The organism is Pseudoduganella sp. SL102, assembly GCF_027856995.1.
Lineage (GTDB): Bacteria > Pseudomonadota > Gammaproteobacteria > Burkholderiales > Burkholderiaceae_D > Rugamonas > Rugamonas albidiflava.
On record NZ_CP115554.1, the window covers coordinates 173,014 to 287,792 of the forward strand.

Below are 114,779 nucleotides of genomic sequence, written 5' to 3' on the forward strand. Positions count from 1 at the left end.
GGCAAGCTCGATGCGCGCCAGCTGTCGTCGCGCCAGCGCACCGACCTGGCGCTGCTGGTCAACAAGCTCAATTCGGACCGCTGGTACCTGACCACGTTCCGCGAGTTCGAGTGGAATCCGGCGCTGTACAACATCGCCGGCCCGATCGACTACATCCTGCATACCGAATACGCGGCGCGGGCGCAGCGCCTGCGCACGCTGCTGCGGCGCATCGCCAACGTGCCGGCGTATTACGAAGCGGCACGCAACAACATCACCAATCCCACGCGCGAGCACACCCAGCTGGCGATCGCGCAGGCGCCGGGCGTGATCGCGCTGCTCGAAGAGCTGGACAAGGAGGCGCAGTCTTCCTCGCTGGCCGCCAACGAGAAAGGCCTGTTCGCGCAGCGCATCGCCGCGGCCAAGACCGCCGTGGAAGCCTATGCCGCCTGGCTGGGCGAGCAGGACAAGCTGCTGGCCGTGCAGGGTGCCCGTTCGTTCCGTATCGGCCGCGAGCTGTATGAGCAGAAGTTCGCGTTCGACATCCAGTCGGCCAGCACCGGCGAGCAGACCTACCGCAAGGCGCTAGTGGCACGCGACGAGCTGCTGGCGAACATGGACCGCATCAGCGACGAGCTGTGGCCGAAGTACCTGGCCGACGTGCGGAAACCGGCCGACCGCTATGCCAAGATCGGCATGATGATCGACAAGCTGTCCGCCAACCACGTGGCGCCGGAGCGCTTCGTCGAGGAGATCAAGGCGCAGATCCCGAAGCTGGAAGAATGGGTGACGAAGAACGACCTGTTGACGCTGGATCCGAACAAGCCGCTGGTCGTGCGTGAAACACCCGCTTACCAGCGCGGCGTGGCCGGCGCCAGCATCGAGGCGCCGGGCCCCTATCGCCCGCAGGACCGCACCTACTACAACGTGACGCCGCTGACGGGGGCCACGCCGGAACAGGCCGAAAGCAGCCTGCGCGAATACAACCACTGGATCCTGCAGATCCTGAACATGCACGAGGCGATCCCCGGCCACTATGCGCAGCTGGTGTACGCCAACAAGTCGCCGTCGCTGGTGAAGTCGATCTTCGGCAACGGCGCGATGGTCGAGGGCTGGGCCGTGTTCAGCGAGCGGATGATGCTGGAATCGGGCTACGACAATTCGCCCGAGATGTGGCTGATGTATTCGAAGTGGAACCTGCGCAGCGTGACCAACACGATCCTCGACTACAGCGTGCACGTGCTGGACATGCCGCGCGACCAAGCACTCGACCTGCTGACCCGCCAGGCATTCCAGACGCAGCAGGAAGCCGCCGAAAAATGGCGCCGCGTCACGCTCACTTCCGTGCAGCTGACGTCCTACTTCAGCGGCTACAGCGAAATCATGGAATTGCGCGAACAGCGCCGCGCCGCACTGGGCGGCAAGTTCACCCAGAAGGCCTTCAACGAGGAATTCCTCGGCTACGGCAGCGCGCCGGTGAAGGTGATCCGCGAACTGATGCAATAAAACAGTCGCAGGAAAAATGGGGGACGTCCATTTTTCAGAAGTGTTGCTTCAAGATGGGCGGCCCGGCAGCCCTATTTTTTGAGCAAAAAAAAGGAGCCTGGGGCTCCTTTTTTTGTTGCTGGCCAGTGCTTACAGCTGCAGCGCGGACAGCTTCATGATGCCTTGCTGGATGTTGTTGCGCACGGCGCCTTCCGTGGCCAAGCGCAGGCGGACGACGCCCGCGAAGGCATCGCTGGCGGTAGCGGTGTGCTCCGACTTGATCGACTCCTGCCAGACTTTCTCGCCGGTGCTGGTGCGCGTCAGCGTCCAGCCCATCTCCACGCCAACCGTGAACGAGAAACCGAACGACGGCTGCGACAGGTTGAAGATGGTGACCGTCAGCGTGTAGTCGCCGTTCTTGCCTTCGACAACGCGCGAGAACGTCCTGGACTGCGTGATCGCATCGGCCACGGCCTTCTGCAGTTCGGCATCGGCCACTTGCGATTTGCCAGCGGCGGAAGTTTCCGAACCGCCGGAAGTCGTCACGGCCACCGTTTGCGGGTGGTGTTTCGCCACTTGCAGCGACACCGGCACCAGGGCGTCATGCACGACGGGGGAGGCGCAGCCGCCCAAGGTCAGCAAGCTGGCCACGACGACGGACGCCGACAGGAAGGAACGGCAGGAAAATGGTAGGAAACTCATTGGTATTTCTTTCTGAAGAATTATTTTTTCGGGGCTTTGAAGATGTTGTCCAGGACTTCGTCGACCATTTCCGGCGGCGACTTGCGGGTCAGGGACGTGTGCAGGGAATTACCGGTCGCCATCGGGAACCCGGTCTTCGGATCGCGCACATTGATCGTCAGTTCCAGCAGGTACATCGTGATATCCCACATCCATTTATCGACATAGGTAAAGGACACGTCGGCCGGATACGGGGTGGCCAGCTCAGGACCGCGGGTGACCGTGTAACCGCGCTTCTCGAGGTTCGCGGCGATCAGGTTGTCGAGGCCGTGGGTATTTTTGGGCTGTTTCACCACATAGGCGGTTTTCACCTGCGTGAGATCGGTTCCGGGAGTCAGGCTGGCGGTCGCGCGGTTGACGGCGCAGCCAGTGGTCAGCGCCATGGCACAAACCATGGCAAAAAGGGTAAAGAGACGTTTCATGGGAGGGCGAAGTGGTGATTGAAATAATATTTTTGTTCCTACAGGTAACAATTTTACCTTATAAGAACTTGTATGTCGTTTCTGGCAACACTATTTTTTGCAAATGCCGGCCCAAACCCAGTGACAGGCTCCGATTATGAACTGATGCAGTAAGCGGCCGCCCCCGCCGACAGTCGGGATGCACGGTCAAAAAAAACCGGTGACAGGCTCCAATTATTGGGAAACATTTCCCGAAAAATGGTGCCTGTCACTGTTTTTGGTTGTAGCGCCCGTTCCCGATGCTACGGGCGATTCGCGGATAGAAACGGTGACAGGCTCCAATTAACCGGTTTTCGAATTTGCAACGTTCCCTGGAAAATGGAGCCTGTCACCGGTATTGAAAAACGGAGCCCGTCACCGGTTTTCAAGCGGGCACAGCGGTAAGAAATGTGCAAGGAGTTGCCATAAGCCATTAAGCAGAAGCGCTTGATGGGCAACAACGGATGAGCGGTTGGCGGGCAGTAGCATGACGTGCTGCCCCCGCTATCTCCTCCAATCCCTGCTCCAGGAGCTCGCCATGAACGTGAGTAACTCCACCATTTCCCGCGTGATTTCCCCGCTTTGCTTGCTGGGCATCGCGGCGCTGCTGTCCGCCTGCGCCGGCTCGGTGCCCCTGCTGGGCGGTGCGCCGACGGCCGCCAGCGGTTCCGCGGCCGGCGCCACCGCTTCCAACGCCAATCCCCAGCTGGAAAAATGCGACCGCGCGCTCGGCACCCTGAGCGTGGTCGAGGACCAGCACGCGCCGTGGTACCTGGCGCTGACCCGGTACAAGCTGGGGTCGACCGTGCCGGTGCTGCGCAAGCTGATCCAGCAGTCGAACTGCTTCGTGATCGTCGAACGGGGCCTGGCGATGCAGAACCTGATGTTCGAGCGCGACGTGAACGCGAGCGGCGAAATGCGCGGCGGCAGCAAGTTCGGCAAGGGCCAGATGGTGGCGGCCGACTACACCATCAGCCCCACCATCACGTTCAGCCAGAAGGGTACGCAAGGCATGGGCGGCGCGCTGGGCGGGTTCGGCCTGATCGGCAGCGTGGCGGGCCTCGTGGCCGGCGGCTTCAAGGCCAACGAAGCGTCCACCACGCTGCTGATGATCGACAACCGCTCCGGCGTGCAGCTGGCGGCGGCCGAAGGCAGTGCGAAGAACTTCGATTTCAGCCTGTTCGGCGGCGCGTTCGGTGGCGGCGGGGTGGCCGGTGGCGGCGGCTGGTCGAAGACGCCGGAAGGCAAGATCCTGATTGCCGCCTTCATGGATTCATACAACCAGCTGGTGCGGGCAACGCGCGAGTACAAGGCGCAGGAAGTGGCGGGAGGCTTGGGCACTGGCGGCACGCTGGCCGTGCAGGGGACCTCGCCTGGCGAGGCAACCATTGCGCCAGCCAGCGGAGCAGGCCAGGCGGGGACGGGCAACGGAGGAACGAACAAGTCCGGCAAGAAGAAATAACGCCAGCAAGAAGGCGCGGAATCGAAAACGGGAGCCAGCGGCTCCCGTTTTCATCATGACTAGCTTTCCGGTTTTTCCGCCGGCGCCTGCGTCATCCTGACGAACATCGGCGAGACCAGCAATCCCAGTTCGAACAGCATCCACATCGGAATGGCCAGCGCGAACTGGCTGACCACGTCCGGCGGCGTGACGATCGCGGCAATCACGAAGGCGCCCACGATCACGTAGGGGCGCCATTCGCGCAGCTTGGCCAGCGACACGATGCCCATGCGCACCAGGATCACGACGACGATCGGCACTTCGAATGCGGCGCCGAACGCCAGGCACATCGACATCACGAAATCGAGGTAATTCTCGATGTCGGGCGTGACGGCAATGGACGACGGCGCGAACGTGGCGATGAAGTGGAAGACGCGGCCGAACACGAAGAAATAGCAGAAGGCCACGCCGGCGACGAACAGCAGCGACGAGGAGATCACCAGCGGTGCGACCAGCCGCTTTTCATGCGTGTACAGGCCCGGCGCCACGAACGCCCAGGCCTGGTACAGCACCCATGGCAGCGCCAGGATGATGCCGAGCATCAGCGTGACCTTCATCGGTACCAGGAAGGGCGCGGTCACGCCGGTGGCGATGATCTTCGCGCCGGTGGGCAGCGCATCGATCATCGGCTGGGCGAGGAAATCGTACAGCACGGTCGGGCCCGGCCACGCCATCAGCACGGCCGTGACGATCAGGACGCCGATGGAAGCCTTCAGGAGCCGGTCGCGCAGTTCTACCAGGTGGCTGATGAAGGTTTCTTCGGCCGGTTGTTCAGTGCTCATCAGTAAAAGGATGCGGGAGGTTTGCCGCTGCGCGGACGGAAGCGCGCCACGCGGGCGGCGCCGGACACCACGTGCATGCGGCCGCCGTTGCGCTGCTTGTACCACAGCGGCACGGCCGAGGTGCGGACCAGCCGCTTGCGGCGGAATTCCTTGGCCTTGCGCGACTGGTCTTCGGTGGAGGCCGAATGGAATCCGGGCTCCGGGCTGGCGTAGGTGTCGGAGCTGTCTTCGATCTTGAAGACATCCTCCACTTCAGCCATGTTCTTCTGGATCGAATTCTCGACGTCGGCCTTGATGCTGTCGGCCTGCTCCTGCACGTTCTTTTGCAGGTTGCGCAGCTCTTCCAGCTCGATTTCGCGGCTGACCTCGCTCTTGACATCGTGAAGGTAGCGCTGGGCGCGGCCGTACAGCGTGCCGGCCATGCGCGCCACCTTCGGCAATTTTTCGGGACCGATGACGATCAGCGCCACGACGCCGATGATGGCCAGCTTGGAAAGACCGAGATCGATCATGTATCAGCGTGCAGGATCAGCATGCATTCAGTGCTTGTTCTTTTCCTTGGCGTCGACCTCGATCGTGCCCTTGTCGGTCACGTGCGCGGGCGGCGGTGCCGGCTGGTCGGCCGCTTCCTTTTCGTCGGTCTTCACGCCATCCTTGAAACCCTTGACGGCCTTGCCCAGGTCCGAGCCGATATTGCCCAGTTTTTTGGTGCCGAAAACCAGCATGACGACGACCAGGACGATCACCCAATGCCAGATGCTCATGGAACCCATACTATTCTCCTTGCAGGGCGGAAACGCCCAAATTCGGTAAGAACGAACAGTTTACACGACTCTTACTCTGTCATGTTCCTGTCACGATAACAGCCGGAAATAACTCTTCCGCGTGCTTGTTCCAATGCCCTTGGCGGGTCAGTGCATGCCGCGCCATGGCCGCGGGCCGCCGTAGATATGCATGTGCAGGTGGTAGATCACCTGGCCGCCATCCGGTCCGCTGTTGACCAGCGTCTTGTAGCCGCGCGTGGGACTGCCATCGTTGCCATACACCACGGAAACACCGTGTTCCTCGGCCAGCTTCGGGGCCAGCGCCAGCATCTTGCCCAGCAGGACCGTGTCTTCCGGCTGCGCCTCGGTCAGCGTGGCGATGTGTTTTTTCGGGATCACCAGCAGGTGCACCGGCGCGGCCGGGTTGATGTCCTTGAAGGCCAGCAGCTCGTCGTCTTCGTAGACGACGCTTGCCGGAACTTGTTTGGCGGCGATCTTGCAGAACAGGCAGTTATCCACGTGGGTATCCTTGAATTCGGGCGACATTCATTCGGGCGACATTGCTTGGGGCGACATTAATTCGGGCGAAATTAATCCGGGCGACATTGCTTTGGGCGACATCAATCCGGGCGCGCGGCTTTTTCGGCAATGCCGGAGACGCCTTCGCGGCGCGCCAGTTCATCGAGCACCTGCTGCGGCGACAGGTCGAACTGCGCCAGCAGCACCAGCGAATGGAACCACAGATCGGCCACTTCGTACAGCACCTTGGCGCCATCGCCCGATACGCGGGCATCCTTGGCGGCCATCACGGTCTCGGTGGCTTCCTCGCCGATCTTCTTCAGGATCGCGTCGTCGCCTTTCGAGAACAGCTTGGCGACGTACGACGTGGCGGGATCGGCGCCCTTGCGCGACTCGATCGTGGCGGCAACGCGGTCCAGGATCGTGCCGGAAGCATCGTTCATGTCGGTGCTCATTTCTTCTTGTCCGTATAAATGGTTTCCGGATCCTTCAGCACCGGTTCCACGCTGTTCCAGTCGCCATCCTTGGCATCGCCGTCGAACTGCTGGAAGAAGCACGAATGGCGCCCCGTGTGGCAGGCGATGCCGCCGGCCTGCTCCACCTTCAGCAGCACCACGTCCTCGTCGCAGTCGAGGCGGATGTCGAGCACCTTCTGCACATGGCCCGATTCCTCGCCCTTGTGCCACAGCTTCTTGCGGGAGCGGCTCCAGTACACCGCTTCGCGCAGTTCGACCGTCTTGTACAGCGCGTCGCGGTTCATCCAGGCGAACATCAGCACATCGTTGCTGCCGTGCTCCTGCACGATCACGGGCACCAGGCCATGCTCGTCCCAGTGCACGCGGTTCAGCCATTTTGCCTTGGCTACGCTAGGCGTCGTCGTCGGAATACTCATTGTGCTCTCTCAGGCCTCGCGCACCGGGATGCCCTGCTGCGCCATGAATCGCTTGGCTTCCTGCACGGTGTGCTGGCCATAGTGGAAAATGCTGGCGGCCAGTACCGCGTCGGCATGGCCTTTCGTCACGCCATCGGCCAGGTCCTGCAGCCCGCCCACGCCGCCCGAGGCGATCACGGGAATGCCCACCGCATCGGACACGGCGCGCGTCAGCGCCAGGTCGAAGCCGCTCTTGGTGCCGTCGCGGTCCATGCTGGTCAGCAGCAGTTCGCCGGCGCCCAGCGATGCCATTTTCTGCGCCCACTCGACAGCATCCAGCCCGGTGGCGTTGCGGCCGCCGTGCGTGAACACTTGCCATTTGCCCGGCGCCACCTGCTTGGCATCGATCGCCACCACGATGCACTGCGAACCGTGTTTCTGCGACGCGTCGAACACCAGCTGGGGATTGCTGACGGCCGAGGTGTTCAGGCTGATCTTGTCGGCGCCCGCGTTCAGCAGGCGCTGCACGTCTTCCACCTTGCGCACGCCGCCGCCGACCGTCAGCGGAATGAAGACCTGCGCGGCGACCCGCTCGATGATGTCGAGGATCAGGCCGCGGTTGTCGGACGACGCGGTGATATCGAGGAACGTCAGCTCGTCGGCACCCTGCTCGTCGTAGCGGCGCGCGATCTCGACGGGGTCGCCGGCGTCGCGCAGCTCGGTGAAATTGACGCCCTTGACGACGCGGCCATCGGTCACGTCCAGGCAAGGGATGATGCGTTTGGCCAGCATATTATTGTTCGCCCGTGGTTTCGTCCGTGGCTTCGCCGACGAATTCGCCGCTCAGTTCATCGGCGCGCAGCTGCGCCTCGTTCAGGTTGATGGTGCCTTCGTAGATCGAGCGGCCGCAGATCACGCCTTCGATGCCTTCGTCCTGCACCGCGCACAGCGCTTCCACGTCGGCCAGGTTGTGCAGGCCACCGGAGGCGATGATCGGAATGCGCACCGCCTGCGCCAGGCGCACGGTGGCTTCGATGTTCACGCCACCCATCATGCCGTCGCGGCCGATGTCGGTGTAGACGATCGATTCCACGCCGTACTGCTCGAACTTCTGCGCCAGGTCGATCACCTCGTGGCCGGACATCTTGCTCCAGCCATCGGTTGCCACCTTGCCGTCCTTGGCATCCAGGCCCACGATGATGTGGCCGGGGAAGGCGCCGCACGCGTCGTGCAGGAAGCCGGGGCTCTTCACGGCGGCGGTGCCGATGATGATGTAGCTGATGCCGTCATCGAGGTAGCGCTCGATCGTGTCCAGGTCGCGGATGCCGCCGCCCAGTTGCACGGGAATCTCGTCGAGATCGTTCTCCAGCGCGAACTCCTGCACCGTTTTCAGGATCGCCTTCACGGCGCCTTCGTTCTTCGGCTTGCCGGCGAACGCACCGTTCAGGTCGACCAGGTGCAGGCGACGCGCGCCCTGCTCCAGCCAGTGGCGGGCCATCGCGGCGGGGTCGTCGGAAAACACGGTGGACTGTTCCATGTCGCCTTGTTTCAGGCGAACGCAGTGACCGTCCTTGAGGTCGATGGCGGGGATGAGCAGCATGGTTGTTTAAAGGTCGAGTAAGTGGATGAATGGAACTGTCGGAGTGCTCAGGGATTCCAGTGGACGAAATTCTTGTACAGCTGCAGGCCGGTGGCCGCGCTCTTCTCCGGGTGGAACTGGGTGGCGAAGATGTTGTCGCGCGCGATCACGCAGCAGAACGGCGAGCCATACACGGTTTCCCCCACGCTGTGCGCCGGGTTTGCCGGCCGCGCGTAATAACTGTGGACGAAATAGAAATAGGCATCGTCGGGAATGCCGGCCCACATCGCATGGGGCGCGGTCTGCTTCACCTTGTTCCAGCCGATCTGCGGCACCTTGAAGCGCGAGCCGTCTTCCTGCAACTGCCCGTCGAGCTGGAAGCGCACCACTTCGCCCGGGAACAGGCCCAGGCCTTCGGCATTGCGTTCCTCGCTGCGCTCGAGCAGCATCTGCTCGCCCACGCACACGCCCATCAGCGGCTTGCTGGCGGCGGCGCGCATCAGCGCATCGTGCACGCCCGATTCGCGCAGGTGGGTCATACAGTCGAGCATGGAACCCTGGCCGGGCAGGACGATGCGCTCGGCCGCGTCGATATCGGCGGGCACGCCGGAAATGGACACGTCCGCTTCCGGCGCGACGGCACGCAGGGCCTGCGCCACGGAGCGCACGTTACCCATGCCGTAGTCAACTACAACGATTTTTTTCATGATGTGAAAGCCGCGTGTCGGGTAACAGCGGGTTTACAGGCTTCCTTTGGTGGAGGGAATCGTACCGGCGGCACGCTCGTCGAATTCGGCAGCCATGCGCAGCGCGCGGCCGAACGCCTTGAAGACGGTCTCGCACTGGTGGTGGGCGTTGGTGCCGCGCAGGTTATCGATGTGCAGCGTGATGCCGGCGTGGTTGACGAAGCCGCGGAAGAATTCCAGCGTCAGGTCGACGTCGAACGTGCCGATCATCGCGCGAGTAAACGGAATGTGGTACTCGATGCCCGGGCGCCCGGAAAAGTCGATCACCACGCGCGACAGCGCTTCGTCCAGCGGCACGTAGGCATGGCCGTAGCGGCGGATGCCCTTGCGGTCGCCGATGGCCTTGGCCACCGCCATGCCCAGCGTGATGCCGACATCCTCGACGGTGTGGTGGTTGTCGATGTGCGTGTCGCCGGTCGCCTTGACGTCCAGGTCGAACAGGCCGTGGCGCGCGATCTGGTCCAGCATGTGGTCCAGGAAGGGCACGCCGGTATCGAGCTTCTGCACGCCGGTGCCGTCCAGGTTCAGGGCGACGCGGATCTGCGTCTCGTTGGTGTTGCGGATGACTTCTGCAATGCGCGAGGCTGGTGAATTCATGGGAAGCTCTGGGGTATTAGGATCGGTCCGCCAACGATGCGCGCAGCGCATCGAGGAAAGCGGCGTTCTCGTCCGGCGTGCTGACGGTGACGCGAAGGCAGTTCGTCAGCACACTGTGCATTTTACTCAAATTTTTAATCAGGATTTTACGACTTACCAGTTTGGCATGGATGCTGTCGGCATCCGGCACCCGGATCGTGATGAAATTGGCCGCCGACGGGAACACCTGCACGGCCGGGATCGCGGCCAGCGCCGCCGCCAGCGCCGTGCGCTGTTCACGCAGCAGGCGGGCCTGCTCGTTCAGCACCTCGACATGGTCGAGCGCGAATTCGGCCGCCGCCTGCGTCATCACGTTGATGTTGTAGGGCGGCCGCACCTTCTCGAACTGCTCCAGCAGCGCCGGCGCCGCCGACATGTAGCCGAGGCGGATGCCGGCCAGGCCCAGCTTGGACAGGGTGCGCATCACGATCAGGTTGGCGAACTCCGGCAGGCGCTCCATGAAGCTCTGCTGTGCAAACGGCTCGTAGGCTTCGTCGACCACCACCAGCCCGTGCTCGCCCTGCGCGCGCAGGATCGCTTCGATATCGGCCGTGTCGAACAGGTTGCCGGTCGGGTTGTTCGGGTAGGCCAGGAAGATCAGCGCCGGCCGGTGCTGTTCGATGGCCGCCAGCATGGCCGGCAGGTCGAGCGTCAGGTCCGCCTTCAGGGCGACGCCGACGAAGTCCATGCCGGCCACCTGGGCCGAGCGCTGGAACATCACGAACGCCGGTACCGGCGCCAGCATCACGGCGCGGCGGTCCTGCCACGCGCAGGTGGCGGCCATGATGGCGATCAGCTCGTCGGAACCGTTGCCCAGCAGGACATCGTAGCCGGCCGGGACGCCGAGCTTGGCGCGGATGCGCTCCTTCAGCGGGCCATAGGCGGCGGCCGGGTAGCGGTTCAGCGCCACCTCGGCGAGCCGGTTGCCCAGCTCGCGGCGCAGCGCTTCCGGCAGCTGGTAGGGATTTTCCATCGCATCGAGCTTCACGAAGCCGCTCGCATCCGGTACGTGGTAGCTCTTGTCGCTGCGCACGTCGGGGCGGATGGTGTTGGCGATCAGGCTGTCGAGGGACATGCCGCTGTTACTCAAGATTCATGCTCCAGTTGGTTATTCGGGGCTGTCGCCGGGGGCGACGGCCCTGCTTGCGGTCTTGCTGGTCCTGGGCTTTTTCGCCGAAGCCTTGGGCTGCGTTGCCGGGAAACCGGGGTCGGACCCCGGATCGGCGGCGCGGCCCCGGCTCCTGGCACGAGCCCTGGGGTCAGGCCCCGGCGGCTCCACGGCCGGCGGTGCCAGGCGCCTGGCGCGGGTCTTGGGTTCAAGCGCCGGTGGCGCCACGGGCGCTGGTTCCGCCAGGCGCTCGGCCAGGATCCTGCAATAGTCGGGATTCAGTTCAAAGCCGGTGAAGTGGCGGCCCGTGTTGCGCGCCGCGACGGCCGTGGTGCCGCTGCCCATGAACAGGTCGAGCACCACGCCGCCGGGCGGGCACGATGCCTTCACCATCCGTTCGATGATCTCGAGCGGCTTTTGCGTGGGGTGATCGACCCGCTCCGCATGCTGCCTGTGCAAGCGCGATACGCTCCACAGGTCTTTCGGGTTGTAGCCCTGTTCCAGCCATTTCGCGCCGATGAAGATGGAGCGCGAGCGGGCCTTCTTGGTTTCGGCGTCGTACGGGATGCGCACGGCGTCGAGGTCGAAATAATAATCCTTGCGGCGCACGAAGAAGCCGATCGTGTCGTGCACCGACGTAAAACTGCGCACGGTGCCGCCCATCGACGGCACCCGGCGGTCCCAGATGATCTCGTTCATCATCGTCATCCGCCGTTTCAGCATCACGAAGATCTCCGGCGCCGAGCGCCACGTCGTGAATACATACAGGCTGCCGTTTTCCTTCAGCTTCGGCAGCGCCGCGTCGACCCAACGCTCGGTCCACGCCAGGAAATCGTCCACCGGTTGCTGGTCGGAGGCGTTGCCGTAATCCTTGCCCAGGTTGTACGGCGGGTCCGTCAGGATCAGGTCGATCGAGCCATCCGGGATGCGCTGCAAGCCTTGCAGCGCATCCTCGCAGAACACCTGATCGAGCCAGGTGCTCATGACTTCAGCCGCAGCTCCGCGCTGCGGGCGTGCGCCTGCAGGCCTTCGCCGTACGCCAGCTCGGCGGCGACCTTGCCCAGCGTCTGGGCGCCGGCCTCACTGACCTGGATCACCGACGAGCGCTTCTGGAAGTCGTATACGCCCAGCGGCGACGAGAAGCGCGCCGTGCGCGAGGTGGGCAGCACGTGGTTCGGGCCGCAGCAATAGTCGCCCAGCGATTCGGACGAGAAGCGGCCCAGGAACATCGCGCCGGCATGGCGGATCTTGTCGGCCCACTGCTGCGGCTCCTCGGCGGAAATCTCCAGGTGCTCGGCGGCGATGGCGTTGGCGATCTCACACGCTTCTTCCATGTCGCGCACCTTGACCAGCGCGCCGCGGTCGGTCAGCGAGGTGCGGATGGTTTCCTGGCGTGGCATGGTCGGCAGCAGCTTCTGGATGGAAGCCTCGACCCGGGCGATGTAGTCCGCGTCCGGGCACAGCAGGATCGCCTGCGCCAGTTCGTCGTGCTCGGCCTGGGAGAACAGGTCCATGGCCACCCAGTCCGGGTCCGTGGTGCCGTCGCACACCACCAGGATTTCGGAAGGACCGGCGATCATGTCGATGCCCACGGCACCGAACACGCGGCGCTTGGCCGCGGCCACGTAGGCATTGCCGGGGCCGACGATCTTGTCCACCGGCTGGATCGATTCGGTACCGTAGGCCAGCGCGGCTACGGCCTGCGCTCCGCCGATGCCGATCACGCGGTCGACGCCGGCGATCGCCGCGGCGGCCAGCACCATCTGGTTCTTCACGCCATCCGGCGTGGGCACCACCATCACGATTTCACCGACGCCGGCCACCTTGGCGGGAATTGCGTTCATCAGCACCGACGACGGGTAAGCCGCTTTGCCGCCGGGCACGTAGATGCCCACGCGGTCCAGTGCGGTGATGCGCTGGCCCAGGATCGTGCCATCCGCTTCGGTGTACGTGAAGCCTTGCAGCTCCTGCTTCTGGCGCTCGTGGAACACGCGGATGCGCTCGGCCGCGGTCTGCAATGCGGCGCGCTGCGCGTCCGGCAACGCCGCCAGCGCCGCATCGAGTTCGGCCTGGCCGATCTCGAATGCCTTCAGGTCGGCCGCGCCGCCGTTCGGGATGCGGTCGAACTTGTTGGTGTACTCGACCACCGCCTCGTCGCCGCGCGCGCGCACCTGCGCGATGATCCCGGTGACGGCCTGTTCGATGGCGAAGTCGGTTTCCGCTTCGAACGCGAGCAGCGCGTCGAGCGTTTCCTGGAAATCGATGGCGGTGGAGTCGAGCTTGCGGATCTGGATCATGGTGGCTGGCTTCAGGGGTTTTACTGGTTTTTACTTGGCTTGCGAGGCTTTTTCAAAGGCTTCGAGGATCGGCTGCAGGCGCGCGCGTTTCAGTTTCAGCGCGGCCTGGTTGACCACCAGGCGGGACGAGATGTCGCAGATCTCTTCCACTTCCACCAGGTTGTTGGCGCGCAGCGTGCTGCCGGTGCTGACCAGGTCGACGATCGCGTCGGACAGGCCCACCAGCGGCGCCAGCTCCATCGAGCCGTACAGCTTGATCAAGTCCACGTGCACGCCCTTCTTGGCGAAGTGCTGGCGCGCCATCTCGGTGAACTTGGTGGCCACCCGCAGGCGCGCGCCCTGGCGCACCGCGGTCTCGTAATCGAAGCCCGCCTTGACCGCCACGGACATGCGGCAGCGCGCGATGTTCAGGTCGATCGGCTGGTACAGCCCTTCGCCGCCATGCTCGAACAGCACGTCCTTGCCGGCCACGCCGAAATCGGCGGCGCCATGCTGCACGTAGGTCGGCACGTCGGTGGCGCGCACGATCAGCACGCGCACGTGCGGGTCGTTGGTCGGCAGGATCAGCTTGCGCGAGGTTTCCGGGTTTTCCGTGACGGTGATGCCGGCCGCCGCCAGCAGCGGCAGCGTGTCCTCGAAGATGCGGCCCTTCGACAGGGCGAGGATCAGTTGCGAGCGGTCGGTGGCCTGGGCAGGAAGTGTGCTCATGGTGATTGACGATTACTTGATGCGGGTGATGTTGGCGCCGACGGCGGAAAGCTTCACTTCCATGCGGTCGTAGCCGCGATCCAGGTGATAGATGCGGTCGACCAGCGTTTCGCCCTTGGCCGCCAGGCCGGCGATCACCAGCGATGCCGAAGCGCGCAGGTCGGTGGCCATCACGGGTGCGCCGATCAATTGCTGCGTGCCGTCGATGAAGGCGGTGTTGCCGTCGATGCGGATGCGCGCGCCCAGGCGGTTCATTTCCTGCACGTGCATGAAGCGGTTTTCAAAGATCGTCTCGGTCACGGTGCTCTGGCCGGCGGCGATCGTGTTGACGGCCATGAACTGCGCCTGCATGTCGGTCGGGAAGCCCGGGTATTCGGTGGTGCGGAACGATACCGGCGTGGGGCGCGCATCCATCTGCGCGCGGATCCACGTATCGCCCACGGTCAGGCGCACGCCCATCTCGCGCAGCTTTTCCAGCGCAGAGTCGAGGATGTCGGTACGGGTGTTGCGGATCGTGATGTCGCCGCCGGCGGCCGCCACGGCGCACAGGAAGGTGGCAGCTTCGATGCGGTCGGAGATCACCGCGTGCGCCGCGCCATTCAGCGCCGGCACGCCCTGGATCACCAGGCGGTCGGTGCCGATGCCGTCGATCTTCGCGCCCATGGCTACCAGCAGGTTGGCCAGGTCCGTCACTTCCGGCTCGCGCGCGGCGTTTTCCAGCACCGTCTCGCCTTCGGCCAGCGTGGCGGCCATCAGCAGGTTTTCCGTGCCGGTCACCGTGATCATGTCGGTGACGACGCGGGTGCCCTGCAGTTTTTTCGCCTTGGCGTAGATGTAGCCGGCGTCGATCGAGATCTCCGCGCCCAGCGCCTGCAAGCCCTTGATGTGCTGGTCGACGGGGCGCGAACCGATCGCGCAGCCGCCCGGCAGCGATACCTTGGCTTCGCCGAAGCGCGCCAGCAGGGGGCCCAGTACCAGGATCGATGCACGCATCGTCTTCACCAGCTCGTACGGCGCTTCCAGCTTGTCGATCTTGGCGCCGTTCAGCGTGACCTTGTCGCCGTCCTGCGCGACCGTCAGGCCGGTCTGGCGCAGCAGCCTGAGCATCGTCGACACGTCGTGCAGGTTGGGCACGTTCGACAGTTGCAGGTCGCCGGACGTCAGCAGGCCCGCGCACAGGATGGGCAGCGCCGCGTTCTTGGCACCGGAGATCTGGATGTCCCCGACCAGGCGCTTGCCGCCGGTGATGAGCAGTTTGTCCATCGATTTTTCCTTGGTTTTCTCGTTATGCCTTGGCCGCGAATTCTTCCGGGGTCAGCGTCTTCATCGACAGCGCGTGGATTTCCTCGCGCATGCGGTCGCCCAGCGCCGCGTAGACGATCTGGTGGCGCTGGATCGGGCGCTTGCCGGCGAAGGCGGGCGAGACGATGACGGCGGTGAAGTGCTGGCCATCGCCCTCCACTTCCAGGTGGGTGCAGTCGAGGCCGGCGGCGATGTAGCCGTGGATTGCTTCAGGGGTGGTGGTCATGTTGGGTACCTCTTCAATGTTTCTTCAACGTCTGGTTTCTTGATGTCTGCTCGGTGGCTGCTCGGTGCCTGCTCAGTGCCTCAGCCGGTAGCCGCTCTTGAGCAGCCGGATGGCCAGCAGCGCGAGCACCACCAGGAAGGCGGACACGATGGCCAGGCTGGTCCAGGGATTGATGTCGGACTGGCCGAAGAAGCCGTACCGGAAGCCGTCGATCATGTAGAAGAACGGGTTCAGGTGCGACACGGTCAGCCAGAACGGCGGCAGCGAGTGGATCGAATAGAACACGCCGGACAGGAACGTCAGCGGCATGATCAGGAAGTTCTGGAATGCCGCCAGCTGGTCGAATTTCTCGGCCCAGATGCCGGCGATCAGGCCCATCGTGCCGAGGATGGCGGCGCCCAGCAGCGCGAACGCGACGATCCACAGCGGCCAGGCGAACGACATGTGCGCGAACCACGCGGTGGCGATGAACACGCCCAGGCCGACGACGAGGCCGCGTACCATCGCGGCGATCGTGTAGGCCGAGAAGATTTCCCAGTGCGACAGGGGCGTCAGCAGCACGAACACCAGGTTGCCGGTGATCTTCGACTGGATCAGCGACGACGAGGAATTGGCGAACGAGTTCTGCAGCACGCTCATCATCACCAGGCCGGGGATCAGGAACGACGTGTACGACACGCCCTCGTAGACCTGCACGCGCCCTTCGAGCACGTGGCCGAAGATCAGCAGGTACAGCATGGCGGTGAGGATCGGCGCGGCGATGGTCTGCGTGGCCACCTTGTAGAAGCGCAGGGTTTCCTTGTACACCAGGGTGCGGAAGCCGGTCGACATCATTGCGCGGCCCCTCCGCCGGTGATTTCCAGGAAGATGTCTTCCAGGTCGGCCTGCTGCAGCTGCATCTCGTCGATCACGGCGCCGCTCTCGCGCAGGCGCGCCAGGATGGTTTCCACTTCCATGTATTCGTTGACCTTCAGGCTGTACTGGCGGCCCGAGGCGGACAATTGCGAACCGGTCTCGGCGTGCAGCACCAGGTGCTGCAGGTCCGGCGGCAGGTCGCCCTGCTTCAGGTGCACGATCAGCTGCGAGCCGGAGATGCGGCGGATCAGCGAGGACATGGTGTCCAGCGCCACCACCTTGCCCAGTTTCATCATCGCCACGCGCTTGCACATCGCCTGCGCTTCTTCCAGGTAGTGGGTGGTCAGCACGATGGTGTGGCCTTCGCGGTTCAGGCGCGAAATGAACTTCCACAGCGTTTGGCGCAGTTCGACGTCGACCCCGGCGGTCGGCTCGTCGAGCACGATGACGGGCGGCTTGTGCACCAGCGCCTGCGCCACCAGCACGCGGCGCTTCATGCCGCCGGACAGCGCGCGCATATTGGTGTCGGCCTTGTTGGTCAGGTCGAGGTTCTCCATCACCTCGTCGATCCACTTGTCGTTGTTCGGCAGGCCGAAGTAGCCGGACTGCAGGCGCAGCGTCTCTCGCACGGTAAAGAACGGGTCGAACACCAGTTCCTGCGGCACCACGCCAAGCTTCCTGCGGGCGGCACGGAAATCGGTCACCACATCGTGGCCATGGATCGACACGGAACCGCCGTCGGCGCGGATCAGGCCCGCGATGATCGAGATCAGCGTGGTCTTGCCGGCGCCGTTCGGCCCGAGCAGCCCGAAGAATTCGCCTTCCTCGATCGAGAGCGACACGCCGCCCAGCGCCTGCAGCGATTGATAGCGCTTCTGGACATTGCTGATTTGGATTGCTGTCATGCCTGGCTTGTTTGTGTTCTTTGCAACGCTGACCGTTGCGCTGGCGGCCGGCCCCGGACCGGTTCCGGGCCATTGCCGTTCATGCGGGAGCTCGCGCCAATCTGGCAAGAGCAACGGTCAATTATATTGGAATTTCGACCCGGTCACGCCCGGGCCGGCGGAAATACAGCGGAGAGGGGGTAAGGCGGGGGTCAATGGTGATGCAGTTCGGCGGTCTCGCAGGCTTGCGGCGATACCAGCGAACAGACGCCATACAGCTTGGTCAGGCTTTGCAGCATCGGCGGCAGGTTCACGAGGCGCAGCGTGATGCCGGCCGCGTGGGCGGCGCGTTGCCACGCCAGCATGACCGAGACGGCGGCCGAATCGACGGCCACCACGTTGCGCATGTCGAATTCGCTCTGGCCGGCCTGCAGCGCGGCGAGGCCGTGTTCCAGCGCCGCCGTGGCGTTATCGACGGTCAGCGCGGTCAGGGACAGCATGTTGTTCGAGCTGTCGTTCATGGGATTTTCGCCGTCTTTCATCTCGAAACGGGTTTCAGATACTGAGTCAGACACTGAAGGGCCGGCACAAGGCCGGCCCGGGGATGGTCACTGCTTGCCGATTACTTCTTGGCGGTGGCCAGCGGCTTGTTTGCCAGCTGCTTGTTCTTCGCGGCCAGCGTCTTGATCAGGCCATCGATGCCGCCCTTGCTGATCTCGGTGTTGAAGGTGCCCTTGTAGGTTTCCACCAGCCAGGCGCCCAGCACGTTGATGTCGTAGATCTTCCAGCCTTCCGGCGTTTTCGCGACGCGGTAGTTCAGCAGCACCGGTTCGCCGCGGGTCATGTTGACCTGCGAACGCACTTCCACTTCGGTGTCGGCCGCATCGGCGCGCAGCGGCTTGAATTCGATCGTCTCGTTGCGCACTTGCGACAGGGCGCCGGAATACGTGTAGATCAGCAGCGTGCGGAATTCGGTGGACAGCGCGCGCTTCTGTTCCGGCGTGGCTTCACGCCAGTAGCGGCCGGCGGCCAGCGCGGTCATGCGCTCGAAATCCACGTACGGCAGGATCTTGGTTTCCACCAGGTCCATCACCTTGCGGGTGTTGCCGGCCTGGATTTCCTTGTCGTTCTTGGCGGTGTTCAGCACTTCCGAGCTGATGCGCTTGACCAGTTGGTCGGGCGCTTCGTTCGCGCCTTGTGCCGCGGCGAAGCCGGTGGTGGCAAACGCGATCGTGGCGACGGCGAGCAGTTGCTTGATCAGTTTCATGTGGTTTTACCTGGGTTGGTTGTACCGATATTTACTTGTACCGATATTGGTTACACGACAATGGTGGGCCGGTTCCATGCCGGCCGCTGCGACATTATAGCGGGGGTGGCGGAGCCGGCGCTCCGCCGTTACTGTCCCTTACTGTCGCTTACTGTCCGTTACGTGGCCGGCTGCGCCGCGCCTTCGCCGGTCGGCTTCACGGCCGGCTGTTCCGGCACGTTTTCTTCCGCCTTGGTCTCCGGCACGTCGCCGTCATATACCTGGCTCTGGCGGCGCTGCAGGAAACCGTCGCGCACGAACTCGTAGCGGTCGAGCGCCGCGTCTTCCAGCAGCGACGACGCGTCGAGCAGCGAAGCACGCTGGTCGACCACGCGCACCACGCTGCCGATGGTACGGACATTGGTGGGATCCTTGTGCGACCACGGATCGGCCGCGAAGTCCAGTGGCAGGCCGGCGGTATCGCGCACCGTGGACGGGCCCAGCAGCGGCAGCATCATGTACGGGCCGGGTCGCACGCCCCAGCGGCCCAGCGTCTGGCCGAAGTCTTCCTTGTGCTTTTGCAGGCCGGCTTCGCTGGCGATGTCGATCAGGCCCAGCAAGCCGAACGTGGAATTCAGGGCGAAACGGCCGAAGTCGGAGACGGCGTCGCCGCCCTTGCCTTGCAGCAGATTATTGCCACCGGTCCAGAGGTCCTGCAGGTTGCCGAAGAAATTGTTCACGCCGGTCTGCACGAACGACGGCGTGACGTTCTTGTAGCCGGTCGCCACCGGTTTCAGCGCATAGGTATCGACCTTGTCGTTGAAATTGAAGACGGCGCGGTTCCAGTTTTCCATCGGATCGCGCTTGTCCGGGCCAACGGCGCACCCGCTCAGGGTGACTGCCGCGGCTGCGGCGAGCAGCATCGGCAAAACGGAGGTTTGACGGCGCATCGGTTTCAGTCCTTTCCTTCAGCGGCTTTGCTGTAGATGAATTGGTTGATCAGGTCTTCCAGCACCGCGGCGGACTGCGTACGGGCGATCCGGTCGCCCTGGGCCAGGTTGTTTACGTCACCCCCGGCCTCGATACCGACATATTGCTCGCCCAGCAGGCCAGCCGTGAGGATCTTGGCGGAGCTGTCCTTGGGGAACTTGTACGTCGAGTCCATCTCCAGCGTCACGGCCGCCTTGTACGATTTGTCGTCGAACGCGATCCGCGCCACGCGACCGACCACCACGCCCGACGCCTTCACGGCCGCCTGCGGACGCAGGCTGCCGATGTTGTCGAACTTGGCGGTGATTTCATACGTCTTCGCGAGCGAGAAGGTGCCGCTGTTGCCCGCCTTCAGGGCCAGGAACATCAGCGCGGCCACGCCGATCACGACGAACAGGCCGACCCACACATCCAGAGATTTGCGTTGCATTTTTACTTATCCTATCTGTTTTTCTGTAACCGCGCCGGGCATTCCCACGATGCAATTATTTGCTGGCTTACTGGCCGGCTTGTTGGCTCATTATTTGCTGAACATCAGCGCCGTCAGCATGAAGTCCAGCCACCAGATCATCAGCGACGACACGACCACCGTGCGGGTGGTGGCACCGGCCACGTCTTCCGGCGTCGGCCGCGTCTCGTAGCCCTGGTACAGGGCAATGAAGGTGATCGCGATACCGAACACCACGCTCTTGACGAAACCGTTGCCGACGTCCTTCCACAGGTCGATGCCGGCTTCCATCTGGGACCAGAATGCGCCGGCATCGACGCCGATCAGCCCCACCCCGACCAGGTAACCGCCCAGGATACCGACCGCGGAGAAAATCGACGCGAGCAGCGGCACGGCGATCACGCCGGCCCAGAAGCGCGGTGCCAGCACGCGCTGGATCGGGTTCACGGCCATCATTTCCATGGCGGACAATTGCTCGCCGGCCTTCATCAGGCCGATTTCGGCCGTCAGCGACGTGCCGGCCCGGCCGGCGAACAGCAGGCCCGTGATGACCGGCCCCAGTTCGCGGGTCAGCCCCAGCGCCACCAGCAAGCCCAGCGATTCGGAAGCGCCGTACTTGTTCAGTGTGTAATAGCCCTGCAAGCCCAGCACCATGCCGACGAACAGGCCGGACAGCGTGATGATCAACATCGAATAATTGCCGATGAAGTGCAGCTGCTCGATGACGAGGTGGGGCCGGCGCATCATGCCCGGCGACAGGCCCAGCATGGTGAAGAAGGTGCGCGCGGCGTAGCCGACGCTTTCCACGTAATCGCGCACGGTATTGCCGACGCCGGCAAGAACGCGGCGGCCGATCATTTGCGCACTCCCAGGCCCAGATCGTCGGCCAGCGACTTGCCGGGATAATGGAACGGCACCGGGCCATCCGCCTCGGCGTGCACGAATTGTTTGACGTAAGGGTCGGTCGATACCATCATTTCAGCCGGCGTGCCGTGGGCCACGATCTTGCCCTGCGACAGGAAATACACGTAATCCGCGATCGTGAACGATTCCTTCACGTCGTGCGACACCAGGATGCTGGTGGAACCGAGCGCATCGTTCAGGTTGCGGATCAGGTTCGCCGTCACGCCCATCGAAATCGGGTCGAGGCCGGCGAAGGGCTCGTCATACATGATCAGTTGCGGATCCAGCGCGATCGAGCGGGCCAGCGCCACCCGGCGCGCCATGCCGCCGGAAATCTCGCCCGGCTTCAGCGGCGCCGCGTTGCGCAGGCCGACCGCGTTCAGCTTCATCAGCACGAGATCGCGGATCAGCTCTTCCGGCAAGTCGGTATGCTCGCGCAGCGGGAACGCCACGTTTTCAAACACGGTGAGGTCGGTGAACAGCGCGCCGTGCTGGAACAGCATGCCCATCTTGCGGCGCAACAAATACAATTCCTTGGTCTTCAGCTTGTGGACGACCTGGCCATCCACGCTGACCTGGCCCTTGCTGGGCCGGATCTGCCCACCGATCAGGCGCAATACCGTGGTCTTGCCACTGCCCGAGCCGCCCATGACCGCCACGACCTTCCCTTTCTGGAAGTCCATGTGGAGCCCCGCCAGGATGGGGCGCTTCCCATACGAGAAGTGCAGATCGCGGATTTCAACGAGGTTTGCCACGGCAGACAGTCTTTATTTTTAATGCCATATTGTAATGCAGAAAGCCCATACTCTGCTGCGCAAGCCCCAGGAATGGCTTATATGACAACGGTTAAGTATTCGATGATACAACACTGCCAACTGTTGAGTCAGTAACTTACATTCCGCAAACCCTGTTAATTTTGTGCACGGCACCATTTCTTAAAACCGGGGCCAGACCCCGGTTTCAGGAAACATTTCCAGAATCTGGGGTCTGACCCCGGTTTTATGCAACACGAACTGTTGTAAAAAATCCGGGGACTGTCCCTCCCAAGGGGACTGTCCCTGTTGTTTTTGCGACAAACAAAAAGCCCGCCGGGCGGACCGGGCGGGCTTTTCGGAGAACGCCGTGGATCAGCGTGGCAGGACGGAGTGGCCCATCAGGTACTCGTCCACCGCGCGGGCGCACTGGCGGCCTTCGCGGATGGCCCACACGACCAGCGACTGGCCGCGGCGGATGTCGCCGGCGGCGAAGATGCCGGGCTTGCTGGTGACGTAGGCATTGCTGCCTTCGGTGGCGGCGCGGGCATTGCCGCGGCCGTCTTTTTCGATGCCGAAGGCTTCCAGCACTTGTTGCACCGGCGAGACAAAGCCCATCGCCAGCAGCACCAGGTCGGCCTTCATCTCGAATTCCGAATCCGGCACTTCGGCCATCTTGCCGTCTTTCCACTCGACGCGGCAGGCGACCAGCTTCTCGACTTTGCCGTTCTTGCCTTCCAGGCGCTTGGTGGCCACCGCCCAGTCGCGCTCGCAACCTTCTTCGTGCGACGACGAGGTGCGCAGCTTGGTCGGCCAGTACGGCCACACCAGCGGCTTGTTTTCCTGCTCCGGCGGCATCGGCATCAGTTCGAACTGCGTGATGGCCGCGGCGCCGTGGCGGTTCGACGTGCCCACGCAGTCGGAACCCGTATCGCCACCACCGATCACGACCACGTGCTTGCCGGTGGCCTTGATCTGGTCTTTCACCTTGTCGCCGGCGTTGACCTTGTTCTGCAGCGGCAGGAAGTCCATGGCGAAGTGGACACCCTTCAGTTCGCGGCCCGGCACCGGCAGGTCACGCGGCTGTTCCGCGCCACCGGCGATCACCACGGCGTCGAATTCCTTTTCCAGGTCTTCCGGGAAGATGGTTTCCTTGGCCCAGTTGTTCACGTTGGCGGGGAAATCCTTGCCCACGAGCGTGTTCATGCGGAACTTCACGCCTTCCGCTTCCATCTGTTCGATGCGGCGGTCGATGTGGAACTTTTCCAGTTTGAAGTCGGGGATGCCGTAGCGCAGCAGGCCGCCGGCGCGGTCCGACTTCTCGAACACGGTCACGTCATGGCCGGCGCGCGCCAGCTGCTGGGCAGCCGCCAGGCCGGCAGGACCGGAACCGATGATGGCCACTTTCTTGCCCGTCTTGTGGTCGGCCGGCTGCGGCTTGACCCAGCCGTGTTCCCAGCCTTCGTCGATGATCTTGTGCTCGATCGACTTGATGCCCACCGGGTCGTTGTTGATGCCCAGCGTGCAGGCGCTTTCGCACGGCGCCGGGCAAATACGGCCGGTGAACTCCGGGAAGTTGTTGGTCGAGTGCAGCACGTCCAGCGCCTGGCGGTAGTGGTGGCGGTACACCAGGTCGTTCCAGTCGGGGATGATGTTGTTGACCGGGCAGCCCGTGTTGCAGAACGGGATGCCGCAATCCATGCAGCGTGCGCCCTGCACCTTGGCCTGCTCGTCCGTCAGCTTGAGCACGAACTCCTTGTAGTTCTTCAGGCGCGATTCCGGGGCCAGGTAGCTTTCGTCCTGGCGCTGGAATTCCATGAAACCGGTGATTTTTCCCATTTTCTCTAATTCCTAACTGATTGGCGCGATTACGCGGCGATGGCCTGGGTTTCAGCTTCGATCGAGGCGTTATCCGCCAGTTCGACCAGAGCGCGCTTGTATTCGTTCGGGAACACTTTCACGAACTTGCCACGGCTTTCGGCCCAGTTATCCAGCAGCAGGCGGGCGCGCGTGCTGCCGGTGTGCTTGAAGTGGCGTTCGATCAGGCGCTTCAGGATCGCTTCGTCCGATTCCGGCGTGCCGTTGCGATGCTGGGCGTGCCAGGTCGACTTGTCGTCGTGGTCGGCGGCCGGCAGCACTTCTTCCAGGCTGACCATCGACAGGTTGCAGCGCTTCTCGAAATCGCCATCCGGGTCGTACACGTAGGCGATACCGCCCGACATGCCCGCCGCGAAGTTGCGGCCCGTGTGGCCCAGCACGACCACGGTACCGCCGGTCATGTATTCGCAACCGTGGTCGCCCGTGCCTTCGACGACCGCCGTGGCACCCGAGTTACGCACCGCGAAACGTTCGCCGGCCACGCCGTTGAAGAAGGCTTCGCCGGCGATCGCGCCGTACAGCACCGTGTTGCCAATGATGATGTTGTTGACGGCCCAGCCGCGGAACTCGGTATTCGGACGCACGATGATGCGGCCGCCCGACAGGCCCTTGCCCACGTAGTCGTTGCCTTCACCCACCAGGTCGATCGTGATGCCATGCGCCAGGAATGCGCAGGCCGACTGGCCGGCGGTACCCTGCAGCTGGATGTGGATCGTGTCGTCCGGCAGGCCGGCGTGACCGTAGCGCGCCGCTACTTCGCCGGACAGCATCGTGCCCACGGTGCGGTTGCGGTTCTTCACCGGCGAGATGAACGATACGCGTTCGCCCTTCTCCAGCGCGGCCTTGGCTTGCGCGATCAGCTTGTGATCGAGCGCGTTTTCCAGGCCGTGCTCCTGCTCTTCGTTGTGGTACATGCACAGGCCTTCGTTGACCCGCGGCTGGTAGAAGATGGCGGAGAAGTCCAGGCCCTGCGCCTTCCAGTGCGTGATCGCCTTCGACTTGTCCAGCAGGTCGGAACGGCCGATCAGTTCATCGTACGTGCGGATGCCCAGCTGCGCCATCAGTTGACGCGCTTCCTCGGCAACGAAGAAGAAGTAGTTCACCACGTGTTCCGGCTTGCCCTGGAACTTGGCGCGCAGCACCGGATCCTGGGTGGCCACGCCCACCGGGCAGGTGTTCAGGTGGCACTTGCGCATCATGATGCAGCCTTCGACCACCAGCGGCGCGGTGGCGAAGCCGATTTCGTCGGCGCCCAGCAGCGCGGCGATGACCACGTCGCGGCCGGTACGCATCTGGCCGTCGGCCTGCACGCGGATCCGGTTGCGCAGGCCGTTCAGCACCAGCGTTTGCTGGGTTTCGGCCAGGCCCAGCTCCCACGGCGTGCCGGCGTGCTTCACCGACGACAGCGGGGAGGCGCCCGTACCGCCGTCATGGCCGGCCACCACCACGTGGTCGGCCTTGGCTTTCGAAACGCCGGCGGCGACGGTGCCGATACCCACTTCCGACACCAGCTTCACGGAGATCGAAGCGCGCGGGTTCACGTTCTTCAGGTCGTGGATCAGCTGCGCCAGGTCTTCGATCGAGTAGATGTCGTGGTGCGGCGGCGGCGAGATCAGGCCGACACCCGGCACCGCGAAACGCAGCGTGGCGATGTAGCCCGACACCTTGTGGCCCGGCAGCTGGCCGCCTTCGCCCGGCTTGGCGCCCTGCGCCATCTTGATCTGGATCTGGTCCGCGGAGTTCAGGTATTCCGCCGTCACGCCGAAGCGGCCGGACGCCACCTGCTTGATCTTCGAGCGCAGGGAGTCGCCTTCCAGCAGCGGAATGTCGACCACGACCTGGTCCTTGCCGATGACATCGGCCATCGTCGCGCCCTGCTTGATCGGGATGCCTTTCAGCTCGGCCTTGAAGCGGTTCGGATCTTCGCCGCCTTCGCCCGTGTTCGACTTGCCGCCGATACGGTTCATGGCGATCGCCAGCGTGGCGTGCGCTTCGGTGGAGATGGAACCCATCGACATGGCGCCGGTGGCGAAACGCTTGACGATTTCCTTGGCCGGCTCGACTTCTTCCAGCGGGATCGCCTTCGACGGATCGATCTTGAACTCGAACAGGCCGCGCAGCGTCAGGTGGCGGCGGCTCTGGTCGTTGATGATCTGCGCGTACTCTTTATAGGTGTTGAAGTTGTTGGCGCGGGTCGAGTGCTGCAGCTTGGCGATCGCGTCCGGCGTCCACAGGTGGTCTTCGCCGCGCACGCGGTAGGCGTATTCGCCGCCCGCATCCAGCGATTCGGCCAGCACCGGGTCGTTGCCGAAGGCCAGGTTATGCAGGCGCAGCGCTTCGTCGGCGATCTCGAACAGGCCGATGCCTTCCACGTTCGACGCGGTGCCCTTGAAGTACTTCTGCACGACCGCCTTGTTCAGGCCCACCGCTTCGAAGATCTGCGCGCCGCAGTACGACATGTAGGTGGAGATGCCCATCTTCGACATCACCTTCATCAGGCCCTTGCCGACCGCCTTGGTGTAGTTGTACAGCGCGGTTTCCGGCGTCAGGTCGCCCGGCATCGCGTGGGCCATCTCGGCCAGCGTTTCCATTGCCAGGTACGGGTGCACGGCTTCGGCGCCATAGCCAGCCAGCAGCGCGAAGTGGTGCGTTTCGCGGGCCGAACCGGTTTCGACGACCAGGCCGGTGGAGGCGCGCAGGCCCTTGCTGACCAGGTGCTGGTGGATCGCGGACGTTGCCAGCAACGCCGGGATCGCCACGCGGTCGGCGCACACGGCGCGATCGGACACGATCAGGATGTTATGGCCGGACTTGATGGCATCGACGGCTTCCGCGCACAGCGATGCCAGCGACGCTTCCACGCCTTCCTTGCCCCAGGCCAGCGGATAGCAGATCGACAGTTCGTACGACTTGAACTTGCCGCCGGTGTGGCCGCTGATGTGGCGCAGGCGCGCCATGTCGTCGAACGACAGCACCGGCTGCGACACTTCGAGGCGCATCGGCGGGTTGACGTTGTTGGTGTCCAGCAGGTTCGGTTTCGGGCCGATGAACGATACCAGCGACATCACCATCGCTTCGCGGATCGGGTCGATCGGCGGGTTGGTCACCTGGGCGAACAGCTGCTTGAAGTAGTTATACAGCGGCTTGAGCTTGTTGGACATGACGGCCAGCGGCGAGTCATTGCCCATCGAACCGGTGGCTTCTTCACCGGCGGCGGCCATCGGCGCCAGCAGGAAGCGCAGGTCTTCCTGGGTGTAGCCGAACGCCTGCTGGCGGTCCAGCAGCGATGCCGGCAGCTTTTCGCCCGCGGCTTGAACTTTTGACCCCGTGTACTTGGCGGCGTTCTGGTGCAGCTGGCTTTCAGCCAGTTTCAGGCTGTTGAGCTTGATGCGGACTGCGTTGATCCACGCCTTGTACGGCTTGGCGTTGGCGTACGTATCCTTCAGTTCCTTGTCGTCGATGATGCGGCCGGCTTCCAGGTCGATCAGGAACATCTTGCCCGGCTGCAGGCGCCATTTCTGGATGATCTTCGATTCCGGGATCGGCAGCACGCCCGATTCGGACGCCATCACCACCAGGTCGTCATCCGTGACGATGTAGCGCGCCGGACGCAGGCCATTGCGGTCCAGCGTGCCGCCGATGTAGCGGCCGTCGGTGAAGGCCATCGCGGCGGGGCCGTCCCACGGCTCCATCATCGCGGCGTGGTATTCGTAGAACGCCTTGCGGTTGTCGTCCATGAGCGTGTGGTTTTCCCACGCTTCCGGGATCATCATCATCATGGCCTGCGCCAGCGGGTAGCCCGCCATCAGCAGCAGTTCCAGTGCGTTGTCGAAGCAGGCGGTGTCCGACTGGCCTTCATAGATCAGCGGGAACAGCTTCTGCAGGTCGTCGCCCAGCACGGCGGACTTCATCACGCCTTCGCGGGCGCGCATCCAGTTGAAGTTGCCCTTGACCGTGTTGATCTCGCCGTTGTGCGCGATCAGGCGGTACGGGTGGGCCAGCGGCCATTCCGGGAAGGTGTTCGTGGAGAAGCGCTGGTGCACCAGTGCCAGCGCGGAGATGCAGCGCGGATCCTGCAGGTCGCGGTAGTACACGCCGACCTGGTCGGCCAGCAGCAAGCCCTTGTAGACGACGGTACGGGCCGACATCGACGGCACGAAGAATTCGTTACCGTGCTGCAGCTTCAGCGCCTGGATCGCGTGGCCGGACGACTTGCGGATCACGTAGAGCTTGCGTTCCAGTGCATCGGTGACCATGATGTCGGCGCCGCGGCCGATGAAGATCTGGCGGATCACCGGCTCTTTCGCGCGCACCAGCGGCGACATCGGCATTTCCGTATCGACCGGTACATTGCGCCAGCCCAGCACTACCTGGCCTTCGATGCGCACGGCGCGCTCGATTTCCTGTTCGCAGGCGATGCGCGATGCGCTTTCCTTCGGCAGGAACACCATGCCTACGCCGTATTCACCCGGCGGTGGCAGTTCCACGCCCTGCTTGCCCATTTCATCACGGTAGAACTGGTCCGGGATCTGGATCAGGATGCCGGCACCGTCGCCCATCAGCTTGTCGGCACCCACGGCGCCGCGGTGGTCGATGTTCTTCAGGATCTGCAGACCCTGTTCGATGATCGAATGGCTTTTCTGGCCTTTGATATGGGCTACGAAGCCGACACCGCAGGCATCGTGTTCGTTGGCTGGGTCGTACAAACCTTGCGCGTTCATGGGCACTTTCTCCGAAGCTGGAAGCCGTGAACACCTACCGTGGCGGGTACGCATGGCTCCGGTTTTGCAAATTGAAAACCGAGAATAGTGCATCGCACAAGTAAACTCAACTTAATTAATTAGGGTCGGAGTCAAATTAATTGCACTAATTTTGCGCAAAATTTTAATTAGGGACATAGTGGGAGACATGAACAAAGATTGCTCGCCCCGGGAAATTTGACTGGTTCAAAGGCAAAAGTTGCCAAAATTCGGGGACAGTCCCCGAATTTTGGCAACATCTTTCGAATCAATGGATTAGCACTCAATGGGTGTTGTCGAGCTGGTTGTTAAACAACCAAAAGATGAAGCCGACTTGGAGGTCAGGCCGATGATGGCTGCTTGAAGGGCCGGCCGCGTTTGGCGGGCAGCACTTGCCGCTTGGCCTTCTGCTCCAGTTCTTTCTTGTACTTGTCGGTGCCCAGCGGCCACCCTTTCAGCACGGCGGCTTCGACAACGGCGATCTGCGCGGCAGGCAGATGCTGCGCAGACAGCTCGATGTAGGCAGCCTCCCGCTGGAACGGCGTATTGCCGAGCGACCAGTAAGAAGGATGATCGGTGACCACGTTATCCGACCGGATGCCCGCATGGTGGCCGTAGCTGGACCACGGGTACTCTTCCGCCGCGCTCGCCACGCCGGCACGCACCGGTGCGGCTTCGAGATAACGGCAGCAGGTCAGCAGGAAGTTGTCGGCATCGATGACCGAAGTCTTGTACCGCCCATGCCACAGGGTGCCGGCGCGGCCGTATTTCTGGTTGAAGTAAGGGACATAGCAGCGGCCCAGCCACTGCATCATCTGGCCCAGCCCTTCCTCGTCGGAGGGCGTCGCCAGCAGATGCAAGCCGTCCGGCAACAGCACATAGGCGTGGATGGCGACCTTGTAGGTCCGTGCCGCGGCGCGCAGCCAGGCAAGGAAGGTCGTGTAATCGTCCGTATCCTGGAAGATGTGCTGGCCGTTTAGGCCACGCTGGATCACGTAATGGGGCTGGGAAGGAACGACGAGTCGGGGCAGGCGGGCCATACCAAGTTAGGAAATCGGTTGAAACAGCCATGATACTCCGGCGGCTGCGACCCTGTCCCTGATTGTTTACGGAAATTGAAATTTCCTGCTCGCTCTGTCCCTTTTTATTGTTGAGCTTGTTATTTCTGAGCCTGCTGATTGCCCGGCCGGCTCGGTGCCGACACCGTTACGACAAATTGAAACTGGTCGACAGGCTGTATCCCTCGCCATACGCGCTGCGCAGCGGCAGGTCCTGTCCCAGCCCGGTACGCGCCTTCTTGCGCAGGCGGTACACCAGCATGTCCACGCGGCGCCCGGCATCCGGATCGTCGCCGCCGATGCCGGCCACGATGACCTGCCGCGGCACGGGCCGCGTATTGATCGTCAGCAAGTGCAGGAAATTGCATTCCTTTTCCGTCAGCGTGATCGCCTGGCCCTGCAGTTCGAGCTGGCGGGCCGCCAGGCGCAGGGTCCACTTGCTGGGCGCCGGCGCCGTTTCCTGCGGGCCGACACGACGGTCCAGCGCCTCGATATGAGCAGCCAGTTCGGGGAACTTGATGGGCTTGGTCAGGTAGTGGTCGGCCCCCAGGCGCAGGCCGAGGATGCGGCTGTCGAAATTGACCCGTCCCGTGAGCACGAGCAAACCGATCTGGGGGTACAATTGGCGCATCCTCGGTATCACATTGATACCGTCCTCGTCGGGAAGACCAAGGTCCAGCACGACGACGCCGACATTACCCTGGCTCAACGCGGACCACATCTCGCCCGCGTTGCTGGTAATGCTGACACCGTGTCCTAATTCCCCCAGGTAATCCGCCATTTCTTCGGCGTATTCCAGGTTGTCTTCCACGATCAATATCTGCGTCATCGATGGCCATTTAATGTTGTTTCGTTACTCAAAGAATTATCACGGGAGTAACGATCCGGTGCAAGGTTTATACAGCAACGGGAAGCCAAATCCGGAACTTCTTGCCGCTTTCCGGCAAGTTTTGCACGCTGAGCGTGCCACCGTGCACTTCAATCACCGCTTTGGCCATGTATAAGCCAATACCGGACCCGGCGATGCCCACCGCCGCAATGCCCCGGTAACCCTTGTCGAACAGCCGGCCGATTTCCCCTTCCGGTATCGGCGGGCCCCGATCGGCGACAGTGAATTCGATCCCGCCGCCGTCCGCCTTGCCTGCCCACAATTCGATGGGCGACCCCGGCGGCGTGTACTTGATGGCATTGTCCAGGAGCACGTCGAGGCACATGCGCATGCCTTCCGGGTCGGCGCGCACCCATGCCGGCGCATCGCCGCCGTGCACGACGATGCCAGGCCGGCGCACGCGGGCATGCGCGGCCGCCGCTTCCAGCAAAGCCGCCGGCTCGATGCCGTTCTCGCGCTGACGCCGCCCGATCGCCGCCAGCCGTTCCGGCGACAGGTATTCGTCGACCATGCCGAGCAGCCGGTCCACCGCGGCCTGGATCTTGTGATAGCGCTTCGTGGTGCCTTCGTCGGCACCCTTGTCTGTCATCACCAGGCGCTGGATGGCACCATCGATGGTGGCCAGCGGTGAACGGAATTCGTGCGACAGCATCGACGCGAACTGTTTTTGCTGGTGTTCGAAAGCGCGGCGCGCACTGATGTCGCGCGCCACGCCGACCAGCCGTCGTTCGTCCACCAGCGTGGATTCGATCTCCACGGCAATACCTTCCAGTTCCGCTTCGCGCAGCACGGTGTGGCGGGTACCGTCGCCCTGCCGGAAACGTGCCAGCCGTTCCGGCAAGTCGTGCAGCAGCGGCGCGGCAATGGCCTGGGCACGCTCCAGCACCTGCTCCGGCGACCAGCCGAAGCGCCGTGCGGCAACCGGGCTGACGTACAGCAGCTGCCCGGTCACACAGTCGAGCATCCAGTGGATGTCGGTGCCATGCTCGAGCAGCAGCTGGTAGTCAGCTTTTTCCATGGCCGGCCGTCAATCGACCAGCGGTGCGAAGATCTGCTGCAGGTCTTCCTGCGTCAGCGCCATTTTCTGCGACTCCCCTTCGGCCAGCACCGATTGCGCCAGGTCGGCCTTCTTCTGCTGCAGCACCTGGATCTTTTCTTCCAGCGTGCCCTTGGCAATCAGTTTATAGACGAACACCGGCTTGTCCTGCCCGATACGCCAGGCGCGGTCGGTGGCCTGCTGTTCGGCCGCCGGGTTCCACCATGGATCGTAGTGGATCACGGTATCGGCCGCGGTCAGGTTCAGGCCGACGCCGCCCGCCTTCAGGCTGATCAGGAAGATCGGCACGGCGCCCTGCTGGAACGCGGCCACCTGGGCGCCGCGGTCGCGCGTTTCGCCGGTCAGCAACGCATACGGGATATCGCGCGAATCCAGTTCTTCCTGGATCAGCTCCAGCATCGACGTGAACTGCGAGAACACGAGGATCTTGCGCTTTTCTTCCAGCAAGTCTTCCAGCATCTGCATCAGGTCGGCCAGCTTGGCGGACCCGGCGGCCTGCTGCTTGCGGGTCGACAGCGTTTTGACCAGCCGCGGATCGCAGCACACCTGCCGCAGCTTCAGCAGCGCTTCCAGGATCACGATCTGGCTGCGCGCCACGCCCTTGCGGTCGATTTCCTCGCGCACTTTCTGGTCCATCGCCAGCCGCACGGTTTCGTACAGGTCGCGCTGGGCGCCGGTCAGCTCGACCTTGCGCACCATTTCCGTCTTCGGCGGCAGTTCCTTGGCCACGCTGTCCTTCGTGCGGCGCAGCAGGAACGGCTTGATCCGGCGATTGAGCAACATCCGGCGCAACGGGTCGTCCTGCCGCTCGATCGGGTGGCGGAATTGCGAATTGAACGCTTTTTCATCGCCCAGCAAGCCCGGCAGCAGGAAGTGAAACTGCGACCACAGTTCGCCCAGGTGGTTTTCCAGCGGCGTGCCGGACAGGCACAGCCGGTGCTTGGTGCGCAGCAGGCTGGCGCTTTGCGCCGCCTTCGAGCGGGTGTTCTTGATGTAGTGCGATTCGTCCAGGATCACCATGTGGAAATCGTGCTCGCGCAGTTTTTCCTCGTCGCGCGGCAGCAGCGCATACGTGGTCAGCACCAGGTCCGCTTCGGGGATCTTGTCGAACAGCTCGGCGCGGTCCTTGCCCTGCAGCAGCAGCACCTTCAGGCTGGGCGCGAAGCGGGCCGTCTCGTCCTGCCAGTTGCCCATCAGCGAGGTAGGCGCGATCACCAGCGTCGGGTGCGTCATCCGCCCCGATTCCTTTTCCACCAGGATGTGCGCCAGTGTCTGCACTGTCTTGCCGAGACCCATGTCGTCGGCCAGGATGCCGGCCAGCCCGTACTCGCGCAGGAATTGCATCCACGACAGGCCTTCGGACTGGTAATCGCGCAGCGTGGCTTGCAGGCCGGCCGGAGTGGCCACCCGCTTGACCGACGAGAACTGGTTCAGCCGGCGCCCCATGTCCCGCAACTCTTCGCCGCCCGTCCAGTTGAACTCGCCCGTGCGGGAGAGTTCGTCCAGCCGCGCCGCGTCCAGCGTGCTCATGCGAACGCTGTGGCGGATCTTGTCGTTGAAGTACAGTTCGCCCAGCGTGCCGAGGATCGGTCTCACGCGGGCCCAGGGCAGCGCCACGCGGGTGCCGCCGGGCAGCGTGGCCAGCATCTGGTCCGTTTCGCCGTGCATGGACAGCGCCTTGGCGCTGAAGTCGTTCGGCATGTTGCGGATCATCTGCACCAGCACCGGCAGCAGCGGCACGCGTTCGTCGTTCACGGTGATGCCCAGCTCCAGCTCGAACCACGCATGGCCCGTTTCCGCGCCCTCTTCCTCGATCTCGGCATACCACTCGTCGACCGCCGTCACGTCATAGCGGTATTTCGACGTCTTCTCGACTTGCCAGCCTTCCGCCTGCAGCGCTTCGATGCCGGATTCGGCGAAGCGGATCCAGTCGGCCTGGCTGGCCAGCAGCAGGCCGCCGCGCACGGATGACAGCGGCAAGGCGGTCGGCTTGCGGAAGCCCAGGTGGGTCAGCGTGTCGAGCGCGGCATTTTCCAGCGCCTCGTTGCGGACGATGATCTCGGTCACTTCGCCGCGCTGGCGCACCACGCGCTGCGACGGATCGAACGACACGCGCTCGCCATCGTAGTCATAGGACAGCACAGCGTAGTCGTGCCATTTCTGCACCGACCCGTCGGACAGTTGCGCCGCGTCGAGCACCAGGATCGGCCGCGGCCGGACATCTTCGCGCAGGCGCTGCGGCAGGGGCTGCGGCAGCGGCATCAATTGCTGCAAGCCATGGGCCAGCAGCAACTGCGACACGCGCATTTTGTCATTCGGCATTAGCAATGGCGCTTGAGCAACCAGTGCCTGCAGTTCGGCCAGCGGAATGTCGGCGCCGCCCTGGTTCAGGTTCAGCACGCCGCACGACAGGTTGTCGATATACCACGGCGGTTCGGTGGGCAGCATGTAGTCGATCTGGTCGGCACCGGGGTGGCGCGCGCCGCCGGGCGCATGCTCGGGCGCCTCCACTTTCCAGCCCAGCCGCAAGCCCTTGCCTTCCTCGCGCCAGGCCAGGTTGGCGGTGCGCGCCTGGCCGGCCTTCATCGGGTAGACGAGGCCGTTGCCGACGTCCGCCCAGGAGTTTGCCCACAGCAATTTTTCCTGCTCGGACAGCATCTGCAGCAGTGCCGCGCCGATCTTGCCGCGCGGTTCGGTGGCGCTGCCGGTCGGCGAATTCGGGCCGGTGCGCATGGCCACGAAGAAGCGCACCAGGTCTTCGTCGCCCGGTTCCAGGAACGGCGGCGGTGCCGACAGCAGCGAAAACACTTCATTGACGGGGCTGGCGGCGGCCACGTCGCCGTTCGGGCGCAGCCGCGCCTTGTACAGTGCCAGCGCCACATGGCGGCCGCCGGACGTGGGGGCGAGCACGTAGATCAGCTTGTAGCTGGTCTGCTTCGGATCGGGATCGACCGGGGCCAGTTTTGCTTTCGGGTGCGCAGCCGCGTCGACCCGCTGCAACCAGATGGCAACCGCGTACGGCAGCTGGGTTGCCGGCGGGCTGGGGGGAGCGGAGGCAGGGGCAGCAGGAGTTGCAGGAGCTTCGTCGCGGGTCAAATCCATTGGTCGCATCGGTGTATTCAGGACGGTTCAAAAACAGCAACATGCAATATTATCCGCCAACAGCCTTTCTGTGTTTGCTTATGTTCTAACTTATCGGCGCAAGTCCCGTGGCGCGGTGGCGTCATGTATCATCAAAGGCTTGTCTGTTGAGAATAGAACACATGCTGCCTTCCATCGAACAACGCCTGGCCGCCGAGCTGGCCGCCAAGCCGGCCCAGGTGGCCGCCGCGATCGCCCTGCTGGACGAGGGCGCCACTGTCCCCTTCATCGCCCGCTACCGCAAGGAAGCCACCGGCGGGCTCGACGATATCCAGCTGCGCCTGCTCGAAGAGCGCCTGCGCTACCTGCGCGAACTGGAAGACCGCCGCGAAACCATCGTGGCGTCGATCACCGAGCAGAACAAGATGACGCCGGCGTTGCTCGACGCCATCCTGCACGCGGAAGACAAGACCCGGCTGGAAGACCTGTACCTGCCCTACAAGCAGAAGCGCCGCACCAAGGCCCAGATCGCCATCGAGGCGGGCCTGGCGCCGCTGGCCGACAGCCTGCTGGCCGATCCCGCCCTGGATCCGGAAAGCGTGGCCGCCCAGTACCTGCGCGAAGCCTTCACGACGCCGGACGGCAACAACCCCGGCGTGGCCGATACCAAGGCGGCACTCGATGGCGCCCGCCAGATCCTGATGGAGCGCTTCGCCGAAGACGCGAACCTGGTGCAATCGCTGCGCGAATACGTGCAGGATCATGGCGTGGTGGAATCGAAAGTTATCGAAGGAAAACAGGATGAAGGCGAGAAGTTCGCCGACTACTTCGCTTACTCGGAGCCGCTGTCCACCGTGCCGTCGCACCGTGCGCTGGCCCTGATGCGGGGCCGCCGCGAAGGCGTGCTGGAGGTGACGCTGCGCCTGGACACCGAAGCGGAAAAGCCGAAATGGGATGCCCCGCACAACCCGTGCGAAAGCCGCATCGCCGCCCGCTTCGGCATCAAGGCCGCCGGCCGCCCCGCGGACAAGTGGCTGGCCGACACCGTGCGCTGGACGTGGCGCGTGAAAAGCTTCATGCACCTGGAAACCGAATTGATGGGCGCGCTGCGCGAAAAGGCCGAGCTCGATGCCATCAATGTGTTCGCCACCAACCTGAAAGCCCTGCTGCTGGCGGCGCCGGCCGGCCCGCGCGCGACGATGGGCCTGGACCCCGGCTTGCGCACCGGCGTGAAGGTGGCGGTGGTCGACGCCACCGGCAAGGTCGTCGATACCGCCACCGTATACCCGCACCAGCCGCGCAACGACTGGGAAGGCACGCTGCATACGCTGGGCCAGCTGGCGGCGAAGCACAATGTGTCGCTGATTTCGATCGGCAACGGCACCGCGTCGCGTGAAACGGACAAGCTGGCGCAGGACCTGATCAAGCGGAATCAAGAGCTCAAGCTCCAGAAGATCGTCGTTTCCGAAGCGGGTGCGTCGGTGTATTCGGCATCGGAATTCGCCTCGCGCGAATTGCCCGACATGGACGTCTCGCTGCGCGGCGCCGTCTCGATCGCGCGCCGCCTGCAGGATCCGCTGGCCGAACTGGTCAAGATCGATCCCAAGTCGATTGGCGTGGGGCAATACCAGCATGACGTAAGCCAGACGCAGCTGGCGCGCACGCTGGACGCCGTGGTCGAGGATTGCGTGAACGCCGTGGGCGTGGACGTGAATACCGCCTCGGCACCGCTGCTGGCGCGGGTCTCGGGCCTGTCCGCCGGCGTGGCGCAGAGCATCGTCAGCTACCGCGACCTGAAGGGTGCCTTCACGTCGCGCGCGGCGCTGAAGAAAGTGCCCCGGCTGGGCGACAAGACCTTCGAGCAGGCGGCCGGCTTCCTGCGCGTGATGAATGGCGACAACCCGCTGGATGCCTCGGCCGTGCACCCGGAATCGTATCCGGTGGTCGAAAAGATCCTGGCCGATATCAAGAAGGATATCAAGTCCGTGATCGGCGCCAGCTCGGTGCTGAAGACCCTGTCGCCGGCCCGGTATGCCGATGAAAAATTCGGCGTGCCGACAGTGACGGATATCCTGAAGGAACTGGAAAAGCCGGGCCGCGACCCGCGCCCCGAGTTCACCACCGCCACCTTCAAGGAAGGCGTGGAAGAAATCGCCGACCTGCGGCCGGACATGATCCTGGAAGGCGTGGTCACCAACGTGGCCGCGTTCGGCGCCTTCGTCGACATCGGCGTGCACCAGGATGGCCTGGTGCATATCTCGGCGCTGTCGAACAGCTTCGTGAAAGACCCGCACACGGTGGTGAAGGCGGGCCAGGTGGTCAAGGTGAAGGTGCTGGAAGTGGACGTGAAGCGCAAGCGCATCGCCCTCACCATGCGCCTGTCGGACAGCGCGCCGGCGCCGGGTTCCCGCCCGGAACAGCGCGCCGGCAGCCAGGAGGATCGCCGCAACGACCGCCGCGCCATGGGCCAGCAGCAGAAGAACGGGGCGCGCGAGCCGGCCATGGGCGGTTCGATGGCGGCCGCTTTCGCCAAGCTGCGCGGCTGACGGAAGAAATAGGGAAAAAGCCACGCAACACACCACCCTCCCTGCGTTGCGGTCAGGAATCCTTGACGCTGAGCAGCCGCCCCGCCACCCGGGCCAGCGCATACAGCGCCAGCGACATCACGGCCGAAGAGCAGATCAGCACGCTGGCCCAGGCCAGTTCGTCCAGCTGGCGCAGCGCCAGCGTGCCGCTGACCAGCGGCGGCACCTGGATGCCGGCGATGATCAGCATGGCGATGGCCTGGCGGCGATAGGCGCTCACGCGGGCCGGCGCATGCGTGAAGATGTCGCGTGCCTCGCCTTTCGGTGCGCGCCACAGCATCCAGCTCATCGAGTGGCCCGCCAGTTTCCAGCCGGCGGCGGTGGGCGCTTCCGCATAGTGGGGGTCTTCGATTTCCCGGGTGGAGGCAAAGTCGATCCGGTAGTCGTAAGGCTCGGGCAGATCGGTGCGGAAGATGTAGATGCCGAACGGCGCCACCGATTCCAGGTGCCGGCCCTGGGCCGACTGGCTTTCCAGCCAGCGTTCGATGCGCTCGGGATGCCATGCGGCGCCCAGCTTGACTTTCCTGACCCGCCTGTTGCCCTGCGCCACTTCCATCCCGCGATCCTCCTGTCATGCCTTCGAGAGCGCTACCAGCGGATTATGGTAGCACGGTGGCAACTGTGCACCGCAGCACAAAAAGCTACAGTGCGTTGGCGGCACGGTGTGGGCGGCGGCCCTGGTACCGTGCGGGGCAGCGGCGCGGCGCGGCGGCTTTCCGCCACACGGCCGCAGCCTGCAGCGGGCACGGGAATCCCTGTAAAATGCCGGTGTTCCGATATTTTCGTTTTTTTCTTATTGAGGCAGCTATGAGCGACGTACAACAGTGGATCAAGGAAACCGTGACCAGCACTCCGGTAGTGCTGTTCATGAAAGGCACCGCGCAATTCCCGCAATGCGGTTTCTCCGGCCGCGCGATCCAGATCCTGAAGGCATGCGGCGTCGAGAACATCGCCACCGTCAACGTGCTGGAAGATGGTGAAGTGCGCCAGGGCATCAAGGAATACTCGAACTGGCCGACCATTCCGCAACTGTACGTGCGCGGCGAATTCGTCGGCGGTTCGGACATCATGAGCGAGATGTACGAGTCGGGTGAGTTGAAGAAGCTGCTGGACAACAACGGCTAAGCACCCATGACCGGGCGCGCGCGGCGGATCGTCGTCGCCATCACGGGCGCCACCGGCGCCGTGTATGGCGTCCGGTTATTGCAGACACTGCAAACGCTTCCAGGCGTCGAATCCCACCTGGTGATTTCGGACGCCGCCATCCTGACCTTGCACGAAGAAACGGGCCTGGCACGGCGCGACGTGGAAGCGCTCGCCCATGTGGTGCACAAGGCCCATAACGTGGGTGCCTCGATCGCCAGCGGCTCGTTCCTGACCGATGCGATGGTGATCGCGCCCTGTTCCATGAAAACGCTGGCCGCCGTGGCGCATGGCCTGGCGGACAACCTGGTGGCGCGGGCCGCGGATGTGATGTTGAAGGAGCGCCGCCGGCTGGTGCTGATGGTGCGCGAGACGCCGTTCAACCTGGCGCACCTGCGCAACATGACGGCGGTCACGGAAATGGGCGGTATCGTGTTTCCGCCGCTGCCGGCCTTTTATCACCGTCCGCAAACGATCGACGACCTCGTCGACCACACGGTGGCACGCGTGCTCGACCTGATCGGGCTGGAAACGGCGGGCAGCGCGGCGCCGCGCTGGAACGGCCTGGGCGGCTGAAGGCGGCAGCGGCAACAGGTGCCGGCGCAGGCTGGCCGGAATCAAGCTACCCGGAATCAAGCTTTCAGGAAGACAGCTGTGCGGAATTAATTTCCAACATCAGGCCGCCCGGCAATCAGGCGCCCGACATCAAACTGCCCGGGAACACGGTGCCCCAGGCAATCCCGCTGGATTACTTCGGATAGTTGACCCGCACGAGCATGCGGATGAATTCGCGCGCGATCTGGCGGTGATGTTCGTCGAGGCGCTGCAAGTCCGCGATCAGTTTCACGTCGGCCGACTCGAAACGCGACGGGCCATTGCCGCCTTCGCCTGCCGGTGCGGCCGATTCCGGTCCGCCGAAACGCAGCCATTCCGCCGGCACGCCCAGCCACTGCGCGATCATCCGGAGCTTTTCCTGCGTGGGGATCGCCTCGCCGACCAGCCACTTGCGCGCGGCATGCACGGTAATCGGGCGCCCTTCGAACCGGATGTTGAATTCCCGCGCCAGCCGTGTCGGGCTGTCCGGGGAGTAGTGGGCGTTTTTCAGAGCCTGCTGGAGCCGCTGGCTGAAGCTTTCGCGTTCATTCAAAGAATTCATAGTTGCACTATTTCACGTCACGATCTGAAAGTCAGTCTCAAGTGCGCTCAGACCAAATGTGACAAAATCGGGGTGGGAACAATTAACATTGTAACCTCCAATCAATCACCGATTCCAGCCCTCAGCAACAATCAATGCAACATTTTGCGTATTTGTTGCACGATTGCATGTACACATAGCCCTTCGGCTGACGCCCTGCGTGTCTCGACAGACACAACAGTTTATTTTATGCAACTACGAGGATGAGCCAAAAGAGAGGAGTGGTTACAGCCACTTCCCCTGCCAGTTCATCCCTTGTGAGGCGTTTTTTGATTTCGCTGCGATGACCGCTACTTTGTCAGTAGCCAGTACGAAAACGTATGATGCCGCCACCATCCGTTTCACGGCGCACGATACCGTCTCGCCATAATTTGTGGAGGTGGGCGAGCGCTTCGCCCAGCGCAAAGCTGAGCATGTGGGCATCCAGCGGGCGGCGGAACATCAGGGGAACGATGTCCGCGGCCGTGCAGGGCGAGGCGCACGCGGCCACCACTTCCTCCAGCCGCGCGGTGTGGTGGTCGCGCAACTGCGCGATGCGCATGTGCACGCCGCGGAATGGTTTGCCGTGCGCCGGCAGCACCAGCACATCGTCCGGCAGGCCGGCGAAGCGCTCCAGCGAATCCAGGTACTGCTGCAGGGGATTGCCTTCCGGCTCGATGGCAAACACCGACACATTGGTGGAAATCCGGGGCAGCACCATGTCGCCGGCGATCAGCACGTTCAGCGCGGCGCAATACAGCGAAGCGTGTTCGGGCGAATGGCCGAAACCGGTGATCACGCGCCACGCATGGCCACCGATGTCCACTTCGTGGCCATGCTCCAGGCGGTAGTATGAATGGGGCACGGACGGCACCAGCGATGGATAGTAATTCTTGCGGCTCTGCATTTTCTCCAGCATGTCCGGATCGGCCAGGCCGTGGCGCCGGAAGTGCTCCACGGCGCCGGTGCCGTCGACGCCGGGCAGCGCGGCCGCCATCATCCGCGCGAAGCCGTACTCGCCGGCCGTCATCGCCAGCGGCGCGTTCCAGCGGGTGCACAGCCAGTCGGCCAGCCCCACATGGTCGGGATGGCAATGCGTGACGAGCACGCGGGCCAGCGGCTTGCCGCCGAAATGGCGCGCCATCACCGCTTCCCACCCGGCGCGGCTGTCCTCCGTGGCGGCGCCGCAATCGACCACGGTATAGGTGTCGGCCGCGTCATCGAGCAGCCACAGGTTGATGTGGTCCAGCGCGAACGGCAGCGGCAGCCGCAGCCAGCGGATGCCCGGAGCGATGGCGAGGGCGTCGCCGGGCGCCGGCACGCTGTCGCCGAACGGGTAATGGAGCTGGGCTTCGAGGGGGTTCATCGATTCTCCAAAGGCGCGGTGCGCTACAATGTCCGGTACGCATTGACGTAACGTAAACGGAAGTCACTGATTGTAAGCCATGTCCACCTATACCATTACCGAGCTGGCGCGCGAGTTCGACATCACGCCCCGGGCCATCCGCTTCTATGAAGACCAGGGCATCCTTGCGCCGTCGCGCGAAGGCGCCGGCGGCCGCAACCGCGTGTACACGCCGCGCGACCGCACGCGGCTCAAGCTCACGCTGCGGGGCAAGCGCCTCGGGCTGTCCCTGTCCGAGATCAAGAGCCTGGTCGACATGTACGAAACGCCGAAGGATACCGCGGCGCAGATGCACCGTTTCCTCACCGTGCTGGCGCAGCACCGCGAAACGCTGGAACAGCAGCGCGAGGATATCGAGATGTCGCTGGCCGAGATCGCTTCACACGAGGAAGAATGCCGGCGCTTGCTGGCGGCGCAGGAAAACGGCGAACCGCTGGGAGCGAACGGCTGAGCTCGCAGGGCCACAAGGCCCTTGCCTGCGCGTCGCTTTACGTTTACGTTAACGTAACTTAGCGTAACAGGCGCATATTCGACGCAAATCCGAGCACGGTTGCGCTGTTTCGCCATTTCAAACTACAGAAGACGAGGAAGACATGCTGCATCTCCCAGGCCTGACCTTTGACCATGGCGAGGATATCGCCGCGCTGCGCGAAGCCGTGCAGCAATTCGCCGCGGCGGAAATCGCCCCGCGCGCCGCGGAAATCGACCGCACCGACCAGTTCCCGATGGACCTGTGGCGCAAGATGGGCGAGCTGGGCTTGCTCGGCATTACCGTTGGCGAGGAATACGGCGGCGCCGGCATGGGCTACCTGGCCCATATCGTGGCCATGGAAGAGATTTCCCGCGCTTCCGCCTCCGTGGGGCTGTCGTATGGCGCCCACTCGAACCTGTGCGTCAACCAGATCAAGCGCAACGGCAATGAAGCGCAAAAGCGCAAGTACCTGCCCAAACTGATCTCGGGCGAGCATATCGGCGCGCTGGCGATGTCCGAGCCGAACGCGGGTTCCGACGTGGTCAGCATGAAGCTGCGCGCCGACCGCAAGGGCGACCATTACGTGCTGAATGGCACCAAGATGTGGATCACCAACGGCCCGGATGCGGACACGCTGGTCGTCTACGCGAAGACCGACCTGGCGGCGGGGCCGCGCGGCATGACCGCGTTCCTGATCGAAAAGGGCTTCAAGGGCTTCTCGATCGCGCAAAAGCTCGACAAGCTGGGCATGCGTGGCTCGCATACGGGGGAACTGGTGTTCGAGGACTGCGAAGTGCCGGCCGAGAACGTGCTCGGTGGCGAAGGCAAGGGCGTCAACGTGCTGATGTCCGGCCTGGATTTCGAGCGCACCGTGCTGTCCGGCGGGCCGCTGGGCATCATGCAGGCCTGCATGGATGCCGTGGTGCCCTACGTGCACGACCGCAAGCAGTTCGGCCAGGCGATCGGCGAGTTCCAGCTGATGCAGGGGAAACTGGCGGACATGTATTCCACCATGATGGCCTGCAAGGCCTATGTGTATGCCGTGGGCCAGGCCTGCGACCGCGCGGTGTCGCCGGAACAGGTGCGCGCGCTGCGCAAGGATGCCGCCGGCGCGATCCTGTACAGCGCCGAGAAGGCCACGTGGATGGCCGGCGAGGCGATCCAGGCCCTGGGCGGCAATGGCTACATCAACGAATACCCGGTGGGACGGTTGTGGCGCGACGCGAAGCTCTACGAAATCGGCGCGGGCACCAGCGAAATCCGCCGGATGCTGATCGGCCGCGAACTGTTCGCGGAAACCATGTAGTGTGCAGCAGGTTGACGGCCAAACCGGGCGGTCAACGAGCTGCACCGCAGTGAACAAGCAATCAATGAGCTGTCACCGAGCAGTAAAACCGCGCGCGCGACGACGATGACCCAGCCCGCCTTCCCGAAACTGCTGTCCTCGCAGATCGCGTTCGACATCGCGCGCGCGATCCTCGATGGCTTCGACAAGCACTACCGCCTGTTCCGCCAGGCCAGCCAGGATGCGCGCGGCTATTTCGAGCGCGGCGAGTGGGCGGTGGCGCAGCAGGCGGCGCGCGAGCGGATCGGCTACTACGATCGCCGCGTGGAAGAGTGCGTGCGGCTGCTGGAAGACGACTATGTGCCCGAGGACCTGACCGACCAGGTCTGGCGCGAATCGAGGCTGCACTACATCGGCCTCCTCACGCGCCACAAGCGCCCGGAGCTGGCGGAAACATTCTTCAATTCGGTGTGCTGCACGATCCTGCACCGGCGCTACTTCAACAACGAATTCATCTTCGTGCGCCCGGTGGTCTCCACCGAGTACATCGAGACCGATGAAGCGGCGCCCACCTACCGCGTCTATTATCCGCAGGCCGATGGCCTGCGCCGCACGCTGAGCCGCATCGTCACCAATTTCCAGTTCGGCACGCCGTTCGCCGACCTGGCGCGCGACATCGCCCGGGTGGAAAGCCGGCTGGCCCCGTTCTTCGCCGAGATGGCGCCGAACGCGCAGTTCCAGATCCTGTCCAGCCCGTTCTTCCGCAACAAGGGCGCCTACCTGGTCGGCAAGGCCGTCAACGGCGAGCGCGAACTGCCGTTCGTGCTGCCGGTTTTGCACGCCGATACCGTCCCGGGTGGCCAGCCCGGCCGGCTGCTGCTCGACACCGTGCTGGCGGACCGCGAACAGGTCGAGATCCTGTTCTCGTTTACGCGCGCCTACTTCATGGTGGACATGGAAGTGCCATCCGCGTACGTGCAATTCCTGCGCACACTGCTGCCGCGCAAGCCGCGCAGCGAGATCTATACGGTGCTGGGCCTGCAAAAGCAGGGCAAGACGGCGTTCTACCGCGACTTCCTGCAGCACCTGAAGCACTCGTCGGACCTGTTCGAGACGGCGCCCGGCATCCGCGGCCTCGTGATGCTGGTGTTCGCGCTGCCCTCGTTCCCGTATGTCTTCAAGGTCATCAAGGATTTCTACCCGCCGCCGAAGGACACCACGCGCGCCCAGGTGAAGGAAAAATACCTGCTGGTCAAGCACCACGACCGGGTGGGCCGCATGGCGGACACGCTCGAGTATTCCAACGTGGCGTTTCCCCGCGCTCGCTTCGCCGAGGCGCTGATGGCCGAGCTGAAGCACCATGCGCCATCGCAGGTCGAGGAAGAAGGCGACCAGCTGATCATCCGGCACCTGTACATCGAACGCCGGATGACGCCGCTGAACCTCTGGCTGTCGCAGGCCGAAGGCAGCGGCAACCAGGCGGCGCTGGAACACGGCATCGTCGAATACGGCAATGCCATCCGCGACCTGGTGGCGGCCAATATCTTCCCCGGCGACATGCTCTACAAGAACTTCGGCCTGACGCACCACGGCCGCGTGGTGTTCTACGACTACGACGAAATCGAATACATCACCGACTGCAACTTCCGCGCGATCCCGGCCGCGCGCAACGAGGAAGATGAAATGGCGTCCGAACCGTGGTATCCGGTCGCCAGGCACGACGTTTTCCCCGAACAGTTCGGCCAGTTCCTGCTGGGTAACCCGAACATCCGCCGCTGTTTCCTGCGGCACCATGCCGAGCTGCTGACACCCGGCTGGTGGCAGCAACGCAAGGAACGCATCCTCGACGGCATCGTCGACGATGTGTTCCCCTATCCGCAATCCATCCGATTCTGCCATTCCCCGGCACCGGCAACGGTGCCACCCTCACTGGAGACCATGAAATGAATGACCCGATCGTTATCGCCGGCGCGGCGCGCACCCCGATGGGCGCCTTCCAGGGCGATTTTTCCAGCCTGTCCGCCAACGACCTGGGCGCCGTGGCGATCCGCGCCGCCGTGGAACGGGCCGGCATCGCGCCCGAACTCGTCGAGCACGTGTATTTCGGCAATTGCCTGATGGCGGGCCAGGGCCAGGCACCGGCACGCCAGGCGCTGCTGAAAGCCGGGCTGCCGACGTCCACCGGCGCAGTCACGCTGTCGAAGATGTGCGGTTCGGCGATGCAGGCGGCGATCTTCGCGCACGACCAGCTGGTGGCCGGCAGCGCGGACGTCGTCATCGCCGGCGGCATGGAGTCGATGACGAACGCTCCCTACCTGGTGCCGAAGGGACGCGGCGGCTACCGCATCGGCCACGCCATGCTGTTCGACCACATGATGCTGGACGGCCTGGAAGATGCGTACAGCAAGGATGAAAAAACCGGCGGCGGCCGCTCGATGGGCACCTTCGCCGAGGAATGCGCGACGAAATTCGGCTTTACGCGCGAGCAGCAGGATGCCTATGCCATCGAATCCGTGAAGCGCGCCCAGGCCGCGGCGGCAGGCGGCAAGTTCGCCTGGGAAATCGCACCGGTCACGGTGTCCGGCCGCGGCGGCGACACCGTCATCGACAAGGATGAAGGCCCGGCCAAGGCCAAACTGGAAAAGATCCCGTCGCTGAAACCGGCCTTCAAGAAGGATGGCACGATCACGGCCGCGTCGTCGTCGTCGATCAACGATGGCGCCGCCGCGCTGGTGCTGATGCGCGAATCCACCGCGAAAAAGCTCGGCGCGCCGATCCTGGCGAAACTGGTCGGCCATGCCACCAATGCGCTGGCGCCGAACGAATTCACCACGGCACCGGTGGGCGCCATCCGGAAGCTGCTGGACAAGAATGGCTGGAAAGTGTCGGACGTGGACCTGTTCGAGATCAACGAAGCCTTCGCGGCGGTGCCGATGGCGGCCATGCACGAGCTGGACATCCCCCATGCGAAAGTCAACGTGCACGGCGGCGCCTGCGCGCTGGGCCACCCGATCGGCGCTTCCGGCGCGCGCATCATCGTCACCCTGCTGGGCGCGCTGAAGGAGCGCGGCGGCAAGCGCGGCGTGGCGGCCCTGTGCATCGGTGGCGGCGAAGCCACGGCTGTCGGCGTGGAGCTCGTGTAATGGCGGTGGCGTTGATCATCGGCGCGTCGCGCGGCATCGGCCACGAACTGGCGCGCCAGTACCTGCGGGATGGCTGGCGCGTGATCGCCACCGCCCGCAAGGCAACCGATTGCGCGGAACTGGCCGCGCTCGGTGCGGAAACGCATGTGCTGGATGTCAACAACGTCGAGGCGGTGGCGGGCCTGGGCTGGAAACTCGATGGCGAACACGTCGATGTGGCGATCCTGAACGCCGGCGTGTACGGCCCGCGGCACGACGGTTTCCCGGTCCAGGCCGATTTCGACCAGGTGATGCACACGAATGTGCTGGCGGCGATGCGGCTACTGCCCGTCATCGCCCCGCTGGTGGCCGCCGCCGGCGGCAAGCTGGCCGTGATGTCGTCGCGCATGGGTTCGCTCAGCGAGCGAAACAGCCCGGCCGGCTCCTTGTACCGGGCCAGCAAGGCGGCGCTGAACTCGGTGCTGGTCGATACCGCGCTGGCGTTCGGCGCGCAGGGCGCCACATGCGTGGCCTTGCACCCCGGCTGGGTGCGCACCGACATGGGCGGCGCCGGCGCCGACCTGGACCCGGCGGACAGCGCCAGCGGCATCCGTGCCACGCTGGCCGCCCTGCCCGCTTCACCGCGGCCGGTGTTCGTCGCCTACGACGGGCAGCCGATCGGGTGGTAGCAGCGCCGCTGAAGAACAGGCTGAACAAGAGCACGCTGAACAATAAAGAAGACGAGGAGACCCATGGTACTGAGCGAAGAACACCGGATGATCCGCGACGCGCTGCGCGACTACGCCCGCGAGCGCCTGGCGCCGCAGGCGGCGCGGTGGGACAAGGAACATCACTTCCCGCAGGCGGAACTGAAGGAGCTGGCGGCGCTGGGCGCGTTCGGCGTGGCGGTGCCGGAAGAGCTCGGCGGTGCCGGCCTCGACTACGTGTCGCTGGCGCTGGTGCTGGAAGAAATCGCGGCCGGCGATGGCGGCACATCGACCATCATTTCCGTCAATAACTGCCCGGTCTGCAGCATCGCGATGATGTACGCGAACGCGGCCCAGAAGGAGCAATGGCTGCGCCCGCTCGCGAGCGGCGCGATGCTGGGCGCCTTCTGCCTGACCGAACCCCACACGGGCAGCGATGCGGCCGCGCTGCGCACCACGGCCACGCGCGCCGGCGACGAATACGTGATCAACGGCGTCAAGCAGTTCATCACCTCCGGCAAATACGCCGACGTGGCGATCGTGCTGGCGGTGACCGACAAGGCCGCGGGCAAGAAAGGCATCAGCGCATTCTGGGTTCCCACTTCCGCGCCCGGCTATATCGTTGCCGGCCTGGAGCAGAAGATGGGCCAGCATTCGTCCGACACGGCGCAGATCGTGTTCGACAATTGCCGCATTCCGGCCGACAACCTGATCGGCGAGGAAGGCATGGGCTACAAGATCGCCCTGTCCGGCCTGGAAGGCGGGCGCATCGGCATCGCCTCGCAGGCGGTCGGCATGGCGCGCGCCGCCTTCGAAGCCGCGCTCGCCTATGCGAAAGAGCGTGAGACATTTGGGCAACCAATCTTCCAGCACCAGTCGGTACAATTCAAATTGTCCGAGATGGCAACGCAGATCGAGGCGGCGCGCCAGCTGATCCTGTACGCGGCGTCGATGAAGGATGCCGGACTGCCCTGCCTGAAGGAAGCGGCGATGGCCAAGCTGTTCGCGTCCGAAATGGCCGAGCGGGTCTGTTCCGATGCGATCCAGGTGCATGGCGGTTATGGCTACGTGTCGGATTTCCCCGTGGAGCGGATCTACCGGGACGTGCGCGTCTGCCAGATCTACGAAGGCACTTCCGACATCCAGAAACTGCTGATTGCGCGGTCCCTGTGATGTTGCAAAACCGCGGAGTTTGCAGAGTTTTGCATTCACGATGGGCCGGATGATCTTTTTTTGCCATTGCTCTTATACAATAGACAAATAGGAGATTTGCTATGTATCGAGTGATGCTGGTGGAAGACGACGCCCGCCTGGCCGACCTGGTCACGGAATATCTTGCGGGCTACGAGTTCAAGGTGGACGTGGTAAGCCGCGGCGACGAAGCGCTGGGCCGCTTCAAGGCCAGCCCGCCCGATATCGTGGTGCTGGACCTGATGCTGCCCGGCCTGGACGGCATGCTGGTGTGCCGCCAGCTGCGCGACATCACCAAGGTGCCGATCCTGATCATGACCGCCCGCGAGGATTCCTACGACGAGGTATCGCTGCTGGAACAGGGGGCGGACGACTTCATCAACAAGCCGGTGCAGCCGCGCGTGCTGCTGGCCCGCCTGCGCGCCCTGCTGCGCCGCGCCCAGGGCAAGGGCGCGACCGACCAGCTGACGTTCGGCGCGCTGTCGATCGCCACCAGCGACCGCACGGTGACCTGGCGCGGTGAACCCTGCGTGCTGAGCAATACGGAATACAAGCTGCTGCTGGTACTGGCCGAATCCGCCGGCACCGTGCTGTCGCGCGATGCGCTGCTGAAGAAAATGCGCGGCATCGAATTCGACGGCCTCGACCGCAGCATCGACAACAGCATCTCGAAACTGCGGCGCAAGTTCGACGACGCCGATTCCGAGAAAATCAAGACCGTGTGGGGCGAGGGCTACCTGTTCTCCCCTTCGGCCTGGGCGCAGTAAGACCGCACTTGACAGCCGACAACCCTCCGCCCGGCCTGACTGGAAACAGCCGGGCCGGCCTGCTTCGCGCGCATCGGCCGGAGCATGTGCCGCCGCGCACACCACTGGCATTCCTGGTGACCTCGTTCGCCGACTGCCGCCCCGCGGCCGGCGAATGAACCGTCTCCGGCGCAACTGTACCGGATTGGGTACAGTCGCTGTCCAGTTACGCATCGCCAAGCATGGCATGCAATTAGCTTCAAGATAAGACTCAGCGCTATTGCCACCAGCGAGTCCTATCTTGAAGAGTTCGAAAGACGGCCGGCCTGCCCGGCAAGTTTCCCGTCCGCTGTCGCGTTCACTGTTGCGTTCAACATTCCGCATGCCGCTCGCCGCCGGCGCGGTCCTGCTGGCTCCCGCTGCCTTCTCAGGCACGCCGGACTTCCCCCTCGGTCCGCTGCCCATCGTGGAAATCGTCGGCATCGCACCGCAATCGGCCGCCGCCATCGAGCGCGACCGCCTGCCCTACGCGGTGCAGCGCGCCACCGACCGGGATGTCACGCAGGCGCGCGCCGATACGCTGGCCGACTACCTGTCGCGCCATGCGGCCGGCATCCATGTCAACGACATTTCCGGCAGCCCGTTCCAGACCGACGTCACCTTCCGTGGCTACCGGGCGTCGCCGGTGCTGGGCTCGGGCCAGGGCCTGTCCGTGTACCTCGATGGCGTGCGCGTCAACGAGCCGTTCGGCGACGTGATCAACTGGGACATGGTGCCGGAGGCGGCGCTGGGCGCGGTCCTGCTGGTGCCCGGCTCGAACCCCCTGTATGGCCTGAATACGCTGGGCGGCGCGCTGGCGCTGACCACCAAGTCGGGCCGCAGCCATCCCGGCCTGATGGTGGAAGCCACGCTGGGCAGCGGCGCGCGGCGCCGGCTCGACATCTCCTATGGCACCGCATCCGCCGGATGGCACACGCTGCTGGCGGCAACGGCCTTCGACGAAGACGGCTGGCGCGACCACTCGGCGGGCCGGCTCGGCAATGTGTTCCTGAAAGTGGGCCGCACCGCTGGCGGGTCGGACTGGAGCGTTTCGCTGCTGGGCGGGCGCAGCAGGCTGCTCGGCAACGGGCTGCTGCCGGGAGGCACGGCGGACGCGCCCGGCCTGTACGACCTGGACCGCCGCGCCGTCTACACCCACCCCGACCGCACGCGCAACCGGCTCGGCCAGCTGGCCTTCCACCTGCAACAGCAGCTGGGCAGCGACGCCGCGCTGACGGCGTCCGCCTACGTCCGCCACAGCCGGCGCGACACCGTCAATGGCGATGTGAACGACGACGCCGGCGAAGAGGCCAACGAGGATGCCGATGCCGGCGACTGCGCCGCGGAGCCGGACGATCCGGGCTGCGACGAAGACATCCATCCACCAGCCCATCCGGCGGTACTGAACACCACGGCTTCACGGCAGCGTGGCGAAGGCGCCAGTGTCCAGCTGGCCGTCACGCGCGGCGCTCACCAGCTGAGCGCGGGCCTGTCGTTCGACCGCAACCGCGTCCGCTTCGCCCAATTCGAGCAGGAAGGCTTCTTCAGCGCCACGCGCGAGGTGCTGGCCGATCCGGAAGAGGAACGTGAACCCTCATCGTCGGTCACCGGCCGGGCCCGCATGGCGGGACTCTACGCGAGCGATACCTGGCGGCTGGCGCCCGGCACCTATGCCACGCTGTCGGCGCGGTTCAACCACGCCCGGGTGGCGAATACGCTGACGAACGACGATGGCGTGCAGCCGCGCGAGGAATTCACTTACCGCAAGCTCAACCCGTCGCTCGGCATCGCCCGGCAGGTGAATGCCGCGCTGACGCTGTTTGCCAACGTGGCGCAAAGCAACCGCGTGCCGACCGTGATCGAGCTCGGTTGTGCCGATCCGGAGCAGCCTTGCCGCCTGCCGGTAGGGTTGCAGGCCGATCCCTACCTGAGCCAGGTGGTGTCGCGCACCGTGGAAGCCGGCGCGCGCTGGCGCACGGCATGGGCGGACGCGGCACTGTCGCTGTACCGCACCGTGAACCGCGACGACATCCTGTTCCACAGTGCCGGCACCAGCCAGCAGGGTTATTTCGCCAATTTCCCGCGCACGCGCCACGCGGGTGTCGATGCCGGCGGCACGGCGCGGCTGGGCGACGTCACGCTGCGGGCCAGCTACAGTTACCTGGCCGCCGTGTATGCCGCCGATGGCGTGCTGTTTACCGGCGCCCGCAACGTGCGCGCAACCTCGGGAACGCGGCTGGCGGGCCTGCCGCGGCATACGCTGAAGCTGGGCGCCGACTGGGCTCCCGCGCCCGGCTGGACCCTGGGCGTGGACGTGCTGGCGGCATCGAACCTGCTCACGCAGGGCAACGAGGACGGCCTGACGGAGGATGCGGAAGACGACGAGCTGCCGCAACGGGCCGACTGGCGCATCCGCGGCCACGCCCTGCTGCACCTGCGAGCCGGCTGGCAGCCAGCGCCCGGCTGGGAAGTGTTTGTGCGTGTCAACAATGTGTTCGACCGCCGCTTTGAAACCTACGGCACCGTGGCGGAAGATGTCTTCCCGGGCGGCCGGCCGCTGGCGCCCGGCGCCGATGCGGCACCCACACGCTTTGTCGCGCCCGGTGCGCCGCGCACGGTGCTGGCCGGCCTGCGCTACCGTTTCTGACACGACCCGGAAACGGAACAGCGGCGGCGCCAGGTGATCCGATCCTGCACAACCGCCCCGCGCGATGCCGCCTTCAGGGCACGCTCCCCACGCGTTCGCCCGCGTTTTCCCGCATTTGCCCGCATTTGCCCGGCCAGGATCATTGGCACGCAATTTGCCATTACCCCATTGCGGCCGCCGTGCGCCGCGCGATGGCACCGGAACGGTCCGGCGCCCCAGGAGAGACAGACGATGAAGACAAAAGCTGCCATTGCGTGGCAGGCGGGCGCCCCGCTGACGATCGAGACCGTGGACCTGGCGCCGCCGCAGGCCGGCGAAGTGCTGGTGGAAATCAAGGCCACCGGCATCTGCCATACCGACTACTACACGCTGTCGGGCGCCGATCCCGAAGGCCTGTTCCCGGCAATCCTGGGCCATGAAGGCGCTGGCGTCGTGCTGGAGACGGGGCCGGGCGTGACGTCGGTGCGGGCCGGCGACCACGTGATCCCGCTGTACACGCCGGAGTGCCGGCAATGCAAGTTCTGCCTGTCCCGCAAGACCAACCTGTGCCAGTCGATCCGGGCGACGCAGGGGCGCGGCCTGATGCCGGACGGCACCAGCCGCTTCACCCTCGACGGCAAGCCCATCCTGCACTACATGGGCACGTCGACCTTCTCGAACTACATCGTGGTGCCCGAGATCGCGCTGGCGAAGATCCGCGCGGATGCGCCGTTCGACAAGGCGTGCTACATCGGCTGCGGCGTGACCACGGGCGTCGGCGCCGTCGTGTTCTCGGCCAAGGTGGAAGCGGGCACCAACGTGGCCGTGTTCGGGCTGGGCGGGATCGGGCTGAACGTCATCCAGGGCGCGAAGATGGTCGGCGCCGACCGGATCATCGGCATCGACATCAATCCGGGCCGGGTCGACATCGCGCGCCGCTTCGGCATGACAGACTTCATCAATCCGCGCGACGTGGAGAACGTCGTCGACCACATCGTGCAGCTGACCGGCGGCGGCGCCGATTACTCGTTCGAGTGCGTCGGCAATACGGCGCTGATGCGGCAGGCGCTCGAGTGCACGCACAAGGGCTGGGGCCAGTCGTTCATCATCGGCGTGGCGGCCGCCGGCGAGGAAATCGCCACGCGGCCGTTCCAGCTCGTCACCGGGCGCCAATGGAAAGGCTCCGCCTTCGGCGGCGCGCGCGGCCGCACCGACGTGCCCAAGATCGTCGACTGGTACATGGACGGCAAGCTCAATATCGACGACCTGATCACCCACACCCTGCCGCTCGAGCGCATCAACGAAGGCTTCGACCTGATGAAACGGGGCGAATCGATCCGTTCCGTCGTCCTGTACTGACCCAACACATATCACGAACAAATCACCACAAGGAGACAGCATGGCCATCCACATCCATCCCGCCATCGACGCGGGCATCGCCCCGGAAACGCCGGGCTTCCAGGGCGGCACGCTGACGTGCCGCTGCGCCACCGATCCCGTCACCGTGCGCATCGGCAGCCAGGTGGCGCACAACCACGCCTGCGGCTGCACCAAGTGCTGGAAGCCGGACGGCGCGCTGTTTTCGCAGATCGCCGTGGTCGGCCGCGACCACGTCGAAGTCACCGCCAACGGCCACAAGCTGCAAGTGGTGGACCCGGCCGCCACCATCCACCGCCATGCCTGCACGGGCTGTGGCGTGCACCTGTACGGGCGCATCGACAACGCGCAGCACCCGTTCTACGGCCTGGACTTCGTGCACACGGAACTGTCGCGCGAACCCGGTTGGGCGCCGCCCACGTTCGCCGCGTTTGTCTCGTCGGTCATCGAGTCGGGCGCCGACCCGGAACAGATGGGGGCGATCCGCGCGCGCCTGAACGAGCTCGGGCTGCCGCCCTACGATTGCCTGTCGCCGCCGCTGATGGATGCGCTGGCCACCAGTGCCGCGAAACGGGCGGGCACGCTGCACCGGGCCGGCTGAGGGGGCGCGCATGAAGCCGATCCTTGCCGCGGCGCTGCTGCTCCCCGTGCTTGCGGGAGGGGCGCCTGTCGTGCCCGCGAACGATTTCCCCACCGTGGCACGGGTCGAGTACGTGCTCGAGTGCATGAACAACCATGGCGGCAAGCAGGAAACCCTGTACCAGTGCGCCTGCGTGATCGACCGGGTCGGCGCGCAACTGGCGTACGACGACTATGTGACGATGTCCGCCGCGCTGCGCTACCAGACGCTGGAAGGGCCGCGTGGCGCCGAGTTCCGCGACCCGCCAGGCGTCAAGACGATGGCCGCGAAGTACAAGGCGATCCAGGCCGAGGCGGCAAAGGCCTGCATGCTGCGCTAGCGCGTTAATTTGACAGGAAGCCGATGTGAGCAAACTATCATTTCCCGATTGTGTACGTTATGTACGCTGCGCGGTGCATGGCATGGTGCTGGCCATGTGCATGGCCGCGCCGGCGGCCCTGGCCGACCCCACGCCCTACCAGGTGGTGGACGGCAACAAGGTCGATGCACGCACCATGAGCGGCTGGCGCACCTGGCGCGCGCTGGCCTGCGAGCGGTGCCACGGCGCGCAGCAGGAAGGCGCCGTCGGCCCCGCGCTGACGGCGAGCATGAAGACGCTGTCGAAGCAAGACTTCAAGAACACGGTGCTGCAGGGCCGGATCGACAAGGGCATGCCCAACTTCGACGGCAGCCAGCAGGTTGTCGACAATATCGACAACCTGTACGCCTACCTGAAGGGACGCTCGGATGGCGCCATCGCGCCCGGCAAGCTGCAAGAGGCCGGCAAGGTGCAGGAGGCCGGCAAATGACGCCCCGGATCGCGGCGCTGCTCGGCGCTGCCGTGCTGTGCGTGGCAGTGCCGGTGCCAGCGGCATCGCAACCTGCCGGGCAGGCCGTGCCGAAGGTGGAGACCAAGGTGGAGGCCAATGAGCGCCCCGTGCTGCGGGTCTGCCAGGACCCGAACAACCTGCCCTTCTCGCGGCGCGACCTGGCCGGCTTCGAGAACCGCATCGCCGCGCTGTTCGCCCAGGAACTGGGCTGGGACATCGCCTACACGTGGTTCCCGCAACGCATGGGCTTCATCCGCAACACGCTGCGCGCGAAGGAGCCGGGCACGGACCGTTTCAAGTGCGACCTGGTCACCGGCGTGGCGACCGGGTTCGACCTGGGCGCCGTGACGCGGCCCTATTACCGTTCCACCTATGCGATGGCCTATGTGGGCGGCAACGGGCTCGATGGCGTGCGCACGCTGGACGACCTGCTCGCGCTGCCGCCGGAGCGGCGCGCGCGGCTCAAGCTGGGTGTATTCGGCGGCTCGCCGGTGGCGGACTGGCTGCTGGCGCACGGCATGATGGGGCAGGTCGTGTCGTACCAGCCGCAATCGGGCGATGCCGAGCAATATCCCGGCCAGATCGTCGAGAACGACCTGGCCGCGGGCAAGGTCGACATCGCCTTCGTCTGGGGGCCGATCGCCGGCTATTTCGCCGGACGGGCACCGCAGCACCGCATCGTCGCCGTGCCGCTCGCATCGCCAAAGGGAAGCCGCTTCGACTTCGAGATCGCGATGGCGGTCCGCTTCGGCGACAAGGAACTGAAACAGCGTATCGACGGCCTGATCGACAGCAACCGGGAACGCATCGGCGCCATCCTCGCCGAATACGGCGTGCCGCTGCTCGATGAACAGGGGCGACTGATCGAAACGGACCTGGCGCGCTGAAGGTGGCGCCGGCGCGTGCCATGGCGGAGGCTGGAAGTGGCGACATTGAAAGTCTTCGCATTCGATCATGCCTGCGCCGGCGGCGCGGGCCCGACGCGGTCGTCGGCGGCGCAGCGCTTCGATGGCGAGTTGATGCTGCGCGCGCTGTGCGCCGACTTGCGGCGGCTGCCCGGTGTCGAACTGGTGACGCTCGACGGCGCCGCCGCGCGCCCTGCCGGCGGCGCCTTCGACCGATGCTTTACCGACTGCGTGCTGGCGGCCGATGCCGTGTGGCCGCTGGCGCCCGTGGGCAGCGGCGTGCTGGAACGGTTGTCGCAGGACGTGCTGCGGCACGGGCGGATCCTGCTCGGCAGCACGCCGGCCGCGGTGCGGCTCGCCGGCAGCAAGCGGGCAGCCTGCCATGCCTTGCTGGGCGCGGGGATTCCCACCGTGGCCACGTTCGGCCCGGGCGACACGCTGCCGGCGGCGCCCGGTGCCTGGGTCGTGAAGCCGGACGACGGCGCTGGCTGCATCGATACCCGGCTGTTCCATGACCGAGCCGCAGCGCAACTGGCGGCCGCCGCGCACGTTGGCCGGGAACTCGTACTGCAACCGTTCGTCGCCGGCCGCGTGGGCAGCCTGTCGCTGCTGTGCCGCGACGGCGCCGCGTGCGTGCTGGCCTGCAACGAGCAGCGCATGGCCGTGCACGACAACCACTTCCGCTTCCTCGGCGTCACGGTCAACGGCCTGGCCGGCATGGCGCCCCAGCTCGAAGCCCTGGGGCTGGCCGTCGCCGCCGCGCTGCCGGGCCTGTGGGGTTATGCGGGTGTCGACTTCATCCTGGCCGATAGCGGGCCGCTGGTACTGGACGTGAACCCGCGGCTGACGATTTCCTATGCCGGGCTGCATGCCTCGACCGGCATTAACCCGGCCGGGGCGGTGCTGTCGCTGTTACAAGCGGAGATGCCTTTGGCGCTGCCCGGCCGTATGCCGGCCTGCATCGTGGATGTGCCAGCGTTTGCACCGGATTAGGCGCAGTCATTGCTGGCGCACTGATTCGATAAGAACTTGCCGTTGTCGCGGCATGGGCCGTAGACTTGGCCTTCTCGTACGTCTGCAATCGGCCCAAGAGCTGCCGTTCAGGGGGGGCATTTCGACGGGCGTCAGACAGGAAAATGCATGACGAAACGCGCACCGCCCGTCCGAGAATCGCTGGCGGCGATCGTGCCGCCATGCAAGGTCATCGCTTTGGCCGCAATGGCCAGGCCTAGCCCGAAACCGCCGGTCGTGCGATCGCGACTTCGATCCAGGCGGTAGAACGGTTCGAAAATCCTGTCGCGTTCGGCCGCCGGAATGCCGGGGCCGTCGTCATCGATCACGATGTCGATTCCGTCGCCGACTTTCACCGCGCTTAGCCTTACCTGCCGTTCCGCATACTTGGCGGCGTTGCGCAGAACGTTGCCGACGGCGCGGTCGATCAGCCTGGCGTCCGCTTCAATGGCGGCCAGCAGGGGCGGCAAATCGAGCTCGAGTTGCTTGGCACCCAGTTCATGCCGGGCCGCCGAAGCGCAATCGGAAAGCAGCGCGATGAGATCGACCGGGCTTCGCATCAGGGCCTGGGGCTGATCGAGCCGGCCAAGCTGGAGCAATTCGTTGACGAGCTCGTTAAGCTGCGCCAGGTCGCCCTGCATCGATCGGATACGCGACGAAATTCCATCGCCGCCGGTCTGCTTGAGCAGCATCTCGAAACCGAAATCGAGCCGTGTGATCGGCGTGCGAAGCTCGTGCGACACCGAGTGCACTAGCTCCTTCTGGGTGCACAGCAGGCTTTCGATGCGCGTCGCCATGTCGTTTATGCATTCCGCCAGCGGATACACCGGCGAGCGCTTCGCGATCGCCGCTCGGGCGGCAAGCTGTCCCTCGCCGAACGACCGCGCCGTCTTCGACAAGGAATCGAGTTCCTTCCACAGGTGGCGCGCCCAGAGAGCCATTGGAAGCATCATCAGCAAGGCCAGCGACGTATAGCCGATCGTCACCATCATCGGAACTTGCTTCGGCCCCACCGGATCGAAGCGGATCACGTCGTCTGTCATAGGTTCGCCCGGCGCCGGCGGACGGTGGGCCGGTCCGAAATATGCCTCGGGCGAGATGTTGGCGACCCATTCGCCGTGCTGCAGCCGCGCAATTTTTTCCTGCGACAGATGCGCCTGCGCTTCTTTCATAGGTATTAGGGAGACACGAATGAAGTGCCGGCGCTTGTAATCATCGAAGCGGGCCAGCCACTCCGAAGGCGGTGCCGAGTCAAGGTATTTTCCGAGCAGGAAAATCTCACCCGACGTACGGTCCAGGGCATAGCGTTCCATTTCGGAGGAAAAATGCTGCCGCACTGAATGAGCGACGATGTAGCCGAACACGACCAAGGCGATCGCGGTGAGGAAATAAATACGAAAAAGGATGCGCAACATGCCGGCGCCTTATTTCCAGGCCGACGGGCTAAAGAGATAACCTTCGCCGCGAATCGTCTTGATGCGCTCGGCGGCGGCATCGTCGAACTTGCGCCGCAGCCGGGAAATGGCATTGTCGATGCTGCGGTCCAGTCCGTCGAATTCAATGCCGCGCATGCGGCGCAGGATGTCGTCGCGCGACAGCACATCCCCGGCGGATTCGGCTAGGATCAGCAAGAGCTTGAATTCCGAGCCGGTCATGGCGACCGGCGCATTTCTCCACGCCACGGTGCGGTCCTTTTTCGATATTGTCAGCGAGCCGAACAGCAGCGTTCCGTTTTCGATCTTGATTCCCGGCTGCCGCCGGCGCATCAGCGTACGCAGGCGCGCCAGCAGGATGCGCGGCGGAATCGGCTTGATCACGTAATCGTCGGCGCCCTGCTCGAGGCCCGACACTTCATCGAAGGCATCTTCGCGCGCGGTGAGGATCAGAATGGGCACATCGCTCACTTCGCGCAGCTGGCGGCATACCACCATGCCGTCCAGTCCCGGAAGCATCAGGTCGAGTATGACGATGTCGGGCTGCGATGCACGGAAGCGCTCCAGCACGATATCGCCGCGGGTAACCACTTCTACCTTGAATTCGTAGCTGCCGATGTATTCTCCCACCAGCTCGGCTATCCGCGGATCGTCTTCGACCAGCATCACATCAAACATCGTCTTCCCCTGTGCATTTACTTTGGATTCTAGCGCACGAATTCCGTAATGCTGACGACTGCGACGTTTCCGTACGCACCGATACAGAAGCGTGACAATTCCCCCACGCTGTTGTGTATGACGCCGGTTGCGCTCATCCTAAGATGCCTTAGTCTGAACAAGGAGGGAAAAAATGACATTGAAGATCATTGCGTTAGGAACTTCGCTGGGGGTCGACGCCCAGTTCGCCGACGCCGCCGCACCCGACAAACCCGTGCCCAAATCGACTGCCGAAGTGAAGCGGGCCGTCAAGAGAATCCTCCGGGACAGGCATTTTCAAGGGGGCGCCGTCTTCAGGAACGGTGAAGTTGACTGGCAGGGCGACCTCCGCATGGCCGACGTCGCCGCCGGACACCGAGGGCACCCTGTTCCGCATCGGTTCGATCTCTAAGGGCTTCGTCGAGCTGGCATGCAAACGGGATTAAAATCATGCATGGGTGGTAGCAGGCGCTAAAACTATTAATTTTTTTTGATCGTCCATATGAAAACCAATTCCATAAACGAAGATCGCTTTCACTCCCTAGATGCAGTCCGTGCCTGTGCGCTCCTTGGCGGCATTCTGCTGCACGCGCTCATGTCTTACATGCCGGGTTTTCGGGAAGCCAATTGGCCGCTTTCCGACAATTCCACGAATGCCGGGTTGGGGGTCCTTTACTTCGTCATCCATCTTTTTCGGATGTCGTTGTTCTTTCTTATTGCCGGGTTCTTCGCGCGCCTTCTTCAACAACGTTTGGGGACAAAAGGCCTGATAAAAAACAGGTTGAGGCGCCTCGGATTGCCACTAATTGCCTTTTATTTTCTGGTCCTTCCGTTTGCTTTCATCGCTTTTATCTGGGGAATGCGGCAACTCGGTATACCAGGTGCCGGGAAGAATGCTGCTTTTCCACCCGTCATCGGCCCGCCGGTACCCTGGTTTCATTTGTGGTTCCTTTACCTGTTGCTGTTCATATGCTTGCTGGTGGTGGCGATGCGAGCGCTGGTAATACGTCTCGATACGGGCGGTACGCTTAGCTCCACCGTCAGCCGACTGCTCGGCTGCGCGTTCAGCCTCCGTATTGCGCCGGTATTGCTGGGTGCGCCGGTCGCTGTATCGATGTTCTTTTCTCCGTGGTGGGTGCAATGGAACGGGGTACCCTCGCCGATCGTGGGACTCGTGCCTAACTTTCCTGGTTTGCTTGCGTACGGCACGGCATTTCTCGTTGGGTGGTTTGTGCAGCGCGAACAGGAGAATTTGCGCATTCTTGCGTCGGATTGGCATTTGTATGCGTTGGGGGCGGTAGCAGGCACCGCCGTCGCCCTGTATGTTGTCGGCATTACGCCGAAGTTCGGAATTGTCGAACTCAGCAGCATAGAGCGCGCAGTCTATGCAGGTGCGTACATGTTCGCCCAATGGTGCGGAATGTTTGCTGTCATTGGATTGGCTGTGCGCTACCTTCAGGCCCCGAGCGCACGTTGGCGCTACCTCGCAGATGCATCGTACTGGATGTACCTGGTCCATTTCCCCATCGTCCTGCTGTTGCAGGCGTGGATGTTGCGTTGGCCGTTGCACTGGTCAATAAAGCTTTCGATGGTTCTTGTGATCACCAGTGTTCTGCTTTTCACAAGCTATCACTACCTGGTACGGTCAACCTTTATGGGTGTGTTCCTCAACGGGCGAAAGTATCCTCGTGTTCCCGGCAACTGAAGCTATTCAAGATTCATGTGTCTAAGGGCAGTACACCTTGGTATGCATACTGTTTAAATGATTTAACACATTAATCGATAGCGTCATGCAAGCGTACCCGTCCTCTTGGCCGTGAACGCCTGCTTCGGCTCGGCAGCCGCCTGTCGTGACAGTCAGTGACTTCTCAATCAGAGAATCGCTCAGCCCCAGGTGTACGAGGAAGCCGAGTTCCGTTTGGAAAGCAAGGAACGAGACGACACCGAGTACTTCGACAGGCAACTATTGCAGGCGCTTGTCGATGCCGGAAACCGTTGCGGCTGAAGGTCCGCTTCAGGATCCTGCAACATATATGCAATTACGGTTGCCCTGCACAATTGGAGGGGAGATCTGCAATAGACCGGAAAACCTAGCCCTCTAGTCGTATATATGCGTTTTTTTTTCAGAAAATGTCGCTCATATACTCCTTTTCTGGCACACTTGATCGCTCTCTAGATCAGGTTCCTGCTCGACCATGGCGAAAACCACCCAGTTTCACTCCGCAGCCGCACTCGATGCCGCAGCGCGCCTTGGCGATCGGCTCCGGCGTGCCAGGAAATCACAGCGGCGCACCCTTGCCGATCTCGAGCAGTCGAGCCGGATTCATCGCCAGACACTGGCCCGGCTCGAGCATGGCGACCCGACAGTCTCCTTTGGCGTGGTATTGATTGTGCTCGAAGCCCTGGGCCAGTTGGCCGACCTGGAAATGCTCGTCGGGAATCCGGAGAGTGACCGGCCTCTCGTTTCCGACGATTCCGATTCACTGAACAGGGATTTCTGATGGCGCGTACCACGATGGTCGTGTTCGACTGCACGACACCAGCTGCCCCGATTCCCGTCGCATCATTCGGTTTGAAGAGTAACGGCGACGGCCGCTTCGCCTATGGCAAGCGGTATCTGCAGCGTCCCGCCGCGTTCAGCCTGGACCCGAGACATCTGCCGCTGGAGGACCGCGAGCTGTTGCTGCCAAGGCAGCCAGATGGAACGTACGGCGTGCTGTCGGATGCCGGGCCGAACGCCTGGGGTGCGAAGCTTACCGCACGCCTGCTACGGCAGGCGCGCAAGCCGCTGCCCGGAAATCCCGTTGAGTGGTTTCTACAGTCGAAGCATTTTGGTTCGGGCTGTCTGGCCTTCGCGGCAAGTCCGGACGAACCGCCGCGGCTTGGCGACATTCCCTGCCGATCGTCGGACCTCTCGTCCCGACTGCTCGATGCACTGCATCGATACCTGAACAATCCGGACCCTGACCTGGACGCGGAAACCGTCAACCTGCTGTTTCCAGGCAGCGACCTGGGCGGCCTGCGTCCGAAGACGATCGTCATGCACGACGGCGTGGAGCACATTGCAAAGTTCAGCCGCCCGGACGACCTCTTCGATGTGCCGGCCGCCGAGTACGCGACGCTCAGGCTTGCGCACCTGGCGGGGATTACGGTCCCTTCGTTCGAACTGGTTTCGATCGGTTCTGGACAACGCTCGGTCCTGCTGGTGGAGCGTTTCGACCGTACCGGCAAAGGACACCGCATCCATTATCTCAGCGCCCATAGCCTGCTTCGACCAGGGCCGTTGAGCGCGGACCAGCGGGAATATCGCACCAGTTTTTCCTATGCCGCGATTGCCGAAGCCATGCGGCCGCGCAATGATGCGGCGCCCGCGGATGCGCACGAGCTCTTTCGGCGCATGGTCCTCAATATCATGGTCGGCAATGTCGACGATCACCTGCGCAACCACGCCTTGCTGATGCGGGATCCAGGTGTCTTGCGCTTGTCCCCGGCCTTCGACATTTGCCCGCACCTCGAGGCGCCGTTCCGCGGACAGAACATCGGTGTTGGCGCCTTCGGTACCGCGAGCACGGTGGAGAACGCCCTCTCGCAATGCCGGCGATTTTTCCTGACGCGGGAAGAAGCATTGAAGATCGTCACCGAAGTGAAAGATGTCGTCTCGGGCTGGCGCCGGGAATTCGCGGACGCCGGTGTCAGCGAGACCGATCGGTACCGGATCGCCGGGTGCTTTGCGGTCGCGGAGGAAGCGACAGGCGTCCAAGTCAATCTTGGTTATCCAAGCCGCGGTGACGATACGGAGGACGACTCCGGCCAGGCGCCAGCGCCATCCATGTAAGCATCGCCCTCACCGCACCACCACACCCCACGGCAGCTTGCCCACCGCGATATCGCGCAGCTTTTCATTGCGCGCCGTATCGATCACCGACACGCTGCCCGAGCGGCCGTTCGCCACGTACAGCTTGGCGCCATCGGGCGTCAGCGCCATGTTCCACGGCCGCTCGCCGACGCCGACGGTGGCCACCACCCGGTTGGTCTTCGTGTCGATGACGGACACGCTGGCGGCACCGCCGTTGGACACGTAGACCCGGCTGCCATCCGGGTGGACGGCCACGCCGTTGGCGCGCAGGCCGGCCGGGATGCGGGCGACGATGGCATGGGTGGCCGCGTCGATCACGTACACCTCGTTGGCGTTCTCGGCGGCCACGTAGGCGCGGCTGCCGTCCGGCAGGAAGCCGATGCCGCGCGGCCGTGCGCCCACGGCGACCTGGGCCACCTGCTTGCGCGTGGCCATGTCGATGATGTCGACGGCGTCGCCATTCTCGGCGCTGACGAACAGCTTCTTGCCGTCCGGGCTGAACACGGCGTGCTCGGGATTGCGGCCCTTTACGGGAATGGCGAAGGCGCGCGTGTTCGTGCGGGTATCCGTGACGACGATCTCGTGCTTTTCCTCGACGGCGGCGACGACCCAGCGGCCATCCGGCGACAGCGCCACGCCCTCGGGCGACTCACCCAGGTCCACGGTGCCTTCCGGCGCGCGGCGCTCCAGGCTGACGATCTGCAGCCGGTTTTTCGGCTGGTCGCTGACGTAGAGCCAGCGGGCATCCCGGCTCACCGCCAGACCGCGCGGCTTGCTGCCGCCGGGTATTTCCGCCACGACCTCGTCGGTGGCCGTATCGATCACGGAGATCGTGCCGGAACCTTCATTCGGTACATAAGCGAACGGCGCGGCGAACAGGGCGGGGACACAGGCCAGCAGGGCGGCGGGAACCAGGAGGCGGCAAAGCAGCGGCATGGACGTTCCTTTCAGGGGCAAATGTGGCGGTGCCGATAGCGCTCCCACCACCGTGATCGTCAGGTCAGCACGGCCTTGCCGGGATGACGGATATGCAGCCGCTGCACCTTGCGGTACAGCGTGTTGCGGCTGATATGGAGCTGCCGCGCCACCGTGGAAATGTTCCAGCCATGCCGCTGCAGCTCGCGCAGCAAGGCATCGCGTTCGGCATGTTCGAGAGGATTCAAGTCGTGCGGATTCCCGTCATCCGGATCGCTGGCAAGCGGGTCGGTGGCATCCGGATCGGCAGCCAGCACATCGTCCAGGGGCTGGCTGGCGGCCAACGGGCCAGCGCCGTGCGCGCCGGGATCGGACATGTCCGGCGCGGCCTCTTCGCTGTCCCGCACGGGAATGTTCGGCGCGACAATACCGGTGCGGTACTCCGGCGGCAGGTCGTGCACCGTCAGGTGATCCGATTCGCGCAGCGCGATCATCGCGCGCAGCAGGTGCCGCAACTGGCGCAGGTTACCCGGCCAGCGCTGCCGTTCCAGTGCGGCAAGCAGGGTTTCGTCGAGCGACAGCGGGGCGCCGTCATCGCTTTCCTCGGTGACGATCAGGCTGACGAGGGCGCGCACGTCGGTGCGTTCGCGCAGGGGCGGCAGCCGCAGCGCGATGCCCTGCAGGCGGTAGAACAGGTCTTCGCGGAACGTGCCCTTGGCAATCATCTGCTGCAGGTCGCAGTGCGTGGCGCTGGTCACCTGGATATCCAGGGGCAGCGGGGCACCGCCGCCCAGCGGCACGATGGTGCGCTCTTCGAGCACCCGCAGCAGCCGGGCCTGCAAGGGATAAGGCATGTCGCCAATTTCGTCGAGGAACAGCGTGCCGCCATTGGCCTGGTACAGCTTGCCCTGCTGGCCTTCCTTGCTGGCCCCGGTGAAGGCGCCGGCCCGGTATCCGAACAGTTCGCTTTCGATCAGCGTTTCCGGAATGGCCGCGCAGTTGATCGCCACGAACGGCTTGCCGGCGCGCGGCCCCGACCGGTGCAGTGCCTGGGCGAAGACTTCCTTGCCCGTGCCGGTTTCGCCGACCAGCATGATCGCCACGTTGCGCTCGCACACGCGGGTGGCGATGCGCACGTTGGCGGCCATGGCCGCGTCGCCGAAATGCACGCGCTCCAGCGGCGAAGGTGCTTGCGTTGCCGGCACGGCCGCCTGCCTTCCGGCGGACGACGTCACGCGCACCGGCGGCAGCATCACACTGTAGAAGCGGGCACCATTGCGCAGGCCGAAGATCGGCACCGCGTGAAATGCCTTGCGCACCGTACTGTCCACCAGGCCGGGGAAGGAGCTGTTGAACAGTTCCGTGATGTCGCGGCCGACGATGTCCGCCGGCGCCGTAAAGCCCAGCTGGAACAGCGCGCAGCGGGTGGCGGCCAGCACCTTCCCGGCGGGGTCCAGCGCGATCGCCCCTTCGCTCAGCGTGCCGATGAATTCGGGCCGGTTATGGAAGCGCAGGATGTAGTCGTGCCGGAAGCGGTCGAGGAAGACGCGGTTCTCGATCATCTGCACGGACATCGTGACGAGCGCCAGCGTGTGCTGCTGCGCCAGGCGCGACTCGCCGGAGGCATCGAGCGCCGCGACGATTTCACCTTCATGGTCGAAGATGGGGGCGCCGGCACAGCTGAGGTCGATGTGGCGGGACAGGTAATGCTCGTCCTGGTGCACGGTGACGGGGCGGCGCTCGACCAGGCAAGTGCCCATGCCGTTGGTGCCCTGCGCCCGTTCGCTCCACACCGCGCCCGGCATCAGGCCCGAGCGGGATGCCGCGTGGGTAAAGCCGGGGTCGCCGAAATAATTGAGCAGCACGCCGGCGGCGTCGGTCAGCACGATCGCGTAGCCCGAGCCGGCCAGCTGCTGGTACAGGTTGGCCATCTCGACCTTGGCGACGGCCTGCACGCCAGCCAGCCGCTCGCGCCGCTCGGCCAGTTCGGCCGCATCCACCACCTCCGGCTCTTCGCGCCGGCCGGGGTCGAGCTGGTAATCGTGCAGGCAACGGATCCACGAACGGGTAATGGCGTTGCACGGGCCGGCCGCCTCCGAGCCGTCGCGGCCCTGGACGATCGAACGCACCCGCCGGACATGGGCCAGGGCACCATCGGACATGCTGTCTCCTTCGCCGCTGGCGGTGCCGGCATCGGCTTCCTGCCGCGGCTGTTATCAATGCATTGCGCGTGTGTTCACGATAGTACGCTGCCGTACAAAAATAAATATGCAAATTACAAAAATGTGGACAGCCGTGCGACACCTGCACCGTGCCATTGCCACGGATGCGGCACAGTGGCGCCCTCCAGCTGGTCTGATTTTGAACATTTCACGCGGTGCACGCCTTGCGTGCCGCTGGCACGTTCCATGCGCCTCTGTCCAGGCTAGTGCTCGTCCACCACCGTGCCGGGCCACAAAACCAAGGAGACCCCCCATGTTCCTGCTGAACCGTGTCATCCGTGCCACGCGGCCCGGCCGCTGGTGGCCATGCCTCGCGCTCGCCATCCTGCCCGCATTCGCGATGGCCGACTCGGATGTCGAGAAACTGACGAAGGACCCGAAGAACTGGGCGATGCAGGCCGGCGACCTGGCCAACCAGCGCTACAGCGAGCTGAAACAGATCAACGCCGGCAATGCCGGCCAGCTGACCGTCGCATGGACGTTTTCCACCGGCGTGCTGCGCGGGCACGAGGGCGGGCCGCTCGTCATCGGCGACATGATGTACGTGCACAGCCCGTTCCCGAACAAGGTCTTCGCGATCGCGCTGGAAGACCAGAGCATCAAGTGGAAATACGAGCCGAAGCAGGACCCGTCCGTGATTCCCGTGATGTGCTGCGACGTCGTCAACCGCGGTGTCGCCTATGCGAACGGCAAGATCTTCCTGCAGCAGGCCGACACGACCCTCGTGGCGCTCGATGCGAAGACCGGCCAGGAAATCTGGAAGGTCAAGACGGGCGACCCGAAGAAGGGCGAAACGACGACCAACACGCCGCACATCTTCAAGGACAAGGTGCTGACCGGCGTGAGCGGCGGCGAATTCGGCGTGCGCGGCCGCCTCACCGCCTACGACATGAATACGGGCAAGCTGGTGTGGCAGGCCCACAGCACGGGGCCTGACAAGGACATGCTGATCGATCCGGCGAAGACGATGACATGGACCAACGGCAAGATGGCTCCCGTCGGCAAGGATTCTTCGCTGAAGAGCTGGAAAGGCGACCAGTGGAAGCTGGGCGGCGGCACCACGTGGGGCTGGTACAGCTACGATCCGGAACTGAACACGGTGTACTACGGCACCGGCAACCCCAGCACGTGGAATCCGCGCCAGCGCCCGGGCGACAACAAATGGTCGATGACGATCTTCGCGCGCGACCTCGACACGGGCATGGCGAAATGGGCATTCCAGATGACGCCGCACGACGAATGGGATTATGACGGTGTCAATGAAATGATCCTGGCCGACATCAAGGTGAAAGGAAAGATGCGCAAGGCGCTCGTGCACCTGGACCGTAACGGTTTCGGCTACACGATGGACCGCGTCAGCGGCGAGCTGCTGATTGCCGAGAAATTCGACCCGGCCGTCAACTGGGCCACGCACATCGACATGAAGACCGGCCGGCCGCAGGTTGTGGCCAAGTACAGCACCGACCAGAACGGCGAGGAAGTCAATTCGAAGGGTGTCTGTCCCGCGGCGCTGGGCTCGAAGGACCAGCAGCCGGCCACCTACTCGCGCAAGACCGGGCTGTTCTACGTGCCGACCAACCACGTGTGCATGGATTACGAGCCGTTCAAGGTGGAGTACGTGGCGGGCCAGCCGTACGTGGGCGCGACACTGGAAATGTACCCGGCGCCGAACAGCCATGGCGGCCTGGGCAATTTCATCGCCTGGGATGCCGGCACCGGCAAGATCGTCTGGTCGAAGCCGGAGAAATTCTCCGTGTGGAGCGGCGCGCTGTCCACCGCGGGCGACGTGGTGTTCTACGGCACGCTGGAAGGCTACCTGAAGGCCGTCGACCACAACGGCAAGGAGCTCTGGAAATTCAAGACGCCGTCCGGCATCATCGGCAACATCAACACGTGGGAATACAAGGGCAAGCAGTATGTGGGCGTGTTGTCCGGCATTGGCGGCTGGGCAGGCATCGGGCTTGCGGCCGGCCTGACGAAGAGCACGGATGGACTCGGCGCCGCCGGCGGCTACAAGGACCTGGCGAAATACACCGAGCTCGGTGGCGTGCTGACCGTGTTCGCGTTGCCGGATGCCGTGGTGCCTGCCGGCGAGAAGACGGTAGCGAAGGACCGGTAAGCGCCGCAGGATCAATAAACGCCGCACCTCCCTGCCACTGGTGCGCCAGGCGCGGCGCCTTGTAGTGCTTCGGCATCGCAAGGCGCCGCAATCACGCCATGTCGTTTCCTGGCCAGCCCCGCCCGCCTCACTCGATCACCGGTGCGATCGCTACCGGGGCATTCTGGCTGATCACCTGCACCTTTTCCGGCCACTCGGCGAAACGGTACACCATTACCCGGAAACCGCTGTTGGCATCGCCATCGAACGCGGCGCCCTCGGCGGCCGGCAGCGTGGCTTCGCGCAGCGGATCGCGCACCCGCACTTCGGCATCGCTCTTCGGCAGGAACGCAAACCGCACGCCGGCACAGCGGCGGCTGCCGTAGTTCCCATCCAGGTACCGCAGGTACTGCAGCGCCTGGTCGCAGGCCGCGCGCAGGTCGGCGCTTTCATACACGCCATCCACCCGCGCCACGATCGAAATGCGCGGCCCGAACGTGTAGTCGCTGATCTTGCGGTTCAGGACCAGCATCGCGTTTTCGTCGTAGGCCGCCTTCAGCAAAGGGAAGGTGGTACGGCCCGTCGCGTCGAGCGGCAGATTGAGCTGCGTGGTCCGGCCGGACAGCGTCAGGCGCAGGCCGTCGAGTGGCTGGCTGCCATCCTTCGGCGACACCTGGTAATGGTTCTGCAAGAAATTCTTGGCCTTGCCGTATTTCGCGAACGCCACCATGGCCCGGTAGGCGTCGCGGTAGCTGACCCAGCCCGCTTCCTGCGCCTGCGCCGCGCCGCTGCCCATGCCGAAGCACAGGGCGAGCAGCAGCGGGATACGCGCGGCGAGGAAGCGGGTGATGGCCATCATCAGAACCGGTAGACCAGCGCCGTCGACAGGGAAACGTTGGTCGGCCGCTCCACGAGCGGACTCTTCCTGGCATCGCCCACCAGGCGGCTGACCTGCAGGCCGGTGGTCATCATCCACGCCGGCGACAGCGCCCAGTTCCAGCGCGCACCGGCGCGCACATCCTCGATGCCCCCATCGGGATGGTATTCGGCATTGATACCGTACCGATCGGCTTCCTCGGCCGTGACGCCGAAATACGCCATGTTGTAGGCGCGGTTGACGAGCGTGACGCCGGCCGACAGCGCCAGCGTGTGGTGCGGCGCGATATCCTGCTGCAGGTGCTGCAGGGCCACGTGCATGCGCAAGCCGTTGCGGTCGTTGCCGGCGCCGTACAGCAGGTTGGTGGTCACGCGCAATTGCGGCGTCAGGTAGAAATTGGCGAAGCCGCCATACAGGACGCGGCGCCGGATCGCGTGCACGCCATCGAGCAGGTTGACGCTGTTGTCGGCCGTGAGGCCATCGCCGCCCTCGTTGGGCGCGAAACCGTCCGCGCCTGCCGGCGGCGGCGGCTCTTCCTTGACGTCGTCCTGCTTCACGTCGTCTTCCTTGACGTCGCCATCCTTGGGCGGCGGGAGTCCGGTAATGGGGTCCGGCAGCCACGTCGACGGTCCGCCCGGGTTGCCGGCGTTGTCGCCCACGGTGCCGAGCCGGAACATCTTCGTGCCGGACGCATCGCGGCCCGGCGCCAGTGCCACCAGGGGGCCATATTCCACGGAAGGAGAATTCGACAGGTGCATGCCCATGCTCATTCCCGAGATGAAGATGCCGTTGCTCCACTGGACCTGCAGCATCGGCATGGCGGTGGTACGGCGGTCGGCAGCTCCCTCGTAGCGTGGGGCATATTGCGCGCCAAGGCCCACGTACATATCGCGGCTACCGTCGGGCATGGGATTGATGGCGGGAGTTTGCGCGTGGGCCGCACCGCACGCGCCCGCCAAGGCAAGTACGAAAAACTTGTACATGTGTGCATTCTGAAAGAGCAATGCCTCCCATTTTATATGGCTTGCGGCCCAAGGTTGAACGTTGTCAAGTAACAGTGTGTGACGACACTACCACCGGCAAGTCGCTGCGCTCGACCATGATCAGGTGCGAAGGGGTCGTCAACGCCTGCGTACAAATCGCTCGCGGGTCGGGCTGGTGGTCGACGCGGGTCACATGAATCTTGCGGCCGCTGCGGTAAACGTCGGTGACCGTTGCTTTGAAGCAACCATTCGGCCTGCTGCCGATGAAGACGCCGATGACCATGTAGCGGTTGAAATCCACCTGGGGCACCGGCAGCACCGGCACGCTCCGGCTCTTGTGCCGGGCCCAGAGTTCGTTCCAGGCGGCGGCATCGCGCACCACGACCGTTTCCGGCGTGGCCACGGCGGAATTGTCTTCCAGGTCCAGGCTGGTGAAGGCCATGTGCTCCGGCGTGGTGTCGACGAACGCCACTTCACCCTCGTACCGGTCGACGACGGCCAGCGCCATCGGCGCGCCCAGGGCTTGCGCGCAGGGCGCCACCGTCATCAGCGTGCTGATTTCATAGCCGACCACGACCTTGCCGTTGTCGCCTTCCACCGTCGCTACGGCAGCCGACTGGCAGCCGGCCGCCTGCGAACCAGCGAAGACGCCGACCACCATGCTGCGCTTGAAGTCGACCTCCGGCAGCGGCGGCACCGGACTGCGGCCCAGGTAATGCGCGTTCCACAGTGTTTCCAGGCCGGCCCGGTCGCGGACGACGACGTTGCGCGGCTGCGCGATTCCCGAATACTGGTCCTGCACCAGCGGCGCGAACGGCAGCGTGCCATCCTTGATGAACGGCACGACCTCGACCTTGTGCGCGCCGCCGAGGCCCAGGTCATCCTCCGCCAGGTTGGCCGCGGCGGTTTCCAGCAATGCACGGTAGCGCTCGTCCGTGCAGGTGGTGCGCGGCCCGGCGATCGTGTCGCCGGCGGTGCACAGCATCGCACCCGGCGTGAGGCGGTACAGCGTCGCGTTCCAAGACATGTCCGCGCAATTGCCGGCACGGTCCCACAGCACCAGCTCGTTGTCGATGACGAACAGCCGGTTGCGCTGTTCGGCGCAATCGGCCTTGCGTGCCTGGGCAATGAATTCCTCGCGCGCCGGTGCGCCCGGGGCCGGCTCGCCGACGGCGATGCCCTTCCCGCCCGCGACGGCCGATGTGGACGACGACGACGAACCGCCGCCGCCGCACGCGGCGAGGGACAGGGCGGTCAGCAACAGTGCAGCTGCCTGGACTGTGGATCGATATGGACGCATTGCTAGCTCCTGGAAACAAGTCTTGTCATCGTATCCAGCCGCGTCTTCCCTGTCCGCACGCACATGTCGGCTTTTTGTCATAAATTTGTCGGCCTGGATTTTCACGGCATTGGTTCTTATACAATGGCAACATGAACCGCCTGTTTCTACGCTTCTTCATCCTTGTGATGCTGTCGATCAGCGTGGCGGCCTTCATCGTGTACTTCACCATCGACCGCCTGTTCGGCGACCCGCTGGAAAACATCGCCCGCAACCAGGCGGCAGCGCAGATTTTCCTTCTCGAGCAGTACGTGGACCAGGCGCCGGCCGACGGCTGGCTCGACCGCCTGAACAAGGTGCGCGAAGTGTCCGAAGTGCGCTTCGACCTGGTGCCGCTGGCCGTCGTGCGCGAGCACCTGTCCAACGCCGAGCGCGCGGCATTCGACCGCGGCGAAGTGGTGATCGACCTGGCCGACCGCTCGCTGTACCGCCGCGTCGACCTGAGCGGCGACCGGTACATCGGCAGCGACGAGGAAGCGATCCATGCGCAAAACCTGCCGATCGACATCAAGGTGGCGCTGCAGATGGAAGCGGTGCGCTACCTGATCGTGGCGCTGGCGCTGCTGGTGCCGATCGGCTTCTGGTCGCGTGCGCACTGGCGCAGCCTGCAGGAGCTGATGAAGGTGGCGGACCGCTTCGGTGCCGGCCAATTGAAAGCACGCGCGGAAATGAAGCCGGGCAACAGCATCTATCCGCTGGCCGAACGGATCAACCACATGGCGGGCCGCATCGAAACGCTGCTCGAATCGCAGCGCGGCCTGCTGCATTCGGTGTCGCATGAAATCCGCACGCCGATCGCGCGGCTGGAATTCGCCTTCGAGCTGCTGCACGACACCGCCGAGGACGTGCTGCTGCAAAAGCGCATCGGCAGCATGCAGGGCGACCTGACGGAACTGAAGTCGCTGGTCAACGAGCTGCTGGGCATGGCCCGGCTCGACAGCGACCAGCCGCTGCGCTATGAAACCTTCGACCTGACGGAAGCGCTGCGCAGTTGCGCCAATTCGCTGCCGCCGGCCGCCGTGTCGCTGGATGTGTCCGTGCCGGACGGCATGGGCACCTATTACGGCGACTGCCGCCTGCTGATGCGCGCCACCGGCAACCTGCTGCGCAACGCGCAAAAATATGCCAACGGCAAGGTAGCGCTCTCGGCGCTGAGCAAGCTGGGTGGCGTGACGATCACCGTCGACGACGATGGGCCGGGCATTCCGGAAGAGGAACGGGAAAAGGTCTTCGAGCCGTTCTACCGGCTGGACCGTTCGCGCGACCGCAACACGGGCGGCTTCGGGCTCGGGCTATCCATCGCCGGCAAGGCCATCTCGCTGCATGGGGGTTCGCTAAAGATCGAAACGTCGCCGCTGGGCGGGGCGCGGTTTACGATCAGTTTGCCGCCGGCGTAGCGGCATGACTCAGTTTCCTGCGCGCCTTTACAAATGGGCGTCCGAGTTCGAAAGAGCATTGATGTCTGCCACTAAGACGTATAGCAAGGATCGCCAAAATGAAAAACAACCGGTTTGCAGCTGGTTTCGCGACTTTTATGCTCATCGCTGGTGCGCCATACGTACTTTTTATTGCGACACTCGGCCAGATGATAGTCTCATATGAACCCGGAACGCCTTCAGGTGGTAGCGCGCTTGGAGTGATGATGATTTTCGTGTGGGCATATGGTATAGCGCTGCTCAGTTGTGTTACGGGGCTCATCTACTTCGGCTACGGCGCACTCAAGCACAAGGTTTTCCCTAAGATTTGGCACTGGCTAACCATTGGATATTCAATAGGCTTGGCGCTTAGCCCGGTTTTCTGTTTCATTTCCCAGTAGTTTTTCGACCCAAATTCCCGCCACCTCAGCTTGCCTCGTGCGTCGGCGCCGTCAACTGCGTCACCACATCCGGCGCCCCATCCACCACCTTCTCGTACTCGGCGATCACCTGCGCGCCGAACAGCAGCAAGGTGGCGCCAATTTCCAGGCTGAACATCACCACGATCGCCGTCGTCATCGAGCCGTACACCACATTCACCTGCGACAGCGTGGAGAAGTACCACACCAGCACGTGGCGGGCGATTTCCCACAACACGGTGGCCGTCACGCCGCCGATCAGCGCATGCTGCCAGCTCAGCCGGCCCACCGGCATCACCATGTAGATCGACGACAGCAGCAGCACTTCGCCGCCAAGCCCCAGCAGGTACAGCAGCGCCCCGGACAGCCCTTCCAGCGACCATTCGACGCCAAACAGCCGTACGCTTTCGGCACCGATCACCTGCAGGCTGCCGGCCACCAGCGTGACGACCAGCGCACCGATGCCCAGGCACAGGATGTAGCAGTAGGGCAGGATGGCCGAGGTCAGGTAATGCCGCCGCCGCAATCCCACGCGATGGATGAAGATCACCTTCATTGCGTTTTCCAGCACGGTGAATGCCAGCGAGCTGAAAAACAGCATCGTCAGCACGAGCAGCCAGCCGACCAGGTCGCGGTGTTCGAGGAAGTGCGCCACCTCCGCCACGATCGCGCTGGACTGGCCCGGCACCAGCCATTCCAGGTAGTGGCCGATGGTTTCCAGCAGGTCGGCCGGATCGATCACATGCGACAGCGCTACCACCACCAGCATCAGCAGGGGCACGATCGACAGCAGCGAATAGTAGGCGACGGCACCGGCCAGCAGCAATCCCTGGTTCGCGCGGAAACCTTTCAGGCAGCGCACGGTGAATCGCAGCGGATGGCCGAGCACGATGGCGACGGCCTGGCGGTTGAGGATAGGCATGATGCCGATTCTAGCGAGGCGCCAGCGGAAGCGCCGTCCTGCTGGGCCGTGCCGCCCCGTTACCGCCCACTACCGCACCGCCGCCTCCAGCAAGGTCAGCGTCTGCCGCCCCGTATCCATGCGCGCCCGGATTCCCATCGGCAGGGTGAACTGGTGCCGGATGTGGCCGAACGACCACCCGGTCACGGCGGGAATCGCCAGCGGTTGCAGGTGCTGGTCGGTCGTCTGGTCCAGGCTCAGCGACGGGCCATCGCCGGCCGGGCCGCAGCCTTCGAAGATGCCCAGCATGATGCCGGCCGCGGAACGGAAGGGCTGGTTCAGGTTCAGCTGCATCAGCATGCGGTCCACGCGGTACGGTTCTTCGTTGACTTCTTCGAGGAACAGCAGCGCATCGCGGATGTCGGCCGCATAGGGCGTGCCGGCCAGCGCGCTGACCAGCGCCAGGTTGCCGCCCATCAGCCGCCCGGTGCCGATGCCGGGCACCACGGTGCGCAGCGCGTAATGCGCATTGTCCGGCTCGTTGAATGCCTTGCGGCTGTTTTCCACGGCCATCGGAATCACGTACTCGTCCTCGGGCCGCATCAGCACGTTCAGCAGGTGTTCGGTCGAGTAGCCGGACAAGGTGGACATGCCGACCGGGCCATGGAACGTCACCAGCCCCGCATGGCGGTGGATGGCCAGGTGCAGGGCAGTGATGTCCGAATAGCCGACCAGGATCTTCGGGTGGCGCCGCATCAGGCCATAATCCAGGTGCGGCAACAGCTGCATCGCGCCCGAGCCGCCCCGGATCGCCCAGATCGCGTTCACGTCCGGATCGGCGAACATGCCGTGCAGGTCTTCCACGCGATGCTCCCAGGGGCCGGCGTAATTGCCGTTCACTTCGTCCAGGTAGCGGCCCAGCTTCACCCTGAAGCCGAGCGCTTCGGTGTTGGCGATGGCCTTGTCGATCGCCGCGCGCGACACTTGTCCGGCGGGCGTGACGAGGCCGATGGTGTCGCCGGGCAGCAGCCGTGGCGGTTTGATGAGTTGCATGGTTTTTTTCCGGGAGGACGACGGCGCGGCCGCCGCCACCGGAAAAGCGGCAGCAGCCAACGCGGCGGCCAGCGAGGTTGCCAACGTGCGGCCGAAGCCGCGCCGGTCCACGGTCAGAAGAACTTGTACTTCAGGTTGAACGACAGGGCCCGGCCGCGCGGATCGGCCACGCGGGGATCCCAGCCGGCGCCCACTACTTCATCCACGTTGTGCGCGGTGAACGGCGGGTCTTCGTCCAACAGGTTCTGGATGCCGACCGTCAGCGTGGTGTTCTTGAAGCCGGTGTACGTGGCCGAGACGTCGTACTTCGTGTAGTGGTGCACGCGCGGATCGAAGCCGGGCGGGAAGCCGCTCTTGCCGCCGTTCGGCACCTGGTCGTTGTAGCCGGAGGCGTAGCGCTGCAGCAGCAGCCCGCTCCAGTTGCCTTTCGAGACCGTCACGCTGGCGCTGTGCTTCCAGCGCAGGTAGACGTCGCGGGTGTTGAACTGGCTGACCTGTTCCTTGTAGTCCTGGCCTTCGAACTCGGCGAACTTGAAGCTGTCCATGTAGGTGCCATCCAGGACCGCCGCGTACTTGTAGCCGCCGAGTGTGCCGTCGTAGCGCAGGCCAAGGTCCACGCCGCGGGTCTTCAGGCCGGCCGCGTTGATCCAGCCCGCTTCCACGTGGTCGATCACGCCGCTGGCCGGGTCGCGCACGATGTACTGCTGCAGGTATTGCCAGTTCTGCAGCACGACCTGCGGGGTGCGGTTCAGGATGCGGTCCTTGATGTTGATCGCCCACCAGTCCAGCGACAGCGAGAAGTTCCTGAACGGTTCTGCCACGATGCCCAGCGTGCCCTGCTTGGACGTTTCCGGCCGCAGGCCGGGATTGCCGCCGGTGTTGTAGTCGAGGCGGGGAATGGCGCAGAAGTCCGGGTTGCCGGGGTTTTTCGCGCAGCCTTCCTGGTCGATCACGCCGTTCGGCAGTTCCTGCGACAGCCGGCCCGCGTACAGCTGGGTAAAGCTGGGCGCCAGGAAGCCCTTGCTGGCCGAGCCTCGGAACAGCAGCCGTTCGGTCGGCTGGTAGCGGAACGCCACCTTCGGGTTGGTGGTGGCGCCGATCAGGCTGTAGTTATCCTTGCGGATCGCCAGCTGCACTTCGAGGTCCTTGATGACCGGCACCAGCGCCTCGGCATACACGGCGCGGATATAGCGCGTGGCCTGGTCCAGGTTCGCGTTGCCCGGCGCCTGCCAGATCTTCGTGGCATCCACGACCTGCACGAACGAATAGGTTTCCTTGCGCAGGTCGAAGCCGGCCGCCATCGACACGGCACCGGCCGGCAGGTTGAACACTTCGCCGGAGATCGCGCCATCGAACTGCGTCATCGTGGTGCGCCCCTGGTTCAGGCGGCCTCGGAACTTGGCCGATTCGATCAGGTCCATCGCCTGCTGCGTCTGCGACTGGCCGGCACCGGTCCACGGATTGATGATGCCGGTGCCCATCGCGGCGTACAGCTTGTCCGTCCACGCATAGCCGTCGACCAGGTCCACCGAGGACTTGCTGCCCGACTTCGACAGGCCCAGCTTGTAGTCGTACTTGCCGCCCAGCGTGCCTTCCAGCGCCACCAGCGCGCGGTAGTTGTCGAGCACCACGTCCTGCGTGCGGTTGCCGACCGGCGTGGCGCGCCATTTGTACAGGATCGGCTTGCTTCGGTCGTAGCTGGCGATGTAGGGCGACAGGTCCTGGTAGTACGGGCCGCCCACCGGATACGCGTTGCCGGCCGCCAGCGTGGTGGAAATCTGCAGCGGCGTCAGCTGGGCGGTGGTTTCCGTGCGCGAGCCGAGCAGCTCGACGAACATGCGGTGATCGGCATTGAGCCTGAAGGTGCCGCGCGAGACACCGGTGGTGCGCTCGACGGGGAACGACATCACGTAATCGCCGCCGTAGTCGTAGGCGCAGGAATATTTCGTGCGCGTGATCGGCGTGATATTGGTCCACAGCTCGCTCGCATATTGCGACATGCCCGGCACGGAATCGCAATTGCCCTGCAGGCTGAGCAGGTTGGCCTGCAGATACGTGGTGCTGTCGCCGGGCATTTTGAAGCCGGTGCCCAGCGCGCTGCCGGCGCCGCTGAGGAGATTGGCATAGGGCGTGCCCGTGGTATCGGGCGACAGGCCGCGCCACGGCTGGTAGCCGTTGGCGAAGTCGCGCTGGCTCGATGACAGCTGGTCGGTGACGTCGCGCGTCACGCTGGCCATCACGTTCCAGCCATCGGTCTCCAGGTTGCCCAGCCCACCCAGCAGCGTGTAGCGGCGTTCCATGCCGCCGCCCGCCTCGGTGGCGTTCAGCGTGGTCGACGCTTCCAGGCCTTCGTAGTCGGTCTTCAGGATGAAGTTGACCACGCCGCCGATCGCATCGGTGCCGTAGATCGCCGAGGCGCCGTCCTTGAGGATCTCCACCCGTGCGATCGCCGCCAGCGGGATCGAGTTCAGGTCGACCGCCTTGCCGCTGCCGCCGTTGTTGCCCATGCGGCGGCCGTTCAGCAGCACCAGCGTGGCGTTCGGCCCCAGGCCGCGCAGCGAGGCGAACGAGGCGCCGCCGGACGTGCGGTCGGCATCTGCGCCGAACACGTTGTTCCCCGATGTCATGTTGTCGGCACCGGTGCCGTTGGCCGACACCAGCCGCAGCAACTGCTCGGCGTTCGTCACGCCGGCCTTCTGGATCGTGTCGAGCGTGATGGTCTGCACCGGCAGCGCGCCTTCCCTGGCCAGGCGCTTGATGCTCGACCCGGTGATTTCCACGCGCTGCATCGGCTGCGACCCAGCCTGGGGCCCTGCTTGCGACACCTCTTGCGCGAAGGCCGGAGCCACGACACCCATCAGCGCGATCATGTGCGCCAGTTTTTTAACCTTCAAGAGCTTCTCCCGATGTGTTCAATGGTGCCTGCCGGCCTTCGCGCTCGTGGCGCCGGTCCGGCGTGCTCGTGCCTGTCATGGCCGCGGGTGGCACTGTCGTGGCGGTGCGCTATCCCGTGGGTGGGGCGGATTGCCGGCCCGGCCATGGATTGCCGGGAATGCATTGGCGAAATGCTATTCCCGCCGGGACATTTTAGCGGCCTCATCCCCACGAAGCGGGCGCACGCGCGGCGCGAGGTCCAGATATCGCCAGTTGGTGAATTCCACCGGGTGACGCTTGTAGTTTTTTAGCCACGGTTGCCGGATATCGGCCGAGATCGGGTGCGTCAGCAGCACCCACGGGTTGTAGGCATGCAGCAGGTCGGCCATTTCGCCATACAGCCTGGTGCGTGCCGGGCTGTCGGCCATCGTCCGCGCCTGTTCATAGCGCGCGTTGTAGGCCGGCAGGTTGAAGCGCGCATAGTTGGCGCGGCCGACGTTGCCGCCATACAGCAGCTGGTAGAAATTGTCGCCGTCCGGGAAATCGGCCACCCAGTTGGTCTCGAACATCATCACCTTGCCCAGCCGCGAAGCCTTGATGATCTCGGTCTTCTTGTCCGTCACGAAGCTCACGCGCAGGTGAATCGACTCGAAGGTCTTGCGCCACATCTCGTCGCGCAGCCGGCCGACCATGGTCGGTTCGCTGTGCATCGTCAGCACCAGCGGCCGGCCATTGGGCAGCGTGCGGTAACCCGCCCTGCCCTGCGTGACATCCCGTTTGTAGCCATGGCGGTCCAGCAGCGCCCGCGCCAGCGCCAGGTCGTGGACCACCGGGCTGCGATAGGCCGGATCGTGACCGAGCACGTTCGGCGGCAGCGGCGACTGCGCCGGGATGGCCAGGCCCTTCTTCAGCAGCGCCACATCCTGCGCGCCGTCGTAGGCCAGCGCGATGGCACGGCGCAGCGCCACCTTGTCCGGCGTGTAGCCGCCGATGACCGGGTGCTCCATGTTCATCCACATGTAGTAGGTCTGCAGCACGGGGAACGGTTCGAGCACCATGCCGCGGCGCGCCAGCGCGGGCTTGAGCACCGGCGCCTGCGAGCCCGGATCGAGCACCAGGTCGCGCATCGATTCGGGCACCTGCTCGATGTAGTCGAATTCGCCGTTCAGGTAGCCGAGCACGCGCGACTGGTACTCCTCCATGATCTTTACCTCGACCCGGTCGACCAGCGGCAGCTTCTTGCCTTCCCACCGCCCGTGGTAATCCGGGTTCGCCAGGAGCGTGATCCTGTCGCTGCGCTTCCATTCGCCGATACGGAACGGCCCGCTGCCGACCGGATGGTTGCCTACCTGGCTGCCGTACTTTTCCGCCACCTCGCGGGCCACGGCGCCGGTAGCCGGCAGTGCAAGATAGAATGGCAGGCCGGGATCGGGTGCGCGCAGGCGCAGTTGCAGCGTGTAGCGGCCGGCCGCCTGCAGGCCGGGGATATCGGTCGCGTAGCCGAACTGTTCGCGCAGCGCGCCATCGCCCAGCAGCTTGCCCTCGAACAGGAACAGCCACGGCGACTTGATCGCCGGGTCGTACAGCCGCTTGATCGCATACACGTAATCGGCCGCCGTCACCTCGCGCGCCTTGCCGCCGAATGCCGGATCGGGGGCGAAGTGCATGCCGGGCTTCAGCTGAAAAGTCCATGTCGTACCGGCCGCATCGACCGACGGCATGGCCGCCAGCGTGTTCGGGCGCAGTTTCACCGGGCGCGCCAGGTAATCGTAGCGCAGCATGGGATCGAACAGGTTTTCCAGCAGCGACAGGCTGGCCAGGTCGGAAGCGACGGCCGGATCGAGCGCCGTTTCACCGGTGGACAACAGCGTGCGCAATACTTTCGGTTGCGCGGCCACCGCGCCGGCGAACGGGATGGAAAATACGGCGGCGAAGGTGGCGGCAAGCAGGATGGCGGCGGCGGATCGGCGGGCTCGATTCATTGGCGCAGCATAAACCAGCTGCCGTTGCCAGTGGCACACCGGGCGGCCGCCGCGACAACTTTTTCGCATGCGCGACCGGCACTGCGCCATCGCGCACTCTATACTTTGCCTGCCAGGTCGCGCTTCGTCCCCTGTTTGGTTTGCCGTTTCGTTCTGTTTTATTCTCTTTCGCTTATGTCTCTTAACTATATCTGGGCCGGTTTCTTCCTTGTCGGCTTCACGGCCGCGCTGGCCCAGTGGATCTTCCTCGGCGACACGGAGATCTTCAAGAAGATCATCGACGGCACGTTCGACTCCGCGCGCAGCGCCGTGATGGATATCGCGCTGCCGCTGGCCGGCGTGATGACGCTGTGGCTGGGCATCATGAACATCGGCGAAAAAGCCGGCGCGATCGCCTGGTTCGCCAAGATGATCTCGCCGTTCTTCTCGCGCATCTTCCCGGAAGTGCCGAAGGACCACCCGGCCACCGGCCACATGGTGATGAATTTCTCGGCCAACCTGCTGGGCCTGGACAACGCCGCCACGCCCTTCGGCCTGAAGGCGATGGAAAGCCTGCAGTCGCTGAACCCGGACAAGGATACCGCCAGCAATGCGCAGATCATGTTCCTGGTGCTGCACACCTCCGGCCTCACGCTGATTCCGCTGGCGATCATGGCGCAGCGCGCGATCCTCGGCGCTGCCGACCCGTCGGACATTTTCATACCCTGCATGATCGCGACCTATGTGGCCACGGTGGCCGGCATCATCGCGGTATCGATCCGCCAGAAGATCAACCTGTTCGATTCCGTGCTGCTGTCGTGGATCGGCGGCATCACGGTGGCGATCCTGGCAATGATCTGGTACTTCACCAACTTCCTCACCAAGACCGAAATCGAGACGGTGTCGAAGGTGGTCAGCAACCTGATCCTGATGGGCGTGATCACCGTGTTCCTGGTCGGCGCGATGCGCAAGAAGGTCAACGTCTACGAAGCCTTCATCGAAGGCGCGAAAGGCGGTATCCAGACCTCGCTCACCGTGATCCCCTACCTGGTGGGCATGCTGGTGGCGATCGGCGTGTTCCGCAACGCGGGCGTGTTCGGCTTCATCGTCAGCGGCTTCGAATGGTTCTTCTCGGCGCTCGGCATGAACACCGATTTCGTGCCGGCGCTGCCGACCGCGCTGATGAAGCCCCTGTCCGGCAGCGGCTCGAAGGCGATGATGATCGACGCGATGCAGACCTACGGCCCGGATTCCTTCGTGGGGCGCCTGGCCTGCATCTTCCAGGGCTCGGCGGACACCACCTTCTACATCGTGGCGCTGTACTTCGGTTCGGTGGGCATCCGCAAGACCCGCTACGCGATCTCGTGCGGCCTGATCGCCGACCTGGCCGGCGTGATCACGGCGATCTGCGTGGCCTATGTATTCTTTGGTTGAAGGGTAGACGAATGCGATTGACGATGCGGCTGCGGCACCTTGCCCTGATCGGCTTGTTCCTGTGCGGCGGCGCGCGCGCCGACCTGCCGGAACCGGTGGCCCGGCTGGCCCACGCGGCCGGCATACCCGAAGCGTCGATCGGCGCGATCGTGCTGCGCGGCGACACCATCCTGGTCTCGCACGGGGCGGACCAGCCGATGCTGCCCGCCTCGACGATGAAGGTGGTCACCGGCATCGTCGCCCTCGACGAACTGGGCCCGGCATTCCGCGGCCGCACCGAATTGCGCAGCAAGGGCGAGATCGCCGGCGGCGTGCTGAAAGGCGACCTGCTGGTGCGCGGCGGCGCCGACATGGACCTCGACGCGGATGCGATGGCACACCTGCTGGAGCGCCTGCGCGCCCTTGGCGTGCACCGCATCGCCGGCGACCTGGTGCTGGACCGCCAGCTGTTCCAGCCGCCCCGCATGGACCTCGGCAAGGGCGAGTTCGACGAAGCGCCCGAAGCGTATTACAACGTCACGCCGGACGCGCTGCTGCTGAACATGAACATGCTGACGGTGGACATGGATTCCACCGGCAAGGGCGGCGTGAAGGCGGCGGCGCTGCCGGAGCTGGACCGCGTGGCCGTGCGCTCCGCGCAGGTGCTGGTCGATACCCCGTGCGAGAGCTGGGAAGACGGCTGGAAGCCCCCTACCACGGTCCGGGAAGGCGACCGGCTGGCGATCGTCCTGCACGGCACCTTCCCGCGCAACTGCCGCCAGGCATACCGCATCAATGCGCTCGATCGCGACGACTTCGCCGATCGCCTGATCCGCGCCGCGTGGAAGCGCCTCGGCGGCACCATCGCCGGCCGCACGCGCACGGTGGACCTGGCCGGGCACACGTCCGACCTGGCGGCCGCCGCGGCGGCACAGGGCGCGATCGGCAGCGCGGACGGCAGCAGCAATGGAAGCAGTAACGGGAGCAACAGCGGGAGCAAAAACGGCACCGCGGCGCAGCCTGCCGGTCCCGCCGCGGCCGGGCTGCCATCCGGCGTCGATGCCGACGGCACGCGCCTCCTGGTGGCGCACCAGTCGCGCGCCCTGCCGGAGCTGGTACGCGACACGATGAAGGTGTCGGACAACGCGCAGGCGCGCATGCTGTTCCTGTCGCTGGGCAGCCTGCAGGCCGATGAAACGCTGGGCAGCCGCCCGCTGCCGGCCGGCCAGCGGCTGGCGATGCTGATGGCGGCGAACAATGGCGATACGTCGCAGCCGACCACCACGCTGGGGCGCGCCGAGGCGGTGGTGCGCGGCTGGTTCAAGCGGCACGGCATCGACACCAGCGGCATGGTGGTGGAAAACGGCTCGGGCTTGTCGCGCATCGAGCGGCTGCGGCCCGTGCAGCTGGCCGCCGTGCTGGCCGCCGCCGAGGAATCGCCGTGGGCGCCGGAGTTCCAGGCCAGCCTGCCGATCGTCGGCGTGGACGGCACAATGAAGCGGCGCCTGAAGAACAGCCCGGCCGCCTCGCGCGCCCGCATCAAGACCGGCACCCTGCGCGACGGCGTGGCGGTGGCCGGCTACGTGCCGGACGCCAACGGCGAGCAGTGCATCGTCGTCGCCATCATCAATCACGACGGCATCGACCACGCCACCGGGCGCGCCATCGTCGACGCGCTGATCGACTGGACTGCCAACAGCAGCGCCGCCGCGCCGATGTAGGCACTCCGCTGGCGCGATCACCCCAGCGGCGGAGGCCGGGGGCACGGGGGAATGCTGGCATGCATGATGTCGAGAGATCGCCAGAGTCGCAGGGGTCTGTCCCCGGTAAGTATTGTCCACGAGCCTGGATACAAGCGCTTCCAAGGGGACTGACCCCGGTTTTCTTGCTGACGTCGCCGAAATGCGGGCAAAAATCGGGGTCAGTCCCCTTGAAATGCCGGCGACTGTGGCTGGAGCTATCACTTACCGGGGACGGCCCCCTGTGACGCGACCGCTGCTTGCGACATCTAATTGTGCTATCTAACCGGTATTAGCGCCTGTCACCGATTTTTCTAAAGAACCCGGGTAAAGCCTGCACGCACCAGATCACGGTCGCCGCAGTCGAAGTGCCACCATTCGCTGTTGATGCCCACGAAGCCGGCGCCGAACATGGCGTCGCGCAGCAGCTGGCGGTTCGCGGCCTGCTGCGCAGCCAACTTCCCGGCCGCCAGCATCTCAGGCTCCAGCGCGGGGTGGGACAGTTCGGTCATGTCGTCGAAGCCGGTGCCCATGTCGAGTTCGCGGCCATCCTCGGCGGCGATCGTCGCGTCCACCGCCATGCCGTACGAATGGATCGAGCCGCGTGCCGGGTCGGCCAGGTACATGCGCAGCCCGGTACCGGCCAGCGCCTCCCATAATTGTTCCTGCACGCGGTGCGGCCGCAGTGCGTCCAGGATCAGCAGCTGGCAGCCAGGCCGGCGCGCGGCCAGCCAGGCCACGGCGCGTTCGACCGCCGCGGCTGCGTCGCGGTGCAGCCACGCACAGTCGAGCGGCGAATACAGGTCGCGGCCGACGAAGTTGTGCGGCGTCGCATAGCGCAGGTCGATACCGATGCCGGCGATGGTGGACAGGTGCCGGTAGTCCGGATGGGCCGCGATCTGTTCGCTGGTGATCGTGGGCGTCGTCATGCATGCTCCTCCTGGCCGCGGGCGTGACGGAAAAAAGTCCGCGGCGCCGGCGTTACGGCTTCGTCGCCGCGGCGGCGGCGGCCGGGACGGGCTGCGGTGCCGGCTTCGGCGTCGTCAGGACTTCGAGGATCGCCGCGCTTTCGGCGTCCGGCCAGCCATCCCAGTTCGATTGCCGGTACTTGGTCTGGAATACCATCAGCGTATTGTGCGTGGCTTCGTCCAGCACGCCCGTATTGGGCACTGCGTAGCCGTGCTGCGCCAGCTTTTTCTGGAACCACGCGATATCCGGCATGGCCGCCTCGAAGCGCGCCTTGTGCTGCGCCACCGCGCCGGCGTCCGGCCACAGGACCAGGCCCGCATCGGCCAGCTGCTTCCAGGGGAACAGCGGACCCGGATCCTGCTTGCGCTGCGGCGCGATGTCGGAGTGGGCGAGGATGTTTTCCGGTGCCACGTTGTGGCGCTTGACCAGGTCCTTCAGCAGCGGGATCAGCTGGTCGATCTGCGCCTGGGCGAACGGGTGGTACTGGCGCCGGCCATCGGGCGTCAGCGTGAAGCCCGGGTTGACGATCTCGATGCCGATCGAGCTGTAGTTCAGGTTCGTGAAATTTTTCCAGTTCGACAGGCCGGCATGCCAGGCCGCGTTCTTTTCATCGACCAGCGCATAGAACTTCGGCTGCGGTTCGTCGGTGAGCAGGTAATGGGCGCTGACTTCCTTCTCGGTCAGCAGCATGATCGAACGCGGCAGGTCCGACACGGTGTAGTGGAGCACGATGAAACGCACGCGGCTCGCCTGGCCCTTCGCCGTCAGCGAGTGATCGACCTTGTACGGCGGTGCCGACGGCGTGGTGGCGCAGCCGGCCAGCGCGGCAGCGAGCAGGGTGGCGAGAAGGATTTTGGTCATCGTGTCAGTCAGGTCGTGGTTGATTCGGGCCGGATGGCCAGGCGCGCAGCCGCCGCGTGCGGCCGCACCGTTCTTTGTTCCAGCGCCAGCATACCGTTTGCCACCTCCGGCAGCGACTCCCGCATTGCCTGCGCGACCAGCGGATGCAGCTGCGCCGCCCTGCCCGACAATACGATGGGCCGCGCGCCGAAGCGGGCCACCAGTGCCCGCGCCAGCCGGGCCAGTTCGGCGCCGGCCTGCCGCAAGATCTCGCGCGCCTCGGCATCGTCGTCCGCACTGCGCGCCACGGCCAGCGCCAGCTGGCCGATCTCGCCCCGTTCGCGCGCATAGATGAACTGCCGCGAAAACGCCCAGTCGCTGCCGCCCACGTGATCGAACACCGCCTGCGCCAGCGGCGAAGAGCGCCAGGCGCCGGGCTGCTCGTCCTCGCGGCGCCAGATGCGGCGCATCGCTTCGCGCGCGATCCAGAAGCCGCCGCCGCCATCGTCCAGCACCACGCCGCGGCCGCCGGCACGGTGGAACGTGCCATCGGCGTCGATGAAGGCAGCGATCGAGCCGGTGCCGGCGGAGACCAGGTACCCGGCGCCCGGTGCGAAGGCGTCGAGGAAGGCGATCTCGATATCGTTGCACAGGCTGATATCCCGCGGCGCCACGCCGAGCAGTTCCGCCAGCCAGCCGGTGAGCACGGTGCTGTCGCCGCCGAATCCCGTCAGCCCGGCATTGATGCGGCGCGGCCGGCCATGCGCGGCCGACGCATCGAGCACGTCGCGCGCCAGCGTCTCGAACGTGGCGCGCACGCGCTCCCGCCCTGCCGGGCTGGCCATCTGCAAGCCGGACAGCCCGGCCACATGCCCCTCGGCCACGATGGCGCCGCCGGCATCGGCCAGCGCCCAGCGCGTTTGCGTGCCGCCCGCATCGATGCCGAGACCAGTGTCCATCGGTGCCCCTACACTTTCGCGCTGGCGCGCGCGCTTTCGTTGCCGACTCGGTCGACAGCGGTGACGACCACGGCGCGTGCCGGCACCCCGGCCAGGTCGCGCAGCACCACCTCGTTCTTCGTGGCCGGCGCAACGGTGAAGCGCCATTCGTCGCCATAGCGGGCCCAGATGGCGTAGGTGATGGCGTTCTTCGACGTGCCCAGCGCCACCGCCAGGCCATTCTCGCCCCGCTTCACGGCCACCGTCGGCGCCTCGGGGGCGCGGTCGCCCAGCCATGGCGAGGCCGGTACCAGCGCGGCGCTCTGGTAGCTCTGCACCTTGAGGCGGTCATACAGGCCGCCGCGATTCTGCATCAGCGGGGCGATCGAGAAATGCAGGTGGCCGCGCGCGGCCGGGCGGCTGCGCGTGACATCGATCTGCTGCACGATCTCGTTCGGCCCGAACGGTTTCGCGGAGCCGTCGGCCGTGCGGCTGGTGAACAGGCCCGGCCACACGTGGCGGCCGCGCGTGTTCTGCGCCAGCCAGTAGTCGAGCAGCACCGGATAGGCCTGCGGCGCCTGGGCGATCGGCCAGTACAGCTGCGGCGCCAGGTAATCGAGCCAGCCCTTCTGCAGCCACAGTTCGGCATCGGCATACAGCTTGTCGTACTGGGAAAAGCCGGCGATGCCGCGCGGCCGGCGGTCCGGGCGGCCGATGCCGAACGGGCTGATGCCGAACTTCACCCATGACTTTTCGCGGCGGATGCCCAGGTAGATCTGCTCGATCAGCCTGTCGACATTCTGGCGCCGCCATCCGGCGCGGTCGAGCGTGCCGCCGCCGCGCACGTAGCGCTGCCACGATGGCTCGTCCGGGAACGGCAGCTCGGGCTTCTGCCAGGATGGCGTATCGAGCGCCGACGCTTCGCCGCCGGAAGCGGCCGGCGCCTCGATCGGATACGGGTAAAAGTAGTCGTCGATGTGCACGCCGTCGATGTCGTAGCGGCGCACCACGTCGAGGATCACGTTCAGCGTCTGCTGCGCGGCCGCTTCCTCGCCCGGATCCATCCACAGCAGCTTGCCGTAGGTTTTCACGGCCTGCGGGTTGGTATTCGCGAAATGCTCCTTGGCCAGCGGCGTGCGGGCGGCGCCATGGCGCGCGCGGTAGGGATTGAACCACGCATGCAGTTCCATGCCGCGGGCGTGCGCCTGGGCGATCCAGAATTGCAGGGGATCCCACATCGGCGACGGTTCCTTGCCCGAGCGGCCGGTCATGAACTCGGACCACGGTTCCAGTTTCGATGGATAGATCGCATCGGCGCTGGGCCGCACCTGCAGCACGATGGCGTTCAGGTTCAGCGCCTTGGCCCGGTCCAGGATGGCGATCGCTTCCGCCTGCTGCTTGGCCGGCGGCGCGTTGCTGCGGCTGGGCCAGTCGATGTTGGCGACGGTGGATACCCACGCGGCGCGGAATTCGCGTGGCGCGGCGGGCGGTTCGTCCCCCGTGTAGCGCGGCGGTTCGGGGTGCGGCACGGGGCCGGCCGCCACCGGGCCGGCGGCGGGATCCTCGGGGCGCGTCGGGGATGTCGAGCATGCGCTCATGATTGCCGCCAGGACGCCGGCGCTGCCGGCGGAAAGCAAAAGCCGCTTGTTACGATCGAAAGCCAAGACCACTCCTGTGAAATAAGCGGCAATATTGTAATCCCAGCGGCCGGGTTCCCCGCGTCCCGGTCGCGTGGGATGGCCGCTGCGATCCACCGTTTTCCGGCCGGATCATCCGGAAAACGCCACCTGGCGCCCCCTGGCCCGGCTCAGTTACGCCCGAATTCCGGGTCGATCTTCACCAGCGCCGTCATTGCGAACGCGGGAATCGTCGCCAGGGATGCCCAGATGAAGAAGTGCTGGTAGCCCATGAGTTCCTGCAGCCAGCCGCTGGCCATCTGCGGCACCATCATGCCCAGCGCCATGAAGCCGGTGCAGATCGCGTAATGGGCCGTCTTGTGCTCGCCCTCGCACACCATGATCATGTACATCAGGTAGGAGGCGAAGCCGAAGCCATAGCCGAACTGCTCGATCGCCATCGCCACCGCGATCAGGCCGATACTGTCGGGCTGGACCTGCGACAGGTAGACAAACACGAGGCCAGGCACGTGCAGGATGAAGGCCATTGGCCACAGGCAGCGCTTCAGGCCGAAGCGCGCGATGGCCAGGCCGCCCAGCAGGCCGCCCACCGTCAGCGCGATAATGCCCACGGTGCCATAGACGAAGCCCACCTGCGTGTTGTCCAGCCCCAGGCCGCCCTCGGCGACCGGGTCGAGCAGGAATGGCACCACCATCTTCAGCAGCTGCGATTCGCCGAGGCGGAACAGCAGCAGGAAGCCAAGGATCGTGACGATGCCCTTCTTGCGGAAGAAGGCGGCGAAGGTGAGCAGGAACTCGGTAAACGGATTGCCCTTCAGGCGCGCCCGCGTGTCGGCGGCGGGACGCGGCAGCATGAAGAAGTGGTATGCGCACAGCAGCGCGAAGACCACGCCCAGCAAGCCGAACACGATGGACCAGGCGGTGCGCGGATCGCCGGTGCGGGTGATCAAAATGCCGGCCAGCGCCACCAGCGCGCCCTGCCCGGTGATGTTGGCCAGGCGGTAGAAGGTGCTGCGCACGCCCACGTAGGCGGCCTGCTCCTTCTGCCCCAGCGCCAGCATGTAGAAGCCGTCCGCCGCGATATCGTGCGTGGCCGATGAAAAGGCCATCAGCCACAGCACGGCAAGGCTCATCTGGAAGAACGCCGGCAGGTGGGTGGTGAACGCCACCAGCGCCAGCGCCACGCCGGTCAGGCCCTGCAGCACCACGGTCCACTGGCGCTTGGTGCCGAACATTTCCACGATCGGCGCCCACAGCGGCTTGATCACCCACGGCAGGTACAGCCATGACGTGTAGAACGCGATATCGGCATTCGAGAAGCCGGTGTTCTTGTACATCACCAGCGACAGGTTCAAGACGGCGAAATAGGGAATGCCCTGGCCGAAGTAGAGGGTGGGCACCCACCACCAGGGACTGCGCTGCACAGCTTTCATTACATCCTTGTTATCGTTACAAACCGGGCGGCCTGGCCCGGCGATGCCGGGATCGGCGATGCGCGGGCGCCTGGCCATGCACCTGATCAGGCGCCGAGCGCCCCGCGCACGCTGCCGCCGGCCTGGGCCAGCAGGCTCGCGGCCTGCGGCACCGGCACCTTCTTCAGCAGTGCGACGATGGCCACCTTGACGTGGAAACCGCATTCCTCGAGCGCGGCCCGCGCGGCGTCTTCATCGGCGCCGGTGGCATGCATCGTGAGGCGCACCGTGCGCGCGAACAGCTTGGCGTTGGTGGGCTTCAAGTCTACCATCAAGTTCCCGTACACCTTGTGCAGCCGGACCATGATGGCGCTGGAAATCGTGTTCAGCACGATCTTCTGCGACGTGCCCGCTTTCAGGCGCGTGCTGCCGGAAATGACTTCCGGCCCGGTATCGAGCGTGATGCCGACATGCGCCGCGCCGGCCACCGGCGAAGCGGTGTTGTTGGCGATGCCGATCGTCAGCGCGCCGGCCGCGCGCGCGGCATGCAGGGCACCCAGCACATAGGGCGTGCCGCCCGACGCGGCGAGCAGCAGCACCACGTCGTTCGCGGTGGGCGCCACCGACAGCAGGTCGCGCTCGCCCTGCGCGCGGTCATCCTCGGCCCCCTCGACGGCCACGAACATCGCGCCTTCGCCGCCGGCCAGCAGCGCCACCGCGCGCGCCGGCGGCCAGGAAAAAGTGGGGTACAGCTCCACGCTGTCGAGCACACCGAGCCGGCCGGACGTGCCGGCGCCCACGTAGACCAGGCGCCCGCCCGCTTCGATGCGGGGTACCGCGGCCTCGATGGCGGCGGCCAGCTGCGGCGCGGCCGCGCGCACCGCCTGCACGGCATTGAACTGGTCGTCCACGAACGCCGCCACCAGCTCGGGAACCGGATACTGGTCCAGCTGCGTGTGTTCGCTGCTCGGGGTCTCGGTTTTCAGCATGACACGAGTGTAATGCGAAACCCTTCAGCCGCGCCGCATCTCTGCCACGAAATCGTAGTGGTCGCTGCGGCAGTAGGAGTGGGTCAGCTCGACCGCCTCGCCATTCTCGAGATAGGCGATGCGGGTGATGAACAGCACCGCGTGGCCTTCCGGTACGTCGAGCTGCCGCGCCAGGTCGGCCGGGGCGTTCATCGCGCGGATGTGCTGCAGCGCGCGCACCGGCGGCTTGCCCACGCTTTCCAGGTACTGGTACAGCGAATCGCCGATGGCGGCCGGGTCGGGCACCACGGTGGCCGGCAGCACGCTCACTTCATAGGCCATCGCCACGTCGTCCGCGAGGCGCAGCCGTTCCAGCCGCGCCACCCGCGTGTTGGGCGACAGGGCAAGGCTCATCTGCTCGTCCGCGCCGGCGATGACGAGTTCGCGCCGCAGCCAGCGCGAGCCCGGCTTGTAGCCGCGCTGCTGCAACTGCTCGGAAAAGCTGGACAGGTTCGACAGCGGCTGCTCGATGCGCGGCGCGATGTAGTTGCCGGAACCGCGCTTGCGCACCACGAGGCCCTGCTCCACCAGCTGGTCGATGGCCTTGCGCGCAGTGACGCGCGAGACCTTGAGCTGCTCGGACAGCGTGCGCTCGGACGGCAATGCCTGGTCCACCTGGTAGCGGCCCGCGAGCACGTCATCGGTCAGCTTGCGCGCGATCTGCATGTACAGCGGCGAGGTATCTAACTTTGAACCTTCCGGCTTTGAACCTTCAGGCTTCGAACCTTCGGACTGCCGGGCGGTGGGTTCCGATGCTTGCTGCAAAATCATGACAATTCTCCTATACCTTCTAGTTTAACGGTGAAGGACAATGCCCGCTGTTTTCATCCCGCACGAAGCGCCGCAGGCGGCGTTTCCATCCAGTCCCTGACTAACGGCGCCCGTTGCCGCCCTGACAAGAGGTTAACAATGAAGTTGTTCCACACCATCTCCGCCGTACTTCTCGCTGTCGGCATCGCCTGCTCCGGCGCGGCAGGCGCAGCCAAGCTCGATCCCGACCATTACCTGCTGACGAAGGATGTCTTCACGAAGCTGAAAGCCATCGAGGTCGAGCTCGAGAAATCCGGCTACCAGCCGAAGGACGATGATGACGACGAAGACAACGGCAAGAAAGGCAAGAAAGACAACGGCGGCCCGACCGCCGAGGAAGTGATGCGCAAGATCGAGTCGGACAAGGTGGCCATGGCAACCCTGAAGCGCCATAACCTGTCGAGCCGCGACTATGCGCTGACCATGCTCGCCATGTTCCATGCCGGGTTCTATGTCATGTTCGAGGAATCGATGGACAAGAAAGGTGCCGCCGACTTGCTGGCCACGTTCACCAGGGAACAGCGCGCCAACGTGGCATTCGTGCGCGCCATGAACCTCCAGAAGAAGAAGTAACACAGCACCCCAAGCTTGCCGGGCGGCGCTGCCGCCCCCATTCGTTTCCTCAACAGCCGCAATGCTTCCCGGGCCCGGCATGGATCACGCGCCCGGGCGCCGGTTCATGCACAGGCACGCAACAGGACAGGCATCGGCGCGCCACGCATCGTATCCTCCCAACGGCGACTCCAGGACCCGGCGCGAGCCTTCGATGCCGGCCGGTCGTCGCGGCATCCCTTACCTGACATGGATATCGGCAGCATGCAGCAGAAAGAACACCAGGTGGTCGTCATTGGCGGCGGCGTCGTCGGCCTCACGTCGGCCTGGTGGCTGATGGAGGCCGGCTTTCGCGTCGCCCTGGTCGAGCGCGCGCCCGCCGTCGGGAACGGTGCCAGCTACCGCAACGGCGGGCAGCTGAGCTACCGCTACGTGGCGCCGCTGGCCGATGCGGGCGTGCCCTGGAAAGCGCTGCGATGGCTGCTCCAGGAAGCGGGTCCGCTGCGCTTCAAGCCGGAAGCGGACATGCGGCAGTGGCGCTGGCTTGCCCGGTTCCTCGCCAACTGCAACGCGGCCAGCAACCGGCGCACCACCGCCAAGCTGCTGGAACTGGGGGAACACAGCCGGCGCATGATGGTGCAACTGGAACCGGCCGTGCCGCTGGCGCAATTCGGCTGGCGCGATGCGGGCAAGCTCGTCGTGTACCGCTCGCGGGCGGCATTCGATGCCGCCGTCGCCAGGCCCGATCCGGACAACCGGCGCCGCGTGCTGTCCGGCGCTGAAACCGCCGCGCTGGAACCGGCGCTGGCCGCGCTGGCGCCACGGCTCGCCGGCGGCATCTTCAATGCCGGCGAGGCGGTGGCCGATTGCCACGCATTCTGCTTGGCCCTGGAGCGGCGACTCCAGGCCCATCCCCGCTTTGATGGCGTCATCCACGCCAACGCGACGTGCCTGTTCACGGAAAACGGCAGGGTCTCGGCCGTGCAGACGGACGCCGGCTGGGTAACGGGCGAGCAATTCGTGCTGGCGGCCGGCATCCAGAGCCGCGGCCTGGCTGCCACCGCCGGCATCGCGCTGCCGCTGTATCCATTGAAGGGCTACAGCCTGAGCGCGCCGATCGGCGCCGGGCACACGGCGCCCGAGATCAGCGTGACGGATTTCGAACGCAAGACGCTGTATGCCCGCATCGGCAAGCAGCTGCGCGTCGCCGCGATGGTCGACATGGTGGGCGAAGACACGTCGCTGGACGCCCGCCGCGTGGCCGGCCTGGCGCGCCTGGTGCGCGAGACGATGCCCACCGCCGCCGACTACTCGCGCATGGAACCGTGGGCCGGGCTGCGCCCCGCCACCCCGAACAGCGCTCCGCTCCTCGGCCCCACCCGGCACGGCAACCTGTGGCTGAACGTGGGCCACGGCCCCCTCGGCTTCACCTTCGCCTGCGGCACCGCCGCCCTCCTCGCCGACCTGATGACCGGCCGCCCCACCCCGTTCCCCCTCGACTTCCTCGCCTGGCCCCGCGAAAACCGGTGACAGGCTCCGATTCTTTTCAAAACCGGTGACAGGCTCCGATTCTCTGGAAATGTTTCCCGAAAACCGGTGACAGGCTCCGATTAATTTGAAATGTTTCCCGAAAACCGGTGACAGGCTCCGATTAATTAAATGTTTCCCGAAAACCGGTGACAGGCTCCGGTTAATTTGAAATGTTTCTCGAAAAATAGGGTACGTCCCCATTTTCCTGGCAACTTTTCGTGGTGGGAGCGGTGCCGGGGCGTTATGGCGGATAATGTCGCCTTTTCATTGTCCGACCTGCCATGTCCAAGACGAAGACCCCGGCCGGGTGCCCTTGCGGCGGTGGGCCGTCGCTGGCGGCGTGCTGCGGCCCCTATCTTGACGGGTTCGTTGACGGCAGCGCGCTGCCCGCCACGGCCGAGCTGCTGATGCGCTCGCGCTACACGGCCTACACGCTGAAGAACGAACCCTACCTGCTGGCCACCTGGCATCCCAGCACTCGCCCGACCGAGCGGATCGTCGACCCGGATGAGCCGTTGCAATGGCTGGGACTTGAGGTAAAATCGACTTTACGTTTACGTCAACGTAAAGCAGATTTCGCCGGCCAGGATCACCCGGACCAGGACTACGTGGAATTCGTGGCCCGCTTCCGCCAGCACGGCAAGGGCCAGCGCCTGCACGAGATCAGCCGCTTCCTGCGCGAGCCCGACCCGGCCCTCGGCGGCACGCCGCGCTGGTTCTACGTCGACGGAGATTTTCCGATCAAAGAATAAAGGGGACACCGCATGCCGCACATCGACAGCAAACTCAATCCGCGCAGCGAAGACTTCCGCGCCAACGCCGCCGCCATGGCGGCACTGGTGGACGACCTGCGCGCCCGCGTCGCCACGGTGGCCGAAGGTGGCGGCCAGGCGGCCAGCGCGAAGCACACCGCGCGTGGCAAGCTGCTGCCGCGCGAGCGGGTGCGCCTGCTGCTCGATCCCGGCACGCCGTTCCTCGAATTCTCCCAGCTGGCCGCCTATGAAATGTATGACGGCGCCGCGCCATCGGCCGGCATCATCACCGGCATCGGCCGGGTGTCCGGCCAGGAATGCGTCATCGTCTGCAACGACGCCACGGTAAAGGGCGGCACGTATTACCCGATAACGGTGAAAAAACACCTGCGCGCGCAGGAGATCGCCGAGCAAAACCGGCTGCCGTGCATCTACCTGGTCGATTCCGGCGGCGCCAACCTGCCGAACCAGGATGAAGTGTTCCCCGACCGCGACCACTTCGGCCGCATCTTCTACAACCAGGCCAACCTGTCCGCGCAGGGCATTCCGCAAATCGCCGTGGTGATGGGTTCCTGCACCGCGGGCGGCGCGTACGTACCGGCGATGAGCGACGAATCGATCATCGTCAAGGAGCAGGGCACGATCTTCCTGGGCGGCCCGCCGCTGGTGAAGGCGGCCACCGGCGAAGTGGTCACGGCGGAAGACCTGGGAGGCGGCGACGTGCACACGCGCCTCTCCGGCGTGGCCGACCACCTGGCGCAGAACGACACCCACGCGCTGGCCCTGGCACGCAACATCGTCTCGCACCTGAACCGCCAGAAGCCGCACGCTCAGTTGCAATCTCATATGCGCGAAGTGGTGGAACCGAAATACGCGCAGGAAGAGCTGTACGGCGTGATCCCCGTCGACACCCGCAAGCCGTTCGACATCCGCGAAGTCATCGCGCGCATCGTCGACGGCAGCGAGTTCGATGAATTCAAGGCCCGCTACGGCACCACGCTGGTGTGCGGCTTCGCCCACATCCACGGCATGCCGGTGGGGATCATCGCCAACAACGGCATCCTGTTCTCGGAATCGGCGCTGAAGGGCACCCACTTCATCGAGCTGTGCTGCCAGCGCAAGATCCCCCTGGTCTTCCTGCAGAACATCACCGGCTTCATGGTGGGCCGCAAGTACGAGAACGAAGGCATCGCCCGCAACGGCGCCAAGATGGTCACCGCCGTTGCCACGGCCGCGGTACCGAAGTTCACGGTGATCATCGGCGGCAGTTTCGGGGCCGGCAATTACGGCATGTGCGGCCGCGCGTACTCGCCGCGTTTCCTGTGGATGTGGCCGAACGCGCGCATTTCCGTGATGGGTGGCGAGCAGGCCGCCTCCGTGCTGGCCACCGTCAAGCGCGACGGCATCGAGGCCAAGGGCGGGCAATGGTCGCAGGACGAGGAAGCCGCGTTCAAGCAGCCCATCAAGGAACAGTATGAACACCAGGGCCATCCCTACTACGCCAGCGCGCGGCTGTGGGATGACGGCATCATCGACCCGGCCGATACCCGCACCGTGCTGGCCCTGGGCCTGTCGGCGGCGATGAACGCCCCCATTCCCGACACGAAGTTCGGTGTCTTCCGCATGTAAGGAACCCAGCATGAACTACGACACCCTCACCCTCGACACGGCCGGCACCGTCGCCACCGTCACGCTGAACCGCCCGGATGTGCGCAACGCGTTCAACGAGCAGTCGATCGCCGAACTGACGGCCGCCTTCACGGCGCTGGGCCAGGTCGACGGGATCCGCGCCATCGTGCTGGCCGCGAACGGCGCGGCCTACTGCGCCGGCGCGGACCTGAACTGGATGAAGAAAATGGCCGGCTACTCGGAAGACGAGAACCGTGCAGACGCCATGGCGCTGGCGAACATGCTGCGCACCATCCATGCATGCCCGAAGCCCGTGGTGGCCAAGGTGCACGGCGACTGCTACGGCGGCGGCGTGGGGCTGGTGGCCGCGTGCGATATCGCGATCGTCGCCGAGGAAGCGCAGTTCTGCCTGAGCGAGGTGAAACTGGGCCTGATCCCGGCCACCATCTCGCCGTATGTCATCAAGGCGATGGGGGAGAACGCCGCGCGGCGCTACTTCCTCACCGCCGAACGTTTCAATGCCAGGGAAGCGCTGCGCATCGGCTTCGTGCACGAAGTGGCCACCGCGTCGTCGCTGGATGGCCAGGTGGCCGCGGTGGCCGGCGCGCTGGCCGCCAACAGCCCCAATGCCGTGCGCGAGGCCAAGGCGCTGGTGCGCGAAATCGCCCACCAGCCCGTCACGGATGCGCTGGTGGCCGATACCGCCCACCGCATCGCGCACATCCGCGCCTCGGGCGAAGGCCGCGAAGGCGTCGCCGCGTTCCTCGAGAAGAGGAAGCCTTCCTGGCTCACCTGATTTTTGGAGTTTCAGTCTTGACAGATCAAACCAGCGACTGGGTGTCGCGCAGCCTGAAAAGCGTGTGGCACCCATGTACCCAGATGCAGCACCACGCGCGTGATCAAGATCGTGTGCCGCTGATCCCCGTCAGCCACGGCCGCGGCGCCTGGCTGTACGACCACGACGGCCGGCGCTACCTCGACGCGATCAGCTCGTGGTGGGTCAACCTGTTCGGCCACGCCAACCCGCGCATCAACGCGGCGCTGCGCGACCAGCTGGACTTGCTGGAGCACGCCATGCTGGCCGGCTTCACCCATGAGCCGGTGATCCGCCTGTCGGAACGGCTGTCCGCGCTGACCGGCGGCGTGCTGGGGCACGCGTTCTACGCGTCGGACGGCGCCTCGGCCGTCGAGATCGCGCTGAAGATGAGTTTCCACAGCTGGCGCAACGCCGGGCGCGGCGACAAGCAGGAATTCGTCTGCCTGCAGGGCAGCTACCACGGCGAGACGATCGGCGCGCTGGCCGTCACCGACGTGGCGCTGTTCAAGGATGCCTACGGGCCGCTGCTGCGCGCCACGCAGACCGTGATGTCGCCCGATGCGCGCCAGGCCGGCGATGGCGAAACCGCGCAGGACATGGCACGCCGCGCCGCTGCGGACGTGCAACGCCTGTTCGAAGAGAAAGCGGACCGGATCGCCGCCATCATCATCGAGCCGCTGGTGCAGTGCGCGGCCGGCATGGCGATGCACGATCCGCTCTACCTGCAACTGGTGCGCGAACTGTGCGACAAGCATGGCGTGCACCTGATCCTCGATGAGATCGCGGTGGGCTGCGGCCGCACCGGCACCTTCTTCGCCTGCGGGCAGGCCGGCATCTGGCCGGACTTCGTCACGCTGTCGAAGGGCATCAGCGGCGGCTACCTGCCGCTGTCGCTGGTGCTGACCAGGGACGAGATCTACCAGGCCTTCTACAGCGCCGACATCACGCGCGGCTTCCTGCACTCGCATTCCTACACCGGCAACCCGCTGGCATGCCGCGCGGCGCTGGCCACGCTCGACATCTTCGAGCAGGACAACGTGCTGGAGGCCAACCGCGCCCGTGCCGCCGCGCTGGGAGCGGCGATGGCGCCGCTGGCCGACCACGCGCGGGTAAAAAACCTGCGCCAGCGCGGCATGATCCTGGCGTTCGACGCGATCGATGTCGACAAGACCTTCTCGCGCCGCTTCTTCGCCAACGCCACGCGCAACGAACTGCTGCTGCGGCCGATCGGCTCGACCGTCTACCTGATGCCGCCCTATATCCTCGACGACGAGGAGATCGCCGGCCTGGCCGCGCGCACGCAGGCCGTCTTCGAACAAACGCTCGCGGAGGCAGGATGAATTTGCTGGACCAACTCGCCGCCAACCTGGATGGCTTGCGCGAACAGGGCCTGATCCGCACGCGCCGCACGGTCGACACACCATGCGGCCCGCGCGTGACGGTGGATGGCCGCGAACTGCTGGCCTTCTGCAGCAACGATTACCTGGGCCTGGCCGCGCATCCAGCCGTTACCGCCGCGCTGCGCGAGGGTACCGGCCTGTATGGCGCGGGCAGCGGCGCCTCGCACCTGATCAGTGGCCACAGCCGCGCCCACGCGGCGCTGGAAGAGCGGCTGGCGGACTTCGCCGGCCCGCACCTGGTCGAGGCCCGCGCGCTGTACTTCAGCACTGGCTACATGGCCAACCTGGCCGCACTGACCGCGCTGGCCGTGGGCGACCCGGACACGGAAATCTTCAGCGAAGCGCTGAACCACGCGTCGCTGATCGATGGCGCCCGGCTGTCGCGCAAACCGGTCAAGGTGTATCCGCATGCGGACGTCGAGGCGCTCGACGAACTGCTGGGGACCAGCCGTGCGTCGAGCAAGATCGTCGTCACCGATTCCGTGTTCTCGATGGACGGCACCGTGGCGCCGCTGCCGGAACTGCTGGCGCTGTGCGAAAAGCATGGCGCCTGGCTGGTGGTCGACGATGCGCACGGCTTCGGCACCCTGGGCGAGAATGGCCGCGGCGCGCTCGAGCACTTCGGCCTGCGCTCGCCTTACCTCGTCTACGTGGGCACGCTGGGCAAGGCCGCCGGGGTCGGCGGTGCCTTCGTTGCCGCGCACGCCACGGTGATCGACACGCTGGTGCAGCGCGCCCGCCCCTACATCTTCACGACGGCGGCGCCGCCCGCGCTGGCGCACGCGCTGCTGGCGAGCCTGGACATCATCGCCGGCGACGAGGGGCGCCAGCGCCGGTCGCACCTGGCCCGATTGGTGGCACAATGGCACGATGGCCTGCGGTTGAAGGGCTGGACAGCGCTGCCTTCGCGAACCGCGATCCAGCCCGTCGTCATCGGCGCCAACCAGGCAACGATGGACGCCGCCGCCGCGCTGTACGAGCGCGGCTTCTGGGTAGGCGGCATCCGCCCGCCCACCGTGCCGGCCGATTCGGCGCGGCTGCGCGTTACGCTCTCGGCAGCCCACGCGGAAGCGGAAGTCGCCCGGCTGGTCGACAGCATCAATGAAGTCAATGCCCAGATGGAAAGGAGCCGAGATGGCGCTTGAAGACCCGGTGGTCGTTCCGGTAGTGGACGCACCCGCGACAGTCGAAGAGGAACTGGAAGTGGCCCCGGCGCCCGCCACGGCCCTGGCCGCGAGCGGTATGCCGCCACGCTTCTCCTGCTTCGTGACAGGCACCGACACGGAAATCGGCAAGACGCTGGTTTCCTCGGCCATGCTGCATGCCCTGGTGCGCCAGGGCGTGAAGGCTTGCGGCATGAAGCCGGTGGCGGCCGGCGCCGTGCCGCGCGGCGGCCGCCTGCACAACGATGACTGCGACCAGCTCGAAGCGGCCGGCAACGTGCACCTGCCGCAGTCGATCACTACGCCGTTCCTGCTGAAGGAGCCGGCCGCGCCGCACATCGCGGCCGCGCTGGAAGGCATCGCCATCGACCCGGTGCCGATCCTGGCCGCCTACGTGGAAGTCGCCGCCGCCAGCGATGCCAGCGTGGTCGAAGGCGTCGGCGGCTTCCGCGTGCCGCTGACCGATACCTACGATACGGCCGACCTGGCGCAGCAGCTGGACCTGCCGGTGGTACTGGTGGTGGGCATGCGCCTGGGCTGCATCAACCACGCGCTGCTGACCGTGGAAGCGATCGCCGCGCGCGGCCTGAAGCTGGCCGGCTGGGTGGCCAATGCGCTGGAACCGGAGATGGCGTTCGCCGACGAGAACATCGAGGCGCTGGCCGACCGCATTCCGGCGCCGTTGCTGGGCCGCGTGCCGCGCCTGGCCGATGCGACGGCCGCCGCCGCCGCCGAGTACCTGGATTTCACGAGCCTGCCGAACTGGCCGGCTCGCCGCAACACGAAATAATCATTTAAGGAAGAACCAGATGTCCCTGCATGAACCGAAAACCGTCGCCCTGCACCGCCCGACCGCGGCCATCAAGCTGCCCGAGTCGGCCACGTGGCCGCGCGAGGAAGTGCTGGCCCTGTTCGAACTGCCGTTCAACGAACTGATGTTCCGCGCGCAGGAAGCGCACCGCGCCAACTTCCCGGACGGCGACGTGGAACTGGCCACGCTGCTGTCGATCAAGACCGGCGGCTGCGAAGAGGATTGCGGCTACTGCCCGCAGGCCGCGCGCTACGACACGGGTGTCGAGGCCAAGAAGATCCTCGATACCGAAACAGTGCTGGAAGCGGCCAGGCAGGCCAAGGAAAACGGCGCCACGCGCTTCTGCATGGGCGCTGCCTGGCGCAGCCCGAAAGAGCGCGACATGGAAAAGGTCGAGACCATGGTGCGCGAAGTGAAGGCGCTGGGCCTGGAAACCTGCGCCACGCTGGGCATGCTGGAAGCGGATCAGGCCGAACGCCTGAAGGCCGCCGGCCTGGATTACTACAACCACAACCTGGACACGGCGCCCGAGTTCTACGACAACGTGATCTCCACCCGCCAGTACCAGGACCGCCTGGACACGCTGGGCCATGTGCGCGATGCCGGCCTGAAGGTATGCTGCGGCGGCATCGTCGGCATGGGTGAGACGCGCGACCAGCGCGCCGGCCTGATCGCGCAGCTGGCGAACCTGAACCCTTATCCGGAATCGGTGCCGATCAACCACCTGGTGCAGGTGGAAGGCACGCCGCTGCATGGCCTGGACCGCCTCGACCCGCTGGAATTCGTGCGCACGATCGCGGTGGCGCGCATCACGATGCCGAAGGCGCGCGTGCGCCTGTCCGCCGGCCGCCGCGAACTGGGCGAGGCCGTGCAGGCCATGTGCTTCATGGCCGGTGCGAACTCGATCTTCTATGGCGACAAGCTGCTGACGACCGACAACCCGGAAGCGAACGACGACCGCGCGCTGCTGGCCAAGCTGGGCCTGTCGACCCGCGCCGCCATGCTGGAGTCGGTGCAGAAGGAAGCCTGCGGCTGCTGAGTTGAGTTGATTGCCAGCGTCCCGGCAGAGGGCGCGGCGCTGTGTGATGTGTATGGGCCACAAGCCTTTCGAACGCTCCACAAGAGCATGTAGAACCCCAGGTGCAAGAGCTGGGGTCAGACCCAGCGGGGCTTAGCCGGGGTTTCGAGGAGCACTGCTCCTTGCCGGCAAAGCGGTGTGAGCCTGCAGGCTCGCACTCCTCCCTGACCCTTGAATTGCATCTGGACTATAAGAATGGAGACAACATGTTCAAGAAGATTTTGATCGCCAACCGCGGCGAGATCGCCTGCCGCGTCGCCGCCACGGCCCGCAAGATGGGCATCCGCACCGTTGCCGTGTATTCGGAAGCCGATGCCAACGCGAAGCACGTGGCCGTCTGCGACGAGGCCGTGCTGCTGGGCCCCGCGCCCGCCAAGGAAAGCTACCTGTGCGGCGAGAAGATCATCGCCATCGCGCTGGCCACCGGGGCGCAGGCAATCCATCCCGGCTATGGCTTCCTGTCCGAGAACGCGGAGTTCGCCGAAGCCTGCGCCGAAGCGGGCCTGGTATTCATCGGCCCGCCCGCCGCGGCGATGCGCGCGATGGGCTCGAAATCGGCGGCCAAGTCGCTGATGGAAAAGGCCGGCGTGCCGCTGGTGCCCGGCTACCACGGCGACGAGCAGGATGCCGCCTTCCTGCAACGCGAAGCGGACCGCATCGGCTACCCGGTGCTGCTGAAGGCTTCGGCCGGCGGCGGCGGCAAGGGCATGCGCGTGGTCGACAATGCCGAGGCGTTCCGGGAAGCGCTGGCTTCCTGCAAGCGCGAGGCGATCAGCTCCTTCGGCGACGACAAGGTGCTGGCGGAAAAATACCTGCAGCGTCCACGCCACATCGAGATCCAGGTGTTCGCAGATACGCATGGCGACTGCATCTACCTGTTCGAACGCGACTGCTCGGTGCAGCGCCGCCACCAGAAGGTGCTGGAGGAAGCGCCTGCTCCCGGCATGACGGACGAACGCCGCGCCGCGATGGGCGACGCGGCCGTGGCGGCGGCGAAGGCGGTCGGCTACGTGGGTGCCGGCACCGTCGAATTCATTGCAAACCAGGATGGCAGCTTCTACTTCATGGAGATGAATACGCGGCTGCAGGTCGAGCACCCGGTGACGGAAATGATCACCGGCCTGGACCTGGTCGAATGGCAGTTGCGCGTGGCGGCCGGCGAGCCGCTGCCGAAGCGGCAGGATGACCTGAGGATCCACGGCCATGCGCTGGAAGCGCGGATCTACGCCGAGAATCCCGACAAGGGCTTCCTGCCGTCGATCGGCACGCTGCGCCACCTCGATACGCCCGAGGCGGTGCAGTTCGAGGTGGGCGGCACGCCCTACCAGCCGGCCGCGGTGCGCGTCGATTCCGGCGTGCGCGAAGGCGATGCGATCTCGCCCTGGTACGATCCGATGATCGCCAAGCTGATCGTCTGGGGCGCCGACCGCAAGCAGGCCCTGGCGCGCATGGCGCAGGCCCTGTCGCAGTACCAGATCGTCGGCCTTGCCGGCAACGTGGCGTTCCTCAAGCGCCTGGTGGAAAGCGAGGCGTTCGCCAATGCGGACCTGGATACGGGGCTGATCGAACGCAATGCCGACGTATTGTTCGCGCCGGCGCGTTCGGTGCCCGTGGCAGCGCTGGCGCTGGCCGCCGTGGCGCTGATCGAGCACGAGAAGGCCGAGGCGCGCGGCACGAATGCGGCCGATCCGTGGGGCCGGGCGGTGGGCTGGCGCCTGAATGCCCGCTACGCCCGCACGCTGGCTTTCCGCGACGATGGCGGCCACGAATACGCTCCCGTGTTCACCTACCTGCCGCATGGCTGGGAGCTGGCGATCAGGGGCCTGTCCGTCGACGTGGCGCTGCTGGCGCGCGATGGCGTGGACCTGTCGGTGCGGCTGGGCGATGCGTCCGTGCATGGCACCGTGCGCCGCGATGGCGAGGCCTTCCACGTGTTCACCGGCGGCGGCCATCATGTGCTGCACCACGAAGACCCGCTGGCGCATGCCGGCGAAAGCGAAGTCGAAGGCGGCCGCCTGACCGCGCCGATGCCGGGCAAGGTCGTCGCCGTGCTGGCATCGCAGGGGCAGGACGTGAAGAAGGGCGAACCGCTCGTGATCATGGAAGCGATGAAGATGGAACATACGATCGCCGCGCCGCATGACGGCATCGTGGACGAGATCCTGTACGCGGTGGGCGACCAGGTGGCGGATGGCGCGCCGCTGCTGGCCTTCCGCGCCGCAGCCTGAAAGGAGCAAGATGCGTTTACTGGTGTACCGACCCGATGGCAACATCGCCCCGTGGGCCGACGATTTCGCGCGCTGCCTGCCGCAGGCGCAGTGCGTGGCCTGGAGCGAAGGCGCCAGGCTGCCGCCCTGCGATTACGCCGTCGTTTGGGCACCGCCCGAAGCGATGCTGCGCGAACTGGCCGAAGTGAAGGCGATCTTCCTGATGGGCGCCGGTGCCGACGCGATCATGAAGCATGCCGGCACCCTGCCCGCCCACGTGCCGATCGTGCGCCTGGGCGATGCCGGGATGGGTGTGCAGATGGGTGAATACGTGGCGCACGCCGTGCTGCGCTACTTCCGCCGCTTCGACCATTACGTAGACCAGGCCGCCGCCGGCGAATGGAAGCCGCTGGCCACGCACGAGCGCGAGTCGTTCAGCGTGGGCGTGATGGGTGCCGGGGCCCTGGGGCGGCGCGTGCTCGATTGCCTGCGCCCGTTCGGTTTTCCGCTGCAGGCCTGGTCGCGCAGCGCGAAGGAGATCGACGGCGTGCGCAGTTTCGCCGGCGACGACGGGCTCGATGCCTTCCTGCGCGGCACGCGCGTGGTGGTCTGCATGCTGCCGCTGACGGATGCCACGGCCAATATCCTGAACCGGACCAACCTGGCCAAGCTGCCGCGTGGCGCTTATGTGATCAACGTGGCGCGCGGCGCGCACGTAGCGGAGCCGGACTTGCTGGCCGCCATACAGTCCGGCCACATCGCCGGCGCCACGCTGGACGTGTTCCGCAACGAGCCGCTGCCGCGGCAGCATCCGTTCTGGGACGAGCCGCGCATCACGATCACGCCGCATATCGCCGCGCTGACCTTGCGCGACGAAAGCGTGCGGCAGATCGCCGGCAAGATCGGCCAGCTGGAACGGGGCGAACCGGTGGCCGACGTCATCAATCGAGAACTGGGGTACTGACATGAACCTGCCGAAGAAAGTAAAGATCGTCGAAGTGGGCCCGCGCGACGGCCTGCAGAACGAAAAGGAAAACGTGCCCGCCGAGGTGAAGATCGCGCTGGTGGACCGCCTGTCCGCCGCCGGTTTCCCGAACGTGGAAGCGGCGGCGTTCGTGTCGCCGAAATGGGTGCCGCAGATGGCCACCAGCCGTGAAGTCATGGATGGCATCGCGCGCAGGAGCGGCGTGATCTACTCGGCGCTGACGCCGAACATGCAGGGCTTCGACGCCGCGCTGGCCGCGAAGGCCGATGAGGTGGTGATCTTCGGTTCAGCGTCGGAAGCGTTCTCGCAGCGGAACATCAATTGCTCGATCGCCGAATCGATCGCCCGCTTCGAGCCGGTGGCCCGGGCGGCGAAGGAGCATGGCGTGCGGCTGCGCGGCAGCATCAGCACCGCCTTCGGCTGCCCGTACCAGGGCGAAGTACCGCTGGAAGCCGTGGCCGACGTGGTGGCCCGGATGCGCGACCTGGGCTGCGACGAGATCGACATCGCCGACACCATCGGCGTGGCCACGCCGCGGCACACGCAGGCGGTGATGGAAACGGCGATACGGGCCTTCCGCATCGATGGACTGTCCGGCCACTTCCACGACACGTATGGCCAGGCGCTGGCCAACATCTACGCTTCGCTGGAACTGGGGATCGCGATTTTCCACTCGTCCGTGGCCGGGCTGGGCGGTTGCCCGTACGCGAAAGGCGCCACGGGCAACGTCGCTACCGAGGACGTGCTGTACCTGATGAATGGCCTGGGCATCGAAACGGGCGTGAACCTGGATGCGGTGGTGGACGCCGGCGATTACATCTCGAAATTCCTCGGACGCAAGAGTTCCAGCCGCGCCGGGAATGCCCTGCTGGCCAAGCGCAACGGCTGAACGGCCAAAAACGGTGACAGTCACCATTATTTTTGAAACATTTCAAATTTAATGGTGCCTGTCACCGTTTTTCCGCGCTCGTGGCGATGAAGCCGAGGTCGAAGCCGAGGTGGATGCTGAGGCCGCCCCTGAATGCACGGCACAAACAAAAACCCCCGCAAGCCGAAACTTGCAGGGGTTCTTGATGAATCTTGGTCGGAGTACAAGGATTCGAACCTTGGACCCTCTGGTCCCAAACCAGATGCGCTACCGGGCTGCGCTACACTCCGAAGAAGCAAGATAATACCGCTCGAAACCGATCACGTCAAGGCCCTCTTAAAAAATTCGTTGCGGGCTCACATAGCAAATGAGCAATATGCGAATATAAGCATCCCTGTTCCAGGACTTGGAGCCATGCAACAGACCCTGACTTATCCCAACCGGCCGCGTCGCGGCGGGCTGGTGGCCGGTATTGCCGTCTCGATCTTGCTGCACGCCGTGCTGCTGGCGATCCTGCGCGCGCCGTCGGCGCCTCCGGCCCAACCGGATGCACGGCGCTGGACACAGCCGCTGACGATTCGCATCGTGCCGCCGCCACCGCCGCCTGAACCCGTTCCCCGCGCCGAACCGCCGAAGCCGCCCGTGGCAAAGCGGGACAAGCCGGCCGCCCGCCCGGCGCCGGCACGTGCGGCACCCGAACGCACCGAGTCCGACAAAGCCGAGCGTACGGAAATGACAGTCGTGTCGCCGAAGCCCGCCGAGGCCGCCCCATCGGACAGCGCGCCGACCTTCGATCCGGACGCCGCGCGTGCCGCCGCGCGGGCGATGGCAAACGACCTGGATACGCCATCGGGCAACTGGGTGGGGGAAAAGTTGAGGAAAGAGAAAGAACGGCAGGAAACGCGGGATGAGAAACTGGGCCGCAACATCGCCGGATCGGCGCGCCCGGACTGCAAGACCGCCTATGCCGGTGCCGGCCTGCTGGCACCGCTGATCATGTTGATGGACAAGAAAGACAGTGGCTGCAAATTCTGACTAAAGGACAACGATGCTGACAATCCTCGGGAAACTCCCTTCGATCAACGTGCGCAAGGTGCTGTGGACTTGCCGCCTGCTGGAATTGCCGTATGAACTCGAGCCTTGGGGCAAGGGGGAACGCGACCCGAACGTGCCGGAATTCCTGGCGCTCAATCCGAATGCCCAGGTGCCGGTGCTGCGCGATGGCGATACGGTCCTGTGGGAATCGAACACGATCTGCCGCTACCTCGCGCATGACAGTTTCCTGCTGCCATCGGACCGGCTGCAGCGCGCCCGCATCGAGCAATGGATGGACTGGCAGGCTACGGAACTGAATGCTTCCTGGCGGGCGCCGTTCATGACGCTGTTGCGCGGCAGCACCCAGTTCAGCCCGGAAGCGGTGGCCGCGGGCGTGCGCGACTGGAATACCAAGATGACGCTGCTGGATCGCCACCTGGCCCGCACCGGCGCCTTCGTGGCCGGCGATACGGTGTCACTGGCCGACGTGGTCATCGGCGTTTCCGTGCACCGCTGGCGCGCAACCCCGATCGAACGCGCCGAGCTGCCGGCCGTGGCCGCCTACATGGCGCGCCTGTCGGCAGTGCCCGGCTTCGCCGAGAACTGCGGCGACGCGACGCCCTGAATAGTCACGCCAAAAACGGCAGCAAAAAAAACCGGTGACAGGCTCCGATTATGAAAATAATCGGAGCCTGTCACCGGTTTTAGTCGAATCGGAGCCTGCCGGGTGCCGTACCGCACCGCCTTCCTGCAATGTTTCCGTCCGCGTTGCCGGTCAGCCCTCGCCCTTCAGCGCCAGCGCGCGGTCGTACAGGGCGTTCTTCTTCGCGCCCGTGATCTGCGCGGCCAGGCTGGCGGCCTGCTTGAGCGGCAGTTCGGCCAGCAGGATCTTCAGCACGCGCTCGGCTTCGGCTGCCTGCGCGTCCGATTGCGCGGCGGCGCCCTCCACCAGCACGACGAACTCGCCCTTCTCGCGGTGCGCGTCGGCGGCCAGCCAGGCCACCGCCTCGGACAGCGGGCAGCGGTGGATTTCCTCGAACAGCTTGGTGAGCTCGCGCGCGAACACCACCTGCCGCGTGGGCTCGAACACGGCCACCAGCGACTGGGCGAATTCGGCGATGCGGTGCGGCGCTTCATAGAACACCATCGTGGCGGTCACGTTGCGCAAGCCCGCCAGCGCCGTCTCGCGCTGCTTCGGCTTGGCGGGCAGGAAGCCGACGAAATGGAACTGGTCGTTGACCAGCCCACTGGCCGACAGCGCCGTGACGGCGGCCGACGCGCCGGGCAGCGGCACCACGCGCAAACCCGCCGCGCGCACCGCGTCGACGATCTTCGCGCCCGGGTCGGAAACGGCCGGCGTGCCGGCATCCGAGACCAGCGCGATGCGCTCGCCGGCCTGCAGGCGCCGCACGATGGTGTCGGCCGCTTCCCTTTCGTTATGCATGTGCGCCGCGAGCAACGGTTTGCTGATGCCGAAGCGCCCCATCAGGTGTGACGTATTGCGTGTGTCTTCGCAGGCGACGGCGTCGACCAGCCCGAGAACGTGCAACGCGCGCAGCCCGATGTCGGTAACATTGCCGATGGGAGTGGCCACTACATACAATGTTGCCGTAGGATACGTCTGAAGTGCGGTCTCGCCGAGCACCGGCAAGGCGGCGATCGGGCTGGATTCGTGAACTGTCATTGGGGGTAGCATGCTGGCGAATAAGATCAAAACACTGCTGTCGTGCGTGGTGGCCGCGCTTTCGGTATCCGCGTGCAGCACGCCCTGCGGCAGCCCGGGGGCATTGTGCGCGCCAATCGAGACCGTGACAAGCCCGCCGCCGCGCACCACCGCGCCGCCGGCACCGAAGCCGGCGCCGCCGCCCGAGGAAACCGCGCAGGTCGAAACGTTCGCCGTCGCCATGCCCGGCACCACGCCGGAAAGCCAGGGTGCTGCCGCAGTGCCCGGCCAGACAGTGCGCATCGGCCTCGTGCTGCCGTTGCGCTCCGAATCCCTGGGCCGCGCCGCGGATGCCGTGCGCGCCGGCTTCATGGCGGCCTGGGAACGCGACCGTGCCGGCTTCGAAGTCACCGTGGTGGAAACCGGCGATGCCGCCGAGGAGATCCTCTCCACCTACCAGTCCACCGTGGCGCAGCAGGACATCATCGTGGGCCCGCTGGCCCGCTCCGCCGTCACCACGCTTGCCGCCAGCCCGCTGGTGACCAAGCCCACCATCGCGCTGAACCATCCCGAGGACCGCGAAGGCACCACGCTGCCGCCGCAGATGCTGTCGATCGGCCTGTCGATCGAGGAAGAGGCGCGCCAGGTGGCCGAGTGGGCCGCGCGCGAGCACCCGGCTGCCAGCGTGATGATCCTGTCCGGCAGCGCCGCGTGGCAGCGCCGCATCGCCAATGCCTTTGCCACCCATGCGCCGCAGGTCGGCATGACGACGAAGACGCTGGAACTCACCGCGCTGAACGGCTACCTGAGCGATGGCGAAATGGTGGCGCTGCGTGCCCGCCTCGCCGAGCAGCCGGTGGACCTGCTGTTCGCCGCGCTCGATGCCGACCAGACCCGCCAGCTCCGCACGGCACTTGCCGCGCCGCCGCTGGGCGACATTCCGCTGTATGGCACGTCGTCGCTGAACCCGGGCCGCGTATCGCTGTACCAGGGCCCCGAGCTCGATGGCGTGAAGCTGCTGGACCTGCCATGGCAGATCCAGCGCGACAACCCCACGGTGGCGAGCTATCCGCAGCCGGCCCCGCGCGACGAGGAACGCCTGTCCGCCGACATGGAACGGCTGTACGCGCTGGGCATCGACGCCTTCCGCGTGGCGCGCGAGATCGCCGTGCGCCCCGGCCAGCCGATCACGCTCGATGGCGTGACGGGCCAGCTGTCGATCGACTTCGGCAACGGCCCGGCGCGCGTCAGGCGCGTGGAGCCCGCAGCCATCTACCGCAACGGCGTGCCGGTGCCCATCACCACGCCATGATGCGTCCATGGCGCGCACCGATCTGCAGCGCAAGGGCCAGCTGGGCGAGGATGCCGCGCTCGAGCACCTGCTGCGGCACGGCCTGGCCCTCGTCGAGCGCAACTTCCGCTGCAAGGGCGGCGAGCTCGATCTGATCATGCGCGATGGCGCGCACCTCGTGTTCGTCGAGGTGCGCCGCCGCCGCAGCCGTGCCTTCGGCGGTGCCGCCGCCAGCATTACGCCCGCCAAGCAGCGCCGCATGAAGATCGCCGCACAAGTCTTCCTGCTGCGCTACCGCCAGTTGCCGCCATGCCGCTTCGACGTGGTGGCGATCGATGGCGACACGCTCGGCTGGCTGAAGAACGTGCTGGACGCATAGTCCTGGCAAACGGCACCGCCTGCCGTGCAAACGGGACCGAAGAGATCACCGAAGTGATAACCGAAGTGCTAACATGTTCGGCTGATCAATTTCCGCGGGTCTGCCTGCGCGGCCCCTGCCCGGGCCCCTGCACATGAAGACACGCACCTATTTACTGCTGATGCTGGTGGCGATCATCGTGCCGGTTGCCGGGCTGTCGACACTCGGGCTGTCGATGCTGCTGCAATCCGAACGCGAATCGCGCCTGCGCGCCATCGAGGAAATGGCCAACTCCGCCTCGCTGCAGATCGACAGCGAGATCGGCAGGGCCGAAGCGGCTCTGCGCATCGTCGCCAATTCGCGGGAAATCGGCACGGACGATTTCGCCGCCCTCTACCGCCTGCTGTCGGCCACCCGCACTTCTCCGTTGAGCTGGACGCTGGTCGCCGATTATTCAGGCAGCGGCATCATCAACACATTGGTGCCGTACGGGACACCGCTGGCGCGGAACACCGGCAGGTGGGCCGCCGATATCTACGACGCGCAGGTGCCCCGGGTGGGCGGCTACTTCATCGGTGCCAGCTCGAAACGCGGTGTCGTGTCGGTCAATGTCCCGGTTCCCGCGGCGGCCGGCAAGAAGTATGTCGTCACCCAGATCTTCGACCCGGCTTACTTCAACAAGGTGTTCCAGCGCCATGTACTCGATCCGGACTGGATCATCGGCGTCTTCGACGCGAAAGGCATCTCGATCGCGCGCAGCAGGGGTGCCGCGCAATTCGTCGGCAAGCCCGTGCGCCCCGGGCTGTACGAAGCGTCGCGCCGGCAGCCCAGCGGCATGGTGGCCAACATCACACGTGAAGGCGTCCAGGTCTATACCGTGTTCGTGCGCTCCAGCCTCACCAGCTGGACCGTGGCGATCGGCGTTCCCGTCGATGAAATCGAATCGGCCGCGCGGCTCACCACGTGGTACGCCGCCGCGGCCCTGCTGGCCATCCTGGGCGGCGCCGTCAGCATCGCGGTGTTTTTCGGACGCCGGATCGATCGCGCGCTCCAGGGCGCGACGTCGGCGGCGCACGCGCTGGCCGATGGCACGGTGATCGAGGTGGTGCCCTCCGGCCTGCAGGAAGCGGACGGGCTGTCGCATGTGCTGCACCGTACCGGCCTGGCGCTCGCACGGGAACGCGCCGCGCGCGCCGCGCTGGAAGAGGAAAGGGAACGGCTGCTGGACATGGAACGCTCGGCCCGCCAGCGCGCCGAAGCGCAGGATCACGCCAAGGACAATTTCATCTCCATGCTGAGCCACGAGCTGCGCAATCCGCTCGCCGCGATCACCAACGCCCTCGCCGCCATCCGCATGCCGGCCATGCCGGCACCGCACCGCGACAAGGCATGGGATATCGCCAGCCGCCAGCTGGCGCACCTGACCCACATGGTCGGCGACCTGCTCGACGTACGGCGCGTCCTGTCCGGCAAGGTGACGCTGCAGACCGCCCGCGTCAATCTCGGCGAACTGGTGAAGTTCTGCTGCGATTCGAAGATGGTGGCCAATGCCAAGGACCATGAATGGTCGGTGGGCGTGGTGCAGGCCCACGTGGTCGGCGATGCGAACCGGCTCACCCAGGTGGTCGACAATATCCTGGCCAACGCCATCAAGTACACCCCGGCCGGCGGCAGCATCACGGTGCGGATGTGGTGCGACGACGCCATGGCCGTCATCGAAGTGGCCGATACCGGTGTGGGCATCGCCCCGGACGTGCTGCCGACGATCTTCGACTCGCTCGTGCAGGGCCCGACGACCATCGACCGCTCGCAGGGCGGGCTGGGCCTGGGCCTGTCCATCGCGCGTGGCCTGGTGCACATGCATGGCGGAACGATTGCCGCCGACAGCGAAGGCCCCGGCGAAGGCAGCACGTTCACCGTGCGCCTGCCGCGGGAGCCGCAGGATGCCGGACCACCCGTGTAATGACCGTTTCCGGCTCTTTTCCTGGATGAAGCCTGGCCGATGATTGCCCGCGCGCTCACGACACTGCTGCTGATGTTCCTCGCGGCGGGCCATCCGTTCGCCTGCGCGGCAACAGGGCTGGCAGGTTCGCCGGCACCGGGGCCGTCCACTCCGGCACCTCTGCTGGCCGATTACACCCACACCGCCTGGACCGAGCTCGATGACGCGCCGATGGGCGTGACGAAGTTCGCGCAAGGCCCGGACGGCTGGCTGTGGATCGCCACGCCGACCGGCTTGTACCGCTACGACGGCGTGCACTTCGAACGCACCGATACCGTCTATGGCCACGCGCTCTATTCCAGCAATATCATGGCGCTGGCTACCGCGCCGGATGGCGCGGTGTGGGTCGGCTACCGCGTCGGCGGGATCTCCGTGTTCAGGAAGGATGGCACGCATACGTACATGGAACGCGACGGCATCCGGCCGGTCGGCGTGATGCACCTGGAACTGGCGCCGGACGGCGCGATCTGGGCCGCCATGCGCGATGGCCTGGCGGTACTGCCACCGGGCGGCAACCGCTTCCAGTATCTGGCGGGCGAAGCAGGCCTGCCGACCCGAGGCGTGTTCCAGATCCTGTTTGCCCGCGACGGCACGACCTGGATCGGTACCAATTCCGGCGCCTATTTCCGCAAGCCGGGCCAGGCCCGCTTCACGCACGCGTGGCCGCGCACGGCGCTGGTCTGGCTGGCCGAGGCACCGGATGGCACGCTGTGGGGCAACGACTTCGAACACGGCTACCACCGGGTGCGCACCGCGCCGCCGCCGGCGGGCCAGCCGGCCGGGCCGGAACTCGCCGGTGTCGGCATGTATTTCGACCGCCGCGGCACCATGTGGATCACGCATGCCGACAGCCTGGAACGCCGGGTCGCGCCGCACGGCCCTGGCCGTGCGGAGCAGTTCCTGTCGACCCTGAACGGCATCAGCGGCGCACTGCTGGGCGCGATCTTCCAGGACCGCGAAGGCAACCTGTGGATCGGCACGTCGCGCGGTATCGACCGCCTGCGCCCGAACCGCCTGCGCACCGTGCCCGTGTCCACGCCGCTGGAGTATCCGGTGCTTGCGGCCGGGCCGGACGGCGGCATGTGGGCCGGCGACTACGCCCGCGACCTGTGGCGCTACAGCCCGGACAGGCGCATCCGCCGCGAAGTGCCGGGCGCCACCACCGCCAGCTATACGGCACCGGACGGCACGCTGTGGCTGGGCGGCATGGAAGGCATCGTGCGGCGCGCTCCGGACGGCACGCTGGCCACCATCGCTTCACCGGAAGGCCTGAAAGGCATGCGCGTGCATGCCATGCAGCAGGATCGCGACGGCGCGCTGTGGGCTTCCTTCAACACCGGCACGGGCGTGTACAAGCTGGCTGGCGACCGGTGGGTGAAGTCCGGCGGCCTGCCCGGCATTCCCGAACTGCTCACCACGTCCATGGCGCGCGATGGCGCGGGCGCGTTATGGATGGCGCACGTGCGCAGCCAGGTCACGGTGATCGATGGCGGCACGGTGCGCAGGCTGGGGCCCGGCGAAGGCCTGACGCTGGGCACGGTGCTGTACCTGTGCTTCGACGGCAAGGCCGGCGGCGGCACCATGTGGGCTGGCGGGGAGAACGGCGTCGCCCTGTATCGCAACGGCCGATTCACGGCACTGCAGGGCAGGCGCAACGAACGTTTCCGGGGTGTGTCGGGCATCGCCAGGCTGCCCGACGGCGACCTGTGGCTGCATGGCGCCGATGGCCTGTACCGCATCGCCGCCGCCGAACTGGATGGGTGGCTGAACCACGGACGGGCCGTGGACTTCGAGCGCTTCGATGCGCGCGACGGCATGCAGGGCCACGCCGCGCAACTCCGGCCCGTGCCCTCGCTGCGGCGTTCGCGCGACGGGCTGCTGTGGTATGCCACCACGGGATCGGTCGGCACCATCGACCCGGCCGGCATCGCGCGCAACCGCCTGCCGCCGCCGGTCGAGGTGACCGGCGTGCTGGCCAACGGCACGCACCATGCCATTACCAGGCACGTGCTCGGCCTGCCGCAGGGCACCAGCAGCCTGCAGGTCGATTTCGCCGCCCTTTCGCTGTCGATCCCGGAACGCGTGCGCCTGCGCTACCGGCTGGTCGGGCTGGATCGCGCCTGGCAGGAAACCGATGGGCGCATTGGGCGGCGCCAGGCCACCTACACCAACCTGGCACCGGGCGATTACCGCTTCGAAGTCATCGCCGCCAACGAGGACGGGCTGTGGAACATGGAAGGCGCCGCGCTGGAGATCGCCATCCCGCCCACGTTCGTGCAAAGCGCCTGGTTCAAGGTCCTGCTGGCGATGCTCGCGCTGGTGCTGCTGTATGCCGCCTATGCCTTGCGGATCCGCTACCTGACCCGGCGGATGCACGACCGCCTGCACGAACGCCTGGCGGAGCGCACGCGCATCGCGCGCACCCTGCACGACACCCTGCTGCAAAGCATGCAGTCGCTGCTGCTGTCCTTCGATGCGCACAGCCGCTACCTGAAGGAGGGTACGCTGGAGCGCACGCGGCTCGACCAGACGCTCGACCTGGCTGAACGATTGCTCGTGGAAGGCAGGGACCAGATCATGGAATTGCGCGAGGGTGCGCCGGAAGTGCTGGAACTCACCCTCGGCCAGTACGGCAAGGGCCTGGCCGACCATGGACCGCACGCCTTCGACATGCGGGTCGCCGGCACGCCGCGGCCATTGCGCCCTGCCGTGCACGAAGAAATCTACGCCATCGCGCGCGAAGCCCTGTTCAACGCATCGCGCTATGCGGATGCCAGCCGGATCGAACTCGACCTGGAATACGGCAGCCGCGCGTTCACCGTGCGCATCCGCGATGACGGCCGCGGCCTGGCCGAAGCCGTCGCGGCGGCGGGCCACCGGCCCGGCCACTGGGGCCTGGTGGGCATGCGCGAGCGGGCCAGCTGTGTCGGCGCCACCCTGGAAATCGCCAGCAAGCCCGGCGCCGGCACGGAAATCACGGTGACGCTGCCGGCCAGGAAGGCTTACTGAAGCGGCGGCGGCGGATCGGCCGGCAAGCCGTTGATCTCGGTGCGAATCTCGGCGTTAATCTTTTATTAAGCTGCTTTTGTAAGCATTATTAACAGGCGTTGCCGGTCGTGACGGTGCGCAGCACTATATAATTTCAAGACTATGACGAACCAACGCATCCTCTCGCACTTTCATGAAAGTGCCGAAACCAAGATCCAGTCCGCCACCGTGCTTGCCCAACCGCTGGCGCAGGCGATCGAACTGATGTTCTCAGCCCTTTCCAATGGCAACAAGATTCTCGCCTGCGGCAACGGCGGCTCGGCAGCCGACTCCCAGCACTTCGCTGCGGAGCTGGTGGGCCGTTTCGAGCGCGAGCGCTTCCCGCTGCCCGCGCTGGCACTGACCACCGATACGTCGCTGCTGACGGCTGTGGCGAACGATTACAGCTACCGTGAAATCTTCAGCAAGCAGGTCCAGGCATTCGGCCAGGCCGGCGATATCCTGCTGGCCATTTCCACCTCCGGCAACTCGGCCAATGTGATGGCCGCGATCGAGGCGGCGCTGGAACGCGAGATGCGCGTGGTGGCGCTGACCGGCAAGGGTGGCGGCGCGATCGGCAAGATGCTGACCGATGCCGACGTGCATATCTGCGTTCCCGCCGAGCGCACCGCGCGCATCCAGGAAGTACACCTGACGTGTATCCATTGCATTTGCGACGGCATCGATGTCGCCCTGTTCGGAGGAGATGTGAATGAGTAATGCCCTGCTGGCACGTGTGCAGCGCCCGGTCGCGATTGCCCTGCTGGGCGGCGCGTTGATGAGCAGCCTGTCAGGCTGTGTCGGCCTGGTCGTCGGCGGTGCCGTCGCCGGCACGATGGCGGCATCGGACCGCCGCACGTTCGGCGCGCAGACCGAGGACAAGACCATCGCCGTCAAGGCCAGCAACCGGCTCCGCAACATCCTCGACGATACCGGCCACGTGAACGTCAACTCGTTCAACCGCAAGGTGCTGATCACCGGTGAAGTGCCCGACCAGGCGAAGAAGGATGCCGTCGAGCGCGAAGTGAAGGCCATCGAGGGTGTGCAGTCGGTCACCAACGAGCTGGCGATCGCCGGCCCGGCGAGCTACACGTCGCGCTCGAACGACACGCTGCTGACCACCAAGGTGAAAGCCAGCCTGGTCGATGCGAAGGATATTTCCGCCAATTCGTTCAAGGTGGTCACCGAGCGCGGCGAAGTGTACCTGATGGGCCGCGTGACGCAGTTCGAAGCCAACCGCGCCACCGAGATCGCGCGTGGCGTCAGCGGCGTGACGAAAGTGGTGCGCGTGTTCGAGTACATCTCGGAAGACGAGTACAAGCAGTACCAGAGCACGCCGGCCCCGGCGCAAGCGTCGAACTAAGCGCATGAACTGACGGCCATCGATCATGAGCAGCTCTTCCAAAGCCTGGGTGAAGCCGGCGCTCGCGGCCGCCGTGATCGCCGGCCTGGGCTTCGCCGCCTACACCTCGCTGAACAGCGCGCCGGCCGCGCCGCAGGTCACGTTCACCGGCATCAAGGGGGAACGCATCACGCCGGCCGACCTGCGCGGCAAGGTGGTGATGGTGAATTTCTGGGCTACCTCGTGCGCCAGCTGCGTGGCCGAGATGCCGGAAATGGTCGACACGTACAACAAGTTCAAGGGCCAGGGCCTGGAATTCATCGCCGTGGCGATGAAGTACGACCCGCCGAACTACGTGGTCAATTTCACCGAAACGCGGCAGCTGCCGTTCAAGGTCGCGCTCGACATCACTGGCGAAGCCGCCAAGGCTTATGGCGACGTGTCGCTCACGCCCACCACCTTCGTCATCGACAAGGATGGCAAGATCATCAAGCGCTACGTGGGCAAGCCCGAATTCGCCGCGCTGCACGCATTGCTGGCCAAGGCCCTGAAGGGATAAGGCCCGGTTCGATCGCGCTGCCGATCGAAGCGGCACTGGCTGGCCTTTTCCTGCCGATGCGGCCCGCTACACGGACCACGAAGCAGATGCGGCGCGCGGCAACCCTGCTGCCCTCCTCGTCCCACTGATCGGGGCCTCTGTCCCAACACGCCATTGTGCCGGTGCCGGCCTGCCTATACTC

At 65.2% G+C, this 114,779-nt stretch carries 103 protein-coding genes and 1 tRNA gene (1 of these 104 running past the window's edge); 49 read left to right on the plus strand and 55 right to left on the minus strand.

What is annotated here, in order from left to right; genetic code table 11:
• A protein-coding gene (locus OU994_RS00690) for a DUF885 domain-containing protein (RefSeq protein WP_281609222.1) crosses the window boundary here: on the plus strand, nt 1-1,485 show its 3' portion. It extends 393 nt beyond the left edge of the window; the window shows 1,485 of its 1,878 coding nt (coding positions 394-1,878); its start codon lies beyond the left edge, outside the window; its stop codon occupies nt 1,483-1,485.
• A 129-nt stretch (nt 1,486-1,614) separates the two neighbouring features.
• Here OU994_RS00690 and OU994_RS00695 read toward each other — a convergent pair whose 3' ends face one another.
• A complete protein-coding gene (locus tag OU994_RS00695; RefSeq protein ID WP_281609223.1) occupies nt 1,615-2,166 on the minus strand; it encodes a hypothetical protein in 552 nt (183 codons plus the stop codon).
• A gap of 20 nt (nt 2,167-2,186) precedes the next feature.
• Complete coding sequence (locus tag OU994_RS00700) at nt 2,187-2,627, minus strand: hypothetical protein (protein WP_281609224.1); 441 nt, start codon at nt 2,625-2,627, stop codon at nt 2,187-2,189.
• 556 nt (nt 2,628-3,183) lie between these two features.
• Between OU994_RS00700 and OU994_RS00705 the strand changes: the two genes are divergently transcribed.
• Nucleotides 3,184-4,107 carry a CsgG/HfaB family protein gene (locus tag OU994_RS00705; RefSeq protein WP_281609225.1) on the plus strand — a complete coding sequence of 308 codons (924 nt, stop codon included), beginning with the start codon at nt 3,184-3,186 and terminating at the stop codon, nt 4,105-4,107.
• 59 nt (nt 4,108-4,166) lie between these two features.
• Here OU994_RS00705 and tatC read toward each other — a convergent pair whose 3' ends face one another.
• From tatC to OU994_RS00855, 30 genes are all read right to left on the minus strand, one after another.
• On the minus strand, nt 4,167-4,928 hold the full coding sequence (gene tatC / locus OU994_RS00710) for a twin-arginine translocase subunit TatC (protein WP_131148631.1): 762 nt from the start codon (nt 4,926-4,928) through the stop codon (nt 4,167-4,169).
• Entirely contained in the window at nt 4,928-5,440 is a 513-nt protein-coding gene (gene tatB, locus OU994_RS00715; protein WP_131148630.1) for a Sec-independent protein translocase protein TatB, read from the minus strand. Before tatB ends, tatC begins: the two co-directional genes overlap by 1 nt.
• 27 nt (nt 5,441-5,467) lie before the next feature.
• Nucleotides 5,468-5,701 carry a Sec-independent protein translocase subunit TatA gene (tatA, locus tag OU994_RS00720; protein ID WP_131148629.1) on the minus strand — a complete coding sequence of 78 codons (234 nt, stop codon included), beginning with the start codon at nt 5,699-5,701 and terminating at the stop codon, nt 5,468-5,470.
• A 138-nt stretch (nt 5,702-5,839) separates the two neighbouring features.
• Nucleotides 5,840-6,211, minus strand: a complete 372-nt coding sequence (locus tag OU994_RS00725) for a histidine triad nucleotide-binding protein (RefSeq protein WP_281611553.1) — start codon at nt 6,209-6,211, stop codon at nt 5,840-5,842.
• 101 nt (nt 6,212-6,312) lie between these two features.
• The gene (locus OU994_RS00730; protein ID WP_281609226.1) at nt 6,313-6,666 is read right to left on the minus strand and encodes a phosphoribosyl-ATP diphosphatase; all 354 of its coding nucleotides are present in this window, start codon (nt 6,664-6,666) and stop codon (nt 6,313-6,315) included.
• Nucleotides 6,663-7,103, minus strand: coding sequence for a phosphoribosyl-AMP cyclohydrolase (gene hisI, locus OU994_RS00735; RefSeq protein ID WP_131148628.1), 441 nt, complete (start codon nt 7,101-7,103; stop codon nt 6,663-6,665). Before hisI ends, OU994_RS00730 begins: the two co-directional genes overlap by 4 nt.
• 9 nt (nt 7,104-7,112) lie before the next feature.
• Nucleotides 7,113-7,874, minus strand: coding sequence for an imidazole glycerol phosphate synthase subunit HisF (gene hisF, locus OU994_RS00740; RefSeq protein WP_281609227.1), 762 nt, complete (start codon nt 7,872-7,874; stop codon nt 7,113-7,115).
• A 1-nt stretch (nt 7,875) separates the two neighbouring features.
• Nucleotides 7,876-8,682, minus strand: a complete 807-nt coding sequence (gene hisA, locus OU994_RS00745; protein WP_131148626.1) for a 1-(5-phosphoribosyl)-5-[(5-phosphoribosylamino)methylideneamino]imidazole-4-carboxamide isomerase — start codon at nt 8,680-8,682, stop codon at nt 7,876-7,878.
• A gap of 47 nt (nt 8,683-8,729) precedes the next feature.
• Nucleotides 8,730-9,368 (minus strand): imidazole glycerol phosphate synthase subunit HisH, encoded by a 639-nt coding sequence (gene hisH, locus OU994_RS00750; protein WP_281609228.1) that lies wholly within the window; start codon nt 9,366-9,368, stop codon nt 8,730-8,732.
• Nucleotides 9,369-9,401: 33 nt separating this feature from the next.
• Nucleotides 9,402-10,004, minus strand: a complete 603-nt coding sequence (gene hisB / locus OU994_RS00755) for an imidazoleglycerol-phosphate dehydratase HisB (RefSeq protein WP_281609229.1) — start codon at nt 10,002-10,004, stop codon at nt 9,402-9,404.
• 16 nt (nt 10,005-10,020) lie between these two features.
• The gene (gene hisC, locus OU994_RS00760) at nt 10,021-11,118 is read right to left on the minus strand and encodes a histidinol-phosphate transaminase (RefSeq protein ID WP_281611554.1); all 1,098 of its coding nucleotides are present in this window, start codon (nt 11,116-11,118) and stop codon (nt 10,021-10,023) included.
• Between the two features lie 33 nt (nt 11,119-11,151).
• A complete protein-coding gene (locus OU994_RS00765) occupies nt 11,152-12,135 on the minus strand; it encodes a site-specific DNA-methyltransferase (protein WP_281609230.1) in 984 nt (327 codons plus the stop codon).
• Entirely contained in the window at nt 12,132-13,448 is a 1,317-nt protein-coding gene (gene hisD, locus OU994_RS00770; RefSeq protein WP_281609231.1) for a histidinol dehydrogenase, read from the minus strand. The genes OU994_RS00765 and hisD overlap by 4 nt, the downstream gene beginning before the upstream one ends.
• A 30-nt stretch (nt 13,449-13,478) precedes the next feature.
• Nucleotides 13,479-14,156, minus strand: a complete 678-nt coding sequence (gene hisG / locus OU994_RS00775) for an ATP phosphoribosyltransferase (RefSeq protein ID WP_131148621.1) — start codon at nt 14,154-14,156, stop codon at nt 13,479-13,481.
• Nucleotides 14,157-14,168: 12 nt separating this feature from the next.
• Nucleotides 14,169-15,419, minus strand: a complete 1,251-nt coding sequence (murA, locus tag OU994_RS00780; protein WP_281609232.1) for a UDP-N-acetylglucosamine 1-carboxyvinyltransferase — start codon at nt 15,417-15,419, stop codon at nt 14,169-14,171.
• A 22-nt stretch (nt 15,420-15,441) separates the two neighbouring features.
• Nucleotides 15,442-15,684 carry a BolA family protein gene (locus tag OU994_RS00785; RefSeq protein WP_131148619.1) on the minus strand — a complete coding sequence of 81 codons (243 nt, stop codon included), beginning with the start codon at nt 15,682-15,684 and terminating at the stop codon, nt 15,442-15,444.
• A gap of 72 nt (nt 15,685-15,756) precedes the next feature.
• Nucleotides 15,757-16,518: an ABC transporter permease gene (locus tag OU994_RS00790; RefSeq protein ID WP_131148618.1), complete on the minus strand. Its 762-nt coding sequence runs from the start codon at nt 16,516-16,518 to the stop codon at nt 15,757-15,759.
• Entirely contained in the window at nt 16,515-17,444 is a 930-nt protein-coding gene (locus OU994_RS00795) for an ABC transporter ATP-binding protein (RefSeq protein ID WP_131148617.1), read from the minus strand. Before OU994_RS00795 ends, OU994_RS00790 begins: the two co-directional genes overlap by 4 nt.
• 191 nt (nt 17,445-17,635) lie before the next feature.
• On the minus strand, nt 17,636-17,944 hold the full coding sequence (locus tag OU994_RS00800; protein WP_131148616.1) for a lipid asymmetry maintenance protein MlaB: 309 nt from the start codon (nt 17,942-17,944) through the stop codon (nt 17,636-17,638).
• Nucleotides 17,945-18,045: 101 nt separating this feature from the next.
• Entirely contained in the window at nt 18,046-18,690 is a 645-nt protein-coding gene (locus OU994_RS00805; protein ID WP_131148615.1) for a phospholipid-binding protein MlaC, read from the minus strand.
• 158 nt (nt 18,691-18,848) lie between these two features.
• Nucleotides 18,849-19,619 carry a VacJ family lipoprotein gene (locus OU994_RS00810; protein ID WP_131148614.1) on the minus strand — a complete coding sequence of 257 codons (771 nt, stop codon included), beginning with the start codon at nt 19,617-19,619 and terminating at the stop codon, nt 18,849-18,851.
• A gap of 5 nt (nt 19,620-19,624) precedes the next feature.
• Nucleotides 19,625-20,089 carry an outer membrane lipid asymmetry maintenance protein MlaD gene (gene mlaD / locus OU994_RS00815; protein ID WP_281609233.1) on the minus strand — a complete coding sequence of 155 codons (465 nt, stop codon included), beginning with the start codon at nt 20,087-20,089 and terminating at the stop codon, nt 19,625-19,627.
• Between the two features lie 90 nt (nt 20,090-20,179).
• Complete coding sequence (gene mlaE / locus OU994_RS00820; RefSeq protein ID WP_131148612.1) at nt 20,180-20,965, minus strand: lipid asymmetry maintenance ABC transporter permease subunit MlaE; 786 nt, start codon at nt 20,963-20,965, stop codon at nt 20,180-20,182.
• The gene (locus tag OU994_RS00825) at nt 20,962-21,765 is read right to left on the minus strand and encodes an ABC transporter ATP-binding protein (protein ID WP_281609234.1); all 804 of its coding nucleotides are present in this window, start codon (nt 21,763-21,765) and stop codon (nt 20,962-20,964) included. Before OU994_RS00825 ends, mlaE begins: the two co-directional genes overlap by 4 nt.
• Nucleotides 21,766-22,137: 372 nt before the next feature.
• A complete protein-coding gene (locus OU994_RS00830) occupies nt 22,138-23,601 on the minus strand; it encodes a glutamate synthase subunit beta (RefSeq protein ID WP_131148610.1) in 1,464 nt (487 codons plus the stop codon).
• A 29-nt stretch (nt 23,602-23,630) separates the two neighbouring features.
• Nucleotides 23,631-28,361, minus strand: coding sequence for a glutamate synthase-related protein (locus OU994_RS00835; protein ID WP_281609235.1), 4,731 nt, complete (start codon nt 28,359-28,361; stop codon nt 23,631-23,633).
• 359 nt (nt 28,362-28,720) lie between these two features.
• Entirely contained in the window at nt 28,721-29,419 is a 699-nt protein-coding gene (locus tag OU994_RS00840; protein WP_281609236.1) for a transposase, read from the minus strand.
• A 166-nt stretch (nt 29,420-29,585) separates the two neighbouring features.
• Entirely contained in the window at nt 29,586-30,266 is a 681-nt protein-coding gene (locus tag OU994_RS00845) for a response regulator transcription factor (RefSeq protein ID WP_131148607.1), read from the minus strand.
• 67 nt (nt 30,267-30,333) lie between these two features.
• A complete protein-coding gene (locus tag OU994_RS00850; RefSeq protein ID WP_281609237.1) occupies nt 30,334-31,344 on the minus strand; it encodes a PAS domain-containing sensor histidine kinase in 1,011 nt (336 codons plus the stop codon).
• Nucleotides 31,345-31,353: 9 nt separating this feature from the next.
• Nucleotides 31,354-34,485: a DEAD/DEAH box helicase gene (locus OU994_RS00855; RefSeq protein ID WP_281609238.1), complete on the minus strand. Its 3,132-nt coding sequence runs from the start codon at nt 34,483-34,485 to the stop codon at nt 31,354-31,356.
• A 161-nt stretch (nt 34,486-34,646) separates the two neighbouring features.
• Between OU994_RS00855 and OU994_RS00860 the strand changes: the two genes are divergently transcribed.
• A complete protein-coding gene (locus tag OU994_RS00860; protein WP_281609239.1) occupies nt 34,647-37,010 on the plus strand; it encodes a Tex family protein in 2,364 nt (787 codons plus the stop codon).
• Between the two features lie 52 nt (nt 37,011-37,062).
• Here the strand turns inward: OU994_RS00860 and OU994_RS00865 are convergent, their stop codons facing one another.
• Nucleotides 37,063-37,605 carry a DUF2812 domain-containing protein gene (locus OU994_RS00865; RefSeq protein WP_281609240.1) on the minus strand — a complete coding sequence of 181 codons (543 nt, stop codon included), beginning with the start codon at nt 37,603-37,605 and terminating at the stop codon, nt 37,063-37,065.
• A 251-nt stretch (nt 37,606-37,856) separates the two neighbouring features.
• On the opposite strand from OU994_RS00865, the gene grxD reads away from it, so the two are divergent.
• Together grxD and OU994_RS00875 are read left to right on the plus strand one after the other, a co-directional pair.
• Nucleotides 37,857-38,174 (plus strand): Grx4 family monothiol glutaredoxin, encoded by a 318-nt coding sequence (gene grxD / locus OU994_RS00870; RefSeq protein WP_131148603.1) that lies wholly within the window; start codon nt 37,857-37,859, stop codon nt 38,172-38,174.
• Nucleotides 38,175-38,180: 6 nt separating this feature from the next.
• On the plus strand, nt 38,181-38,768 hold the full coding sequence (locus OU994_RS00875) for a UbiX family flavin prenyltransferase (protein WP_281609241.1): 588 nt from the start codon (nt 38,181-38,183) through the stop codon (nt 38,766-38,768).
• Between the two features lie 172 nt (nt 38,769-38,940).
• Here the strand turns inward: OU994_RS00875 and OU994_RS00880 are convergent, their stop codons facing one another.
• Together OU994_RS00880 and OU994_RS00885 are read right to left on the minus strand one after the other, a co-directional pair.
• Entirely contained in the window at nt 38,941-39,348 is a 408-nt protein-coding gene (locus OU994_RS00880) for a hypothetical protein (RefSeq protein WP_131148601.1), read from the minus strand.
• 337 nt (nt 39,349-39,685) lie between these two features.
• Nucleotides 39,686-40,732, minus strand: coding sequence for an MBL fold metallo-hydrolase (locus OU994_RS00885; RefSeq protein ID WP_281609242.1), 1,047 nt, complete (start codon nt 40,730-40,732; stop codon nt 39,686-39,688).
• Nucleotides 40,733-40,811: 79 nt separating this feature from the next.
• Here OU994_RS00885 and OU994_RS00890 point away from each other — a divergent pair, with 79 nt between their 5' ends.
• The 14 genes from OU994_RS00890 (at nt 40,812) to OU994_RS00955 (ending at nt 55,683) form a co-directional block, all read left to right on the plus strand.
• A complete protein-coding gene (locus OU994_RS00890) occupies nt 40,812-41,222 on the plus strand; it encodes a MerR family DNA-binding transcriptional regulator (protein ID WP_281609243.1) in 411 nt (136 codons plus the stop codon).
• Between the two features lie 142 nt (nt 41,223-41,364).
• Nucleotides 41,365-42,549, plus strand: coding sequence for an isovaleryl-CoA dehydrogenase (locus OU994_RS00895; protein ID WP_281609244.1), 1,185 nt, complete (start codon nt 41,365-41,367; stop codon nt 42,547-42,549).
• Between the two features lie 105 nt (nt 42,550-42,654).
• Nucleotides 42,655-44,475: a bifunctional isocitrate dehydrogenase kinase/phosphatase gene (gene aceK, locus OU994_RS00900; RefSeq protein ID WP_281609245.1), complete on the plus strand. Its 1,821-nt coding sequence runs from the start codon at nt 42,655-42,657 to the stop codon at nt 44,473-44,475.
• Entirely contained in the window at nt 44,472-45,671 is a 1,200-nt protein-coding gene (locus OU994_RS00905; protein ID WP_281609246.1) for an acetyl-CoA C-acyltransferase, read from the plus strand. The genes aceK and OU994_RS00905 overlap by 4 nt, the downstream gene beginning before the upstream one ends.
• Nucleotides 45,671-46,339, plus strand: coding sequence for an SDR family oxidoreductase (locus OU994_RS00910; protein ID WP_281609247.1), 669 nt, complete (start codon nt 45,671-45,673; stop codon nt 46,337-46,339). The genes OU994_RS00905 and OU994_RS00910 overlap by 1 nt, the downstream gene beginning before the upstream one ends.
• A gap of 63 nt (nt 46,340-46,402) precedes the next feature.
• Nucleotides 46,403-47,530: an acyl-CoA dehydrogenase family protein gene (locus OU994_RS00915; RefSeq protein ID WP_281609248.1), complete on the plus strand. Its 1,128-nt coding sequence runs from the start codon at nt 46,403-46,405 to the stop codon at nt 47,528-47,530.
• A 101-nt stretch (nt 47,531-47,631) separates the two neighbouring features.
• Nucleotides 47,632-48,315 (plus strand): response regulator, encoded by a 684-nt coding sequence (locus OU994_RS00920; RefSeq protein WP_131148594.1) that lies wholly within the window; start codon nt 47,632-47,634, stop codon nt 48,313-48,315.
• Nucleotides 48,316-48,676: 361 nt separating this feature from the next.
• Nucleotides 48,677-50,980 carry a TonB-dependent receptor gene (locus OU994_RS00925; protein WP_281609249.1) on the plus strand — a complete coding sequence of 768 codons (2,304 nt, stop codon included), beginning with the start codon at nt 48,677-48,679 and terminating at the stop codon, nt 50,978-50,980.
• 231 nt (nt 50,981-51,211) lie between these two features.
• Entirely contained in the window at nt 51,212-52,318 is a 1,107-nt protein-coding gene (locus OU994_RS00930; RefSeq protein WP_281609250.1) for an S-(hydroxymethyl)glutathione dehydrogenase/class III alcohol dehydrogenase, read from the plus strand.
• Between the two features lie 40 nt (nt 52,319-52,358).
• Entirely contained in the window at nt 52,359-52,937 is a 579-nt protein-coding gene (gfa, locus tag OU994_RS00935) for an S-(hydroxymethyl)glutathione synthase (RefSeq protein ID WP_281609251.1), read from the plus strand.
• Between the two features lie 10 nt (nt 52,938-52,947).
• Nucleotides 52,948-53,295, plus strand: coding sequence for a hypothetical protein (locus tag OU994_RS00940; protein WP_281609252.1), 348 nt, complete (start codon nt 52,948-52,950; stop codon nt 53,293-53,295).
• 82 nt (nt 53,296-53,377) lie between these two features.
• Complete coding sequence (locus OU994_RS00945; RefSeq protein ID WP_281611555.1) at nt 53,378-53,764, plus strand: c-type cytochrome; 387 nt, start codon at nt 53,378-53,380, stop codon at nt 53,762-53,764.
• Nucleotides 53,761-54,672, plus strand: coding sequence for a quinoprotein dehydrogenase-associated putative ABC transporter substrate-binding protein (locus OU994_RS00950; protein ID WP_281609253.1), 912 nt, complete (start codon nt 53,761-53,763; stop codon nt 54,670-54,672). Before OU994_RS00945 ends, OU994_RS00950 begins: the two co-directional genes overlap by 4 nt.
• A gap of 36 nt (nt 54,673-54,708) precedes the next feature.
• The gene (locus tag OU994_RS00955; RefSeq protein WP_281609254.1) at nt 54,709-55,683 is read left to right on the plus strand and encodes an ATP-grasp domain-containing protein; all 975 of its coding nucleotides are present in this window, start codon (nt 54,709-54,711) and stop codon (nt 55,681-55,683) included.
• Between the two features lie 131 nt (nt 55,684-55,814).
• Here the strand turns inward: OU994_RS00955 and OU994_RS00960 are convergent, their stop codons facing one another.
• Both OU994_RS00960 and OU994_RS00965 read right to left on the minus strand, forming a co-directional pair.
• Nucleotides 55,815-57,116, minus strand: a complete 1,302-nt coding sequence (locus OU994_RS00960) for an ATP-binding protein (protein WP_281609255.1) — start codon at nt 57,114-57,116, stop codon at nt 55,815-55,817.
• 9 nt (nt 57,117-57,125) lie between these two features.
• Entirely contained in the window at nt 57,126-57,812 is a 687-nt protein-coding gene (locus OU994_RS00965) for a response regulator (RefSeq protein ID WP_281609256.1), read from the minus strand.
• 172 nt (nt 57,813-57,984) lie between these two features.
• Between OU994_RS00965 and OU994_RS00970 the strand changes: the two genes are divergently transcribed.
• The 4 genes from OU994_RS00970 (at nt 57,985) to OU994_RS00985 (ending at nt 61,665) form a co-directional block, all read left to right on the plus strand.
• Nucleotides 57,985-58,242 (plus strand): hypothetical protein, encoded by a 258-nt coding sequence (locus tag OU994_RS00970; protein ID WP_281609257.1) that lies wholly within the window; start codon nt 57,985-57,987, stop codon nt 58,240-58,242.
• Nucleotides 58,243-58,332: 90 nt separating this feature from the next.
• Entirely contained in the window at nt 58,333-59,535 is a 1,203-nt protein-coding gene (locus OU994_RS00975; protein ID WP_281609258.1) for an acyltransferase family protein, read from the plus strand.
• Nucleotides 59,536-60,025: 490 nt separating this feature from the next.
• The gene (locus OU994_RS00980) at nt 60,026-60,331 is read left to right on the plus strand and encodes a helix-turn-helix domain-containing protein (protein WP_281609259.1); all 306 of its coding nucleotides are present in this window, start codon (nt 60,026-60,028) and stop codon (nt 60,329-60,331) included.
• Nucleotides 60,331-61,665 (plus strand): type II toxin-antitoxin system HipA family toxin, encoded by a 1,335-nt coding sequence (locus OU994_RS00985; protein WP_281609260.1) that lies wholly within the window; start codon nt 60,331-60,333, stop codon nt 61,663-61,665. The genes OU994_RS00980 and OU994_RS00985 overlap by 1 nt, the downstream gene beginning before the upstream one ends.
• Before the next feature lie 9 nt (nt 61,666-61,674).
• Here the strand turns inward: OU994_RS00985 and OU994_RS00990 are convergent, their stop codons facing one another.
• Both OU994_RS00990 and OU994_RS00995 read right to left on the minus strand, forming a co-directional pair.
• The gene (locus OU994_RS00990; RefSeq protein ID WP_281609261.1) at nt 61,675-62,622 is read right to left on the minus strand and encodes a beta-propeller fold lactonase family protein; all 948 of its coding nucleotides are present in this window, start codon (nt 62,620-62,622) and stop codon (nt 61,675-61,677) included.
• A 59-nt stretch (nt 62,623-62,681) separates the two neighbouring features.
• The gene (locus tag OU994_RS00995) at nt 62,682-64,763 is read right to left on the minus strand and encodes a sigma-54-dependent Fis family transcriptional regulator (RefSeq protein ID WP_281609262.1); all 2,082 of its coding nucleotides are present in this window, start codon (nt 64,761-64,763) and stop codon (nt 62,682-62,684) included.
• Between the two features lie 313 nt (nt 64,764-65,076).
• On the opposite strand from OU994_RS00995, the gene OU994_RS01000 reads away from it, so the two are divergent.
• Nucleotides 65,077-66,942 (plus strand): methanol/ethanol family PQQ-dependent dehydrogenase, encoded by a 1,866-nt coding sequence (locus OU994_RS01000; RefSeq protein WP_281609263.1) that lies wholly within the window; start codon nt 65,077-65,079, stop codon nt 66,940-66,942.
• A 127-nt stretch (nt 66,943-67,069) separates the two neighbouring features.
• Here the strand turns inward: OU994_RS01000 and OU994_RS01005 are convergent, their stop codons facing one another.
• The 3 genes from OU994_RS01005 to OU994_RS01015 form a co-directional block, all read right to left on the minus strand.
• Nucleotides 67,070-67,780, minus strand: coding sequence for a hypothetical protein (locus tag OU994_RS01005; protein ID WP_281609264.1), 711 nt, complete (start codon nt 67,778-67,780; stop codon nt 67,070-67,072).
• Nucleotides 67,780-68,781 carry a MipA/OmpV family protein gene (locus OU994_RS01010; RefSeq protein ID WP_281609265.1) on the minus strand — a complete coding sequence of 334 codons (1,002 nt, stop codon included), beginning with the start codon at nt 68,779-68,781 and terminating at the stop codon, nt 67,780-67,782. Before OU994_RS01010 ends, OU994_RS01005 begins: the two co-directional genes overlap by 1 nt.
• 64 nt (nt 68,782-68,845) lie before the next feature.
• Nucleotides 68,846-70,081 (minus strand): protease complex subunit PrcB family protein, encoded by a 1,236-nt coding sequence (locus tag OU994_RS01015; protein ID WP_281609266.1) that lies wholly within the window; start codon nt 70,079-70,081, stop codon nt 68,846-68,848.
• A 131-nt stretch (nt 70,082-70,212) separates the two neighbouring features.
• Between OU994_RS01015 and OU994_RS01020 the strand changes: the two genes are divergently transcribed.
• Both OU994_RS01020 and OU994_RS01025 read left to right on the plus strand, forming a co-directional pair.
• Complete coding sequence (locus tag OU994_RS01020) at nt 70,213-71,517, plus strand: ATP-binding protein (protein WP_281609267.1); 1,305 nt, start codon at nt 70,213-70,215, stop codon at nt 71,515-71,517.
• 98 nt (nt 71,518-71,615) lie between these two features.
• On the plus strand, nt 71,616-71,936 hold the full coding sequence (locus OU994_RS01025; RefSeq protein WP_281609268.1) for a hypothetical protein: 321 nt from the start codon (nt 71,616-71,618) through the stop codon (nt 71,934-71,936).
• A gap of 25 nt (nt 71,937-71,961) precedes the next feature.
• Here the strand turns inward: OU994_RS01025 and OU994_RS01030 are convergent, their stop codons facing one another.
• The 4 genes from OU994_RS01030 to OU994_RS01045 form a co-directional block, all read right to left on the minus strand.
• Nucleotides 71,962-72,876, minus strand: a complete 915-nt coding sequence (locus OU994_RS01030) for a YihY/virulence factor BrkB family protein (protein ID WP_131148572.1) — start codon at nt 72,874-72,876, stop codon at nt 71,962-71,964.
• A 69-nt stretch (nt 72,877-72,945) separates the two neighbouring features.
• Entirely contained in the window at nt 72,946-73,908 is a 963-nt protein-coding gene (locus OU994_RS01035) for an LD-carboxypeptidase (protein ID WP_281609269.1), read from the minus strand.
• A gap of 113 nt (nt 73,909-74,021) precedes the next feature.
• Nucleotides 74,022-76,802, minus strand: coding sequence for a TonB-dependent receptor domain-containing protein (locus OU994_RS01040; RefSeq protein ID WP_281609270.1), 2,781 nt, complete (start codon nt 76,800-76,802; stop codon nt 74,022-74,024).
• A 174-nt stretch (nt 76,803-76,976) separates the two neighbouring features.
• Nucleotides 76,977-78,764 (minus strand): ABC transporter substrate-binding protein, encoded by a 1,788-nt coding sequence (locus OU994_RS01045; protein WP_281609271.1) that lies wholly within the window; start codon nt 78,762-78,764, stop codon nt 76,977-76,979.
• Nucleotides 78,765-78,938: 174 nt separating this feature from the next.
• Here OU994_RS01045 and OU994_RS01050 point away from each other — a divergent pair, with 174 nt between their 5' ends.
• Both OU994_RS01050 and OU994_RS01055 read left to right on the plus strand, forming a co-directional pair.
• The gene (locus OU994_RS01050) at nt 78,939-80,177 is read left to right on the plus strand and encodes a nucleoside recognition domain-containing protein (RefSeq protein ID WP_281609272.1); all 1,239 of its coding nucleotides are present in this window, start codon (nt 78,939-78,941) and stop codon (nt 80,175-80,177) included.
• Between the two features lie 11 nt (nt 80,178-80,188).
• Nucleotides 80,189-81,877 carry a D-alanyl-D-alanine carboxypeptidase/D-alanyl-D-alanine-endopeptidase gene (locus OU994_RS01055; RefSeq protein ID WP_281609273.1) on the plus strand — a complete coding sequence of 563 codons (1,689 nt, stop codon included), beginning with the start codon at nt 80,189-80,191 and terminating at the stop codon, nt 81,875-81,877.
• Nucleotides 81,878-82,209: 332 nt separating this feature from the next.
• On the opposite strand, the gene OU994_RS01060 is transcribed toward OU994_RS01055, so the two are convergent.
• The 7 genes from OU994_RS01060 to OU994_RS01090 form a co-directional block, all read right to left on the minus strand.
• Complete coding sequence (locus OU994_RS01060) at nt 82,210-82,824, minus strand: M15 family metallopeptidase (RefSeq protein ID WP_281609274.1); 615 nt, start codon at nt 82,822-82,824, stop codon at nt 82,210-82,212.
• Nucleotides 82,825-82,876: 52 nt separating this feature from the next.
• Nucleotides 82,877-83,725, minus strand: coding sequence for an N-acetylmuramoyl-L-alanine amidase (locus tag OU994_RS01065; protein WP_281609275.1), 849 nt, complete (start codon nt 83,723-83,725; stop codon nt 82,877-82,879).
• Between the two features lie 8 nt (nt 83,726-83,733).
• The gene (locus tag OU994_RS01070; RefSeq protein WP_281609276.1) at nt 83,734-84,663 is read right to left on the minus strand and encodes an N-acetylglucosamine kinase; all 930 of its coding nucleotides are present in this window, start codon (nt 84,661-84,663) and stop codon (nt 83,734-83,736) included.
• An 8-nt stretch (nt 84,664-84,671) separates the two neighbouring features.
• Nucleotides 84,672-86,312 (minus strand): glycoside hydrolase family 10 protein, encoded by a 1,641-nt coding sequence (locus OU994_RS01075; RefSeq protein WP_229420615.1) that lies wholly within the window; start codon nt 86,310-86,312, stop codon nt 84,672-84,674.
• Between the two features lie 137 nt (nt 86,313-86,449).
• Nucleotides 86,450-87,712: an MFS transporter gene (locus OU994_RS01080; protein ID WP_281609277.1), complete on the minus strand. Its 1,263-nt coding sequence runs from the start codon at nt 87,710-87,712 to the stop codon at nt 86,450-86,452.
• Between the two features lie 86 nt (nt 87,713-87,798).
• Nucleotides 87,799-88,680: an N-acetylmuramic acid 6-phosphate etherase gene (locus OU994_RS01085; protein WP_281609278.1), complete on the minus strand. Its 882-nt coding sequence runs from the start codon at nt 88,678-88,680 to the stop codon at nt 87,799-87,801.
• A gap of 24 nt (nt 88,681-88,704) precedes the next feature.
• Nucleotides 88,705-89,385, minus strand: coding sequence for a GntR family transcriptional regulator (locus OU994_RS01090; RefSeq protein WP_281611556.1), 681 nt, complete (start codon nt 89,383-89,385; stop codon nt 88,705-88,707).
• Between the two features lie 243 nt (nt 89,386-89,628).
• Here OU994_RS01090 and OU994_RS01095 point away from each other — a divergent pair, with 243 nt between their 5' ends.
• The 12 genes from OU994_RS01095 to OU994_RS01150 all read left to right on the plus strand — a co-directional run bounded on the left by OU994_RS01095 (nt 89,629) and on the right by OU994_RS01150 (nt 103,342).
• On the plus strand, nt 89,629-90,102 hold the full coding sequence (locus tag OU994_RS01095; RefSeq protein ID WP_281609279.1) for a hypothetical protein: 474 nt from the start codon (nt 89,629-89,631) through the stop codon (nt 90,100-90,102).
• A 243-nt stretch (nt 90,103-90,345) separates the two neighbouring features.
• Nucleotides 90,346-91,611 carry a D-amino acid dehydrogenase gene (locus OU994_RS01100; protein WP_281609280.1) on the plus strand — a complete coding sequence of 422 codons (1,266 nt, stop codon included), beginning with the start codon at nt 90,346-90,348 and terminating at the stop codon, nt 91,609-91,611.
• A gap of 281 nt (nt 91,612-91,892) precedes the next feature.
• Entirely contained in the window at nt 91,893-92,363 is a 471-nt protein-coding gene (locus tag OU994_RS01105) for a YchJ family protein (RefSeq protein WP_131148561.1), read from the plus strand.
• Between the two features lie 12 nt (nt 92,364-92,375).
• Nucleotides 92,376-93,992: a carboxyl transferase domain-containing protein gene (locus OU994_RS01110; RefSeq protein WP_281609281.1), complete on the plus strand. Its 1,617-nt coding sequence runs from the start codon at nt 92,376-92,378 to the stop codon at nt 93,990-93,992.
• Nucleotides 93,993-94,002: 10 nt separating this feature from the next.
• The gene (locus OU994_RS01115; RefSeq protein ID WP_281609282.1) at nt 94,003-94,788 is read left to right on the plus strand and encodes an enoyl-CoA hydratase/isomerase family protein; all 786 of its coding nucleotides are present in this window, start codon (nt 94,003-94,005) and stop codon (nt 94,786-94,788) included.
• A 17-nt stretch (nt 94,789-94,805) separates the two neighbouring features.
• Entirely contained in the window at nt 94,806-96,149 is a 1,344-nt protein-coding gene (locus OU994_RS01120) for an adenosylmethionine--8-amino-7-oxononanoate transaminase (RefSeq protein ID WP_281609283.1), read from the plus strand.
• Nucleotides 96,146-97,354: an 8-amino-7-oxononanoate synthase gene (gene bioF / locus OU994_RS01125; RefSeq protein WP_281609284.1), complete on the plus strand. Its 1,209-nt coding sequence runs from the start codon at nt 96,146-96,148 to the stop codon at nt 97,352-97,354. Before OU994_RS01120 ends, bioF begins: the two co-directional genes overlap by 4 nt.
• Nucleotides 97,344-98,162 carry a dethiobiotin synthase gene (gene bioD, locus OU994_RS01130; RefSeq protein WP_281609285.1) on the plus strand — a complete coding sequence of 273 codons (819 nt, stop codon included), beginning with the start codon at nt 97,344-97,346 and terminating at the stop codon, nt 98,160-98,162. Before bioF ends, bioD begins: the two co-directional genes overlap by 11 nt.
• Before the next feature lie 19 nt (nt 98,163-98,181).
• Nucleotides 98,182-99,222: a biotin synthase BioB gene (gene bioB / locus OU994_RS01135; protein WP_281609286.1), complete on the plus strand. Its 1,041-nt coding sequence runs from the start codon at nt 98,182-98,184 to the stop codon at nt 99,220-99,222.
• A gap of 245 nt (nt 99,223-99,467) precedes the next feature.
• Nucleotides 99,468-101,489, plus strand: a complete 2,022-nt coding sequence (locus tag OU994_RS01140) for an acetyl/propionyl/methylcrotonyl-CoA carboxylase subunit alpha (protein WP_281609287.1) — start codon at nt 99,468-99,470, stop codon at nt 101,487-101,489.
• A 10-nt stretch (nt 101,490-101,499) separates the two neighbouring features.
• Nucleotides 101,500-102,432, plus strand: coding sequence for a glyoxylate/hydroxypyruvate reductase A (locus OU994_RS01145; protein ID WP_281609288.1), 933 nt, complete (start codon nt 101,500-101,502; stop codon nt 102,430-102,432).
• Between the two features lies 1 nt (nt 102,433).
• Nucleotides 102,434-103,342 (plus strand): hydroxymethylglutaryl-CoA lyase, encoded by a 909-nt coding sequence (locus tag OU994_RS01150; protein WP_281609289.1) that lies wholly within the window; start codon nt 102,434-102,436, stop codon nt 103,340-103,342.
• Between the two features lie 192 nt (nt 103,343-103,534).
• Here the strand turns inward: OU994_RS01150 and OU994_RS01155 are convergent.
• A tRNA-Pro gene (locus OU994_RS01155) sits at nt 103,535-103,611 on the minus strand.
• Between the two features lie 124 nt (nt 103,612-103,735).
• Between OU994_RS01155 and OU994_RS01160 the strand changes: the two genes are divergently transcribed.
• Together OU994_RS01160 and OU994_RS01165 are read left to right on the plus strand one after the other, a co-directional pair.
• Complete coding sequence (locus tag OU994_RS01160; RefSeq protein ID WP_281609290.1) at nt 103,736-104,356, plus strand: hypothetical protein; 621 nt, start codon at nt 103,736-103,738, stop codon at nt 104,354-104,356.
• Between the two features lie 13 nt (nt 104,357-104,369).
• Nucleotides 104,370-104,981, plus strand: a complete 612-nt coding sequence (locus tag OU994_RS01165; RefSeq protein WP_281609291.1) for a glutathione S-transferase family protein — start codon at nt 104,370-104,372, stop codon at nt 104,979-104,981.
• 150 nt (nt 104,982-105,131) lie between these two features.
• On the opposite strand, the gene rsmI is transcribed toward OU994_RS01165, so the two are convergent.
• The gene (gene rsmI, locus OU994_RS01170; RefSeq protein WP_281609292.1) at nt 105,132-106,040 is read right to left on the minus strand and encodes a 16S rRNA (cytidine(1402)-2'-O)-methyltransferase; all 909 of its coding nucleotides are present in this window, start codon (nt 106,038-106,040) and stop codon (nt 105,132-105,134) included.
• 10 nt (nt 106,041-106,050) lie between these two features.
• On the opposite strand from rsmI, the gene OU994_RS01175 reads away from it, so the two are divergent.
• From OU994_RS01175 to OU994_RS01205, 7 genes are all read left to right on the plus strand, one after another.
• Nucleotides 106,051-107,331, plus strand: a complete 1,281-nt coding sequence (locus OU994_RS01175) for a penicillin-binding protein activator (protein WP_281609293.1) — start codon at nt 106,051-106,053, stop codon at nt 107,329-107,331.
• Between the two features lie 7 nt (nt 107,332-107,338).
• Nucleotides 107,339-107,689, plus strand: a complete 351-nt coding sequence (locus OU994_RS01180; RefSeq protein WP_281609294.1) for a YraN family protein — start codon at nt 107,339-107,341, stop codon at nt 107,687-107,689.
• 133 nt (nt 107,690-107,822) lie between these two features.
• On the plus strand, nt 107,823-109,631 hold the full coding sequence (locus OU994_RS01185) for an ATP-binding protein (protein WP_281609295.1): 1,809 nt from the start codon (nt 107,823-107,825) through the stop codon (nt 109,629-109,631).
• Nucleotides 109,632-109,670: 39 nt separating this feature from the next.
• The gene (locus OU994_RS01190) at nt 109,671-112,679 is read left to right on the plus strand and encodes a sensor histidine kinase (RefSeq protein WP_281609296.1); all 3,009 of its coding nucleotides are present in this window, start codon (nt 109,671-109,673) and stop codon (nt 112,677-112,679) included.
• 141 nt (nt 112,680-112,820) lie between these two features.
• Nucleotides 112,821-113,417, plus strand: a complete 597-nt coding sequence (locus OU994_RS01195) for a phosphoheptose isomerase (RefSeq protein ID WP_131148544.1) — start codon at nt 112,821-112,823, stop codon at nt 113,415-113,417.
• Nucleotides 113,410-114,060: a BON domain-containing protein gene (locus OU994_RS01200; protein ID WP_131148543.1), complete on the plus strand. Its 651-nt coding sequence runs from the start codon at nt 113,410-113,412 to the stop codon at nt 114,058-114,060. The genes OU994_RS01195 and OU994_RS01200 overlap by 8 nt, the downstream gene beginning before the upstream one ends.
• A 25-nt stretch (nt 114,061-114,085) precedes the next feature.
• Entirely contained in the window at nt 114,086-114,598 is a 513-nt protein-coding gene (locus OU994_RS01205; RefSeq protein WP_131148542.1) for a TlpA disulfide reductase family protein, read from the plus strand.
• Nucleotides 114,599-114,779 lie beyond the last annotated feature (181 nt).

Coding starts and splice junctions, on each gene's coding strand:
- hisA (WP_131148626.1), bottom strand. CDS start 8,682: ATGCTGCTCATCCCCGCCATCGACCTCAAGGACGGTCACTGCGTTCGC.
- OU994_RS00980 (WP_281609259.1), top strand. CDS start 60,026: ATGGCGAAAACCACCCAGTTTCACTCCGCAGCCGCACTCGATGCCGCA.
- OU994_RS00920 (WP_131148594.1), top strand. CDS start 47,632: ATGTATCGAGTGATGCTGGTGGAAGACGACGCCCGCCTGGCCGACCTG.
- OU994_RS00730 (WP_281609226.1), bottom strand. CDS start 6,666: ATGAGCACCGACATGAACGATGCTTCCGGCACGATCCTGGACCGCGTT.
- OU994_RS01050 (WP_281609272.1), top strand. CDS start 78,939: ATGTCTCTTAACTATATCTGGGCCGGTTTCTTCCTTGTCGGCTTCACG.
- aceK (WP_281609245.1), top strand. CDS start 42,655: ATGACCCAGCCCGCCTTCCCGAAACTGCTGTCCTCGCAGATCGCGTTC.
- OU994_RS00855 (WP_281609238.1), bottom strand. CDS start 34,485: ATGGATTTGACCCGCGACGAAGCTCCTGCAACTCCTGCTGCCCCTGCC.
- OU994_RS01110 (WP_281609281.1), top strand. CDS start 92,376: ATGCCGCACATCGACAGCAAACTCAATCCGCGCAGCGAAGACTTCCGC.
- tatA (WP_131148629.1), bottom strand. CDS start 5,701: ATGGGTTCCATGAGCATCTGGCATTGGGTGATCGTCCTGGTCGTCGTC.
- OU994_RS01200 (WP_131148543.1), top strand. CDS start 113,410: ATGAGTAATGCCCTGCTGGCACGTGTGCAGCGCCCGGTCGCGATTGCC.
- OU994_RS01070 (WP_281609276.1), bottom strand. CDS start 84,663: ATGGACACTGGTCTCGGCATCGATGCGGGCGGCACGCAAACGCGCTGG.
- OU994_RS01095 (WP_281609279.1), top strand. CDS start 89,629: ATGAAGTTGTTCCACACCATCTCCGCCGTACTTCTCGCTGTCGGCATC.
- OU994_RS01100 (WP_281609280.1), top strand. CDS start 90,346: ATGCAGCAGAAAGAACACCAGGTGGTCGTCATTGGCGGCGGCGTCGTC.
- OU994_RS01005 (WP_281609264.1), bottom strand. CDS start 67,780: ATGATGGCCATCACCCGCTTCCTCGCCGCGCGTATCCCGCTGCTGCTC.
- OU994_RS01060 (WP_281609274.1), bottom strand. CDS start 82,824: ATGACGACGCCCACGATCACCAGCGAACAGATCGCGGCCCATCCGGAC.
- OU994_RS01090 (WP_281611556.1), bottom strand. CDS start 89,385: ATGCAGATCGCGCGCAAGCTGACCGATGACGTGCTCGCGGGCCGCTAC.
- OU994_RS01195 (WP_131148544.1), top strand. CDS start 112,821: ATGACGAACCAACGCATCCTCTCGCACTTTCATGAAAGTGCCGAAACC.
- OU994_RS00800 (WP_131148616.1), bottom strand. CDS start 17,944: ATGAACGACAGCTCGAACAACATGCTGTCCCTGACCGCGCTGACCGTC.
- OU994_RS00845 (WP_131148607.1), bottom strand. CDS start 30,266: ATGACGCAGATATTGATCGTGGAAGACAACCTGGAATACGCCGAAGAA.
- rsmI (WP_281609292.1), bottom strand. CDS start 106,040: ATGACAGTTCACGAATCCAGCCCGATCGCCGCCTTGCCGGTGCTCGGC.
- OU994_RS00835 (WP_281609235.1), bottom strand. CDS start 28,361: ATGAACGCGCAAGGTTTGTACGACCCAGCCAACGAACACGATGCCTGC.
- OU994_RS00875 (WP_281609241.1), top strand. CDS start 38,181: ATGACCGGGCGCGCGCGGCGGATCGTCGTCGCCATCACGGGCGCCACC.
- OU994_RS01180 (WP_281609294.1), top strand. CDS start 107,339: ATGGCGCGCACCGATCTGCAGCGCAAGGGCCAGCTGGGCGAGGATGCC.
- grxD (WP_131148603.1), top strand. CDS start 37,857: ATGAGCGACGTACAACAGTGGATCAAGGAAACCGTGACCAGCACTCCG.
- OU994_RS01165 (WP_281609291.1), top strand. CDS start 104,370: ATGCTGACAATCCTCGGGAAACTCCCTTCGATCAACGTGCGCAAGGTG.
- OU994_RS00790 (WP_131148618.1), bottom strand. CDS start 16,518: ATGATGTCGACCGGCTTCCGCACCCTGGTGTACAAGGAAACCCTGCGC.
- mlaE (WP_131148612.1), bottom strand. CDS start 20,965: ATGATCGGCCGCCGCGTTCTTGCCGGCGTCGGCAATACCGTGCGCGAT.
- hisH (WP_281609228.1), bottom strand. CDS start 9,368: ATGAAAAAAATCGTTGTAGTTGACTACGGCATGGGTAACGTGCGCTCC.
- hisI (WP_131148628.1), bottom strand. CDS start 7,103: ATGAGTATTCCGACGACGACGCCTAGCGTAGCCAAGGCAAAATGGCTG.
- OU994_RS01140 (WP_281609287.1), top strand. CDS start 99,468: ATGTTCAAGAAGATTTTGATCGCCAACCGCGGCGAGATCGCCTGCCGC.
- OU994_RS00865 (WP_281609240.1), bottom strand. CDS start 37,605: ATGGAAGTGGCGCAGGGCAACAGGCGGGTCAGGAAAGTCAAGCTGGGC.
- OU994_RS00985 (WP_281609260.1), top strand. CDS start 60,331: ATGGCGCGTACCACGATGGTCGTGTTCGACTGCACGACACCAGCTGCC.
- murA (WP_281609232.1), bottom strand. CDS start 15,419: ATGGACAAACTGCTCATCACCGGCGGCAAGCGCCTGGTCGGGGACATC.
- OU994_RS00830 (WP_131148610.1), bottom strand. CDS start 23,601: ATGGGAAAAATCACCGGTTTCATGGAATTCCAGCGCCAGGACGAAAGC.
- OU994_RS00910 (WP_281609247.1), top strand. CDS start 45,671: ATGGCGGTGGCGTTGATCATCGGCGCGTCGCGCGGCATCGGCCACGAA.
- OU994_RS00860 (WP_281609239.1), top strand. CDS start 34,647: ATGCTGCCTTCCATCGAACAACGCCTGGCCGCCGAGCTGGCCGCCAAG.
- OU994_RS00975 (WP_281609258.1), top strand. CDS start 58,333: ATGAAAACCAATTCCATAAACGAAGATCGCTTTCACTCCCTAGATGCA.
- hisD (WP_281609231.1), bottom strand. CDS start 13,448: ATGATCCAGATCCGCAAGCTCGACTCCACCGCCATCGATTTCCAGGAA.
- OU994_RS01000 (WP_281609263.1), top strand. CDS start 65,077: ATGTTCCTGCTGAACCGTGTCATCCGTGCCACGCGGCCCGGCCGCTGG.
- OU994_RS00990 (WP_281609261.1), bottom strand. CDS start 62,622: ATGCCGCTGCTTTGCCGCCTCCTGGTTCCCGCCGCCCTGCTGGCCTGT.
- tatC (WP_131148631.1), bottom strand. CDS start 4,928: ATGAGCACTGAACAACCGGCCGAAGAAACCTTCATCAGCCACCTGGTA.
- OU994_RS01150 (WP_281609289.1), top strand. CDS start 102,434: ATGAACCTGCCGAAGAAAGTAAAGATCGTCGAAGTGGGCCCGCGCGAC.
- OU994_RS00940 (WP_281609252.1), top strand. CDS start 52,948: ATGAAGCCGATCCTTGCCGCGGCGCTGCTGCTCCCCGTGCTTGCGGGA.
- OU994_RS00965 (WP_281609256.1), bottom strand. CDS start 57,812: ATGTTTGATGTGATGCTGGTCGAAGACGATCCGCGGATAGCCGAGCTG.
- OU994_RS00925 (WP_281609249.1), top strand. CDS start 48,677: ATGCCGCTCGCCGCCGGCGCGGTCCTGCTGGCTCCCGCTGCCTTCTCA.
- OU994_RS00840 (WP_281609236.1), bottom strand. CDS start 29,419: ATGGCCCGCCTGCCCCGACTCGTCGTTCCTTCCCAGCCCCATTACGTG.
- OU994_RS01080 (WP_281609277.1), bottom strand. CDS start 87,712: ATGAAAGCTGTGCAGCGCAGTCCCTGGTGGTGGGTGCCCACCCTCTAC.
- mlaD (WP_281609233.1), bottom strand. CDS start 20,089: ATGCAACGCAAATCTCTGGATGTGTGGGTCGGCCTGTTCGTCGTGATC.
- OU994_RS01055 (WP_281609273.1), top strand. CDS start 80,189: ATGCGATTGACGATGCGGCTGCGGCACCTTGCCCTGATCGGCTTGTTC.
- OU994_RS01175 (WP_281609293.1), top strand. CDS start 106,051: ATGCTGGCGAATAAGATCAAAACACTGCTGTCGTGCGTGGTGGCCGCG.
- OU994_RS00930 (WP_281609250.1), top strand. CDS start 51,212: ATGAAGACAAAAGCTGCCATTGCGTGGCAGGCGGGCGCCCCGCTGACG.
- hisC (WP_281611554.1), bottom strand. CDS start 11,118: ATGTCCCTCGACAGCCTGATCGCCAACACCATCCGCCCCGACGTGCGC.
- OU994_RS01030 (WP_131148572.1), bottom strand. CDS start 72,876: ATGCCTATCCTCAACCGCCAGGCCGTCGCCATCGTGCTCGGCCATCCG.
- OU994_RS01045 (WP_281609271.1), bottom strand. CDS start 78,764: ATGAATCGAGCCCGCCGATCCGCCGCCGCCATCCTGCTTGCCGCCACC.
- OU994_RS01010 (WP_281609265.1), bottom strand. CDS start 68,781: ATGTACAAGTTTTTCGTACTTGCCTTGGCGGGCGCGTGCGGTGCGGCC.
- bioF (WP_281609284.1), top strand. CDS start 96,146: ATGAATTTGCTGGACCAACTCGCCGCCAACCTGGATGGCTTGCGCGAA.
- OU994_RS00880 (WP_131148601.1), bottom strand. CDS start 39,348: ATGAATTCTTTGAATGAACGCGAAAGCTTCAGCCAGCGGCTCCAGCAG.
- OU994_RS00890 (WP_281609243.1), top strand. CDS start 40,812: ATGTCCACCTATACCATTACCGAGCTGGCGCGCGAGTTCGACATCACG.
- OU994_RS00850 (WP_281609237.1), bottom strand. CDS start 31,344: ATGGAAAAAGCTGACTACCAGCTGCTGCTCGAGCATGGCACCGACATC.
- OU994_RS00945 (WP_281611555.1), top strand. CDS start 53,378: ATGGTGCTGGCCATGTGCATGGCCGCGCCGGCGGCCCTGGCCGACCCC.
- OU994_RS01035 (WP_281609269.1), bottom strand. CDS start 73,908: ATGCAACTCATCAAACCGCCACGGCTGCTGCCCGGCGACACCATCGGC.
- hisG (WP_131148621.1), bottom strand. CDS start 14,156: ATGAGCACACTTCCTGCCCAGGCCACCGACCGCTCGCAACTGATCCTC.
- bioB (WP_281609286.1), top strand. CDS start 98,182: ATGTCCCTGCATGAACCGAAAACCGTCGCCCTGCACCGCCCGACCGCG.
- OU994_RS00795 (WP_131148617.1), bottom strand. CDS start 17,444: ATGACAGCAATCCAAATCAGCAATGTCCAGAAGCGCTATCAATCGCTG.
- OU994_RS01115 (WP_281609282.1), top strand. CDS start 94,003: ATGAACTACGACACCCTCACCCTCGACACGGCCGGCACCGTCGCCACC.
- hisB (WP_281609229.1), bottom strand. CDS start 10,004: ATGAATTCACCAGCCTCGCGCATTGCAGAAGTCATCCGCAACACCAAC.
- OU994_RS00970 (WP_281609257.1), top strand. CDS start 57,985: ATGACATTGAAGATCATTGCGTTAGGAACTTCGCTGGGGGTCGACGCC.
- OU994_RS01105 (WP_131148561.1), top strand. CDS start 91,893: ATGTCCAAGACGAAGACCCCGGCCGGGTGCCCTTGCGGCGGTGGGCCG.
- OU994_RS00695 (WP_281609223.1), bottom strand. CDS start 2,166: ATGAGTTTCCTACCATTTTCCTGCCGTTCCTTCCTGTCGGCGTCCGTC.
- OU994_RS00905 (WP_281609246.1), top strand. CDS start 44,472: ATGAATGACCCGATCGTTATCGCCGGCGCGGCGCGCACCCCGATGGGC.
- OU994_RS00785 (WP_131148619.1), bottom strand. CDS start 15,684: ATGACCACCACCCCTGAAGCAATCCACGGCTACATCGCCGCCGGCCTC.
- OU994_RS01025 (WP_281609268.1), top strand. CDS start 71,616: ATGAAAAACAACCGGTTTGCAGCTGGTTTCGCGACTTTTATGCTCATC.
- OU994_RS00810 (WP_131148614.1), bottom strand. CDS start 19,619: ATGCGCCGTCAAACCTCCGTTTTGCCGATGCTGCTCGCCGCAGCCGCG.
- OU994_RS00705 (WP_281609225.1), top strand. CDS start 3,184: ATGAACGTGAGTAACTCCACCATTTCCCGCGTGATTTCCCCGCTTTGC.
- OU994_RS00895 (WP_281609244.1), top strand. CDS start 41,365: ATGCTGCATCTCCCAGGCCTGACCTTTGACCATGGCGAGGATATCGCC.
- OU994_RS00915 (WP_281609248.1), top strand. CDS start 46,403: ATGGTACTGAGCGAAGAACACCGGATGATCCGCGACGCGCTGCGCGAC.
- OU994_RS00960 (WP_281609255.1), bottom strand. CDS start 57,116: ATGTTGCGCATCCTTTTTCGTATTTATTTCCTCACCGCGATCGCCTTG.
- OU994_RS01205 (WP_131148542.1), top strand. CDS start 114,086: ATGAGCAGCTCTTCCAAAGCCTGGGTGAAGCCGGCGCTCGCGGCCGCC.
- OU994_RS01065 (WP_281609275.1), bottom strand. CDS start 83,725: ATGACCAAAATCCTTCTCGCCACCCTGCTCGCTGCCGCGCTGGCCGGC.
- bioD (WP_281609285.1), top strand. CDS start 97,344: ATGGCGCTTGAAGACCCGGTGGTCGTTCCGGTAGTGGACGCACCCGCG.
- OU994_RS01185 (WP_281609295.1), top strand. CDS start 107,823: ATGAAGACACGCACCTATTTACTGCTGATGCTGGTGGCGATCATCGTG.
- OU994_RS01085 (WP_281609278.1), bottom strand. CDS start 88,680: ATGCTGAAAACCGAGACCCCGAGCAGCGAACACACGCAGCTGGACCAG.
- OU994_RS00700 (WP_281609224.1), bottom strand. CDS start 2,627: ATGAAACGTCTCTTTACCCTTTTTGCCATGGTTTGTGCCATGGCGCTG.
- OU994_RS01020 (WP_281609267.1), top strand. CDS start 70,213: ATGAACCGCCTGTTTCTACGCTTCTTCATCCTTGTGATGCTGTCGATC.
- OU994_RS01145 (WP_281609288.1), top strand. CDS start 101,500: ATGCGTTTACTGGTGTACCGACCCGATGGCAACATCGCCCCGTGGGCC.
- OU994_RS00950 (WP_281609253.1), top strand. CDS start 53,761: ATGACGCCCCGGATCGCGGCGCTGCTCGGCGCTGCCGTGCTGTGCGTG.
- tatB (WP_131148630.1), bottom strand. CDS start 5,440: ATGATCGATCTCGGTCTTTCCAAGCTGGCCATCATCGGCGTCGTGGCG.
- gfa (WP_281609251.1), top strand. CDS start 52,359: ATGGCCATCCACATCCATCCCGCCATCGACGCGGGCATCGCCCCGGAA.
- OU994_RS01190 (WP_281609296.1), top strand. CDS start 109,671: ATGATTGCCCGCGCGCTCACGACACTGCTGCTGATGTTCCTCGCGGCG.
- OU994_RS00995 (WP_281609262.1), bottom strand. CDS start 64,763: ATGTCCGATGGTGCCCTGGCCCATGTCCGGCGGGTGCGTTCGATCGTC.
- OU994_RS01160 (WP_281609290.1), top strand. CDS start 103,736: ATGCAACAGACCCTGACTTATCCCAACCGGCCGCGTCGCGGCGGGCTG.
- OU994_RS00805 (WP_131148615.1), bottom strand. CDS start 18,690: ATGAAACTGATCAAGCAACTGCTCGCCGTCGCCACGATCGCGTTTGCC.
- OU994_RS01015 (WP_281609266.1), bottom strand. CDS start 70,081: ATGCGTCCATATCGATCCACAGTCCAGGCAGCTGCACTGTTGCTGACC.
- OU994_RS00885 (WP_281609242.1), bottom strand. CDS start 40,732: ATGAACCCCCTCGAAGCCCAGCTCCATTACCCGTTCGGCGACAGCGTG.
- OU994_RS00765 (WP_281609230.1), bottom strand. CDS start 12,135: ATGAGCACCTGGCTCGATCAGGTGTTCTGCGAGGATGCGCTGCAAGGC.
- hisF (WP_281609227.1), bottom strand. CDS start 7,874: ATGCTGGCCAAACGCATCATCCCTTGCCTGGACGTGACCGATGGCCGC.